Here is a 113,932-nt window from a genome sequence, read left to right on the forward strand (position 1 = left end):
CGATGACCAGTCCCAGATCGGTTACCCGCCGTTCGCGTTGGAGGAAATTTCTCAGCCGCTATGTCTCCTGATGGCCGGGTTAAGCCAACGCGAGCTCCGAGTTGGTCGCAGTAAACCGGTCATCCAGGAGAGTCCGACGAGGAGAATCCTGCCGGCATCTCCGACCGCAGATCTTCGCGGGGTACTGACCTCGCCAAACGATGCGCCAATGCCCTGTCGCCCGACGAAGCCGCCAGCCGCGCGAGAAAATCGACATCACCAAGCGCAGGGCTGCTTGAGCCTGAGCGGTCTCGCTCAACGTCGGATCTGGAGCAGGGTCGCCGCCGGCCGGTCGCGGCCGATACCCGAAACCCGTCGCATCTTCTCGTCCATGCGTACCGCCTGGCACGCGAGCCCTTCCGCACGCGCGCGGCCCCACTTACTTGTCGGTGACGGCGCCTTCCGAGGCGCTGGAGACCAGCTTTGCGTACTTGGCCAGGACGCCGCGCGTGTAGAGCGGCTTCGGCTGCGTCCAGCGCGCTCGGCGCGCGGCAAGCACCGCATCCGACACATCTAGGCTGATCTCGCGGGTTTGCGCGTCGATGGTGATGGCATCGCCGTTCTCGACCAGCGCGATCGGGCCGCCGTCGAAGGCTTCCGGCGTGATGTGGCCGACCACGAAGCCATGAGAGCCGCCGGAGAAGCGGCCATCGGTGATGAGCGCGACGTCCTTGCCGAGGCCTTTGCCCATGACGGCCGAGGTCGGCGACAGCATTTCGCGCATGCCCGGACCGCCCTTCGGCCCCTCGTAGCGGATCACGATGACATCGCCGGCGACCACCTCGCCGTCGAGGATGCCGGCCAGCGCGGCCTCCTCGCCGTGATAGACGCGCGCGCGGCCCGCGAAGCGCAGGCCTTCCTTGCCGGTGATCTTGGCGACCGCGCCGGTTGGCGACAGGTTGCCGTGCAGGATGACCAGATGCGAGTCCGTTTTGATCGGGTTGGCGAAGGGGCGAATGATGTCCTGACCCGGCGGATAGTCGGCGACATCGGCGAGGTTCTCCGCCAGCGTCCTGCCGGTGACGGTCAGCGTGTCGCCGTGCAGCAGGCCGGCATCGAGCATGCGCTTCATCAGCGGCTGGATGCCGCCGATCGCGACCAGCTCGGACATCATGTACTTGCCGCTCGGGCGCAGGTCGGCGAGCACCGGCGTGGTCTTGCCGATCTCGACGAAGTCGTCCAGCGTCAGCTCCACGTCCACGGCGTGGGCCATGGCGAGCAGATGCAGCACGGCGTTGGTGGAACCGGCGAGCGCGATGGTCACGCGGATCGCGTTCTCGAAGGCCTTGCGGGTCATGATGTCGCGCGGCTTGATGTCGCGTGCGAGCAACTCCAGCACCTGCTGACCGGCACGGTAGCAGTCCGAGGCCTTGTCGACCGAGACCGCTTCCTGCGCCGACGAACCCGGCAGCGACATGCCCAGCGCTTCGATCGCCGAGGCCATGGTGTTGGCGGTGTACATGCCGCCGCAGGAGCCCGGCCCCGGGATGGCGGTGTCCTCGATCTGCTTGAACTGATGCAGGCTGAGCTCCCCCGCGGCGTGCCGGCCGACGGCCTCGAACACCGAGATGATGTCGGTATGGCCGGCGCCGGGCCGGATGGTGCCGCCGTAGACGAAGATCGAGGGGCGGTTCAGGCGGGCCATGCCGATGAGGCAACCGGGCATGTTCTTGTCGCAGCCGCCAATCGCGATGAGGCCGTCGAAGCCTTCGCAGCCGGCCACGGTCTCGATGGAGTCGGCGATGACCTCACGCGACACCAGCGAGTACTTCATGCCCTCGGTGCCGTTGGCGATGCCGTCGGAGATGGTGATGGTGTTGAAGATGACGGCCTTGCCGCCGGCCGCGTTCGCACCCTTCTCGGCCTCTTGCGCGAGTTTGTCGATGTGCATGTTGCAGGGCGTGACGTTGGCCCAGGTCGAGGCGATGCCGATCTGCGGCTTCCTGAAATCCTCGTCGTTGAAGCCGACGGCGCGCAGCATGGCACGCGCAGGGGCGGCCTCGATGCCGTCGACGACCTGGGAGGAGTGCTTGCGCATGTTGTCGGTGATGTCGCTCATCTCGAAGACCTCTGGAAGTGGCTTGTGCGAAGGTGCGGGGATGCAGCCCAGGGGCAAGGGATTGCCGGCGTTGTCCCGTTATAGGTCCTGCCGACGCCCGTGTCAGTGCCCAACCCGCCCTGCGCCATGATGAAACGCCCGCAACGGGCCTCCCCGTTGCGGGCGTCGTCATGCTGCGACCGCGTGCAGAGTGCGCGCCTGCGCGACGGCAGACGCGCAGGCCGGATCAGTAATCCATCTCCGGCATCGCCGGCGCAGCGGCCTTCTCCTCCTTCGGCGCCTCGGCCACGGTGGCGTCGGTGGTGAGGATCAGGCCGGCGACCGAGGCCGCATTCTGCAGCGCGCTGCGGGTAACCTTGGTCGGGTCGATGACGCCGATCGCGACCAGGTCACCGTACTCGCCGCTGGCGGCGTTGTAGCCAAAGTTGCCAGCGCCCTCCTCGACCTTGGCCACCACCACGCTCGGCTCGTCGCCGGCGTTGGCCGCGATCGCGCGCAGCGGCTCCTCGAGCGCGCGCAGCACGATCTTGATGCCGGCGTCCTGGTCGTGGTTGTCGCCCTTGAGCGCCTTCACCGCGGCGCGGGCGCGCAGCAGCGCGACCCCGCCGCCGGGCACGATGCCCTCTTCCACCGCTGCGCGGGTGGCGTGCAGGGCGTCGTCGACGCGGTCCTTCTTCTCCTTCATCTCGACCTCGGTCGCCGCACCGACCTTGATCACCGCCACGCCGCCGGCGAGTTTGGCGACGCGCTCCTGCAGCTTCTCGCGGTCGTAGTCGGAGGTGGCGTCCTCGATCTGACGCTGGATCGCCGCCACGCGGGCCTTGATGCTGGCGTCCTCGCCGGCGCCGTCGATGATCGTGGTGTTCTCCTTGTGCACCTCGACGCGCTTGGCGCGGCCGAGGTCGGCAAGCGTGGCCTTGTCGAGCTGCTTGCCTGTCTCCTCGGCAATCACCGTGCCGCCGGTGAGGATGGCGATGTCCTCGAGCATGGCCTTGCGGCGGTCGCCGAAGCCGGGCGCCTTCACCGCCGCGACCTTGAGCACGCCGCGCATGCTGTTGACCACCAGGGTGGCGAGCGCCTCGCCCTCGATGTCCTCGGCGATGATCAGGAGCGGCTTGCCGGCCTTGGCGACCTCCTCGAGCACCGGCAGCAGCTCGCGGATGCTGGAGATCTTCTTGTCGTAGATCAGCACCAGCGGATCGTCGAGCACGGCGACCTGCTTGTCCGGGTTGTTGATGAAGTAGGGCGACAGGTAGCCGCGGTCGAACTGCATGCCCTCGACGACGTCGAGCTCGTTCTGCAGGCTCTTGCCGTCCTCGACGGTGATCACGCCTTCCTTGCCGACCTTGTCCATGGCACGGGCGATGATGTCGCCGATGTCGGCGTCGGAGTTGGCCGAGATCGACGCCACCTGGGCGATCTCCTTGCCGGTCGAGCACGGCTTCGACAGCTTCTTCAGCTCGTCGACGGTGGCGGCGACCGCCTTGTCGATGCCGCGCTTGAGGTCCATCGGGTTCATGCCGGCGGCGACGTACTTCATGCCTTCGACGACGATGGCCTGGGCGAGCACAGTGGCGGTGGTGGTGCCGTCACCAGCGACGTCCGCGGTCTTGGAGGCGACCTGCTTGACCATCTGCGCGCCCATGTTCTCGAGCTTGTCCTTGAGCTCGATCTCCTTGGCCACCGAGACGCCGTCCTTGGTGATCACCGGCGCGCCGAAGCTGCGGTCGAGCACGACGTTGCGGCCCTTCGGGCCCAGGGTCACCTTGACCGCATTGGCCAGGGTATTGACGCCGCGGACGATGCGTTCGCGGGCGGAATCGTGGAACTGGACGATCTTTGCTGCCATGTCTGTTTGTCTCCTTGATTCGGGTTGCCGGGGAATCAGGCGGCCTTCTTCAAGGCCGCGGCATCGCGCTCGACGACGCCCATGACGTCGTCCTCGCGCATCACCAGCAGTTCTTCGCCGTCGATTTTCACCGTCTGCCCGGCGTACTTGCCGAACAGCACCAGATCGCCGGCCTTCACCTCCATCGGGATCAGCGCGCCGGCGTCGTCGCGGCGGCCGGGGCCGACGGCGACGACCTCGCCCTGCTCGGGCTTCTCGGCGGCAGTATCGGGAATCACGATGCCGGACGCGGTCGTGCGCTGGGCTTCGACGCGCTTGACGATGATCCGGTCGCGTAGGGGACGAATGTGCATCTCTCGATCTCCTTTACGAGTTCATATCACCAGAGTAGCGATCGCGAAGCCGCGCCTGGCGCGGGCCACGAACCCAGGCGCGGCGCGGCATTCACGGTCGGGAGTGTGCCGACGGAGGGCGAGATGGGGACAGCGAAAACGGATTTCAAGAGGGGGAAATCAGGGCAGCAGGAGGCGCCTGATGCGGCCGAGTCGATACACCACCGGCGCCCGTTGCGGCTCGCCCAGCGCGCGCGGCGCCACCGGGCAGGGGGGGGTACGCCCGCCCTCGGCGTCGAGCGTGTCGTCATCGGCGACGGCGCGCCACAGCCCGGAGCGCACCGGGCGGAACAGCCAGCGCACGTAGCCGCGGCGGGCGGCGAGTTGCATCAGTTCGTCGCGATCGGGCGCCTCGGCAACCAGGTGGGCGTCACTGCCCGGGGCGAGCGGGTTGTCGCCGAAGGCCTGGCGGCACTCATGGGCCTCGCGTGCCGACGCGCCCGCGTCGTTGCAGCCGCGGCGCACGCTGCGCTCCATGTCCCAGGCGCCGAGCTGCCAGGCGGCGTCGAGCATCGCGCCGTCGATCTCCTCGAGCGCCTGCCAGCGCGGATTGAGCTGCAGGGCCGAGCCGGGCACCGCGCGCCGTCGCGCGGGCTCCGGTCCGGCCGCTTCGTCCCTGCGAAAGCCGTGCCAGTGCAGCATCAGCAGCAGGGGGGTGTCGGGCCGGCGCACGGCGCTGACGGTGACCGCATACAGCGGCAGCCGCACAGCGTCGATCTGGGCCCGGATGCTGGTCAGGATGTCCATGGCGTTCTTCCTCCACTTCAAGGCCGACGCCATGGAAAACTACCAGAAAGCTCAGGCGATCTGCACCTCGATGCGCTTGGGCTGGGCGTGCTCCGCCTTGGGGATGCGCAGCCTCAGCACGCCGTGCTCGAACTTCGCCTCGACCTTGTTCGGGTCGAGCTCGCGCGACAGCGTAAACATGCGGCGGTAGCGCGGCAGCTTGACCTCGGCGTGGCTCGCCTCCATGCCTTCCGGCACGGACAGCGCCAGCTCGCCCTCGATGCTGAGCGTGTCGCCCTCGACCTGCAGGGCGAGGCGCTCCTTCGGCACCCCGGGCAGGTCGGCGTAGAGCGTGATGCCGCCGGCGTCCTCGATCACGTCGACGGGCGGCAGCAGGCTCGCTTCCTCGCGCGGCGCCTCGGCGGAGCCCTGGGCGGCAGCCTTGGTGGCGGCGCTCGCGATATCGGTCTTGTTGCTCATGGTCTGTCCTCCGTAATCCTTACTGGATGGCGATGCGGCGCGGCTGGGCTTCTTCCTTGCGGCGGACGCTGACGTGCAGCACGCCGTCGCGGTACCTGGCCTCGATCGCATTGGGGTCGACGTCGTCGGGCAGGCTGACGACGCGGCGGAAGCGGCCCGAGAAGCGCTCGCCGATATGCACGGTCGCCTTTTCCGGGACCTCCGGCGCCTTGCGCTCGCCGGCGAGGGTGAGCATGCCCTTCTCGAGCTGGACGTCGAGCGTGGCGGGGTCGAGACCGGGTGCGAAAGCGTAGATTTCCACCGACGTCGGCGTACCGCCGACGTTGAGCGCGGGGTAGCCGCGTGTCAGGCCGCGGATGCTGGGGCCGGTGTCGAAAGCCTGCTGCATCTCGCGCTGCAGGCGGTCCAGTTCCGCGAACACGTCGCGGGGGAACAATGAACGGGCGTACATGCGAACCTCCGGTTGTGGTGTGGAACGAGCGCCCTGGTGGGCCTCCCGCTTCCCTAACTAGGTTTCAACCGGCTCGATTTCAAGTCCCCGCGCGCGTGATCCTCGCGTGATCGATACGCCGTCCCGCCGCGTCCCGGCGCCGCAGCTCAGTCCGGCCCCGGCGTCGCCTCCAGCCACACGATGCGGCCCTGGCCGGCCTCGCTCAGGCGGGTCTGCAGGGCGGCGGCGGCATCCTCGGGCAGGCTGAAGCACAGCTCGACCGCGTCGCCATGGGTCACCCTCTGCAGCTTCGCCCCTGCGCCATCGAGTTCGCGCCGCAGCAGGCCCTCGAGGGCATAGGGCACGGCGCAGCGCAAGGTCGCGAGGCGCACGATCGGTACCTTCTCGGCCTGCAGCAGGGCCTGGGCCACGGCGTCGGTGTAGGCGCGCACCAGGCCGCCGGCGCCGAGCTTGACGCCGCCGAAGTAGCGCACCACGGTGGCAAGCACGCCTTCCAGGTCCTGGTGGCGCAGCACCTCGAGCATCGGCCGGCCCGCGGTGCCGCTGGGCTCGCCGTCGTCCACCGCCGCCGACTGGCCGCCCGCAAGCAGCGCCCAGCACACATGGCGTGCGCCGGGGTGCTGCGCCCACAGTTCGGCCACCACCTTCTGCGCGCCGGCGCGGTCGGCCATCGGCTGCACGCAGCCGATGAAGCGGCTCTTCTTGATGATCAGCTCGCTATGGACGGGGGCGGCGAGGGTGAGCGGCATGGCGTGAGCTTCCTCGTGACTCAGGCCGGCGGCGCCAGGCCGTCGGCGCCCGCTTGCTGCAGGTGCTCACGCAAGGGGCCGAAGACCTGCTGCGCGAGCGCGAAGAAGCGCGCATCCAGCGGCTGTTCGACGCCGCGCAGCGCCAGGCGGTAGGCGGGGTCGCGGCCTTCGCCGAACTGCGCGCGCTGGCCGCCCGTCCATTTGTCGTGCGCCTTGCGCGCATTGCCGTCGTTGGAAACGCAGGCCCAGGCCGACTTGGGGAAGAAGTGCAGCGGCTGCATCAGGCCCTCGCGGTAGAGCGCCAGCAGGCCGGCGAGGAGCTCGTGCGCCTGTGCCGGGTCGAGCGCGGCGAAGGCGACATCGGCGTCGCGCAGCAGTACCCGGGTGCGGCGCTCGACGCCGGCCGGGCCACCGGCGCACAGCATCAGGTGGGCGATCCAGGCCTCGAGATAGTGGCTGGCGCCGGCATCGGCATAGCGCCAGCGCAGCATGCCTTCGGGGCGCAGCTCGCCGAGCACGGCGCCCAGCGTCCACGGCTCGCCGGCGAGCGCGAACGCACACTGGCAACTCGCGGCCTCGATCGCCGGCGCGCATCGCGCCACGGCCAGGCGGGCGGCAAAGTCGCGCATCGCCGCCAGCTCGGCGGCCAGGCCCGCTTCGCCCATGGCGCCGCGCGGGAACTCGCCGCCGGCGCGCGCCAGCTGCGCGAGCGCCGCGTCGTCGCGACCAGCGCCCTCGCCCGCGGCCCTCAGCGCGGGGTCGCGCCCATCAGCCTGGGCGCCGAGCAGTACCGGCATCAGGCGCTCGGCCAGCGCCCAGCGTGCGGGCCGGTCGGGCACGAAGCGCTCGGTGTCCTCGAGCTCGGCATCGGCTTCGGGCAGGTCCAGGCCGAGGCGCTCACGCAGCAGCTCGCGGCAGGGGTTGCGGTAGAAGCGCACCAGGCGCTCGAGCGTGAGCGAGCGCCACTCCGGCCCGGGCGGCGGCAGGGGACGCTCGAAGAAGGGGGCGACATCGACGGCAAACGGGCCCTCGCCTTCGTCGTCCGACGCGCCCTCCGACTCGCCGTCCGTCACGGCCTCGATCGCGCCCCCACTCGCGCCCCCACTCGTGCCCTCCGAAGCCTCTGCCAGCGCGGCCTGAGCATTGGCCGCAGCGGGCTCGGCGCCGTGCTCCGCGTCCGCGACCGGACCATTGGGCGATGCCGCCGCCGCGCGTGCCGCGGCCCCGAGGCGAGCGGCGAGGGCCTCGGCGTAGCCTTCGTTGAAACTCACCAGACGCGCATCACCACGCTCGGCGGGCAGGAAGTAGTCGGGGGCGAAGGCCTGCAGCGGATGCGCCACGCACAGGCGCTGGCGCGCCGCGGCAAGCGCGTCGGGGTCGGTGGCGCTGCTCGCGGTGGCCTCGGCGAGCACGTCGAGCAACTCATCGACCAGCACCGAGGGCCGCAATTCGCTGCCGTCGCGCACGCTGCGCCCGACGTAGGACAGGTGCAGCACCTCGCGCGCCGACAGCAGCACGTCGAGGAAGAGGTTGCGCTCGTCCAGCCGGCGCTGGCGGTCACCGGCCTGGGGGCGGGCCGCCATGAGGTCGAACTCGGCCGCGCGGTCGCTGCCGGGGAACAGCCCGTGGTCGAGCCCGATCACGCACACCACGCGATAGGGCAGCCCGCGCAGCGAGGACAGCGCGGAGAAGCTGAGCGTGCCGCCGGGTACGCCGCCGCGCGCCGGGTCGTCGAGCAGGGCCGCGAGCGCGGGGCGGATCACCGCCAGCCCCTGCGCGGCCGCGCAGCCGCCCGCCGTCATGTCGTCGGCGAGCTGGGCGATGGCGGCGCGCAGCTCGCGCAGTTCGTCCGCCCAGGTTGCGGCGTCGCCGACCAGGCGGTCGAGCACCTCGTTGAGCAGCGCGCGCCAGCCCGCGGCGTCATGGTCCTGCAGCAGGCGCGTGCGCAGGCTACGCAGGCTCTCGGCATAGCGCCAGAAGCGGCCAAGCGCGAGCGCCGCCTGGCCCTCGGGCGCGGCGGCGCCGATGCGCCCGGCAAAGGACGCGTGCTGGGCGGCGTCGCCCGCGGCCCAGGCGAGGAACAGGCGGTGCAGGCCCTCCTCCAGCGTATGCGGCAGGCCGGTCGGCTCGCCCCCCGGCTGCCCCAGCACCGCATGCACCGCGCCGGCATCCAGGCCCCAGCGCACGCCGGCGGCGCGCAGCCAGTCATGGATGGTCTCCAGCGCCGTGTCGTCCAGGCCGTGGTGGGCGGCGACCGGGGCCTGCTGCAGCAGATCGAACACCTGGGTGGCGGGAAAACGGCTGGCGGCCAGGCCGAGCATGCGGTCGAGCACCTGGGCGATGGGGTTGTCATGGGTGCCGCCCAGGCCGGTGATGCGCCAGGGGATGCGGCGCGCCGGCGGCGCGGTGCCGAACACCGCCTCGATCAGCGGCGCGCTCGCCTCCAGGTCGGGGGTGAGCACCACCACGTCGGCCGGGCTGAGCGCGTCCGGCGTGCCCTCGTGCGCCTTGAACAGCCCGAGCAGGCGGTCGTGCAGCACCTCGAGCTCGCGCGTGCGCGAATGGCAGACATGCACCTCGATGCTGCGGTCGGCGGCGGCCAGCTTGACCCCGGCGGGCGGGAGTTCCTGCAGGTCGAGGATGGCGTTGTGCACGCGGGCAAGCAGATGGCGGCCGGGATGCGGTGCGAACAAGGCTTCGTCCTCGAGCACGTGCTCGCCCTCGAACAGCAGGCCGATGTGGGCGCGGGTCTGCTTGCCCCAGGCGGCGAGCAGGCGGTTGCCGGTCTCGAAGAACAGGTCCTGCTGGCGGGTGGCGAGCCAGGACAGGCGGCGCGCATCGACGATGTCGAACCAGAACTCGCGGCAGGGGTTGAGCACGTACAGGCGCACATCCACCACCCGCGCCAGCTCGCGCAGCATGTCGAGGTAGAGCGGCGGCAGCGCCGGCAGGCCGAACACATGCACGCTGCGCGGCAGGCCGGTGGCGGCGAGCGCGTCGTGATCCATCGCCGTCACCGCGCGCAGGAAGGCGGTCGCCGGATGCTCACTGCGCAGGCCCATGGCCTCGCGGATGCGGCGCCACAGCGCGGCCTGCCAGGCCTCGTCGGCGCGCGCGGCGGCGCTCGCGTCCGCCTCCAGCACGCTGCCGCGGCCCTCGCTCCAGCGCGCCAGCCACTGCGGCCGATAGGTGAGGTAGTGGTCGAACACGCGCGCGATGCGCTCGGCAAGCTCGAAGCGCATGCGCGCGTCGGCGCCGGCGAGGTAATGCGCTAGGCGCGGGTGCTCGCTCAGCCAGGCGCCTTCGGCCGCGTCCGCATCGAGCAGGCCGTGGATGCGCCAGGCCAGCAGCGCCGGCGAGAAGGGCGAGCGCGCCGGCACCTCGGGCACGACGCGGCCGATCTGCTGCCACAGCCACTGGGCGAGGAAGTCGCAGCGCAGGTTGGCGCACACGCCCTCGTGGTCGGCCACCGCCAGCTCGAGCCGACGGCGCAGCGCGGCGCTCGGCACCACCACCTCGCGCTCGCCGAAGGGGCCGGGCTGCTCCTCGGCCAGGCGCTCGAGGAGCTCGTCGAGGAGGATTTCGAAGCGGTTGGAAAAGCTCAGGGACAGCATGCACGGTTTCCGCAGGGGCGCCGGCCGGGCAACGCGGCGAGCGCCGCAGGATAGCGCATCGCGCCGCCGCGGGTGCCGGCGCGCGAATGTGTAAACTGCCCGCTGTTCATCGCCCACCCACCGCCATGGCCAAGACCCACCCCGAAGGCTGGCGCCTGCTGCCCGCCAGCGGCGCCCGCGCCCGCGAGCTGCAGACGCTCGCGCTGCTCGCCGGTGCGCTGCCCGCCGACACGACGATCTACCACGGCCTGCACTGGACGCGGGCCGAAGGCAGCGTGGCGGTGTTCGGCGACATCGGCTTCGTCGTCCTCGGGCCGGGCGGGCGGATCCTGCTCGTCGAACAGCAGGCCGGCTTCCTCGACGAGGGCGAGCATGGGCTGCTGCGACCGGGCCGGCGGCGCGAGCGCAACATCAGCGTGGATCTGGCGCGCCAGGCCGACGCCTTGCGTGCCCGCCTGCGCCCGGCGCTGAGCGGCGCCGAGCCGATGCTCGACGTGCTGCTCTACTGCCCCGACTACAGCGTGCGCCAGCCCGGCACCGCCGGCCTCGACCCGGCGCGCATCGTCGATGCGCCGCGGCGCGAGCAGCTGGTGGCCACGATCCTCGCCCTCACCCGCGACGCCGACGGTGCACCGCCCGCCGACCCTGCCCGCCAGCAGGCCCTGCACCGCTTCTTCGCCGACCTGCTCGAGCTGGTGCCCGACGTGCAATCCCACATCGGCCAGGTGGACGACCTGAGCACACGGCTGTCGGGCGGGCTCACCGAATGGGCGCGCCGCATCGACATGAGCCCGCACCGCCTGCGCGTGACCGCCACCGCCGGCAGCGGCAAGACCCAGCTCGCGCTCGCCGCCTACACCGATGCGCTCGCTGCCGGCCGGCGCCCGCTCTACGTCTGCTACAACCGCCCGCTGGCCGACCACTTCGCCCGTATCGCCCCCGCCGGCGGCGAGATCGCCACCTACCACCAGCTCTGCGACCGTCGCCTGCGCGACGCCGGCCGTCCGCCGCGCTTCGGCGCCCCCGGCGCCTTTCGCCGCATGGAGGCGGACTTCGCCGCCCTGGTGGCCGCCCCCGCCAGCGGGCAGCCCGACCCCCGGTGGCAGTTCGACGAGCTGATCATCGACGAAGGCCAGGACTTCATGGAGCCCTGGCGCGACGCCCTGCTCGCACTGCTCAAGCCGGGCGGGCGCGCCTGGTGGCTGGAAGACCCGCTGCAGAACCTCTACGACCGCCCCGCGGTGGCCCTGCCGGGCTGGGTCGGGCTCAGCGCCGACACCAACTACCGCACCCCGGCCGACGTGCTCGCGCTGCTCAACGCCTGCCTGCCCCTGCCCACCCCGATCCGCGCCGGCAGCCCGGTGGCCGACAGCGAACCCGAGCTGCTCGCCTGGCACGACGAGGCCGGCATGCTGGAAGCCACCAAGCGCGCGATCACGCGCGCGCTCGGGCTGGGCTTTCGCCGCGACATGATCGTGCTGCTCACCTTCCGCGGCCGCGAGCATTCGCGCTTCACCCCGCTAGAGCACCTCGGCCCCCACCGCCTGCGCGCCTTCACCGGCCGCTACGACCTGCTCGGCGAGCCCGAGCACTCGCAGGGCGAGCTGCTGATCGATTCCGTGTACCGCTTCAAGGGCCAGTCCGCGCCCTGCATCATCTTCACCGAGATCGACTTCGAACCGAGGGCAGACGGGATGGACGAGCTCACCATGCGCAAGCTCTTCGTGGGTGCGACGCGGGCGACGATGAAGCTGATCCTGGTGGCGTCGGAGCGCGCGGCCGCCATGCTGACGGCCGACCCGGCAAAGGCCGGACAGGCCGCGCTCGGCATCGGGGCGGGGCAAGCGCAAGGCTGAAAGCTGGAGCCGGGCGGACTACCATGGAAGTGTCGCTTCCCCGCACGAGGCTGCAGCATGAGCAACAAGCACCGCAACGTCCTACAGGCGATCTTCCGCGACCCGCCCCCGAGCAACCTGCAGTGGCGCGAGGTGGAATCGCTGTTGAACCATCTCGGCGCGCTCGTCGAGAGCGGACACGGCGCGCGCTTTCGCGTCGTGCTCAACCGCCACGAGTTCTTCCTCCACCACCCGCACCACAGCAACGAATTCGGCAAGCAGGCGATCAAGCAACTGCGCGAATTCCTCGCCAGCGCCGGGGTCACGCCCTCGCTCTACGACGAGTCGGGGCAATGAGCACGCCAGGCCCAAGCCCGCGCGCCCGCTAGACGGCAGGCGCGCAATGCGATGAAGACGATGCGATGAAGGACGATCCGGAACGGCTGACCGTGTATTACGACGGCGCCTGCCCACGCTGCGTGCGCGACCGCCAGCAGTACGAGTCGCTGGCGGGCGACGCGGCGGACACCGTGTGCTGGATCGACATCACCGGACGCGACGAGGACTTGCGCGCGCAGGGGATCGACCCCGGCCTCGCCCTGCGCGAACTCCACGTCGCCGACGCCCGCGGTCGCATCCATCGCGAGCTCGACGCCTACATCCTGCTGATGTCGCGCGTGCCCTTGCTGCGTCCGCTCGCCTGGCTGATCGGGCTGCCCGGCCTGCGCCGCCTGCTGTCGGCCCTCTATCGCGCTAGCGTGCTGCGGCGTCTGCGCGCCAGCGGGCGCGACTAGCCGGCATGCCCCGTGTGCCAGCCCCTCAGTAGCTCGCTCCGTCACCGCAGCCCGAACGACCTTCCATCGCGAGGGCGTTACCGCCATTACCGTCTGCGCAGGCGGTCTGCTTCTCATGCTCCAACACCGACCGGCCGCCGGCCACGCCACGCCTCAACACCTCATCCCTCGAAACATCTCGCTCGACCAATGGCAATGGTCCGCCCCAGTCTTCCCTCTCGGGCTTCGGCGCGACGGCGGGACTGCTGGCCGCCTCCGTCGGTGCAGACGACGAATTCGGAGGCCGCCCTGTGGCCGGGAGGGTTTCAGCACCCTCACGAACCGCCCTTCCCGACTGAACCAACTCACGCGACGCCGCAGCGTCGCCGAAGAACTTGATGATCAGGCTGCCGATGGCACCAATCGCCGATGCCTGAGTGTTACTGGACATTGTGACGAGCACCAGCGCAAGCAGGCCGATCCGCCTCATGGCGAGATTCCGGAAAGCAGGTCTCCACCTCACAGGGGAAATTCGCGAAGCGCTTGTCGTATCAGCACCTCGATCTCGTCGCGGGAAACCGGCGGAACACGAGCGCTCAACGCATCTGCAATGAGCCCGAGACGGCGGCACACATTCCTGTTCGGCTCACCTCTTACGCCTCGGTCGAAATCTCCGCTTCTGGCGATGCGCTCGGCGCAGTAACTACGGTGGGTCGCGGCCGAGACCGACGACCGATGATGCAGTCGCTTGAACGTCTGACCGTCAAGGACGTCATTTGCGTCGAGAAAGTCGATATGCATGATCGTCTGCTGCGCATACCCGTTCGTGGGCGAATCAGAAGCGGTCGCGCCGCCACGGCGGTTGGCCTTGCGATTCCGATCCGCGGTGGCGCGAACCTGCCCGACGACCGCCATCGGCGGGGTATCTGCCGACCCGTCACCCTCTTCCGGTACCACGAGGTGCTCAATGCCGGAGTCGCGCAGTGCTTCAAGTGCCATTGCCCTCGCGTCGGACGCGCTCACCCCATTCATCCACTCGTTGAGTCGACCTGTCGTCCCCCTGATCCGGAACGGGCGAAAGCATTCGAAAACGACCGACTCTGCACGATCCCGATCGGACTTTCCGCCGGGGATATAGGCAAGCACAGAAAAATTGACGTGATCTCGGCCAAAGTTCCGTACGTAGTTGCCATGGCGTTTTGTCAGGTGCTCAGACTTACCCACTTTGATATCGCCGCGTCGAACCTGGATGGCTCGTTGCGCGACCCGGTGATCTCCCGCATTGACCGAGATAGGCGTCTCATTATTGAGGGTGACGAGATACAGGCCGCCGTGGGTTCGCTGATTGGACATACGTCGTTCTCTCCCGCCGTGCTTGATTGGAGTTGCCAGAAGCGTTACCGCAGCCTATCATTAAAGACTGACAATTACAAGTGTAATGGTTAACATTATGACTGAGGATACACCACTTGGCGGCACCTCACCGACCGACGAAGCGGGATGGAAAATCGACAAGCTAGCCGAATTGAGCGGCCTCACCATCAGAACGATCCGCTACTACCAGACGGAAGGCTTACTACCTCCGCCTGCCCTGCAAGGCAGGTTCGCCGTTTACTCGAGAGCCCACCTCGATGTGTTGAATCAAATCAAGAAGGACAGAGCTGTTGATGGCCTCGCGGCGCTCTACGAAGCCGCCAGGGCATCATCGACGGGTCGTCCTTCGCTTGTTGCCCACCCTCACCGAGGCGATCGCGTCGAGAAACTGCTCCGTTGCGTCGTGGGCGAAGGCGTCGAGGTGCTGATCGCCACCGAGCGCGCGGGCCTGTCGCCCAACGCTATGCAGACGATGCTCTCGGAGATCGCAGCCTTGGTCCAGGGCAGAGTGCACGGTGAGGCAAGCATGACGCCGTCACTTGAGCCGGCAACGCCCGAGGGCACAAAGCGCATCCTGGACGAATTGGTGCAATCGGGCCTGACCGATGAGCAGTTCAGGCGGCTCCATCCGAAGCCGGGCGAGACCATCAAACGCCACCTCTCCTACGTGGGCGCGCGCGACGCCTTCCACGCCGGCTCCATGAATGCCCTGGTCAATCACCGCCTGCAGTTGTGCCGAAGGTACTTGCGCGAGCGGGACCTGACGTCGTCAACCGAAGCCGCGCAGCCATCGCTCTTGGATAGCTGTGTCGACGACGCCGCGCGCGCAATTCCAATTCCGTAAGGACGCCCACCGCACCACCGGTGGCCGCAGCGCGATCGGGCGAACAATTCAGACAGGGAGGATCGAATGGCAAATCATGAACTTGAACTCACGGTTGACCTGGGACGGTCGCGACACGGCGATTTCCCTTTTCGCGTCCGCTTGGTAACGAGCCCGCTATCGCAACTCATCCAGGCCTCGGAACGTGCGTGTCGCGTCTATGAATTGCTCCTGATCGATCGTCCAGGGGACATCTGGGACTATGTCATGGTCGTGCCCGAGGCCTTGCCTCCTGAAGTGACGGAAGCGCTCACGCGTGCCGATAGCGACGAGCGCACGGCGCGCGATCGCGACTCGGCGCCCTCGCCTCCGGTTCCTTTTCCGGCGTTCGATCGCCTATTCGCGTGGTCGGGGGAGGATACGACGGAGGGCGCTGAGCAATGGCTACGCCACCGTAACTCGGCCCAGATGCGGTCTTTTGCGCGTCAGGCCATATTGACTGTGCGCGCAGCCCAAGGGCGCCTGCGCTCGAACGACCCGCTGCTGGCCCGCATCAGCGCGCGGGTCAGCGCCAGCGAGCATGCATTCTGCTTTCTCGGACGAGACGCTGCGCGCGAGGCCAGTCGTCGAGCAGATTCCTGGGTGAGCCGCCGGCCGGACACGCATACGCCAGCGTTTTATGCAAGTCTGGCCAAGGCCCTGCGCGATCCCGACGTGGCTTCAGTCGCGTACCTCGGCGAGGGCGACTTTCGTGCGCTGCGCATGATCGCCACGGAGCAGGCGCGCCGCGCCGCGCGAACCGGTCACGAGCCCAGGCACGCCCTGCACGCGGTGATCATGGTGAATCGTGGCATCAGCAACGAGGAATGGGAGTCGATGATCTGGCAATCGGGCGACGCGGCCCCGCAAGGCAATCAGTACAGCCTGTGCATCGAGGGTTACGGCCAACTGACGAACTACTCCTCGCCGGAACTGGTATCGAGCGACGGTTCGGTGTGCAAGGCGTTCTTGGCCACACGTGACCATGGCGAGATCGAGGGCTTCTCATCAGACGCTGGCGATGGCTGGGTGCTCTATGAGCGGCGGGACTCTGACGCTGCCATTCGTCGCAGGGGCATGGACCGCCGCCGCTACATGCGAACCATTCCGATACTGTTCTTCCCGGATAGCGAACTGGCCCTCTTCAGCCACGAGAAGGTGGTGGTCGTGATCGGTGCCAATGCACCGACCGCTACGCGCGTCGCGCTGGCGAGGGTGCTGGCCGACTGGCAGCGAAGCGGCGGTGATCCGCTGCTTGTGATCGTTGGCGACAGAACGCCCTTCGATGCCGCGGACTTCAAAGCGGCGCTCACCCCACCAACGGGTGACGCCGACGAGTGCTCGCTGGGGGATTGGTTCTTCACCGAACTGCGCCGGTCGCGGCCGTGGATCGATGTCGTCATCGCCATCAAGGCGCCGGGTTGGGCCACGCGGGCCTTGAGTCGCACCCTCCAGAGCGACGAGTTTGACTCCCGACCCTGGTTGCCGTGGATTGTGGCAAGCGAAGGCGAGTCGGTGCTCAAGGTGGATCAAGTTCTGGCTGGAGATGCCGCGCAGGCTATTTTCGACGCTCAGCAGCGGGCCCAAGCCATGCAACCGCGCCGCATGCGATCTTGAGCAGCACTCGCTGTCAGGCTATCGGCGAAGCCTCATGCACCCAAAGCGCTCAGGTTTTCAGCGGGGGCCCTTCAACCTAAGTCCAATGCAGGTCAGCTTCTCAAGACGCGGCCGAGCAGTCGCGGACCTGGAACACCGCCTCGTCGTCCCAATGGTCCAGCAGGATGCGCGCCACCCGCTGCTGCCACAGCTCACCGAAGCGGCGCCGCGTATCTGCATCCGCCTGGCCGCGCAGGCACAGGCCGAGCAGTGCCGAGGCCTCGGGGTGTGGCGGCACACGCGCGAGCTCGGCCGACGCATCGACGGACTTGCCGCTGTCCAGGCGCGTGAAGCGCAGCGACAAGGGCAGCTCCACCCCGAAGTGCTGCAGGTCGCGGCGCACGAAGTGGCCACCGATGCCCTTGAAGCCGCCCTGCTGCGCTGCGCCCGTGAGCAGGGTGAGGACGCTGGCGATGACGCCGGTCACGCCGCTGTCCACAGGCTCGGCGAAGTCGATGCGCACGCCGCCGCGCTCGGGCAGTTCGCCCGGGTAGAGGGCGGCAAGGGCGTGGCAGCCGAGCGCATAGGCCGAGGCCACGGTCGGGCAGGAGTGGCCGGCGAGCTTGACCGCGTCCTCGTAGCCGTAGTCCAGCACGCCGCCCTCGGCGGCGGCGAGGAAGTCGGCGAGCGGATCGCGCACACGCAGGCGCGGAACATCACGGTAGAAATCGGGCAAGCTCAAGACGGCACCTCGGTATCGGGGCTGGAGGGATCGGACTGGGGGAGGAATCCGATTGTCCATGGCCCCGCGCGGTGCTGCCTTGATCCAACTCAGGGGGCGACGGGCGTCGTGCCGCGCAGCGACGCGGATGGCGTGCCGACGGCCGCCGCAGCCCGCTCAGACGCGCAGGTCGACCTGGCTCAGCGTGCCCACCCGACCGTCCTCGCGCAGGTAGATGCTGCTCGCGCGCAGCAGGCCCTGGGTGTCGTTGGCGGCGTCCTTGAGGCTGAACGGGGTGTCGACCCGGCCGAGATAGAAGGCGCCGATGCCGGCCTCGTTCAGGGTCTGCAGCCTGCCCTTGCCCTCGGCAGCGGGCGACCACAGCCGCAGCAGCGACCAGGTCGCGTCGGCCTCGTCGATCCAGCCGTTGCCGTCGTCGTCGAGCGCGGCGAACTCGAAGCGGATCTCGGCGCCTGCACGCGGCCAGGCTGTGGCGACGAATCGGGCCGCTGAGAAGGGGCGGCTGAACTATAAAGACTCATGATCGTTCTCCGTGCGTGGGACCTCGTTCAGCGGCCCTCTCAGGGACAACGCTCGAACGCGGGCTGTATTCCACGCCCTGGCGTGCCACCCCAAGCGGCACGCATGAGCGAGCGCGGCTCGCGACCCTGAATCGATTTTTTTCATGGATGAATTCCATGACAAATGTCAAATGCTGCACCGCAAGGTCTCCGTATGGTGAGGACTCGCCATTCGACGTGCACCGCCTCGCCGGCGCACGATGACAGGAGCACCCGCATGAAGCCGATGATCACCATCGACGGCAACGAGGCCGCCGCCTCCGTTGCCTTCCGCGCATCCGAAGTGATCGCGATCTACCCCATCACGCCCTCCTCCAACATGGGCGAGTTGGCCGACGAATGGGCCGCCGCGGGCAAGTGCAACCTGTGGGGCAGCGTGCCGCGGGTGATCGAGATGCAGTCCGAAGGCGGCGCCGCTGGCGCGGTCCATGGCGCGCTGCAGGCGGGCGCGCTGGCGACCACCTTCACCGCCTCGCAGGGCCTGCTGCTGATGATCCCGAACATGTACAAGATCGCCGGCGAGCTCACGCCGACGGTCTTCCATGTCGCCGCGCGCGCGCTCGCCACCCATGCGCTGTCGATCTTCGGCGACCACTCGGACGTGATGTCGACCCGCGCCACCGGCTTCGCGCTGCTGGCCTCGAACTCGGTGCAGGAGGCGCACGACTTTGCCGCCATCGCCAGCGCGGCCACGCTCGCCGGGCGGGTGCCGGTGCTGCACTTCTTCGATGGCTTTCGCACCTCGCACGAGGTGTCGAAGATCGACTTCATCCCGGACGAGGTCCTGCACGCGCTGCTGCCGGACGACCGTGTCAGCGCCCAGCGCACGCGCGCGCTGTCGCCCGAGCACCCGGTGATCCGCGGCACCTCGCAGAACCCGGACGTGTTCTTCCAGGCCCGCGAGGCGCAGAACCCGTGGTTCGACGCCTTCCCCGCCGTGGTGCAGCAGGCGATGGATGAATTCGCCGCGCTCACCGGCCGCCGCTACCAGCTCTTCGACTACGTCGGCGCGCCGGATGCCGAGCGTGTGATCCTGATCATGGGTTCGGGCGCGGACACGGTGGAAGAAACCGTCGCCCATCTCACCGCCCGCGGCGACAAGGTCGGGCTGCTCAAGGTGCGCCTGTTCCGCCCGTTCGCACCCGCTGCCCTGCTCGCCGCGCTGCCGCAAAGCGTGCGCAGCCTGGCGGTGCTCGACCGCTGCAAGGAACCGGGCGCCGACGGCGAGCCGCTGTTCAAGGACGTGATGGTGGCGCTCGCCGAGGACCAGGCGGGCGAGTCGCCGCGCTTTGCCGCGATGCCCCGGGTGATCGGCGGGCGCTACGGCCTGGGCTCCAAGGAGTTCAACCCGGCCATGGTGTGCGCGATCTTTGCCGAGCTGCAGCAGGCCCGGCCGCGCCGCCGCTTCACGATCGGCATCGAGGACGACGTCAGCGGCCTGTCGCTGCCCTGGGACGCCGCCTTCCGCACCGACGCCGCCGCTAGCGCCTTCGCCGCGGTGTTCTACGGCCTGGGTTCGGACGGCACGGTGTCGGCCAACAAGAATTCGATCAAGATCATCGGCGACGAGACCGCGCTCTTCGCCCAGGGCTATTTCGTCTATGACTCGAAGAAGTCCGGCGCGATGACGGTGTCGCACCTGCGCTTCGGCCCGCAGCCGATCCGCTCGGCCTACCTCACCGGCGCGGGCGACGCCAAGTTCGTCGCCTGTCACCAGCCGCTCTTCATCGAGCAGCACGACGTGCTCGCCCACGCTGCGCCAAGCGCGGTATTCCTGCTCAATGCCAGCGAGCCGGCCGACAAGGTGTGGGCGACGCTGCCGGCGGCGATGCAGCGCACCATGGTCGCCAAGAAGATCAGCTTCTGGGTCATCGACGCCTACCGGGTCGCGCTCGAGGCCGGCATGGGGCGGCGCATCAACACCGTGATGCAGACCTGCTTCTTCGCCATCTCGGGCATCCTGCCGCAGGGCCAGGCAATCGCCGCAATCAAGCGCGCGGTCGAGAAGACCTACGGCCGCAAGGGCCGGCGCATCGCCGAGCAGAACTACCGCGCCATCGACGCCACCGTGGCCGCGCTGCAGCGGGTGGCGGTGCCCGAGACGCTGGCCGCGCTCGACGCCGCGACCGGCGCAGCGCCGATCGCCGACACCGGCCTCGACGCCTTCACCCGCCGCGTCACCATCCCGCTCATTCAGGGCAAGGGCGACGCCCTGCCGGTGTCGCTGCTGCCGGTCGACGGCACCTGGCCCACCGGCACCGCGCGCCACGAGAAGCGCAACCTCGCGCTCGAGATCCCGGTGTGGGACGAGAAACTGTGCACCCAGTGCGGCAAGTGCGTGTTCGTGTGCCCGCACTCGGCGATCCGCGCCAAGGTCTTCCCTGCCGAGCGCGTCGCCGATGCGCCGGCCGCGTTCAAGCACGTTCCCGCGCGCAGCAAGGACTACGCCCCCGGCACCCACATGAGCTACCAGGTGGCGCCCGAGGATTGCACCGGGTGCACGCTGTGCGTGGATGTGTGCCCGATCCGCGACAAGTCCAACGTGTCGCACAAGGCGCTCAACATGGCACCGCAGCCGCCGCTGCGCGCGCAGGAAGCCGAGAACTGGGACTATTTCCTGAAGCTGCCCGATCTCGCCCGTCGCGACGCCAAGCGCAGCACGATCCCCGGCTCGATGCTGCTGCAGCCGCTGTTCGAGTTCTCCGGCGCCTGCGTGGGCTGCGGCGAGACGCCCTACATCCGCCTGGCCACCCAGCTCTTCGGCGACCGCATGCTGGTGGCCAACGCCACCGGCTGCTCGTCGATCTATGGCGGCAACCTGCCGACCACGCCCTACTGCACCGACGCCGACGGCCGCGGCCCGGCGTGGAACAACTCGCTGTTCGAGGACAACGCCGAATTCGGCCTCGGCATGCGCCTCGCCACCGACCAGCTCGCCGCTGCCGCGCGCACGCAGCTGCAGGCGCTGGCGACCATGCACGGCGCGCAGCTCGGTGAAGAGCTCGTCGCGACGCTGCTCGCTGCCGACCAGCATTCGGAGGCCGGAATCCACGAGCAACGCGAACGCGTCGCCCTGCTCAAGCAGAAGCTCGCCGCGATCGACACCGCCGCCGCGCGCCAGCTCGACGCGCTCGCCGAATACCTGATCCGGCGCAGCGTCTGGATCATCGGTGGCGACGGCTGGGCCTACGACATCGGCTTCGGCGGCCTGGACCATGTGCTGGCCTCGGGCGAGGACGTGAACATCCTGGTGCTCGACACAGAGGTGTATTCCAATACCGGCGGGCAGAACTCCAAGGCCACGCCGATGGGTGCGGTGGCCAAGTTCGCCGCTGGCGGCAAGCCCTCGCACAAGAAGGACCTGGCGAAGATCGCGATGGACTACGAGAACGTCTTCGTCGCCAAGGTGGCCTACGGCGCCAAGGACGTGCATACGCTGAAGGCCTTCCTCGACGCCGAGAGCTACCCGGGGGTGTCGATCATCATCGCCTACAGCCCCTGCATCGCCCACGGCGTGGACATGTCCTTCAACCTTCGCCAGCAGGATCTGGCGGTGAAGTCCGGCCACTGGCCGCTGCTGCGCTACGACCCGCGGCTGCGCGCGCAGGGCCGCAACCCGCTGTCAGTCGACAGCGCGGCGCCGAGCGTGCCCTATCGCGACTTCGCCCGTAACGAGGCCCGCTTCACCGTGCTGGAGCGGCAGAACCCCGAGGCCTCGACCCGCTTCCTCGACGAGGCCGAGCGCCACGCCCGCCATCGCCACCATGAGTACACGGAGCTGGCCGCGCTGCCCGGCGTGGATGAAGCCGCGCCCGCGGACGGCGCCGCGAAGGAGGACGCAGCCCCGCAAGCCGCCGCCCGCACCGGAGACACGCAAAATGGCTGACCTGAACGCCCCCGACCTGCGCACCACCTACCTCGGCCTGGCGCTGAAGAACCCGATCGTGCCCTCGTCCACCCCGCTCAGCCGTACGCTCGACCCGGTGCTGCGCCTGGAAGATGCCGGCGCGGCGGCGATCGTCATGCACTCGCTGTTCGAGGAGGATGTGGTCAACGACGAGCGCATGCTGGACCGCTTCCTGATCCATCCCGACACCTTCGGCGAGGCCGCCGGCCACCTTCCCGCGAAGGCCGGCTACCAGAGCAAGCTCGACGCCTACCTCGAGCAGATCGAAACGCTGAAGGCGCGGCTGTCGATCCCGGTGATCGCCAGCCTCAACGGCAGCTCGCTGTCGGGTTGGGTCGAGCTCGGCCGCGAGATGCAGGCCGCCGGCGCCGATGCGCTCGAGCTCAATGCCTGGTACATGGCGGGCGACCCGAGCTTCTGCGGCGACGAGCTGGAGGAGCGCTACCTCGCGCTGCTGCGCGAACTGAAGACGGTGGTGAGCATTCCGGTGACGATGAAGCTGTCGCCTTTCTTCTCGGCGCTGCCCAACTTCGTTGCCCGCATCGAAGGCGCGGGCGGCGCCGGCGTGTCGCTGTTCAACCGCTTCTTCCAGCCCGACATCGACCTCGACAGCCTGAAGGTGGTCGACCGTGTGCAGTTGTCCACCTCCGCCGACGGCCTGCTGACCATGCGCTGGATCGCGCTGCTGCACGGCCACACCGGCCTGAGCCTGGCCGCCACCGGGGGCGTGCATCGGGCGGAGGACGCGCTCAAGATGCTGCTCGCCGGCGCCGACGTGGTGCACATGGCGAGCGCGGTGCTGAAGAACGGCCCGCAGGCCATCACCGAGGTGCTGGCGGGGATGACGCGCTGGATGAGCGAGCGCGAGTACGCGTCGGTGGCGCAGCTGAAGGGCTCGATGAGCTCGCGCAAGTTCGCCGATCCGAGCGCCTTCGCGCGTGCGGCCTACCTCAACGCCATCGACTCGTTCACACCGCCGCCGGCGGTGCGGTACTGAGGACGCGGTACTGAGGGCGCTTAGCGGCTCAGCAACTCGACATATGCCCGATAGCTGTAGACCCGGTTCTTCTTCTGGCCGGTCAGTTCGCTGAGGATCCCCAGCGCCTCCAGTACCTGTATGGCGGCGCTGGCGGTCGGGAAGGTGGTCTCGAGACGCTGGCGCGCATGCTCCACCGTGAAGCGCGGCATCATCGGCAGCATCTCGAAAAGCCGATAGCTGGCCGGACCGGCCTTGGGCGACTGCAACAAGCACCGTCGGTCGGCCGTAATCAGGCTGGCTACGGCGATGATGTTGCGCTCGGCCTCGGCGGCTGCGGCGACCACCGCCTCCAGAAAGAAGGATACCCAGCCCTCCCAGTCGCCCTCGCCGCGGATGAGCGAAAGGCGCCGGTAATACTCGGCCTGGTGCTGCTTGAGGTAGCCACTGAGATACATCAGCGGTTCTTGCAGCAGCCCCCAGTGCTCGAACAGGGCCGCGATCAGCAAGCGGCCGATACGTCCGTTGCCGTCGAGAAAGGGGTGGATGGTCTCGAACTGGGCGTGGATCAGCGCCACCTTCACCAGCGCTGGCAAGCCGGGGGCCGGGTCATGGATGAAGCGCTCCAGCGCTGCAAGCAGATCGGCCACCCGCTCGGGCGGGGGCGGCACGAAGACGGCGTTGCCCGGCCGCGTCCCGCCGATCCAGTTCTGTGACCGGCGCAACTCACCCGGCTGCTTGCCGGAACCCCGTGCGCCGTCAAGCAGATGGCGGTGGGCCGCGCACAGCAGCCGGACGCTGACCGGCAGCCCCTGGGGGTCGCGCAGTTGCGCCTGCACCCAGCGAAAGGCGCGGAGGTAGTTCGTCACCTCCTCCACGTCTTCGGTGTTGCTCACCTTCAAGCCCGCCTCATCGTCGAACAGGTCGGTCAGTGTGGCTTGAGTGCCCTCGATCTGTGAGGTCAGCAGCGCCTCCTTCCGGATCGCGCTGTAGAGCAACCAGTCCACCGATGGCACGAGCCCGGCAACCCCCGCCAGTCGCGCCAGCGCCAACTCGGCCTGACGGTTGAGATCGACGAAGCGCTCCGCTGCGAGCGGAGGATCGGCGGGTGGGAGCGGGTAAGGGACGAACGCCCGGACCGCTTCCCCGAGTGTGCTCGTGATGGCGTAAGCGCCTGTGCTGCGGCTCATTGAAAGCGTACTTTAGTTTCCAGAGTCGTATTAAAGCATTCTTTACTGTAAATGAGACCAATGAAAGAAGGCTTTAACGTGGCACGCCCCGGCATTTCACTGTCACCGCGGCTGCGCAGTTCCTGGTCGGCCCGCGGAGCACCGCGACCTGAAGGGCGAAACGCCCCCTTTCAGCCGAGTGCTCCAGCGAGCTCGGCGACCGCTGCATCCTTGTCGTCGTCGCCCTCATCCCGCGCCCACTCCGGATGGGCGCGCGCACGCGCCAGCGCGGCAGGCAGCGCCCCGCTGCGCCACTGACGGGTTGCAGGGTCTGCCATCTCGGGCATGGGCAGGCGGCTGTCTCCCACGCCAGCGCCTCCGGCGCCTCCTGCGCTGCCGCCACCCACTTCGATCGGCGTCATCGCGGCATGGCCGCGGCCTTCCAGCGCCGCCAGCAGTTCGCGCTGGCGCAGGGCGACGATGCGCAGGATGGCGTCGTCCACGGTGAGCTCGCGATGCCCGCGCAGCTTGGCGGCGATGCGTTCGCCGTAGTGGCCGAAGGTCTGCCACAGCCCGCCGGCAATGGCGCCGAGCGCGGCCGCCGCGCCCAGCGTCAGGCCGCCAACCATCAGGTCCACGCCCAGGCCAGCGGCCGCGCCCGCGGCGGCGCCGGTGCCCAGGCGCACGCCCATCTGGCGCAGGGTCTCGGGGTTGAAGAGGTCGTCGTCCCAGCGCCCGTCGGTGAGCGGCAGCGCGTCCATGCGCGCGTCGTCGGGGCGGAAGCGGTACAGGCGCAGCAGCGCATCGACGCAGGCCTGCTCGCGCCGGCGCACGTCCTCGCGCAGGCGGGCAACGGCGGCCTGCAACACCGCGTCGCTGTCGGCGTCGGCAGCTTCGTCGAGACGGTCGCGCAGCGCCGCCAGCTCGACCAGCAGCTCGGCGACCAGCCGGCGGGCAGCCTCGCGGCGGGCGTCGGACTCGCGCGCGCGGGCATCGATCAGCGCCTGCAGGCGGGCGCGGTGAGCGTGGATCAGGGTGGCCAGGGTGTCGAACAGCTCGCGCTCGCCATCGAGCGGCGGCGTCACGGTGTCGAAGCTCACCACCGCGTGCAGGCCGAGGCGGGCGAGCGCGGCGCGCCAGTCATCCACCCGGGCCGTGGGCGCGGCGACAAAGTTGAGCACCGGCAGCAGCGGGCGGGCGCAGGCGGCGAGCAGTTCGAGCTCGTCGCGGTGCTTGGGCAGCACCGGGTCGCGCGCATCGATCACGTACAGCGCCGCATCGCTCGCCAGCATCTGGCGCAACACCTTGGCCTCCTGCTCGAAGCGACCGGCGGCCTCGTCGCGGGCGAGGAAGCGCGCCACGCGCTCGGGACCGTCGATGCGCTCGGCGGGCGTGACCAGGCCGTCGATGAACTCGAGCAGCGCGATCGCGTCCTCCATGCCCGGGGTGTCGAACAGCTCCACCGCCGGCACGCCGTCGGCCATCAGGCGCAGCCCCTCGACATGACGGGTGGTGCCGGCCGAATCGGAAACCTCGCCAAAGCCGACATCGCGCGCCAGCGTGCGCAGCAGCGAGGTCTTGCCGGTGTTGGTATGGCCGACCACGGCCAACCGCAGGATGTCGTCCGTCACGCTTCGTCTCCGTGTTCCAGCCAGGCGCGCGCGGCCGCGGCATCCACCACCACGGCCGCCTCCGCTGCGCCGGCGGGGGCGGCGCCCTGGCCGGCGCTATCTGCACTTGCTGCGCTGAGACCCATCCCGGCCAGACCCTCACGCCACTGGCGCAGCCGCGCCGCCGGTGCCGGCGCGGCGCGCCCCTCGGCCTTGCCCGCCGCGGCGCCAACCTCGCTTGCGTCGACACCGGCCAACCACACGCGGATCGATTGCGCGTGATCGGCCAATTCGGCGATCAAGCCGAGGCTGCCGCGATCGGGCGTCTGGCGTGCATCGACCGCCACCAGCAGGCGCGGCGGCGGCTGGCGGGCGAAGCGTTCGCGCGCGGCGCGACGCTCTTCGCGGCTGTCGAGCCGGCCACCATCCTGCCAGGAGGGAGGCGCCGCCAGATCGGCCGCGGCCTGCCCATTGGGAGCCGGCGCACAGAGGACCCCCGGCCACGGCAGATCGTCGCCGAGTTCGAGCGCCACCGCCACCGCGCCCCCCTCGCCGCGCACCACATTGGCCTGGCGTCGCGGCCCTTGCAGCGTTGCCCGCTCGGGGTCATGCACGCCGATGCGTTCGCTGTCGGGCATCAGCAGCGGGCGCAGGCGCGCGTACCCCGGGCGCGACAGCTCGAGCGCCAGGCCGCGCGTGCCGCGCCGCCACAGCAGCCAGCATGTCAGCACCAGCACGAGCCGTGGCAGCACGCCATAGACCACCACTGCCCCCACCAGCCAGCCTGCCCAGGCGCGCCGACCGGCTTCGGCCTCCATCGGCGCGTCGCCGCTCGCCGCCACGGTCGCCGCGTCCGGCACCGGAAAGCCGAGCATGCCGGGCAGCGCACCGAGCGCCGTGCTGAGCGAAACGAAGCTGTCCGCTGGCAGGATGGTGGTCTCCCAGATGAAGCCGTAGCGCCGGGTGGCGAGCAGGGCGAGCACGCCCAGCGTGGCGCCGAGCAGGGCAGCGAACCACAGCGCATGGTTGACCGCCCCCACGCCCCAGGCCGCCAGCCGCCCGCGCCCGAGCAGGCCAGCGAGTGCCGCCGGCAGGTCGGCCGCGGCCGCGCCGCGATCGAGCACGCCGACCACACGCAGCCAGACGCGGCCCAGCACGCCGCCCTGTTGCAGGCCGCCCCGCATTCGCCCCTGCACGCCGATGCTGGCGAGCCACAGCAGCAGGCTCAATCCATGCACCCCGAGCAGGCCGCCAAGCGTCCACACCACGTTCACCGGCCGCGTGCCGTCACCGAGCACCCCGGCGGCGGCGCCGAAACCGAGCACCAGGGCGAGACCGAAGGCAAGGAAGAACAGCAGGCGGGCACGTCCATGCCAGCGCAGCACCGCCTCACACCAGCCCTCGCGCGCACCCAGCGCCGCAGCCCGGTGCAACACGCGGGCCTCGAGATCGCCACCGAGCGCGCGCGCCTCGGCATGGATGCGCGCGTCGTCGAGCACGCCACGGTGTTCCTCATGGCGTCGCACCAGTTCGGCGACCCAGCGGGTTTCGAGCGCGGACAGCCGCGGAGTCGGGGCAGCGGGTGAGGTCAAGGGGTCGGCGCGGTGGTTGGGCACGGCCTCAAGCATAGCAACGACACCCGCCGCTGCGCAGCGCATGAGCGCAGACAAGCGCCTGCAGATTGATCCCCGTCAATCCCATTGCGCCAGAACCGTTTAGCCTTGAGCCTTCGATCACATCCTCACATCATCATGACGACTGACCTCTTTCACTGGTCCGATGAGTTCAGTGTCGGCCTGCAGGAGATCGACGAGCAGCACAAGGAGCTGGTCGATCTGCTCAACCAGCTCCACGTCGCCATCCAGGAGCACCACGGCTCGGCCACCTCGCGCGAGATCCTCGACAAGCTCGCCGACTACACCCGCACCCACTTCGCGGTCGAGGAAAGCCTGATGCGGGTGTCGAACTACCCCGACTTCGAGGCCCACAAGCAGAACCACGAAGACCTGATCGGCCAGGTCCAGGCCCTGCAGGCAAAGCTCGACTCCGGCCAGGCCACGATCACCTTCGAGCTGCTGCACTTCCTCAAGGTCTGGCTCACGCGCCACATCAACGAGGCCGACAAGCGCTTCGGCGCCTACTTCCTCGAGGCCGGCGGTGCCAGCAAGTGGTCCGATCACGTCGAGGACGCGATGAAGAAGCGCAAGTGGTGGTGGAAGTTCTGGTAGCCCACCGCCCTCCTTCATTTGATCGCGCTCCACGCGCCCTGCCGCACACCTCCAGACTCCGAGAGCACACGATGTCGACAATCACCCTGCCCCTGCCCGCCGTCATTCGATCCTTTCTTGTCGTCGGCCTGCTTGCCAGCCTGTTCGCCGCGCCGGCACAGGCCGACAGCCACACCTGCCCCGCCCTCACGGCCGCGGTGCAGGTGGCCGCCTGTCCGACCGATCAGGAGCTCAAGTACACCTACATGGGCTTCTGCGGCGACAACGCCCGCCTGTATGGACGGGACGTGCTCACCTGCGCGAACTTCGAGAACTACAAGGAAGCCAAGAACACCGCCCTGTGGGAGTCGGCTGACGGCGCCTTCAGCGGCTACCTGTCATGCAACGTGACGCCGGAACAGATTCGCGCGGCGAAGGCGCTGCGCATGGGCGTCGAGAGCAGGAACGGGCTCACGCGCCTGATCTGCGACTACGAGGGCGACCACCGCCTGGTCTACCGCAGCCGGGAGAAATGCACGGTGAGCGTGGCGGACTGCAGCAGCGGCGAGTGCAAGGCAAGCTGCGACTGAAGCCCGCCAGGCGGGGCGCGCACCAAGCCGGCGTCCCGCACCAGGCCGGCGTCCTCCACTAGGACGACACGTGTGCCGGCTGGCCGATCAGGCTGCTCAGCAGGGTGATGACGTCCTCGGCCGGCAAGGCCCGCACGATGAACACCAGCCGGCTGCGGCGGTCGTCGTAGGGCGGCTCGGTCGGCCATGCCGGCAGGCTGGTGCTCGAGTACACGCTGTGCTGGACACATTGCAGCACGCGCGGCAAGGGATCGCCCTCGACATTCAACAGCCCCTTGATGCGCAGCACGCGCGCGCCATGGAGCTGCAGCAGCAGCGCGAGCGCATCCGAGAACTCGTACCAGGGCAGGGGCGCGTCAAACGTCAGCACGAAGCTGTGCACCTCGGCATCATGGCGCGCACGCTCGGTCGTGGTCGGCTGCGAAGCCTCCGCCCCTGCCCCCGCCACGATCGGGTTGCCCGCGCCTGCCTTGCGCCCACCGCTGCTGCCGGGCTTGCGCCAGGCCGATGCCGCGGCCGCCCGCTGGCGCGCCGCGCGCAAGGCTTCCTCGCCCAGCCAGGCCGCCACATCGGGCTGCTTGCCGGCCGCATCGTACAGCCCGCAGCCGAAGATCTCGTCCGGGGCGAGCTGCCCTGCGCACACCTCCACCTGACGCGCGCCCGGGTTGAGCTGGGCGATGCGCGCCGACACCGCCGCGCGCGCTGCCGGCTCGGCGAGGTCGCACTTGGTCAGCAGCAGGCGGTCGGCCATGGCGACCTGGCGGACCGCCTCGTGCTGGCGCGCGAGCTGGTCGAGCGCGTGGGTGGCATCGACCGCGGTGACGACGCCATCGATGCGGAAACGCTCGCAGAGGAAGGGCTCGGCCATCAGCGTGTGGATGACCGGCGCGGGGTCGGCCAGGCCGGTGGTCTCGATCAACACCCGGCGCAGGCCCTTGAGCTCGCGTCGCAAGGCCCGCATGAAGAGCCCCTTCAGCGCGCGCACGAGGTCGCCCTGCACGCTGCAGCAGATGCAGCCGGAATCGAGCACCACCAGGCTCTCATCGACCTTTTCCACCAGGTGATGATCGACGCCGACTTCGCCGAACTCGTTGATCAGCACGGCACAGTGCGCCAGCTGGGGCTGGCGCAGCAGGTGGTTGAGCAGCGTGGTCTTGCCCGCGCCGAGGAAACCGGTGAGCAGGGTCACCGGGATGCGGCGATCGGCGGCGGGCAAGGGTGAGGCGTCAGGATTCATGAGGGCGAAGTGTAGCGCGCCGCACCCACCCGACGGGCGACGCGGACCACGCGCCGGCCCATCGCCCGCGTCGCCTGTCGGCTTACTGCCAGCCGCCGCCGAGCGCCTTGTACAACGCCACGCGGTTATTGGCGTCGCTCTGGCGCGTGCCGATCAGCTCCATCTGGGCGCCATACAGGCTGCGCTGCGCATCGAGCAGGGTCAGATAGCTATCCACCCCGCCGCGGTAACGCGCCTCGGAGAGCTCGAAGCTCTTCTCGGTCGCCTGCAGCAGCGCGCGGCGGGCGTCGAGCTGCTCGGTGAGCGTGGACCGTTCCGCGAGGGCGTCGGCCACCTCGCGGAAGGCCGCCTGGACGGCCTTTTCGTATTGCGCGACGTTGATATCCCGCTGGATCTCGGCGAGGTCCAGGCTGGCCTGCAGACGCCCGGCCTCGAAGATCGGCAGGCGCAGCTGCGGTACGAAGCTCCAGGCCCCCGAGCCGCCATCGAACAGGCCATCGAGGGTGCTGCTCGCCGTGCCGGCCGTCGCGGTAAGCGTGATGCGCGGGAAGAAGGCCGCGCGCGCCGCACCGATGCTGGCATTGGCCGCCATCAGCGCACGCTCGGCCTGCAGGATGTCGGGCCGGCGGGTGAGCACCTCGGACGGCAGGCCGGCGGGCAGCTCGGGCACCGCGGCCACGACCTCGTTGAGCGACTGCGGCAGCCACGCCGCCGGCACGGCCGCGCCCACCACCAGGGCCAGCGCGTTCTCGGCCTGCGCCACCAGCGCGGTGTAGCGTGCCACGTCGGCGCGCGCGGTCTGCCGCAGGGTCTCGGCCTGATTGAGATCGAGCGCCGACACCGCGCCGAGCTCCAGGCTGCGGCGAACCAGTTCGACCGACTGCTGGCGCGTTTCCAGCGTGCTGCGCGCCAGCGCCAGGCGCTCGCGGTCCGCGGCCAGGCGCAGCCAGGCATTGGCAACCTCGGCGACCAGGCTGATCTGCGCGCTGCGGCGGGCCTCCTGGGTACCGAGGTAGCTCTGCAGCGCCTGCTCCTCCAGGCTGCGCACGCGGCCGAAGAAGTCGAGCTCGTAGGCGGCGAAGCCGAGGTTGGCCGAGTACTGGCGGCTGACGGTCGAGTCGCCGCTCATGCTCAGATCGCCCGGCACGCGCTGCGCGCTCTGCCCGCCGCTGACCGCGATCGAGGGCAGCAGGTCGGCACGCTGGATGCCGTACTGGGCGCGCGCACGCTCGATGTTGAGGGCGGCAATGCGCAGGTCGCGGTTGTTGTCGAGCGCGAGCGCGATCACTTCGCGCAGGCGTTCGTCGGCGAAGTAATCGCGCCAGGCGATGGTGTCGGCCAGCGGCGCCACGGCCGAGGCTTCGCTCGGCTGGGCCAGCGGAAAGCTCGCCGGCACCGGCGCCGCGGGGCGCTCGAAAGCCGGGATCAGCGTCGTGCACGCGCCCAGCGTGGTGGCGGCCAGCGCCACCACCAGGCTGCGCAGCGGCATGCGGGCGCGGCCGGCCGCCGCCATGGCGCCGGATGCCGCTGCCGGCGCAGCGGAGTTTGCGGGGTAGGTACTCATGTCAACGTCCCTCCTGGACAGCCGGCGCGACGGCCTCGTCCCTGGCCTTGTCCGGGAAAACGCGCTTGATCACGACGTAGAACAGCGGCACGAAGAACAGGCCGAGCACGGTCGCGGCGATGGTGCCGCCGAGCACGCCGGTGCCGATCGCGTTCTGGCTGCCGGCGCCGGCGCCGGTGGCGATCGCCAGCGGCAGCACGCCGAAGCCGAAGGCGAGCGAGGTCATGATGATCGGGCGCAGACGCATGCGCACCGCCTCGAGCGTCGCCGCCACCAGGTCCTTGCCCTGCTCTTCCATCTGCGCCTTGGCGAACTCCACGATCAGGATCGCGTTCTTCGACGACAGGCCGATGGTGGCGAGCAGGCCGACCTGGAAGTACACGTCGTTCGACAGCCCGCGCCCGGTGGCGGCGAGCAGCGCGCCGAGCACGCCGAGCGGCACCACCAGCATCACCGCGAAGGGCACCGACCAGCTCTCGTACAAGGCCGCCAGGCACAGGAACACCACCAGCAGCGACAGCGCGTACAGCGCCGGCGCCTGCGAGCCCGAGCGACGCTCCTCGTAGGAGGTGCCGGACCAGTCGTAGCCGATACCCGGCGGCAGCTTGGCCATGATCTCCTCCACCGCCTGCATCGCCTCGCCCGACGACAGCCCGGGGGCCGCCTGGCCGAGGATCTCCATCGAGGGCTGGCCGTTGAAGCGCTCCAGGCGCGGCGAGCCATAAGTCCAGTGCGAGGTGGCGAAGGCCGAGAACGGCACCATCTCGCCGCCGCGGTTGCGCACGAACCACTTGTCGAGATCCTCGGGGGTCATGCGCGCATGCGCGTCCCCCTGCAGGTACACCTTCTTGATGCGGCCGCGGTCGAGGAAGTCGTTGATGTAGCTGCCGCCCCAGGCCGTCGCCAGGGTGTCGTTGATGTCGGCGACCGACAGCCCGAGGGCGCCCGCCTTGGCGTAGTCGATGTCGAGCTTGAGCTCGGGCATGTCCTCCTGGCCGTTCGGACGCACGCCGACGAGGCGCGGATCCTGCGCTGCCATGCCGAGGAACTGGTTGCGCGCGGCCACCAGCGCGTCGTGGCCGAGGCCGGAGCGGTCCTGCATCTGCACGGTGAAGCCGCCCGAGGTGCCGAGCTCGATCACCGCCGGCGGCACGAAGGCGAACACCATCGCCTCGCGGATCTGCGAGAACGCGCCCATCGCGCGCCCGGCCACCGACTTCACGTCCATGCCCGGCGCCTTGCGCTCGTCCCAGTGCTTGAGGTTCACGAAGCCGATGCCCATGTGCTGGCCGCTGCCGCCGAAGGAAAAGCCCGCCACGGTGAAGATGGCGCGCACGGTGTCCTTCTCGTTGTCGAGGAAGTGATCCTCGACCTTCTTCAGCACCTCGAGCGTGCGCTCCTGGGTCGCCCCGGCCGGCAGCATGACCTGGTTGAACATCACGCCCTGGTCTTCCTCGGGCAGGAAGGAGGTCGGCATGCGCACGAAGAGCAGGCCGAGCACCGCGACGATGGCGAGGTAGATGGCGAGGAAGCGCACGCTGCGCTTGAGGATGCCGCCCACGCTGCGCTCGTAGCGCTGGGTGCCGTTGTGGAACTTGGTGTTGAACCAGTGGAAGAAGCGGCCGAACAGGCCGCCTTCGCCGTGCTCGTGGCCCTTTTCCACCGGTTTGAGCATGGTGGCGCACAGCGCCGGGGTGAACACGATCGCCACCAGTACCGACAGCCCCATCGCCGACACGATGGTGATCGAGAACTGGCGATAGATGACGCCGGTCGAGCCGCCGAAGAAGGCCATCGGCACGAACACCGCCGACAGCACCAGGCCGATGCCGATCAGCGCGCTGGTGATCTGGTCCATCGAGCGCTTGGTGGCCTCCTTGGGCGGCAGGCCCTCCTCGGTCATCACGCGCTCGACGTTCTCGACCACCACGATGGCGTCATCCACCAGCAGGCCGATCGCCAGCACCATGCCGAACATGGTCAGGGTGTTGATCGAGAAGCCGAAGGCCGCCATCAGGCCGAAGGTGCCGAGCAGCACGACCGGGATCGCCATGGTGGGGATCAGCGTGGCGCGGAAGTTCTGCAGGAACAGGTACATCACCAGGAAGACCAGCACCACCGCCTCGATCAGGGTCATGACCACCGACTGGATCGAGATCTTGACGAAGGGCGTGGTGTCGTAGGGCACGACGTACTCGACGCCTTCCGGGAAGTAGCGCTGCATCTCGTCGAGCCGGGCGCGCACCGCGGTCGCGGTGTCGAGCGCGTTGGCGCCGGCGGCCAGGCGGACGCCGACGCCGGCGGCAGGCTGGCCGTTGAAGCGGGCGACGGTGCCGTAGTTCTCGGCGCCGATCTCGATGCGGGCGACGTCCTTCAGCCGCACCTCGCCACCCTGCACGCCGCTGCGCAGCAGGATGGTTTCGAACTGCTCGGCCGTCTGCAGCCGGCTCTGCGCGGTGATGGTGGCGGTGAAGCCCTGGCCGGGCAGCGCCGGGGTGCCGCCGAGCTGGCCGGCCGAGACCTCGGTGTTCTGCGCCTGCAGGGCCTGGCGCACATCACCCGGGGTGAGCCGATAGTTGGTCAGCTTCGCCGGGTCCAGCCACACGCGCATGGCGTACTGCGCGCCGAACACCTGCACCTCGCCGACGCCATCGACGCGCGACAGCGGATCCTGCACCGAGGACACCAGGAAGTCCGACAGATCGGTGCCGTCCATCGAGCCATCGGCGGACACGAAGCCGACCACCATCAGGAAGTTCATCGCCGACTTGGCGACCGTCACCCCCTGCTGCTGCACCGGCTGGGGCAGCAGCGGCAGCGCCGTCTGCATCTTGTTCTGTACCTGCACCTGGGCGATGTCGGGGTCGGTGTCGGCGGAGAAGGTCAGCGTGGTCGAGGCGTTGCCGTAGGCATCGCTGGTCGACTTCATGTACAGCAGACCGTCGAGGCCGGTCATCTTCTGCTCGATGATCTGCGTCACCGAGTCTTCCACCGCCTTGGCCGAGGCGCCGGGGTAGCGGGCATTGATGACGATCGCGGGCGGCGCGATCGACGGATACTGGGACACCGGCAACTGCTGGATGGACAGCGCGCCGGCCAGCATGATGACGATGGCGATGACCCAGGCGAAGATGGGTCGGTCGATGAAGAAACGGGCCATGGTCGCCTACCTCACTGTGCCGTGGCGGCCGGCGCCACACCGGCTTGCGCGCCCACGCCGGCAGCGGCCTCCTCGGCCTGGACGGGCGCGCCCGGGCGCACCCGCTGCAGGCCCTCGACGATGATGCGCTCGCCGGCCTGCAGGCCGCCGGTCAGCACCCAGTTCTCGCCCAGCGACTGCGCCACCTGCACCGCGCGCGACTCCACCACGTTGTCGGCATTGACCACCATGACCAGCGCGTCGCCGCGCGGATCGCGCGACAGCGCCTTGTGCGGCACCAGGATCGCCTCGCTGCGCGTGCCTTGCGGCAGGCGGGCGCGTACGTACATGCCGGGCAGCAGCACACCGTCGCCATTGGCGAACTGGGCGCGCAGGGTCACGCTGCCGGTGCCTTCATCCACCGTCACCTCGGACAGGGCGAGGCGGCCTTCGGCGGCGTACTCGCTGCCATCCTCGAGGATCAGCTTCACCGGCACCTCGCCCTTGGCGCTCGCCTGCAGGCGGCCTGCGGCCATGTCGCTGCGCAGGCGCAGCATGTCGACGCTCGATTGCGTGAGATCGACATAGATCGGATCGAGCTGCTGCACGGTAGCGAGCGCCTGCGCCTGATTGGCGGTGACCAGCGCGCCCGCGGTCACCGTCGAGCGGCCGATGCGGCCGGCGATCGGCGACTTCAGCCGGGTGTAGTCGAGGTCGATCCGTGCCCTGTCGAGCGCCGCCTTGGCTGCCGCCACCTCGGCCTGGGCCTGCTTGAGCGCGGCCTGGGCATCGTCGTTGGCCTGCTTGCTGACGGCTTCGATCTTCACCAGGCCGGCGTGGCGCTCGGCCTTGATGCGGGCCACCTGGGCGTTGGCCTCGGCACGGGCGAGCGCCGCCTTCGCGCTGTCGTAGGCCGCCTGGTAGGCCGCCGGGTCGATGCGGTACAGCACCTGGCCGGCCTTGACCTCGCTGCCCTCGTTGAAGGCACGCTCGGTGACGATGCCGGTGACCTGCGGGCGCAGCTCGGCGATCAGGTAGGGCGTGGTGCGGCCGGGCAGTTCAGCCACCATCGGCACCGACTCGCTCTTCACCGTCATCACCGTCACTGCCGGCGCCGGCTGCGCGCCGGCGCCGGACGCGGCGCCCTGTTCCTTGTCGCCACTGCAGGCGGCAAGGAACAGGGCGCTGAGCGCCACCGCAGCCGCAGACCTGAAAAGAGGGTGAGATCTTGTCTTCATTGGAGCCTCGTGAACGCGAGAAGCGGCGATATCGGCATGCGACTGTTGGCCACTGTGCGACATCCCGCTCATTGGAATGGTTATTCTAGATCGAACGCTCATTCTATGTTATCGTTTGCTGCATCGCAAGATTTTTCGAGACAACAGGGCACGGCGACCGTTCATCGAGAACGGCAGCGAACGCCCGAACACAACAGCATGCAGACTGCCGATCAAACTCAACACACCACCGAGGCTTCGCGGGCGACCGCGCGCCGACAACAGATCCTGAGCGCTGCAGCGCAATGCTTTCGCGAGCACGGCTTTCATGGCGCCAGCATCGCGCAGATCTCGAAGATTGCCGGCATGAGCGCCGGCCACATCTACCACTATTTCGAGAACAAGGAAGCGATCATCGCCGCGATCGTGGCGCAGGACCTCGAGACCCTGCTGACCATGACCGCCGAATTCCGGGCGGCCTGCAACGTGCGCGCCGCGCTGATCGAGCGCGCCGCCGACGCCGTCGCCGATCAGCTCGACCCGGCTGCCGCCGCGCTGAAGCTGGAGATCGTCGCCGAGGCGGCGCGCAACCCGCGGGTCGCGCAGATCGTGCGCGAGGCGGACGAAGCCTGTCGTCGCGAGCTGATGATCACCGTCCGCGTCATCCGCAGCGCGGCCGGCCACGACGACCCCCCGGAGGCGATCGGCGACATGGTCGAGGTGCTCGCCAGCCTGTTCGAAGGCCTGCTGCTCCGCACGATCCGCAACCCCGCGCTCGACCGCCGTCGCGTGGCACAGCGCATCCAGATCGCGATCAACGACCTGCTGAACCAGCCCGGCTGAGGCGCTGACCGCCTTACAGGTAGCCGAGCTTGCCCGGCAACCAGAGCGCGAGCTGCGGGAACACGATCATCAGCGCCAGGCCGGCGCCCATCGCCAGCACCAGCCACACCACCCAGCGGAAGGTCTCTTCCATGCCGATGCCGGCGATGCGCGAGGTGATCATCAGCGAGATCGCCATCGGCGGCGTGAACTGGCCGATGGCGAGGTTGATCGTCATCATCACGCCGAACCACACCAGGTCCCAGCCCATCGCCACCGCAATCGGCACCAGCAGCGGCAGCAGGATCAGGAAGATCGAGATCGCGTCGAGGAACATGCCTGCCGCCAGCAGCAGCAGGTTGATCGACAGCAGCATCAGCCATTCGCTCGAGTGCAGGCCGACCAGGGCCTTGGCTGCAGCGTCGAAGATGCCCAGGGTGTTGCCCGCCCAGGCGAACACCGAGGCGATGCCGATGATCATCAGCACCACGGCCGAGAGCTCGCCGGCATCGACCAGGATGCGGAACAGCCCCTTCGGCGTGATGCTGCGATAGACCACCATGCCGACGAAGATGCCGTAGGCGACCGCCACCACCGCCGCCTCGGTCGGCGTGAAGATGCCGGTGCGCAGGCCGCCGAGGATGATCACCGGCGCCAGCAGGCCCCAGATCGCTTCAATGAAGCTCTTGCCCAGCGGCGGCCGCGCGGCCTTGAAGTCGCGCCCGAAGCCGTGCCGCCGGCTGATGATGATGGCCGGCACGAGCAGGCACAGGGCGGCGATCATGCCGGGGAAGAGGCCCGCGGCGAACAGCGCGGGCACGGTCGCGGCCGGCACCATCACGCTGTAGACGATGAAGGCCACCGAGGGCGGGATGACGATCGCGGTCGAGCCGGCTGCGGCGATCAGGCCCGCCGAGAAGCCCTTCGGATAGCCGCGCGCGACCATCGACGGCAGCATCACCGCCGCCACCGCCGCCGCATCGGCCGGGCCCGAGCCGGAGATGCCGCCCAGCAGCATCGACACCAGCACGGCGACGACCGCCAGCGAGCCGGTCCATTCGCCCACCATCGCGGTGACGAAGCGCACCAGGCGGATCGCCACCCCCGAACGCTCGAAGATCATGCCGGCGAGGATGAACATCGGGATCGCCAGCAGCGGGTACTTGGCGATGCCGGCGTAGATGTTGGTCGGCACGGCGAGCTGGTCGAAGCCCGCCATCGCCAGCACGGCGACGCTGGCCACGCCCAGCGCCACCGCCAGCGGCAGGCCGGCGATCAGCGCCAGCATGAACAGCCCGAGCAAGGTGGCGCCGATCATGCGCGCCCCCGCAGGCGGTTGACGATCAGGCGCAGCACCAGTGTCACCGCCAGCACCGGCATCCACACCGTGTACCACCACTGCGGCACGCCGAGCGCGGGCGAAGTCTCCTCGAAGCGGTACTGGTCCCAGGTCAGCCGCGCGGCGTAATAGGCGATGAAGGCGAACAGGCTCGCGGTGACGGCGAAGGACAGCCAGTCCATCGCGGCGCGCCAGGCCGGCGGCAGGCGGTCGACGAAGAAGCCGACGCGGATGTGGCGGTTGAAGGCGAACGCCACCGACGAGCCGAGAAAGGACAGCACGATCAGCAGCGCGATCGAGAACTCCTCGGTGGCGGCGAAGGAGCGCGAAGTCAGGTAGCGCACCAGCACGTTGCCGAAGGTGATCAGCATGATCGCGCCCATGGCAATGCCGGTCAGGATCTGCTCGATCGTGTAGGGGCGGTCGGCCTGGTCTTCGGCCGACGGGACTTCAAGGCTCATCGTGACGTCCAGCGAGGCAGGCCAGAGATGCCTGCGACAGGGGTGCGCGTGGCGCGGAAAAAGGAGGGACCGGGGAAGACCGGGCTTGGGAGGCCGACGCCCCGGCGCTGCGGCCTGTGCCCAGCCGCGGCGTCGGGAAAGCTCTCAGGCCGCCGGTCCGGCGCCCGCGCACGGGAGCCGGACCGGCATGCCCGACATCAGCGCTTGGCGATGTCTTCCTCGGCCTGCTTGACGAGGTCGGCGCCGATGCGCTCGGCCCATTCCTTGTACACACCGGCGGTGGCGGCGCGGAAGGCGTCGCGCTCGGCGTCGGACAGGCGCACGACCTCGACGCCGTTGGCCTCGATCTCCTTCAGCAGGGCGTCGTCCTCGGCCGAGATGCCGGCGCGGGCACGGGCCAGCTCCTCGGCGGCGGCCTGCACGGCGGCTTCCTGCACCGCCTTGCGGTCGGCCTCGGTCCACGAGTTCCACACGTTCTTGTTGACCACGAAGATCAGCGGGTCGGCCACATAGCCCCACAGCGTCAGGTTCTTCTGGCCGACGGTGTGCAGCTTGGCGGCGTTGAACACGGCGAGCGGGTTCTCCTGGCCATCGACCGCGCCGGTCGCCATTGCCGGCTGGGCGTCGGCCCAGCTCATCTGCGTCGGGTTGGCGCCAAGGGCGGTGAAGGTAGCGAGGAACAGCGGCGAGCCCACCACGCGCATCTTCATGCCCTTGAGGTCTTCCGGCGTGCGGATCGGCTTCTTCGAGTTCGACACCTCGCGGAAGCCGTTCTCGCCCCAGGCCAGCGGCACGACGTCGCGCTCGGCGAGGATCTCGAACATCTTCTGGCCGACCCGGCCCTGGGTCAGGGCGTCGATCGCCTTGTGGTCGGGCATCAGGAAGGGCAGCGCGAACAGGTTGAGTTCCTTGACCTGCGGCGACCAGTTGATCGTCGAGCCCACCGCCATGTCGATGATGCCCTGGCGCAGCGCGGTGAATTCCTTGGTCTGGTCGCCGGAGACCAGCGAGGTGCCCGGATAGACCTTGATGTTGATGCGGCCTTCGGTCTTCTCCGCGACCAGGTCGGCCCAGCGCTTGGCGCCCCAGCCCCAGGGGAAGGCTTCGCCGAGCACGGTGGACAGCTTGTATTCATCCTTGTACTGCTGGGCCGAGGCCGGCATGGCCAGGCCGAGCGCGGCGGACGCGAACAGGCCGGCGACGAGGGCATTGAAGCGGCGTTTTTGCATGAGAGGGGTCTCCGAGGGACTTGTTTTGAGCCGGACGCGCAGGCAAAGCCGGCGCGAGGAAGGCGGATTCTACAAACCGGGGCGCGCCACGACCAGCCGAGATTACCCGCAGCCAGGACTGACGCCACTCGGCTGCGCCCCGGCGCCGTGGCGCCGCCCGCCCGCGCTCAGCCCTCGGCGGGCGGCGCGAGCGTGCGCCGCAGGAAGTCCATCAGGCGGCCGACATGGTGCTCGAGATCGGCAAAGGATTCATGATCGCCCGCCAGCGTCAGCAGCTCGACCGGCGTGTCGCCGCGTGCGGCGAAGATCTGCCGCGCCTCGTCGACCGGCACCACGGCGTCGTCCTCGCCATGCACCAGCAGCACCGGGCGATGAATGCGCGAAATGGTGGCGAGCGGCGCGATGTCGTCGAAGCGGTAGCCGATCGTCTTCTGCACATACTCGAGGATGTAGCGGCCGACCGGCTTCTCCGGGATGCGCCTGGCCGCCAGCCAGCGCCGCATCATCGCCGCGGGATGCGAAAAGGCCGCCACGCTGACCACCACCGCCACCTGCGGCGTACGCGAGGCGGCGAACAACACCGCGCCGGCGCCCACCGAATGGCCGAGCAGCGCGATGCGCTGCGGGTCGACACCGGCGCGTGCGGCCAGCCAGGCGAAGGCATGCTCGACATCCTCGGCAAAGCGCGGCAGCGAAGCGAAGCTGTCGTCGTCGCTGGCACCGTGACAGCGCGCATCGACGAACAGCATGGCAAAGCCGGCCTCGTGCAGCGGGCGCGCAAGCGGCAGCATCAGCGCCGCATTGCCGCCCCAGCCATGCAGCACCACCACTGCGGGCGCCAGTCTGTGCGCCTCGTCCGCGGCCGCCGGCGCCGGGATGAACCAGGCGTGCAAGGTCTTGCCGTTGGCGGTCGCGATGCGCAGCGTGTCGAAACCGAGCCCGAGCGCGCCCGGGTCGGTGTGATGCGGCAGCCGCGGCGCGGCCAGCCCCTTGCGGATGCCCCAATGCACCAGTGCCCGCCCGCCGGCGAGGGTGGCGGCACCGGCGGTGAAGGCGGCGATCAGTGCGGGCGCGCCCATTGCCGCTCTCCTCAGGCTGCCTGCAGCAGAAACTCGACCTTCACCGCATCGAACGGAAACTCGATTCGTCCGTCGTCGGTACGCGACAGCACACCGGCGTCGAGCAGCGCAGTCACGTCGCCGTGCACCGCCTTGACGTCACGCCCCACCCGCCTGGCCGCCTCGCGTATCGAGACCGGCCCCGCCGCACAGAGCGCCTTCAACAGCTCCCAGCGCTTCGCGCTCAGTACCTTCCAGAGCAACTCGGGCGTCGCGAAGGCAATCCGCGACTGAGTATCACCACGCCCGGTTTTCATCGCGCGCGCCGCATCGGCCAGCGTCTCGGCCAGGCTGCGCACTTCAAGAACGACCGTGTTCATGGTTCCACCTCGCAATGTCCGCAGCAAAGTCGCGGGTAAGTTGATCCGGATCGGAAAAGGCGTAGTCCGACTCTTGGTCGCCGTAATGACGGTGATCGCCCTTGCCGCGCTCGTTGTCGTAACGCAGCACACACTCACCGCCGATCACATAAGCCAGCCGGTACTTGAACGGATGCTCAGAAGGCGGCACCGGCTCCGGGACCCGCCATACGGCAACGTCGGCAAATGCATCCGGCGCAATGACGACCCGGCGGCGGATCAACGGAAGGGCTTTCATGTTGGAGATATTGACAACAACTCGTGCTGTTGTCAAAGGCAACAACACCTGCCAAGCGTCCTCAACGCCAGACGCCCGCCCACCACAGCCGCGCGCGCAGCCCCCAGCCGGTCGTGTAGCCGAGCGCCACCGAGCGGATGTCGCCCGCGGCATCGACCACCACGAAGGCGGGCACGCCGCGCAGGCCGTAGCGCTGGGCGATGCGGCCGTCGGCGTCGATCGCGGTGGTCCAGTCGAGACCACGGTCGGCGAGGACCGTGGCGACCGCCGCCGCATCGCCCGACTGCATGGCGACGGTGAGCACCGGGTGGTCGGCGGCGATGCCGTCGATGCTGCCTTCCTGCGCGGTGCAGATCGGGCACCAGTCGGCCCAGAAATACACCCCGATCGCCTTGCCCGGGTGCGGCGCGCGCCACGCGGCCAGGCTCAGCGCGCTGCCGTCGGCGCCGAGCGCGTCAAAGTCGGGCGCCGGGCCAGCCGGGACATCGCGCGCCATCCACGCCTGGATGGCGAAGAAGATCGCCACGAAGATACCAATCTCGACCGCCCAGCGCCGCCAGCGCGGGACCTTGCGCGTCGGCGCGGCACACGGGACCGCGCCGCCAGCCTCGGCCGGGGACGGGTCCGGCGCAGCCGGATCGAGACGGGAGGAATCACAGCGCGGCTTCGTCATCGGACATCGATCCAGCGCCGCCCCTCGCCCTCGCGTTCGAACAGGCGCCAGTCACCGCCGCTGCCGCACAGGCCGTACACGAAGGGTTCGCGCCCGCGGCCCGGCGTCGCGAAGCGCAGATCGCGGAAGGCCGCGCAGACCTGGCCGGCGGTGTCGTGCTCGACGTGGTCGAGCACCGGGAACATCGCGAACCAGCGGAAGAAGGCGAAATCCTCGGCCTGCCACACCTTCTGCGCCAGCTCGCGCCCGTCACCGTTGCCGAAACGGTCGGCCACCTCCCACTGCGCCATCGACACCGGCAGGTAGGGCGCCGAGAAGTGGCGGATGAAAGTGTCGCCCTCGCCGGCCACCAGCGGCTGGCTGCGCCGGGTGTTGATGTGGGCGTAGTGGTAGCGCTCGCCGTCGAACACGATCGCCGTCCAGTTGAAGGGCGAAGCCGGCCTTGGCGCGGCATCGACCTCGACCGCCGCGATGCCGTTTGCGGTCGCGTAGGCGCGCGCGACATCGATCGCCTCGCTGCGTCCGAGCGCCCCAACGCCGACCCAGCCGGCGAGCAGCACCAGCGCCAGTGCTGACGGCACCCGGCTCGTGCGCCACAGCGCGCTCGCCAGCAGGCCGGCGACGATGATGCCGGTAAAGGGCAGATCGATGATGAAGGTCGTGCCCCAGCCGAAGCGGTGGTCGGAGAACGGCGCCAGGATCATGGTGCCGAACTGGGTGATGAGATCGCCGAGGATGTGCACGAAGAGCGCCGCACACACCACCAGGTAGAAACGGCGCCAGCCCGCGCCTGGCCTGCCGTCACGGGCCCAGAAACGCGCCAGCAGCCAGGCGATCAAGAGCCCCCACAGGGGCAGCAACACGAGCGAATGGGTGACGCCGCGGTGCCCGCGCAGATAGGTGAGCTCGGACACCCAGCCGAGCACGAAGTCGAGATCGGGGAAGGTCGCCGCGATCGTGCCGGCCACCACCATCTGCCACACGGGCGGCTGCACGCCCGCTGCTGCCCGGGAGGCGGCGCCTGCTGCGACGGCCGAAGGCGCACGGCGGCCGGCGAGCACGCGACCGACCAGCGCGCCCGAGAGGGCATGGGTCAAGGTATCCATCAGGTCCCGGGAAATGCTTCCTGTCTAGTGATCAGCCGCCTGCGCCCCCGGCCACAGGCGCGAGAGCGCCGGCAGCAGCGCGCGCCAGTCTGGCGCCGAGCGGGTATCGACGACGAGGGCGCGCTCGAGTTCCCCCTTTTCGAGCGCCTCGCGCGCCACAAGTTGCGCCGCGAGCACCGCCAGGTCCGCCTCGGAGGCGTCCTTGCCGGCCTCGGCGCGGCGACGCACCCGCTCGCGCAGCACCGCCGGCGGCGCATCGAAGGCGAGGATCACGAAGGGCACGCCGAGCGTGTCGGCCAGCTCGGCAAAGCCGAAGCGTTGTACCCGCTTCAGGAAGGTCGCATCGACCAGCATCGGATAACCGGCCTCCACGCCTGCCAGCGCGAGTTCGCCCAGGCGCGCATAGGTGCACACGGTGGACTCCGCGGAATACAGCCCGCCATGCAGTGCCGACCCGCTCGCTGCCTCGGCGTCGAGGCCGAACAGGCGCTTGCGCTCGACGTCGGCGCGCACGCGGATCACGCCGCAGGCCTCGAGCAGCGGCTGCGACTGGCTGCTCTTGCCGGCCCCCGAGACGCCGCAGGCGATCAGCAGCGCAGGCGTCGCCCGCGCCGCCTGCGCGCCGGCGAGCGCCAGGTAGCGGCGACATTCGGCCAGACTCTCGTCGCGCGCCGCCGCATCGAGCTGGGCAGCGCGGATGGCCGCGACCTTGGCCCGCACCATGGCGCGGTAGCTCAGGTAGTAGGGCAGCACGCGCAGGCCTTCGTAGTCGCCGCTGCGCTCGAGCCAGGCATTGAGGAAGCGCCAGCCGAGGTCGGCACGGCCGCGGGCCTGCAAGTCCATGACGAGGAAGGCGATGTCGGCGATGACATCGGTCCAGCGCAATTCGGCGCTGAACTCGATCGCGTCGAACAGGCGCGGCTCGCCATCGAGCACGATCAGGTTGCCCAGGTGCAGGTCGCCATGGCATTCGCGCACCTGGCCGGCCGCCAGGCGTGCCTCGAAGACGGGACGCAGGACCGCGAACTGCGCCTCGGCCCAGGCCTGCGCGCGGGCCAGCTCGGCCAGCAGGGCCGGATCCTTGCTGCGCGCGCGAACCTGCTCGAAGTTCTGCCGCACCGGCGCATGCACCGCGTCGGCATGGCCGAAAGCCCCGTCCGCGCCGGCCACCTCGGCCGCCGCATGGAAGTCGGCGACGTGACGGGCAAGGCGGTCGCACAGTGCGGGACTGAGCTGGCCCTGCTCGAGCAAATGCGACAGCAGCGCCGACTGCTCGAAGCGGCGCATGCGCACCAGGTAGTCGATCGGCGCCGCGGCCGGCGCCGGCTCATCGGTCGCGCCCGGCACCAGCGCGCTGCCCAGCCGCGGCGCCTGCGGCGCGCCCAGCACCGGCACCACCGCCTCGTACAGCTCGGGTAGGGTGCGCCGGTTGAGTCGCAACTCGTCCTCGCACGCCGCGCGCCGGCGCGCCGGCGTGCTGAAGTCCAGGAAGCCGAGGTCGAGCGGTTTCTTCAGTTTCCAGGCATGGTCGCCGGCGAGCAGGATCCACGAGATGTGGGTCTCGATCAGCTCGACCCCGCGCGCGGAGTCCGGCAGCACGCCGGGCTGCATGAGTTGCCGTACCAGTCCGTCGTCGCCGTGCATCTGCGCTCTCCTCCGCATTCCCGCCGCCATGGTAGCGGACATGACGCACGCCCGATCAGGCAGGGCCCACCACCCCCGGGCAACACCGACCTCGCACCGACCTCAGGCCGGCCGCGCCGAATACTCGAGCAGGAAGGCGTTGGCCGGCTGCGCGTCGAGCAGATAGCGCGCCATGTCGTCGACCCGGTCCTTGACCGCGTCCGACTCCAGCAGGCCTTCGAGGTCGGCCTGGGTGATCTCGGTGTCGATCAGGTCGACGCACACCACCCCGAACGAGGCGCTCATGTCGCGGTGCAGGAGCGGAAAGCCCGCCACCGCCGAGAGCCGGCGCGGCATCACGCTCAGCTTGGCGCTCGAGATGCCGAAGGCGCGGTGCTCGACAAAGGCCTTGTCGTCCAGGAACACCTTGCCCGCCACGCCTTCGCCGGGCGCGAAGCGCAGGCCGAGCTCGCGGCGGGTGAAGCCGCCGGCGGGCACGGCCGCATAGAAATAGAGCTGTCCCGGGAATTCACCCTTGTCGCGGAACTCGTCATCGGGCAGCAACAGGTTGGCGCGGATCCCCTCCAGCCGGCACGCGCGCCCCTGCTCCGTCATGTAGGCCAGCACATCGGTGCGCAGTTGCTCCAGCTGCCCGATCACCGCCTGCAGCACCTCGGGCTCCGCATGCAGCGGCACCCGCCGCCGCCAGACCCGCTGCCGGCTCGCCGGCATGCGCTGCAGCTCGGCCCCCACCCGGTCCAGAAACAGCTTGACCTGGCCGGACAGCACCTGCGGGTCGGGGCGAAGCTGGGGGTGAGGCGCGCACAACTGGGTCAGCAGCTTCTCGACCGCATCGGCCGTCGCCGCGCAGTTCTGGAACTGGGCGAACGGGCTGGTGCCGACATCGCCGATGCCGAGCAGCAGGCCGAAGACCGGCCGCTGATGGCGCATGCCACGCGCCATGCCGGCCTCGAACAGGATCCACGGCCGTTCGAGGCTGCGCGGCGTGAGCAGGCAGACCACGTCGCTCGCCGCATCGAGCGCATCGACCACCTTGCCGTACCACTCATCGCCGAATGCGATCCCCTCGGTGCCCTGCGAGTCCGAGGAGCGGAAGCAGTGGATCATGTTCGCCGTCACCGCGCGCACGAGATCACTGAACAAGGCCGCCAGCTCCGCATCGCGGCTGTCGTGGCTGATGAACACATAGGGTGCCGCCACAGTCCGGGCATCGGCGGCAGTCGTGGATTTTCTGGGCATGGTCGGGTCTCGGCGGGGAGAGCAGAAGATCAGCGCGAGAAGGCCGCCGGCAGCAGCATGCCGACGGTGAAGCGCTGGCTTGCCTCGCGCGACAGGCACAGCACCTCGGCCTCGGGCGGCATGAACTCGGCCATTACCTGGCGGCAGGCGCCGCAGGGAGTATGAAGCTCGCGCGTCGGCGTCAGCAGATAGAGCCGAAGGATGTCGCGCTCGCCGGCCGCAACGGCCTGGAAGATCGCGTTGCGCTCGGCGCAAACGGTGAGCCCGAAGGAGGCGTTCTCGATGTTGGGCGCCGCAAACACGCGCCCCGAGCCGGTCACCACCGCAGCCGCCACCGCAAAGCCGCTGTAGGGGCTGTACGAGCGCCCGAGCGCTTCTTCGAGACGCGCCGCCACCTCAGGCGAAAGCCGAACGTCCGTCATGCTGCGTCTCCCGGTTGTGATCGGGCAAGCATCGGCCAAATGCGCAGGCAAGGCAATCGGGGCGAGGGGGAGCGAGTGGGGGCAGGGCCTGCGCCATGGACAGCAGCCACGAAGCGGGCAATGATGCGGGCGATTCACAAGGAGGCCAGCATGAGCACCGGAAACCGTTTGTCCGACAACCCGCCCCGCGTCGAGAAGCTGGCGCAGATGCTGCACTTCCAGGACAAGGCCGTCGTCAGCCGCATGCTGGTGAAGAACGCCGGCGGCAGCGTCACGCTGTTCGCCTTCGACGCCGGCGAGGGCCTGAGCGAGCACACCGCGCCCTTCGATGCGCTGGTCATCGGCGTCGAGGGCCGCGCCGACATCGTGCTCGGCGGCGCGCACCACGCCCTGGGCGCCGGCGACACCTTGCTGATGCCGGCCAACGTGCCGCACGCCGTCAACCCGCTCGAACCCTTCAAGATGGTGCTGGTGATGCTGCGCAGCCCGGCCGACGCCGCCAAGTGAGCGTCTCGCCCTTCACGGCGCTTGCCTGCCCGCTTGACGGCGCACCGCTGCAGCGTAGCGGCGCGAGTTGGCGCTGCGCGGACGGCCACTGTTTCGACATCGCCGCCCAGGGCTACGTGAACCTGTTGCCGGTGCAGAACAAGCGCTCGCGCGACCCCGGCGACAGCAAGGAGATGGTCGCCGCGCGCCGGCGCTTCCTCGAGGCGGGGCATTACAAGCCGATCGCCGACGCGGTGGCGCAGGCGGTGCTCGCCGGCGCCGTGCCGGGCCGCACCCTCACCTGTCTCGACGCCGGCTGCGGCGAGGGCTACTACCTGCGCCAGCTCGCCGCCGCGGCGGCGGCCGAAGCGCGCCCGCTCGCACTCGCCGGCCTAGACATCTCGAAGTGGGCGGTGCAGGCGGCGGCGAAGCGGGACCTTCAGGACGCCCGCAGCCAGGCCGGCGCCAGCGCAAGCCCGAGCACCACCTGGATCGTCGGCAGCAACGCCGGTCTGCCGGTGCTGCCGGCCACGCTCGACCGCGTGCTGTGCATGTTCGGCTTTCCGGTCTACCCCGAGTTCGCCCGCGTGCTGCGCCCCGGCGGCGTGCTGCTGCAGGTCGACGCCGGCCCCGATCACCTGCGCGAGCTGCGCGAGGTCATCTACCCGACCCTGAAACCCGAGCGCCCCGCCGCACGCCAGGCGCCGCCCGGCTTCGAGCCCCTCGGCACCGACACCCTGCGCTTCCAGATCCACGTCGACGGCGCTGCGCCGATCGCCGACCTGCTGGCGATGACGCCCCACCTCTACCGCGCCACCGCCGAGGGCCGCGCCCGCGCGGCGGCACTCACCGCGCTGACGATGAGGGTGGACGTGCGCCGGGCGCGCTACCGGCGCCTGACGGACTGAAGCCGCGGCGGCGGCCACCGCCCCCACACCCACGCCTGCAACTGCAACTGCAATCGCAACAATCCACCCGTTCGCCGTCACTGCGAAGATGAACGCCCGATGAACGGCGCCTTCAGCATCGATTCAGGCAGCTGGGCGCAGCATGGCATCACGGTCAAGACAGGACCGCCCCCAACCAAGGAGATGCCATCATGCGTGCCACCACCCTCATCGCCACCCTGGCCCTTACCGGCGGACTCATCGGCGCCGGCGCCGCCATCGCCCCCGCGTTCGCCCAGAGCGCCACCCCCGCGGCCACCCCGGCTGCCGCGACCACCCCCGCCGCCCAGTCCAACTGGCTGAGCATCAAGGACGTGCTGGGTAAGCTCGAAGCCGCCGGCTACCGCGACTTCCGCGAGGTCGAGCGCGACAAGGACAAGTACGAGGTCAAGGCCACCGACCCGCAAGGGCAGCGCGTTGAACTGGATGTCGATCCGGTCACCGGCGACGTCCTCAAGACCGAGGTCAAGCGCAGCAAGTAAGCACCGCCCAAGGGGGCCGGCACGACCGCCGGCCCCTCTTCGCTATCTGGCCGCCACGTGCGCGCCTGCCGCCTTGCGTCGCCCCTTTTTGACCTGCCGCCTGCCGCCCTCGCCTTCCACTCTCCATCGCCGGGAGCCCGTGCCATGATCCCCGCCCTCTCCACCCTCCCCGCCCTCGCCGCCTTCATCGCCGTGATCGCCGCGGCCTGGGGCCTCAACGTCGCCGCCCTCGACGGCGGCACCGCCTCCCTGCCCTGGCTCGTCCGCGAACAAGGCCTCTACCTCAGCGGCCTGCTCGCCATTGGCCTGATGTCGCTGGCGATGGTGCTCGCCACCCGCCCCACCGTGCTCGAGCGCCCGCTTGGCGGCATGGACCGCATCTTCCGCCTGCACAAGTGGGCCGGCATCCTCGCCGCGGTGTTCGCCGCGCTGCACTGGCTGATCGAGATGTCGGACGACGTCATCAAGTCGCTGTACGGCAAGGCCGGGAAGCCAGCGCACGATGAATTCGGCGGCCTGTACGAGGCCCTGCGCGATGCCGGCGAGGAGCTCGGCGAGTTCGCCATCTACCTGGTGCTGGCCATGGTCGTGCTCAGCCTGTGGAAGCGCTTCCCCTACAAGTTCTGGCGCCACCTCCACCGCGCGATGCCGGTGTTCTACCTGGTGCTCGCCTTCCACGCCGCCGTGCTGGCGCCGCCCGACTACTGGACGCAGCCCGTCGGCGTGCTGCTCGCGCTGCTGCTGGCCGCCGGTACGGTGGCCTCGGTGGTCGCGCTCACCGGCCGCATCGGCCGTGACCGCAAGGTCCAGGGCGTGGTCACCGCCGTGTCCTCGCCTGCCCCCGACGTCACCGAGATCGTGTGCCGGCTCGACGGCGCCTGGCGCGGACACCAGGCCGGGCAGTTCGCCTTCGTCGGCTTCGAGCGCTTCGAGGGCTCGCACCCCTTCACCATCGCCAGCGCCGACCACGGTGACCGCAGCCTGACCTTCCAGATCAAGGCCCTGGGCGACTACACCCGCCAGCTCGCCAGCCGGGTCGCGGTCGGCCAGGCCGTCACCGTCGAAGGCCCATACGGCCGCTTCGTGCTCGGTCGTCAGGACCACAAGGCGCGCCAGATCTGGATCGCCGGCGGCATCGGCGTGACGCCCTTCCTGGCCTGGCTCGACGCGCTGCGCGCCGAGCCCGCTGCGGCCCCGGCGGTGGAGCTGCACTACAGCACCCGCGGTGCGGCGCACGACCCCTTCGTCGAACGCCTGCGCAGCCTGTGCGCCGAGCTGCCGAGCGTGAGCCTGCACATCCACGACCGCGCCACCGGCGACGACCTGACGCCCGAGCGCCTCGCCGCCACGGGCACCGACGGGCAGCGCGCGGAAGTGTGGTTCTGCGGCCCGCGCGGCTTCGGCGACCAGCTCAAGGCCGGCCTGGCGCGGCTGTGGGGACGGCGGCTGAGCTTCCGGCGCGAGGCGTTCGAGATGCGCTGAGGCCCTGCCGGGCGCGGCAGGGTTGCCGAACTGCTAAGGTGCAATGACTCGGTACCGCCTCGGTGGCGGGTACCGAGTCAGCCCTTCAACCGCGAGGAGGCCACCATGCTGGTCAGGAAAAGCAGCGAACGCGAATGGGCGCCGTCCGGTTTCCCGGGCATCGAGCGCAGCCTGTTCCGCAACAATGACGCCGGCGGACGCTCGTCGGTGGTCCGGCTCGCGGCCGGCAGCCGCTTCCCGCGCCATCGCCACCAGGGCACCGAGGAGGTGCTGGTGCTCGCCGGCAGCGTGCGGATCGCGGAGCAGGACCTGCTGGCCGGGGACTACCTGTTCACCGAGGCCGGCGAGGAGCACGACGTACTGGCGCTGACGGACGCGATCATCTTCGTGTCGTCGCAGAAGGCGACGCCGATCGTCGAGTGAACGATGGCGAGGCGCGGCGGCCGGGGTCGTCGAGCACTTCGCGATGCACCAACATTTTCGCGCCCTGTTCGAGACGTAGTTCGCGAACGTCATTGCTTCGGGCATGCCACTCGGATTCACGGCAAGCATAATCGGGGCATGTCCCGCCGTTACCGCAAGTCCCGCCGCGATCCGGGCCTGTTCGAGATCGCCACCACGTCCGACTGGAAGGTCTCTGCCGCCATGGCGGCGGTGTGCATCCTCGCAGCAACCGTGATCATCCCCGCGATGTTCGGTAGCAGCCGCATGCTCAGCGGTCTGGTGCTGGCATTCGTGCCGCTGGCCTGGCTGATGGCGGTCCTCTTCGGCAGCATTTCGGTGATCCGCTTCTTCCAGCAGCGACCGCCGGCATCTCCACCCCCGCCCCGCCCGCCCGCAGCGCGTCAAGCGCAGCCGGTGGTTCGCGCCACCAACGCCCCGTTGTCCGAGCTCGACAAGGCGCTGCTTGCGAGATCGTCTGCCCCCGAGCCAGCGCCAGTGGCGCAGGAAGCTCACCCGACCGTCTGGTCGCGCGCCCTCATCGACCGCATCGAGTGGAAGCGCTTCGAGGATCTGTGCTGCGAGTTCTATCGCGTGAAGGGCATCCGGGCCGAGACCACCGCGCTCGGCCCCGACGGCGGCGTCGACATCCGCCTGTTCCAGGACGACACCGACCCGCAACGCTGCACAGCGGTCGTGCAGTGCAAGGCCTGGAACCAGGCGGTCGGCGTCAAGCCGGTACGGGAACTGCGAGGCGTGATGGCGCACGAGCGCGCTGAAAAGGCCTTCTTCATGGCCCCGAACGGCTTCACCGACGAGGCCCGCGCCTTTGCCGCCGAGAACCGGATCACCCTGCTCGACGGCAAACTGTTCCTCGCCATGCTCGAGCGGCTGCCCGAGGCCCTGCGCCAGCAACTGCTCGACTTTGCGACCGCGGGCGACTGGACGACCCCCACCTGCCCGTCCTGCGGCGTGAAGATGGCCGCGCGCGACAGCAAGCGGGGCCGCTTCTGGGGCTGCATCCGCTTCCCGAAATGCCGCGCAACGCTGCAGATGCGCGCCGCCACGCCCTGATCGACTCCGGGAGTCCGCCTTGCGAACCAACCACGTCCTGATCGATTTCGAGAACGTTCACGTGAAGTCGCTCGAGCTGCTCAAGGGCGAGCACTTCCGCGTCATGGTGTTTCTCGGCCCCAAGAACACCAAGCTGCCGGTCGATCTGGTGCTGGCCATGCAGGCGTTCGGCACTCGGGGCGAGTACGTGATGCTCGAATCGCCAGGGACCAACGCGCTGGACTTCCATGTGGCGTTTCATCTCGGCCGGCTGGCCGCCGAGGACCCGGGCGGCTTCTTTCACATCATCTCGAAGGACACGGGATTCGACCCCCTGGTCCAGCACCTGAAGGCGCGCAAGGTGTTCTCGGCGCGATCACCGTCGATCGAGGAGATGCCCTGTTTTCGCACAGCGAGTCACGTTGCCCCGGCCGCCAGTCCCGCACACGCACCACCGCGCGAGCAGCGCGTCGCGGATACGGGCCGGTTCGACGAGCTTTGCAAGATGGCCATCGCGCAACTGGTCGCCATGAAGCGGGCGAGACCAGGCAAGTTGAGCACACTGCACAGCACCATCCAGGCCAAGCTCGGCAAGGACGTGCCGGGTTCGACCGTCGACATGGTGTGCTCGGAGTTGGTGAAGCGCGGCCTAGTGAAAGTGGCGGGGCAGCGTCTTGCATACGCGATTCCGGATTAGCACCGGCAACGCCCGCGCACTGCGGTGACACTCCGGGCGGGTCAGGTGCAAGTCGATCCAGTCAATCGTTTGGCCGCACCTCGGCCTAAACGGACGTTCGACCGGTGCGGTGTTAAGGGCTGCAATGCTCCGGTCACTTGCCGATCAGCCGGACGGCCCGCAGGCTGGCAGCATCCCGAATTGACGAACGCGTACTCCCGCCAGAAATCGGCGGCTCAACGGTTCGGCGATGGCTAGATGACAGTTGATCGGCAAGTATGTAGAGCGCGCGGAACCTCGCTCTCTCGTACTGACGACCGCATGTTGGAATTAATGACGCGCTACTTACAAACTCCCTACTGAGCCCATCCACGTTTCGTCATTCCAATCCCCATAGTCGGTTTCACGCGTCCGAACGTGCGCTCTCCAAAACTGGTGGATTCGCATGCCGTCGACGTTAATCAGTCGCTGGACAGCATCGCCATCGAGTGCAAGAGCCACTCCCCCGCCGCCGCCCATTTTTTTCGAGTGCATCGGCCTCCAATTCCAGTTCCAATAGCGCAGTTCGCCGACCGTATCGCCTGAAAGCAGCAGGTCTGCTCCTCCGCGTCGAGGTATGGCGATTAGCGGTGCATCCGAGCTGTGATTTGCAGGCAAGCATGGCATGCGACCAACCAGATCAGAGTGCAGGTATCCGACAAAATAATCGAACAGGGATAGCAGCAAGGGCCGAACATTTCCACCTGTCGCTGTTGGAAAGGCCCCCGCGTCTTCAAATCGATCGACTCGGAGAGCCAGATCCGTAGCTCTAGGGACGATTACGCGCCCAGGGAGCCAATCATGCAGATGAAAGACACTTTGACAGTCAACGGCGTCTTCGGAGGCGAGGATGGAGACAATTTCGAGCTCTCCCTGGTACCGAGAGTCACTCTGCGCCGGTAGGTTGAGGTGAAGCAGAACTCTATTCTCGTTCCGATTCACTTCTTCTAAAGCCAAGGCGGCCAAGGCGCCAGCTTCAGTAGCATTGCTCGGTCTCGCGTTGTGCAGACTCCTCGCCCAAATAGGTGTTTTACCCGGGAGCATTGGAAGCAGACTCACGTCGGCCGGCGATGCGTGTCTTGCCTCAGCCTGTGCCACGGGTACAGGCATTTCCCACTGGTCACACGCGAGAGCAAGCGTCCTTAGAAATGCAGACCTGGCGAAGTGGCCACGTCGAGCGATGAAGTGTCCGGCCTCCCCCCGACCGTGGCTGTCACCGAAGTAGCTGAAGTCACCGTCATAGCCACCACCGTTTCGTTCGATCTGCCGCTCGAACTCGTATGTCCAATGCCTAAGAAATGGCTTGCGCGAGCGCCTCTCCAGATGCTCCATGCGGCTCTTTAGAATGGGCGGAACGATCGTCCCAGCACAAAGTTCATCCGTGAGCTCGGGGCTTCGATACATCGCCGGCGCCTCGCCTGAGTGAGACTTGAGCCACGAATGCACCAAGACGGGCGTTCCAAGTGCTCGTCCGATGAATACATCGGACAGCACGGAAGGAGCATCGATTGCGGCTCGCAGTTCGGCCGCTGAAAGTATGGAGGACCCACGCGCGAGGACTACGATTGCGAGGCCCTCCAGCACCTCGGATTCAAGTTTGAGAGAGCGCAGCCACCGCAACAGAGCCCACCAGGTTACCTGCGCCGACGATTCGGTTGCCAGCGCATTGGCCACTTGGTGAATCACTTGAAGCTTCGCCATCGGTACGGGCAGGCGCAGCCGGGACATCGCGACATCGGAAAGCGTCACGCCGGTCATAATGTCGCTCTTCCTAGCCAATCAGGACTTGTCAGCGGCTGATCGGAAAAGTCCTCTATGGTCGCGTTGACCATTACTTCGACCACCGTCTTCGCCGTAGGCACCTCATCTACCGCCAGCAGAAAGTGGACCAGTCGATGATGCGGGATCAAGAGGGAGCCCCTTCGCCCAGCTTCCATGGGTTTGGTGGTTTCTGCAATGAACTGCCTCCACCTCGCCTTGTAGTGGCACGCGAAGGTGGAAAAGCGCTGTAGGGCATCGGCCTGATCGTAGTACTCATCCCAGCCCCGCCGATGTATTTGTGCAGCGACGAGCCACCTGTAAGCCCGCCCTTTACCCTCGAGCTGTAGGCTGACGTCGAAGGCCAGATCGAGGACGTCGGCTATGCCGCTCGGGATGTTTCCCTCCGAGAGGAATGGCTCGAGACTCCGCAGTAGTTCCATCCCGCATTTTTGCTCGAGCCAGTAATGGAACCATGCCCGCACGATCTTGCGTTCGGCGACATAGGCGTTCCGCGTGCGAAGCTCCTCGATCAGGCTCCGAATGGTCGTAGGGGGATAGTCGGATACCTCGATATTGGGACCGTCCTCGGAGGGAGAATTTCGCTCTGGCCGAGCCTGTCCAAAATCCTCAAGGGGCAAACCAAAACGTTCTGCGTTGGAAACGATGATGGCTGCGGCCAACGCGTCTCCCGCATCGGCACGCTTTCGAAGTGATCCGATGCCGTGACTATCCCAAACGGCAGATGTTACGAGCGGCATGGCGGGGTCGTCGAGTGACTCCGTCGCCAGCAACTCCGAGAAGACAAGATCTGCCATGTACCACTCGGATGTCATAAGCCAGTGGTTGTAGAAGGCCGCGAACGTCTCGGGAATCAGCGCGATTATTAGCCTTGCAAGGTCTGAGGGGCGCGCGCCCGCGTCCTCGGTCATGTCTTCTATGCATACGACAATGGGAATCAAGCGCCGCAACATGTCCGTGGCAAATGTGCGGTCTCTCGAAGAGATCGCTTCGACCGCGTCGATCACGGACCCGATGGTTGGATCCTTGCGCCAGCCATAACCGATCACGCACGACAGCGATTTCCGCAGCAATACATTCGCTTGCTCATCAAGTCGGAATGTGGTCGCAAGTTGGCAGAGTTCTAGGTAGCCAGCCGTTCTATCGTTGAAGGGACTGATAGAGGTCTCGATCTTCCTTCTCCGGAAGTCGATCTCTTCGCCAATCAGATCGCGGTCCAGGAGGTCGAAGCCAGCACCTGCATAGTGGTTGCACCAGTCTGAAGGTACAAAGTGATGCGACAGCTTGGCGCGAGCCCATTCTGAAGATGGAACCTTGGTCAGTCCAGATCGCAAGGAAGTCAACAAGAAGAGGTCGCCGGATATCTCGGTAAGCGCGTTTCGGAATGGAATGTAGTCTGTCGCCGCCTCATAGCCTTCTGGGGCTTGAATAGCATCCAAAAAACGAAATGGAAACGCAAACGCCGGAATCTCGCGGCGCGCAAGCTGAGAACCTACGGAGTTAGCTAGTACTATCACCTGCTGCGCGGCGGTCGATAGCCAGGCGCGATTCTTGTAGTGCGGCGTCGGGTCTGTAACGGGCGCCCCGCGCTGAGACATGCATCGAGCTACTATCGAGAAAAAGAGACGGTGTAGATACCTTTGGACAGCCTCTCGCGGGATCTCGGCGTGACGATCCACATCAAGTGACGCGTCGTAGTCGTTGCAATCGCGCTGCTCGAGGGAACCGCCTTGGTAGAACAAACGCCAACACCATGACATCGGGTGCTTGGAGAATCTCACGAACTCGGGCCAGTCGTGAAGCTTGGCGCAAAGAGCGCCTGCCAAGCGCAAGCATGCCAGTTCAAGTGCGCATCGCTGAGCTAGCGACATCGGCTTGCACACGAATTTCATCAGCAACGCCAAGTCCGCGCCCTTGGAAAGCTCGCGAAGGAACAGATTGAGCAACTCCGTGGCGTCCGTCCCGCCCAGGTCCCTTGTGATCGCCAGAATCCTGTCCGGCTCGTATTGTCTAGCTCCAGCAGCGAGTTCCAAGAAACTCTCTGCGGCTAATCTGAGTGCGGTGCGGTCGTAGGCGCCGACACGAATTCGATCGTTGATTCGCCGACGCATCAGTTCCATGCATTCTTCCGCGTCGGCCCTCCGTTCTGCGAGCAAGTACTGCCTGCCCAGCAAGTGAAGTCGGCCGACACTGGCGTTTTGCGAACCCGCGGCCAGAGCCTTCAGTGGATACTCGTCTTCAGTCAACTGAAGGGCGCATTCATGCAACGAGTCGTAATCGTCGAGTTGGAACTCTGGGCCGTTGTGCAGACGGGTCTTGAGCCAACGAACCTGAATTGCCTTGGCGAAGATCCCGTTCTCGAATGCGACCTCCTCTGCAGCCGTGAGAATCTCCTCCGTCTGATCTCGGGGATATGCGGATGCCAAACTCTCGATAACCCAGTTCTTGTCGGGCGCATCCAGGAGGTTTCGAGTGTCCCCTGTCCGTGCCTCATACAACCACAGCCACCCCCACCGATGGAATGCTGGTGCTTGCGCTCGAAGCCACTCGACCACGTTCGGCAGCAGGAGGCGTATTCGCTCGTCGTGCTCGGGGTCGTCGCGGACAAACGCGTAAACGCTTCCGTGGAATGCAACTTGTCCCGCTTCGGTATTGTGAAGTAAGTGTCCGATTGCAGAGCTCAAGTCGCCAGCGCCGGTTTTTAGACACCTTTCGAGACCCAGCGCTGGCCATATAAAGCCGGCGTCGGCTAGCAAGTGCAGGGCATCCCTCGCGGTATGCGGCAACCGCTGCCAAAGCATGGCGTAGTACTTCTTGATGTCCCCGTCTGGCGCCCACGTGTTCGAGTCAATCACTGATGGCTCGAGGACGCGATGCTGCCGGATGAGTGCTTCGAAGCAGTAGGTCAACACTAGCGGATGGCTTCCAGTGACCCGTTGAAAGGCGGTTGCCAGCGTTACCAAGGCGTCTGTTTCCGACTCATCCCGGTTTGGCGTCTCGAATCTCTCGGCCTCGTACTGAGCTCGCAACCAGCTCTTAATGGCCACCAGCGACATTCTGGGAAGCTCGATCCAAGCGGCCGAGTCAATGAAGCGATTGAAGTGGGACGGAAGTTGCTGCTCCGAGACTTTCTGGGTTCCGATGATGAGCGCGACGTTGTCCGGAACCGGAAGCAGGGCCGTGAAGAGGCTGTCCAGAGGACGTTTGTCTCGATCGTTCTCTCGCCAGACATGATCCAACCCATCAATGACGACGACGAATCGCTTCCCTTCGGTAGCATAGCCGCGGGCACAGGCTTCGATCCAGGTGCGCAAGTGCTCAGCGCGATCCGGAAGGCCGCCGACGTGAGAGAAGTGTTGAACTTCCATCTGTGCGATGAGCGAATTCGCGACGCTGGCTAGCGTGAAGCGATCGGATCTATCGCCTAGATCCAGGAAGTAGTGGTGACGAATGAAGGGAACTTTGCTGTGTTCAAGCTCCCTGCAAACGTAGCTGAGAAAGGTGCTCTTTCCCTGCCCTGGAGATCCCCAAAGTACGACCGCACTTGAGCTTCCGAGGGAGTGGAGGAACTCAGTGGCAAACTCGGCATCAGGAGGCTGATACCCATCGGGAACCCGAAATGATTGTTCGAGGGGTCTTGGTCGCCGAATGTTGAGAGTACCCCGAACGAGGTCGAGCGAAAGTTGCCCCCGAGGAGGGGGGAAGTTGCGTCGCACAGCCCAGTCGATTGCCTCTCTGAACAATGACAGCCAACCTGAGCGATCTGTGTGGCGCGGAACAAAGCGGTCGACAAGGGTCCTTTCAAGTGCTAGCGCCCCTTGGTAACTGTGACGAAACTCGAACTGTTCAAAAAACGCTTCAGCTCTGTCTGCGCTACCGAGCTGATAGAGAAGTTCGGTTCGAACGGTTGGATCGACGCAGCTCAGCTTCACCCGGCGGGTAGCCGCATCCATTGAGGCTTCGAAGTCGCGACTCGGAATTCGGTTTGTTATGACGGCAGCCGTATGGATGCGCTCAAGGCCCACGCCGAACAGGGAATCGCACCACTTCTGAAGAAGGGATCGACCCGCGGGCTTGTGGGCAAGAAGCCAGTTCCACGTCAATGCGTTGCTGCTGTCGTCCGCGTCAACAGTGAACTTCACCTGAAAGAGGACAAAGGTATTGTCCCGGCGCAGGGCCACGACATCGTCGAGTCCCTGAGGAACCTCGTCGTGATCTGATTCAAACTGGACCCATTCGAACAGGTCTGGATCCTCGAGCCAGTCACATAGAAGGTTCAGTCCCACGAGGTTCTGGTACACGTATCCGCTTAGCGGGATGGCAGAGCGCTTGATGCGGTTGTAGAGTTCCGTCATTGCTGTGCGAAATTGGCGTTAGTTCGGCAGTTAGCGCGGTCATGGCCGTGTCAAGTGAGGTCATTAGAACATGACGGGCGGAACGAGTATGCGCTGCAAATTCGTCACTCGCATTGACCGCCGAGGGCGGCGACCGTGATGTGCGTTATGGCCAAAGTCGTGACCAGGCATTTGCCGCGCGAGACAACAGCCAACACAGGCGACAGGCGGTCTTGTTGTCTACGTTAAGCTGCGACGGCTCACGTGTAACTCGTCGACCCGCTGCTTCCCTCGCAGCCGCCGTCATCCGAGCTTCGCCAGCGTCGGAGATAGGGCGGGGGTTTGCCTTCGTCGGATAGAGAAGCGGCCGTTCGTGGCCTCCCAAGGCTGAACGTCGGGTAAGGGACATATCGCGGTCCGATTCCGGGTGATGGGTCAACAGCCGCTTCGGCCGACCTCCCGCCACTCATCCCTCACGCCCACCCCGCATCACTCACGCGAGCCTGACCTGTTTCACCTCCGCAACAATCGACCTGCAGGTCGCCTCGCAGGCACCATTGCATGGCGGAGGTCGCTTGGAACCCCGAGAGAGATCGCAATGCCCGCCGTGCTGTCCTCCACCGTCTCGCTGCCGCCCGCCTACCGACCCGGCGACGTTCTCGCGTTCCACCGCCGAGATCCACAGGAAGTCGCCGAGTCGGCAACGGACACGTCCCTGCGCAAGGGTCTGGCCTGGAACGGCCGTCCTGCGCACCTCGAGTTGCGCTTCGAGCCGGATCGGGCGGAAGCCACGCTGACGATCGACGACGCGGGCAGCGCCGAGTGCGCGGCGCGGTTCGAAGCCATGGTGCGCCGCATGCTCGGCCTGACCCAGGACATCGACGCGTTCGAGGCCCGGCATCGCCACCACCCGCAGGTCGGCGGGCTGATCGCCCGCCAGGCGGGCTTGCGCGTGGCGGTGGCGGCAACGCCGTTCGAAGCCCTCACCTGGGCGGTGACCGGGCAGCAGATCAGCCTGGTCGCGGCGGTGTCGCTGCGACGCAAGCTGATCCTGGCGGCGGGCGTGCGCCACGCGACCGGCCTCATGTGCTATCCGGACGCGAAGCGGATCGCCGCGCTGACCGTGGACGATCTGCGCGCGGCGGGCTTTTCCGCTGCCAAGGCGAACACCCTGCTCAGCCTCGCCCGCCTGGTCGCGGACGGCGCGCTGCCGCTCGATGGGTGGCTGCAGACGCTGCCGATCGAGGAGATCCGCGAGCGGCTATTGAGCGTGCGCGGCATCGGTCCGTGGACGGTCGATTACACGCTGCTGCGCGGCTTTGGCTGGATGGACGGCTCGCTGCACGGCGATGCGGCGGTGCGCCGCAGCCTGCAGGGCCTGCTTGGCAGGGAGGAGAAGATCAGCGAGCACGATGCGCGCGCCTGGCTCGCCGCGTTTTCGCCGTGGCGTGCGCTGATGGCTGCCCACCTGTGGGCCGCGCAGAAGGCGACCGCGCCGTGACGGGCGGTGAGGCCGTCCGCCGCCGTGGCGCGCTCAGGGCTGGGTGTGGCCGTCCTTCTGGTAGTTCGGCGAGCGCGGTCCGTACAGGATGCCGTTGGGCCTGCCCGCCGCCAGCAGCCGGTTGCTGGTGATGCCGGCGATGGGATGCGAGCGGTTGGTGACGCTCTCGACGATCTGGCTCACGATGGCCTGCACCAGCAGGCCGACCAGGCCGCCGTTCGAGCTGCGGTCTTCGGCACTGGAGGCGGTAGCCTCGCCCTGCCACAGCAGCTGTTCGGAGCGCAGGTCGATCAGCCGGGCGGCGGCGGTGACGCGACTTTCGCTCAACAGCACCGCGTAGCTGGTGCCGTACTGCTTGATGTCGATGTACAGCGCGGCATCGGCGCCAAAGATCTCGCGCAGCTTGTGCAGCGCGACTTCGTGCATTTCCGCCGGGTTGTGCAGCCCGTTCTGGCGGAAGGTCTCGTCCACCAGGCTGACCGGCAGCACGTAGTAGCCCGACTCCGCCAGCGGCAGGGTGACCTGGGACAGCATGCTGTAGGTGGCGGCCACGTCCATCGAGCTGTTGAGGGGCGGCAGGACCAGGATGGAGCTCGGGCGGCTCTGCTTGAAGGCGCTGTAGTCGTAGGCGACGGGGGTGGCGCAGCCGGTGGCGAGCGCGGCGGCGGTGGCCGCGGCGGCGAGGATTCGGAGTCGCATCGTCGGTCGCCTCATGGGGCTCGCTTGAACCTGCTCAGCAGGAAGTCCATGTAGGGCGCGCTTTCCGGATAGAGGGCCTTCTCGGCCTCGAAGTACTTCAGCATCTCGTCCGTCTGCTCGCTTTCGGCGTAGAGCAGCCCGAGGTGGGCATTGTAGCCGGGCGGCACCGGCTTGCCGATGGCGCGCGCCTTCTCCAGGCCCGCCTCGAGGCTGGCGATCTGTTGCTGCGGCCCCATCTCCTTGGTGAAGTGGCCGTACAGCGCAGGCTGGTATTCGCCCCAGTAGTAGAGCGGCTGGGGGCCGCTGGCGCAGCCGGCGAGCAGCAAGGCGCCTGCGACCGGCAGCGCGGCCGCGAGGCGGGCAAGGCGAGCACGTGTCATCGGTCGATGTTCCGCGTCGGGCGGATCAACGGCCGGGCTGCCAGGCGCCGGATTCGATGCCCTCGACCAGGCGATTGACCGCCTCGCGCATGGCGAGGTCGAGCACCTTGCCGTTGAGCGTGGAGTCGTAGCTCGCGGTGCCGCCAAAGCCGATCACCTCGCGGTTGTCCAGGCTGTATTCGCCTGCGCCCTGCGTCGAAAAGACCACCTCGGAGGTCTCGACGTTGACCACGTTGAGATTGACCTTGGCATAGGCCACCTGCGACTTGCCGCGGCCGAGGATGCCGAACAGCTGGCGGTCGCCGGTTTCCTTGCGGCCGAACTCGGTGACGTCGCCGGTGATGACGTAGCTCGCGCCCTTGATGTTCTGCGTCGACCTGGCCAGCGCCGCCTCCTGCTTGATCTCCGGCATGTTGTCGCGGTCGAGCACGTTGAAGCGCCCGGTCTGCTGCAGGTGGGTGATCAGGATGGTCTTGGCCTGGCTGCCGAGGCGGTCGACGCCGTCGGTGAAGATGCCGCGCATGAAGCTCGAGCGGTTGTCGAACTTGCCCACCGCGATCAGGCTGCGCGGGCCGTTGTAAGTGGTGCCGGCAGCGGCGACCTTGGCCACTTCCAGCGTGCGCGACTGCTCGGTGGCACAGCCGGCCAGCAGGGCGACGCCCCCGACCAGAAAGACACCGGCGACGAGGTTTCGGACAGCGGATAGGTGGCGCATCGGGGCGGGCTCCGGTTCATGCCAAGGGGGCGAAGGCGGGCATTCTGCCGCAAGGACGCGGGGGGCGCCATGGGCCTGCTTGCTCAGGGCGATCTTGAATCAGCGCCGCCATCGGCTATGGTCAGGGCATCACGGGGATTTGGCTCCTCGACAAGGATGGCTTCGACTCCCACCCGGCCCGGCGTTGCAACTGATTCACGGTGATTCCTATGAATACCCTGGGCAAGACCATGCGAGGTCTGTTGATCTCGGCACTGATGCTGGCGATGACGCTGCCGGCCTTTGCGCAGCAGGCAACCCGCAGGGCATCGGCGGAAACGGTCGTGATCCTCGGTTATGCGATTCCAACGCCGGTGCAGGTCGACGAACCGGTGGAATGGGCGACGGTGCAGCCGTATGTGCCTGCCGCCCTGTACGACAAGCCGGCGGCGCCGATGACATCGCGGGAGATCTACAACGAGATCAACCGGCTCATGAGCGCGAAGATGGACGAATATGAACGGGCGCTCAGCGCATTGGCCATTGCCCGGGCGGGTGAGTATCCCGACGTGCCTCGGGAGGAAGTCGAGATGATGCTGGCCGACCAGTTCGTGACTGGCGAGGGGGAAGGCATCTCGCCGGATGTGCAAAGGCTCGCCCATGAATACGCCGCGTTGCTGTATCTGCACGGGGCCTTCGAGACCGAACTCCGCGCCCAGGGCTACGAGCCCACACGATATGCACCCGGACCGGTGCCGGAACGATAGCGATTCACCGCGTCGGGCTGCGGGCGGATGTCAGCTGCCCGATGGTCGCCTCGATCGGCGTCAGGCCGGTGCGTGCAGCGAGACATGGTCGTCACCGACACGCGGCTGCTTCAGTTCAAGCTCCCGCTGCAGCACCCGCGCGTCGACGGTCGTCTCGACCCATGACTGGAGGAGCGCTACGACCGACTCGGAAAGGCCGGCATGGCCGAGCGCCTCGATATGCGCCTGCGTGTTCTTTTGCAATGCCTCGTCGATGATCTGGCTGGCCTGCCGCTTGCCAAGTGCAGGCCGTCGGCCTGCGGCTCGCCGACAGGAGCCGTTGTCGGTCTGGTGAATAGCTGCATGTTGAACCTCCTACCCGGCCGGTGATCCGGCCGCCAGTAAAGGCAGCCTCGCAGCCGTCGGCAGAATGGTCCAACTTGGCTAATTAGCCTTATTTCAGCGCAGATGGGCGGCGGCCGGACAGGGCACCCTCCGCGAGGGCACCCTGTCCGGCGCCGGCAGGTCCGCGGCATCAGGTGCCGACGACGCCGCCGTCCTTGCGGCGAATGGCGATGGTCGCCGAGCGCGGGCGCCCGCCGGCCTCGCCATCGGGCCAGGTGCTGATGGCCTTGGGCTTGTGCGGATCGTTACGGCCGGGGTGCGCCAGCGGGGCCTCGCCCGGGTGCTGGATATTGACGAACAGGGTGCGCATGTCCGGCGTGAACTGCACGGCGGTGACCTCGCAGCCGACCGGGCCGGTGAGGAAACGCCGGATCTCGCCGGTCGCGGGGTCGGCGGCGAGCATCTGGTTGTTGCCGATGTTCTTCCAGTCCGCCTTGACGACCAGGTCGGTATCGCGCATGTTCGCGGCCGACGAATCGGTCTGGATCCACAGCACGCCGCGCGGGTCGCAGTAGAGACCGTCGGGCTGCGCAAAGGCGAGCGCGCTGTTGCTGCGCTTCACGGGGTCGGCGTGCTCGGGGTCGCCGCCCAGCAGGAACACGTCCCATTCGAAGCGCGTGGCGGTGGGATCGGCGCCCGCCTCGCGCCAACGCACGATATGGCCCATCAGGTTGGGCGCGCGCGGGTTGGCCGCGTCGGCGCCGAGCGGCTCGTCGCGGTGCAGCGGCTTGCCCGCGCCACGGGAGGTGTTGTTGGTCAGCGTCACATACACTTCGCGCGTCGTCGGATGGACCGCGATCCACTCCGGCCGGTCCATGTAGGTGGCGCCGGCCACGTCCGCGGCCGTGCGCGCATCGATGACCACTTCTGCCTGCGAGCTGAAGCCGTTCTCGGCGCTCAGTCCGTTCTTGCCGTGGGTGAGCTCGATCCACTCGCCGCTGCCGTCCTCATGGAAGCGGGCGGCGTACAGGGTGCCCTCGTCGAGGATGTGCTTGTTGGCCTCGTAGCCGCCGTCCTTGACGTAGGGCCGGGCGCTGACGAACTTGTAGATATGCTCGAAGCGCGAGCGGAAATCGTCATCGCCCATGTAGTAAACCACGCGGCCGTCGGGCGCCTCGGACAGCATCGCCCCCTCGTGCGCCATGCGCCCCATGGCGGTGTGCTTGACCGGCACGCTGGCCGGGTCGTAGGGGTCGAATTCGACCACCCAGCCGAAGCGATTGGGCTCGTTGGGGTGCTTCACGGCGTCGAAGCGTTCGTCGAACTCGTGCCAGCGAAAGCCCCAGCTCTTGTCCGTCGGTGGCACGCCATAGCGGTCCTGCAGGCGCGAGATCGAACCGGAGTCGTTGACGAAGTAGGGGGTGAAGTTCTCCTCGCAGGACAGATAGGTACCCCACGGCGTGTAGCCATTGGCACAGTTCTGGAAGGTGCCGAGTGCGGTCCTGCCCGCCGGATCGGCCGCGGTCTGCATCCAGGGGTGGCCCGCCGCCGGGCCGGCGATGACGAACGGGGTGTCGGCGGTGATGCGACGCCCGTATTGCGAGTCCTTCACCGTGTGCCAGCGCTCGCCGTCGAAGCGGACCTCGAACACGCCCAGCCCGTGGGCGTTCTTGGACTTCTGCACCTTCTCCGCGGTCCAGGTTTCCATGCCGTCCGGGCTGAGCAGGTTGTCGTCGGTGTACTCGTAGTTGATGGCGATGAGCCCATGCGTCGACGAGTCCGAGCCCCTGGGCATCGGGAAGTAATGCATGCCGTCGTGGAACATGCCCGACTGCATTGCCTGCATCGCCGCGGACTGGCTGGCATCGTGCGCAAAGTCCGCTGCGCCCGGCATGATCGGATCGCCCCAGGCATTGACCACCTGCCAGGTGTACTCCGGTGGCACCTCCACGGTGTCGGCCAGCGAGATGCCGATCGAGGTGAAGCCCAACAACGGTCGGGACCCGGCCGCCGCGGCCGCCTTCAGCAGCGCGGGCGTGCCGAACAACGAGACCGCCGCCAGCCCCAGGGAGCCTTGCAGGACGGCACGCCGTGACAAGCGTGCCGCGACCAGATCGTCCAGGAGCCTGCCCGATGTGACCGCGCCGGGAAGGTCATTTGCTGTGTTCATGAATCCTCTCCTCCAGTTCGGTTTGGGTCCCGGGCCCGCAAACCATCCTGGGCCGCATCGGGACCGAACAGGCAAAGGACTGATCAGCATCGGCAGAGCAGCCCTCGTGCCGCGTTGCCGTACGGGAAGCATAGGCGAGGTTCACCCCAATTGCTGCGATACGCGCCCGCCCGGCGAGCGCCCCGTCCATCGGTGGCCGATGCCCCGCCGCGGTCGTCGGTGCGGTCGCCCATGCGGTCAAGACAGGCAAACTCACGACTGGCAGCACCGAATCGGTGCATAATCGCGCACTGATCCTGCCACGCCGACGCTGGCGCATTCACGCCAGGCGATGTGAACCGCCGCCGCCCTTGCGCCCTCCAGTGCTCGGTCTGGCCCGTGCGCCGAGCCACCCCCGCAACGATGCCCCCTGCCACCCTCACCACCCCGCCCGCCAACCCGGCAGATGGCGCCCCCTCGCTGTGGCTGCGCTTGATCCTGCCGCTGGTGCTGATCTCCCTGCTGATGAGCGCCACCGGCATGGTCGGCTACCGCTACCTGAGCGAGGAGATCCGCCGCGAGACCCACCGCACCCTGGCGGTAATCGCCGAGCAGAAGCGCGAGCAGATCGAGAACTCGCTGCGCGAGACCCGCATCGACGCCGAGTCCTATTTCTCCACCGACTCGCGCTTCGAGAGCCTGTTCGCCGCCTGGCTCGCCAGCGGCCGCGAGGATGGCGAACGGCTCGAGCGCATGCGCAGCCACCTCGTCGAAGTCGCCCAGCGCCGTGGCTGGGGCGGGCTTGCGCTGCTCGACGCCGCCCTGCAGCCGGTGCTGCACATCGGCGGCGCCGACATCGCCCCGCACGCGGCGCTGGCTGCCGACCTCCTCATCCGACCGCGCATCGAGCTCGTCGACCTGCACCGCGACGCCGCCGGCGTGATGCAGTACGGCGTGCTGGCGCCGATCGGCGACCACGACGCGCCCACCGGGGTGGTGTACCTGAGCTGGAAGGCCGAAGAGTCGCTCTACCCGCTGGTCGAGTCGTGGCCGGTGCCGACGCGCACGGCCGAGACCTATCTCGTGCGTCGCGATGCGGAGGGCGTGCGTTTCCTCACCCCGCTGCGTCACGCGCAGGAGCCCGCGCTGGCGCTCACCCGCGCGCTCGATGCACCCGCCCTGCCGGCGGCGCGCGCCGTGCAGGGCAGCCTGGGCATCCTCGAGAACGGCCTCGACTACCGCGGTGTGCCGGTGCTCGCCTATGCCGCTGCGGTCGCCGGCACGCCCTGGCTGATGCTGGCCGAGATTGACGAGCGCGAAGCCTACAGCGGCATTCGCAGCATGGCCTGGGCCACCGGGCTGGTGATGGGACTGGGCCTGCTGCTGGTGTATTCCGCCGGCTACCTGCTGTGGCGCCGTAGTCAGCAACGCCAGGAGCTGGTCGCGCTGCAAGCCCAGCGCGCGGCCGAAGCGCGCTTTCGCGTGATCTTCGAGCAGGCGCCGCTCGGCGTGGTGCTGCTCGACTCCGACAGCGGCCGCATCACCGAGGCCAACCCGCGCTTCGCGGAAATCGTCGGCCGCCCGGTGGCATCGCTCACCGGGCTCGACCCGGCGCGCATCACCCACCCCGAGGACGTGCATGCCGGCCTGGACGAACTCGAGCGCCTGCGCGATGGCGCGAGCGCGGACTACCGGCTCAACAAGCGTTACCTGCGGCCCGATGGCTCCACCGTGTGGGCGAGCCTGACCGGCGCGCCGGTGCAGGTCGACTCCGAGCAGGCGCCGCGCCATCTCGTCATCGTCGAGGACATCTCCGAGCGCAAGGAAATGGAAGAGCGCCTGCGCCAGGCCACGGCCACCGCCGAGGCGGCCAATGCCGCCAAGAGCGAGTTCCTCGCCCACATGAGCCACGAGATCCGCACGCCGATGAACGCGGTGCTCGGCCTCGCCCAGGTGCTCGAGCGCGAGCCGCTCGCCCCGGGCCAGCGCGACATGGTCGAACGCATCCGCAGCGCCGGCCAGTCCCTGCTCGCCATCCTCAACGACGTTCTCGACCTGTCCAAGATCGAAGCCGGCCAGCTGCGCATCGAGCCCCGTCCCTTCGAGCTCGGCGTGCTGCTGGCCAATGTCGACAGCCTGATGGGCCAGGCCGCGCGTGCGAAGGGACTGGCCCTGCACGTCGAGGCCGCGCGCGCGCCGCAGGAGCCGCTGCTCGGCGACGGCCTGCGCATCGAACAGGTGCTGTTCAACCTCACCGGCAACGCGATCAAGTTCACCGAGCGTGGCGAAGTCACGGTGCAGGTCGATGCGCGCGACACCGGCGACCAGGGCCTGCGCCTGCGCGTCGAAGTGCGCGACACCGGCATCGGCATCGCGCCAGAAGTGCTCGGCCGTCTGTTTGCGCCCTTCGCCCAGGCCGACGCCGGCATCGCACGCCGCTTCGGCGGCACCGGGCTCGGCCTGTCGATCTGCAAGCGCCTGGTCGAACTGATGGGCGGCGAGATCGGCGTGGACAGCCAGCCCGGCACTGGCAGCACCTTCTGGTTCGAGCTGCCCCTGCAGCGTCTGAGCGCCGACCAGATGCGCAGCCTGGCCCCGCGCCCGGTGACGCGCCCGAGCGGACCGCGCCTGCAGGGGGCGCACCTGCTGGTGGTCGACGACAGCGCGATGAACCGCGACCTGGTCGAGCGCGCCCTGCGCCTCGAAGGCGCCACCGCCACCCTCGCCGCTGACGGCCAGCAGGCGGTGCAGCTGCTGAAGACGCGCCCGCAGGGCTTCGATGCGGTGCTGATGGACGTGCAGATGCCGGTGATGGACGGGCTCAGCGCCACGCGCGCGATCCGTGCCGAGTTGGGCCTGCACGATCTGCCGGTGATCGCCTTCACCGCCGGCGTGCGCGACGCACAGCAGGCCGCGGCGCGCGCCGCCGGCGCCAACGACGTGCTGCCCAAACCGATGGACCTGGAGCAGATGGCGGTGCTGCTGACGCAGTGGGTGCGCCCGCGACAGGCCACTCGCGCCACGACGGCGGCCCCGTCGGCCAGGCTCGCGCAGGCGGGCGCCCACGCAGCGGACGCGGCTGGCGAGGACAGCGACGCTTTCCCCCTGATCGACGGCATCGACCGCGAGCGCGCGGCGCAGCGCCTGGCCGGCGACCGCTCGATGTTCCTGAGCCTGTTGCAGATGTTCGTCGAGGACAACGCCGACGCCGTCGCCGCGGCCCGCAGCGAACTCGCCCGTGGCGAGCGCGAAGCGGCCGGGCGCCGCCTGCACACGCTGGCGAGCAACGCCGGCTTCCTGTGCGCGCTGGACCTGATGGCCGCGGCGAGGGCGCTCGAGGAGGCGATCGAGCGCGGCGAGACCGCGCTGGATGCTGCCCTGGCCGCGCTCGAGCAGCAGATCGGCGAACTCGTCACGGCGAGCGCGCCCTGGCGCTGAGCGCCGGGCAGCACGCTTGCAGCCCGCGCTTACGACAAACGTCTACGGAAAGCGGCGGCCGTCGCCGAAGTGCTCCACCAGGCGGTCGAACACCAGGCGGATGCGCGCCGCCACCGGCCCACGCTGGGGCCGATACACCGACAGGCTCCAGGGCTCGGGCGCGAGCTCGGGCAGCACCTCGACCAGCCGCCCCGCGCGCAGGTGCGGCGCGGCAAGGTAGGCGGTGAGCTGGCCGAAGCCGACGCCGGCGAGCACGGCATCGGCCTCGGCGCCCGTGTCGTCGGTGGCAAAGGCCGGCGTGCGCGGCAGCCACTGCTGGCCGCCGGCCAGGAACCATGCCCACGGCCGCCCGGTGTTGGGGTCGATGGCGACGGTGGTCGGTCGTTCGGCCAGATCCTGCAGCGTCTTCGGCGCGCCGCAGCGCGCGAGCAGCGCGGGCGCGGCGACAATGTGAAAGGACACGCTCGACACCGCCCGCGCGACAAAGCGGCTGTCGCGCAGCACGCCGACGCGGATGCCGATGTCGATCTGCTCATCGACCACGTCGGCAAACTGGTCGGAGAAGCGCAGATCCAGGTGCAGGCCCGGGTGACGGGCGCACAACTCGGCCAGCACCGGCATCAGCGCGTAGCGGCCGAGGGCGCGCGGCGCGGTGATGCGCACCAGCCCCGAGAGCTCGCTATCGCTCGCGTCCTCGGTGCGGCGAAAGATCTCGTCCACGCCCTGCAGGCTCAGCCGCGCCCTCGCCGCGAGCTGTTCGCCGAACTCGGTTATGCGGTTGTGGCGGGTGTTGCGGTGGAACAGCAGCTCGCCGACATGGTCTTCCAGTTCCTTCACCGCGCGCGTGACCGCCTGCGGCGACACGCCCAGGCGGGTCGCCGCCTCCTTGAAGTTGCGCGACTCTGCCGCGGTGCAGAAGATGCGCAGCATTTCCAGGCGGTTGAGCATGAACGGATCCCGATTCGGTACCCGCGCAGTATTCCAGAAACTGGAATCATGAAATCAACAATTATCCATTTATCGGATTTAGCGGCATCGGGATACTTGCACGGTCGCGGGCCGTGCGCCCGCTTGCCTTCAGGATCTCCGCCATGACCATCAAATCGCGCGCCGCCGTCGCCTTTGCCGCCAACCAGCCCCTGCAGATCGTCGAAGTGGATGTCGAGCCGCCCAGGGCCGGCGAGGTCCTGGTACGCATCGTCGCCAGCGGCGTGTGCCACACCGACGCCTTCACGCTGTCGGGTGACGACCCCGAGGGCATCTTCCCGGCCATCCTCGGCCACGAGGGTGGCGGCATCGTCGAGGCGGTCGGCGAAGGCGTGAGCTCGCTCGCCGTCGGCGACCACGTGATCCCGCTGTATACGGCGGAATGCCGCGAGTGCAAGTTCTGCAAGTCGGGCAAGACCAACCTGTGCCAGGCGGTGCGCGCCACCCAAGGCAAGGGCCTGATGCCCGACGGCACCACCCGCTTCTCCTACCAGGGCCAGCCGATCTACCACTACATGGGCACCTCGACCTTCTCGGAATACACCGTGGTGCCGGAGATCGCGCTCGCCAAGATCGACAAGGACGCGCCGCTCGACAAGGTCTGCCTGCTCGGCTGCGGCGTCACCACCGGCATCGGTGCGGTGCTCAACACCGCCAAGGTGGAAGAAGGCGCCACCGTCGCCATCTTCGGCCTCGGCGGCATCGGCCTGGCGGCGATCATCGGCGCCACCATGGCCAAGGCCTCGCGCATCATCGCGGTCGACATCAACCCCGCCAAGTTCGACATCGCGAAAAAGCTGGGCGCGACCGAGTTCGTCAATCCGAAGGACCACGACAAGCCGATCCAGGACGTCATCGTCGAGCTCACCGACGGCGGCGTCGATTACTCCTTCGAGTGCGTCGGCAACGTCAAGCTGATGCGTGCCGCGCTCGAGTGCTGCCACAAGGGCTGGGGCGAATCGACCATCATCGGCGTCGCCGGCGCGGGGCAGGAGATCAGCACCCGCCCGTTCCAGCTCGTCACCGGCCGCGTGTGGCGCGGCAGCGCCTTCGGCGGCGTCAAGGGTCGCACCGAACTGCCGAGCTACGTGCAGAAGGCGCAAAAGGGCGAGATCCCGCTCGACGACTTCATCACGCATACCATGCCGCTCGAGGACATCAACAAGGCCTTCGAGCTGATGCACGAGGGCAAGAGCATCCGCACCGTGATCCACTTCTGATCCGTTGCCGCCAAGCCGCGCCACCGCGCTCGCCATCAGCCTGGCGGCGCGCTCCTCTGACCCCACTTATTCCGGAGATCTGCCCGTGAGCCTGGAAATCCTCAGCAGCCAGAAGAGCTTCGGCGGCTGGCACCAGCGCGTCCGCCACCCCTCGAACACGCTCGACTGCGACATGGTGTTCGCCATCTACCTGCCGCCGCAGGCCGAGCAGGCGGGCGCCCGCCTGCCGGTGCTGTACTGGCTGTCCGGGCTGACCTGCACCGACGAGAACTTCATGCAGAAGGCGGGCGCGCAGCGCATGGCGGCCGAGCTCGGCCTCATCATCGTCGCCCCCGACACCAGCCCGCGCGGCGCCGACGTGCCGGGCGACCCGGACGGCGCCTGGGATTTCGGCCACGGCGCCGGCTTCTATGTGAACGCCACGCAGGCCCCGTGGTCGCGCCACTACCGCATGCACGACTATGTGGTCGAGGAGCTTCCGGCGCTGGTCGAGGCCAACTTCCCCGCCTCCGACCGCCGCGGCATCAGCGGCCACTCGATGGGCGGCCACGGCGCGCTCACCTGTGCCCTGCGCCATCCCGGGCGCTACCGCTCGGTGTCGGCGTTCGCGCCGATCGTCAATCCGATGAATTGCCCCTGGGGCGAAAAGGCCTTCTCACGCTACCTCGGCGACGACCGCGCGCAGTGGCGCGAATGGGACACCTGCGCGTTGATCGCGCAGGCCAGCGAGCGCCTGCCGCTGCTGGTCGACCAGGGCGAGGCCGACGGCTTCCTCGCCGCGCAGCTCAAGCCCGAGGCCCTGCAGGCCGCCGCCACCGCCGCCAGCCACCCGCTGACGCTGCGGCTGCAACCGGGCTACGACCACAGCTACTACTTCATCGCCAGCTTCATCGAGGACCATCTGCGGCATCACGCGCGGGCGCTGGCGGGGTAGGCCGAAACTCAAGACGGATGCTGGAGCAGGCGGCGTGGCAAGCTCATAATCCCGTCTCCAACCCGCTGACATGCAGCCATGCCCGACTCCGCTCACGATCTTGCCATCCAGTACGGCCTCGGCCACATCGAGTCTGCCCGCATCCCCGGCACCAGGCTGAGCGATCTGCTGGCGAAGTTAAAGGCGGGCAAGCCACTGAGTCTGCTCGCGTTGCAGTACCTGAAGCAGCAAGAACTTGACGGGCTACACCGGCTCGCTGTCGGCGACATCACCGCCGACGCTTATTTTTCCGGGTTGGACCAGGGACGGATCGCGGAGCAGCAGGCCGCCAAGGCAAGGCTCGACGCTGAGAAGGCAACCTACGTCAGCGCACGCAGAAGACCCCGAGCCTCGGAGAGCGCCGAAGCGCGGCGGCAGCGCGTGCGAGAGGAAACCGAGGCCGTGTTGCGCGCGCAGCAGGCAAGGCGCAAGGAGCTTCTGGCACAGCAGGAGTGCAACCTCGCAACCGCAAGAGCCGCATACGAGGCACAGCATGGCTGCGGCGCGACGCCAGCAACCAAGCAGGAGATCGCTGCGTACTATCACCTCAGTGATCTCCCCGAGGCGCTGTCGGCACCCCTGAGCGAGATCCTCGTTGCGCTCTATCAAGGCGTTCCGCTGACGACCGACGCGCTGTCTCCGCTTCACACCCCCCGGTTAAGCACACTTCGCGACTATTCGCTCGGACGCATCGATCTGGCTGCTTACATGGCATCCGCCCGCACCATCGAGCGAGCTGCGCTTTCAGTCATCGCCCGCGAGAATGCGCGCATCGCGCGCGAACGCGACCCGGTCTATCAGGCGCACAAGAAGCGCTGCGAGTTGTATCGCATTCACTGCGATGCGGACCAGCTGCCGCCACGGCTCGTCGCGGTCTTCGAGCAACTCGAAGCCAACACACGCTTGCGCGAGGAGGATTTCGCCTGGCTTCACTCGGAGGAAGGGAAACCCTACAGAAGCCCAGCCATGCTGGAAGCCTGCCACCTGCTCGAGGCGCACTTTCACGCCGATCACTATCGGAAAACGGCAAACCCCTGGATCGCGCTGACCGCGTCCAAGCACTACCGGAAGGCCAAGCGGGCCCCGTTGGCGGTCGAGCTGCTGGACCTGCTCTCGCCCGACCGGACCCGTGACCGCAAGCTCCATTCCGCCATCCTCACGACCCGCGGCGGCGCGATGCGCGACCTCGATCGTCGCGAAGAGGCGATCGCACTTGGCACGGAGGCTCACGAGTTGCAGCCTCAAGACTACCGCCCGTGCACCCTGCTCGGGGCGCTTCACATGGAACTTCGCCATTACGATCTCGGCCATGCCTGGTACGCAAAGGCCGAACAGCGTGGCGCGAGGTCGCAAGGAATCGACGATGAGTTACGCAGTATCTATCGGCAGGCAGACAAGGCTGGTAAAGCCGCGATGAAGGCCTTCCTGCTGCAGCAGGATCCGGTACGGTATGCATGGCTCCAGCGCCTCCGCTAGCGTCAAACACGCAGCACGTCGCCGAAGGATATGGGCCAGTCGCGGAATGCTTCGTCCATGTCCTCGACCACACGCCCCACCTGAGGATGGGCCGCAAGGATGCCCATGCCCTCGCGGATCGCCTTGACCGCGAGTCGGCCTGCGGCCGGGTTCTTCACCGCCAGGAAGCGATACAGGCGCTGGACACTGGCCAGCGCCTGCTCCGACCAGATCAGGCGAGGCATCAGCGGTGGGCTCGGGGCGGCTCGACATCGCTCCCCGCCTCAAGCTCGGCCAACCACGCGTCCGCCTCTTCACCGGTCACATGCAGGCCGGTGCTCTGATAGCGCTCCCAGGCATCGAGCGCTTCCTTGCGAAACGCCTCGCGCTGTTCCTCTCGCTCCACATACTGCTCGATGGCTTCGCGCATCAACCAATGCACCGGGCGACGGCGCTGGTCGGCCAGACTCCGAACACGCGCCTTGAGCGGTTCATCCAGGCGAACCGAAACCGGGGTCGTAGCCATGAATAGCCTCCTGTATTACAGCTGACTGCAGTATAGCTCTGGCGAGCATTCCACCGCGCAAACCGGCTCGGCGGCGGCTTCGCTACACAAACGGATTGAGGACATCCACCCCGAGCACGCGGAAATCCGCGACATTGCGCGTGACGACCGTCAAGCCCCGCGTCCTCGCGGTCGCCGCAATCATCGCGTCCTCGTAGAGTGTGTCGGACTGGCGGTGCCTCAGCTTCGCCCATTCCCTGAACGAACGCCGCAGCATCCGTCGCCAGCACGTTCCAGGCACTGACCACGCGTTCAACGATCTGGGCGACCACGGCCTGCCGCAGGCGGACGATCATGAACGACGTTCGTATCGAAGCGGGTAACGGTGTCAGCACCGAGGGTCTGCTAAGGTTCCCGGCATCACGCATCGGAATGAAAGATCCGGAGCCCACTTGAGTCCTCCCTTGCCCATTCTGTCCCCGTGCCGCCGCGCCCTGGCGGCAGCCTTGCTGTTGGCGATGACCCTGCTTGCCGCGCTGGCGGGCACGGGTTACGGGCCGCCGGTGTGGTCCGCCGGGCTGGCGGCGTGGGTGGCCGGCGCGCTGCTGTGGTCGCAGCTTGCGCCGGCGCAAAAGCGCCTGGCCCTGATCCTCGCCGGCGCGGGCGCGATCGCGTTCGGCTTCACCCTGGCACGCGGCGGCAGTCCGAACCTGATCGGCCTGCTGACGCAGAACACCGCGCTGCTCGGCATGCTGGCCGCGGTAAGCTTCTTGCGTCTGCTGCGCCCACCCGAGACCGGCAGCGCCGGCCTGCCGCAGGGGCGCGCGGCGCTGTGGCGAACCCTGCTGGCGGTGCATGTGCTGGGGGCGGTGATCAACCTCGCGGCGGTCTTCCTCATTGCCGAGCGCATCGGCCCCGACGGCAAGCCACGCCCCGCGCAGGCAATGGCGCTGGTGCGGGCCTTTCTCGCCGCCGCGCTGTGGTCGCCCTTCTTTGCCGCCACTGCGGTGGCGCTGACCTATGCGCCGGGCGCCAGTCCGCTCGGCCTCGCCGCCTCCGGCATGGCGCTGGCGGTGGTCCTGCTATGGCTGGCCGGGCGCGACATCGAGCGCGCCAGCGGCAAACGCGCCGCCGACTTCGTCGGCTATCCGATGCGGGCGGAGGCCTTGCGCGTTCCCGCCGTCCTGGCGGCACTGGTCGCAAGCGGACACTGGCTGGTGCCGGACTGGACCGCGCTCGCGGTGATCAGCCTGGCGTCGCTGGCCGTGGTGTGCGTTGTCGTGCTGGCGCAGCAGGGGCCGCGGGCCGGTGGCCGCGCGCTGTATTGCCACGTGCACGACCGCCTGCCCGGCATGTCGGGCGAGTTGGTGCTGTTCCTGTCGGCCGCCGTGTTCGCCACCGGGCTGCGCGCTTTGATGGAGAGCGGCGGCCTGTGGCTACCGCTCTCCGGCTTCGGCGTAACCGAGGCGGCGCTGTTGCTGGCGCTGATGATCCTGCTCGCCGCGCTGGGCATCCACGCGGTGATCACCATCGCCATGGCCTCGGCCTGGCTCACCCCGCTCCACCCGGAGCCGACGCTGCTGGCCCTGGTCTTCGTCCAGTCGTGGGCGATCGGCCTGGCAGCGGGGCCGATGTCGGGCATTCACCTCGCCCTGCAGGGCCGCTATGGGCTCTCCTCCAGCCGGCTTGCGCGCGGCAATCTGCGCTACTGCCTGCAGGCCTACGTCGTTGCCGTGGTGTGGCTGGCGGTGGTCGGCAGCCTGCTGGACGCACCGCTGCTGCCGACGTGGGGATGACGGGGCTGTGCTGATGGCCAGGCCGATCCTCACCCCCTGATCCTGACCCGGCTCCCCCGCACCCCCTGCACCACCTCGATCGCGACGTCGATCTGCTGCTTCATCTCCTCGACATGCGAGATCACGCCCACGGTGCGCCCGCGTTGCTGCAGGTCGATGAGCGCCTTCATCGCCATGTCGAGCGACTCCGGGTCGAGGCTGCCGAAGCCTTCGTCGATGAACAGCGTGTCGAGCTGCACGCCGCCGGCATAGGCCTGGACCACGTCCGACAGGCCGAGCGCGAGCGACAGCGAGGCCATGAAGCCTTCGCCGCCGGACAGCGTGCTCGCCGGGCGGCTGCGGCCGGTGTATTCGTCGAAGACTTCCAAATCCAGGCCGCCGGCGCGGCGGGCGTCGGCGAGGTCTTCGCGGCGCTGGAGCTGGTAGCGGCCGCGGCTCATCGCCGCCAGGCGCAGCGAGGCGGCGCGCAGCACGTCGTCGAGCAGGGCGGCGAGTACGTAGCGCTGGAAGGTGAGGTTGCGGCCGTTGTCGCCGTTGGCGATGGCGGCGAGGTGGCCGACGACGCGGTATTCGGCCTCGATGGCGCCGGATTGACGGGCGATGTCGTCGAGGCGGGCGAGCGTGTCGGCGAGGGTGGCGAGCGCGCTGCGGGCGTGAGCGAGGCGGGCGAGCACCGCTTCGACCGCGGCGCGGGCGGTGGCGGCGCGGGCGTCGAGGACGACGAGGTCGGGGCGCATCAGGGCGGCGACAGCGAGCGTGGCGCGCTCGGCGCGCTCTCGGGCGGCGGCGTGGCGGTGATCGGCATCGCGGATCTTGGTCTCGAGGGCAACGATGCGCTCGGCGGGCAACAGCGCGGCGCGCCACAGCGCCGCCGCCTGGGCGAAAACGTGGTCGCTGCGATCACGCTCGGTGGGCGCGGGATTGCCCGCAGACAGCGGCGGACTCACCCCCGCAACATCGGCAGCACCCAAGGCTTCGCTGCCGATCATTGCATCGACGCCCCCTGGCCAGAAGCCCGCGGCCCGGAGCGCGTCGACAAACTGAGCGTCCGCCTCCTCGACGCGCACCCCTGCCGCCTGGACGGCCTCGCCGAGCGTGGCGTGCTGTGCGCGCAGGGCGGCCGCGTCACTGGCCGCCTTGCCGTGGGCGGCTTGCGCCTGCTGCAGGGCGTGGTCGAGGCGTTGGCGCGTCGCCTGTGCACCCGCGCGCGCAACTTGCAGCGCGGCGGGCGTGCGCAGGGTTTCCGGCACGCCTGCGCGACGCTCGTCGGCGACCTGCTGCGCCGCGCGCGCCGCGCTGGCCGCCTCGGCGGACTGGGCGCGGGCCTGCTCGCACGCGGTGGCGGCGCGGGCGAGCTCGGCATCGAGCGTTAGCGCCTGCTCGCGTATCGGCGCGAGTTCCACCGCGGCAGCACGGGCGGCGTCGAGCTGGCGGCTCAGTTGGGCGACTTTGGCGGCGACCTCCGCGGCGGCGGACTCGGCTGCTGCAGCTCCGGCAGGGCCACCGAGCGCAACGCCTGGGCCGACAGTCGCAACTTCGCCCACGGCGCCGCGGCCCGCAGCCAACGCCGACGACAGCTCCGTACGATCGCCGGCCTCGGCGACGCCAGTTGCCGTCGGTGTCAGCGCGGCGGCGCGGGTGTCGACTTCAGCCGCGGCCGTGGCGCGCGCCAGTTCGGCGGCGTTGAGCGCCTGGCGGGCGGTCTCGAATGCGGCGTCCGCTTCGCGCGCGCGCTCCGCCGCGTCCTGCAGCGCCTGCTCGGTTGGCAACTCGCCCTCGTGGCGGGCGGGCGCGGGGTGATCGGCGCTTCCGCACACCGGGCAGGGCGCGCCGTCGTGCAGGTGGCGGGCGAGGATGGCGGCCTGGGCTAGGCGCCAGTGGGTGTCGAGCGCGGCAAAGGCGGCGCGCGCTTCATTCGCGGCGCGCTGCGCGGTATCGCAGGCCTGGCGGGCCTTGGCCTCGATGGCCGCGCGCTGGGCGAGCTGCTTGCGCGCGGCGGCGAGCGTGGCCAATGCGCGGGCGCGCTGTTCGGCCTGCTGGAGGCGCAGTTCGAGCGCGACGACATCGGCGACGATCGGCTGCAAGGCCTCAATTCGGGCGGCGAGTTCCGCGCGCCGGGTGGCCAGCGTCTGCTGCTGCGCGGTGGCGGCGGCGAAAGCCTTGTCGGCGGTGATGCGGGCGACCTCGCAGCGCTTCGCCTCGGCCTCGGCCTCGGCCAGGCGTGTGACCGCCTCGGCGAGGGCGTCCAGGCGCAGCAATTCTCGTTGCGCCACCTCGCGCTCGGGCGCACGCGCCACTTCGGTTTGAAGCGCAACTTCGGCCTCATTGAGGCAGCGAGCGGCATCGGCGGCTGCGTCGGCAACACGCGCTTCACGCTCGCGCGCCTCGTCGGCGCTGCGGCGCGCGGCGGTCAGCGCGCTGTCGGCCGGCACCACCTGCAGCGCGCGCCGGGCCTGCTCCAGGCGCAGGCGCTGGGCGTCGAGCTCGGCGCGGCCTGCCTCGAGCGCGTCGAGCGCCGCACTGGCCGCAGCCGCTTCCGCGAACTGCGCCTCGACCGCCTGCCCCTGCTGCAACGCGGCGCGCGCGGCGGCGTCCTCGGTGCGCGCCTGCTGCTCACGCTCGGCAAGCCCGGCGAGCTCGGCCTGAAGCGCATCGCGACGGGCGACAAGTGCCTCGATCGTTTCCGCCCCGGCCTGCTCGAGCAGCGTCCGGCGCTGCAGCGCCGCCTGCTCGCCGCGCTCGCGCAGCACGGCGGCCTCGGCCTTCAACGCATCCTGCAGTCTCTTATAAGTGGCGGTGCCGAACAGGGTCTCGAGGATCTTCTCGCGCTCGGCCGAACTCGCCGCCAGCAGCTTGCGGAACTGGCCCTGCGGCAGCAGCACGACCTGGCGGAACTGCTCGGCCTTGAAGCCGAGCAGCGCCTCGATGAGCGCGGTGACCTCGGTGGTCTTGTGCGCCAGCGGCGTCCACGTCTCGCCGTCCCCCTCCAGGCGGTAGAGTTCGGCCTTGGCGAGCACCTTGGCCAGCCCGTCGCCGCGGCGTGCAGCGCGCTCCTGCTCGGGGATGCGCTTGACGCGATAACGGCGCTCGCCGAGCGCGAACTCGAACTCGACCTCGGTCTGCACGCTGGCGTCGGCGTGGTGGCTACGCATCTCGCGCGCGCTGCGCTCGCCACCCGAGGTGTCGCCGTAGAGCGCGTAGGTGATGCCGTCGAGAATCGAGGTCTTGCCCGCGCCGGTGGGGCCGGCGATCAGGAACAGGGCGCCGGATGGGAGGCGGGTGAAGTCCACCTCCTCGCGGCCGGCGAAGGGGCCGAAGGCCTGCAGGCTGAGCTTGAGCGGCTTCATTGGGCGCGTGCCTCCTGTTCGAGGCGGTCGACGATGCGATCGAGCGCGGCCTGCGCCGCAGGCTCGAGCGCGAGTCCGGTCGTTTCCTGGTGGAAACTGGCGAAGAGGTCCTGCAGGCGGGTGCGGCGATGGTCGGCCGGCGCCCGACCGGGGCCATCGCCGGTGAGCGCCGGTCGCTCGATGGCGAGCGCATTCGGGTAGGCGCTGCGCAGCTTGCCCATGGCGTCGAGCAGCGCGCCCCGGTCGGCGAGGCGGGCGAGCACGTAGTCGTCGCGCGCCGCATCGGTGCCGGCGGCGGCGATCAGCGCGGCGAGTTCGCCTTCGAGGATGCGCAGGTCGCGGCGGGGCACCAGCGGGATGCGCTCGACGCGGCAGCCGCCCGCTGCGTCCAGCTCGACCAGATTCACCGACTTGGCATGATCGGCCTCGGCGAAGGAGTACTTCAGCAGCGAGCCCGAATACTGGATGCGCGCGCTGCGCCAGGCCTCGGTCCCCGTCCCGCCCACCGCCTGCGGCCGGTGCAGGTGGCCGAGCGCGACGTAGTCGAAGCCGTCGAATACCTCGGCGCCGACCGCGCCGCTGCCGCCGACCGACAGCGGGCGTTCGGACTCGCTCTCCGTGCCGCCCAGGACGAAGGCGTGGGCGACCACCACGGTGCGCCGCCCCGCCACCCGGGCCGCGCGCACGGCCGTGGTCTGGGCGGCGAGCGCGGCATGGTGGTCGGCGATTGCGTCATCGCCGCAGACGCTGCGTACCAGCGCGGGCTCGGCATAGGGCAGCGCGTGGATCTCGACCTCGCCGTGGGCGTCACGCAGCACCAGCGGCGGCGCGTCGGGCTCGACCGGGCCGCGCACCGTGAGCCCGGCGCGCTGCAGCAGGCCGGCGCCGAAGGCGAGGCGGTCGGGGCCGTCGTGGTTGCCGGCGATCATCACCACCGGAATCTTCAGCTCGAGCACGAGCTCGCTCAGCACCAGGTCGAGCAGGCGCACCGCCTCGGCCGGCGGCACCGAGCGGTCGTAGATGTCGCCGGCGAGCAGGATGGCGTCGGGCCGGGTGTCGGCGGCGATACGCACGAACTGCTGCAGCACGTGGGCCTGGTCGTCGAGCAGGGAGACGCCGTGATAGACACGGCCGAGATGCCAGTCGGCGGAATGGAGAAAGCGCATCGTGATGGGTGTTCGGTTGAGCGATGGAGCGGGCGTGCCGCGGGGACAGGCGGAGAAGTAGGTGCGCCCCCATGCAGCGGCAAGGGCGCCGATCTGCCCTGCGGGAATTGTCCTACAACGCAATCCGCGCTGTCGGACAGCCGGCGGACGCGCAGCAGCATACATTTGAATTGCATCGCACAGGCGGACATGTCCGTTCCGCCGCAGACGACACACCTCAGTCAGGAGACGACCATGAAACACACTGCCGCCACCCTCGCCCTGTCGGGCCTGCTTGCCTTCACCGCCGTCGGCTGCGCCGTCACCCGCGACCAGTCGACCATCGGCGAATATGTGGATGACGCCACCGTGACCGCGCGCGTCAAGGCCCGCTTCGCCGAGGATCCCACCGTGAGCGCGATGGCGATCAGCGTCGAGACGCTGCGGGGCACGGTGCAGCTGTCCGGCTTCGCCAAGAGCACCACCGAACGCAACCGCGCGGTCGAGATCGCACGCGCGACCTCGGGGGTGAAGGGGGTCAAGAACGACATCGTGATCCGTCCCTGAGTCATCACAGCGTCCGCCGCAACGCGCCGGGGATCGCACAGGCGAGCCCCGGCGCGTTGCGCTGGGCGCAGGCCCAGGGCTGGCGTGCGGCGCAGCGGCGGACAATCCCCCCGGCGTGGTCTAGGATAGGACAGGTTCATGGATCCGACTGCGGAGGCCCGCCCCGTGCCACCCCCACCGTCCCGCCTGCCGCGGCTGCACACGGGCACCCTGCTTGCCGTGTTGCTGTTGAGTCTCGTGCTCGGCGTGGCCTGGTTCGTCGCCGGACAGTGGCAGTCGGAATCGAGCCGCGCGGCGCTGGAGGATCTGCGCGCGCGTACGGCGCGCCTGCACCACCTCGACACCTTGCTGCTGCAGATTCTCGACGCCGAGTCGAGCGTGCGCGGCTACCTGCTCACCCGCAACCCGGTCTATCTGAGCCCTTACCAGGATGGCCACGCGGCGCTTGCGCTCACGCTCGAGGCCTTGCGCGCCGAGGCCGGGCCGGACGAGGCGCCGCGCGAACGCGTCGACCAGCTCGCGATGCTCATCGACATGCGCTGGACCCTGCTCACCCAGGCCATCGAGCGCAACGAACCGCCGGGTGCCAACAGCCCGGATGGCGGCATCGGCAAGCAGGTCACCGACGACATCCGCAACCGCATCCAGGCGCTGCGAGCCGAGACCCAGGCGGACATCGCCGCCACCCAGGGGGCCGCCTTCGAACGCCTTGCCGATGCACGCACGATGAACCGCGTGCTCGGCACCGGCGTGCTGGCGCTGCTGCTGGTGCTGGTGGTCGTGCTCCACCGCCAGGACCGTCTGCGGGAACGCATGGCCGTGCTGCTGCACTCCGAGAACGAACGCCTGCAGGCCGAGGTCACCCATCGCACAGCGGAGCTCAGCAGCCTTGCAAGCTACCTGACCAACGCGCGCGAAGCGGAGAAGGGGCGCCTGGCGCGTGAGTTGCACGACGAGCTCGGCGCCCTGCTCACGGCGGCCAAGCTGGACGCGGCGTGGATCGCCCGCAAGCTGCCGGCCGAGGCGATGGCGCAACTGCGCAGCCGCTTCGATCGCCTGCTCGACACCTTGAACCAGGGCATTGCGCTCAAGCGCAAGGTGGTGGCCGACCTGCGGCCGCCGCTGCTGTCCGAGCTCGGCCTGGTCGAGGCGCTGCGCGCGCTCGCCGACAGCGGCGACATCGGCGAAGGCGGCGGCCGGCTCGAGACCGAGCTGCCCGAGCAGCTGCCCGAACTGCCACCGGAGACCTCGCTCGCGCTGTACCGCATCGCGCAGGAAGCGCTGACCAATGCGCGCCGCTACGCACACGCCCAGCGCGTCCGCCTGAGCCTGCGGACCGAAGGCGACGAGCTGATCCTGGCGGTGGAGGACGACGGCGTCGGCTTCGAGCCGGCGGCGCGCGAGCACAATCGTCACGGGCTGGCGGGCATGGCGCACCGCGTGCAGATGCTCGCCGGCCGCCTGGAGATCGACAGCCGGCCGCAGCACGGCACCCGCATCACCGCCCGCGTGCCCTTTGCCCGCATGCACTGAGCGCGCCGGCGGCCGCCGCGGCCGGGCGATGGCAGCACCGCACCGAGGGGAGTCAGGCCGGCGGATCGGGAATCGCCGCCTGCACGAAATCGATCAGCTCATCGAGTTGGAAGGACTTGTCGAAGAAGGCCTCGACGCCGAGCTGCGCACACCGGGCGCGCACCGGTGCATGGCCGTAGTTGGAGAACACCACCGCACGCGGCGCACCGAAGCGTTGCGGCTGGTCCTGCAGCTGCCGCAGCACGCTCAGGCCGCTGCCGTCGCGCAGCTCGAGATCGATGATCGCCAGGTCGGGCCGCTGCTGCTCGAGCGCCACCAGGGCGCCGTGCTCGTCCTCGGCCTCCGCCACCACGCCGACGCCGTCAAGCTCGTCGAGCATGTCGCGCAACATGGCGCGCAGCATGGCGGAGTCCTCCACCAGCACGATGCGCAGCGCGGGCGCGGCGGCGGGATGCGGCGGCGCAGTCATCGGCACGCCTCCTTACTCGAGGATCAGCCCATGGCGCAGCGCATAAGTCGCCAGCTCGGCATTGCTGGCGACGCCGAGCTTGTCCAGCAGGCGCGTGCGATAGGTACTGACGGTCTTCACGCTCAGCTTGAGCACGGCGGCGATGTCCGACACCGATTCGCCGCGCGCCAGGCGCAGGAACACCTGCAGCTCGCGATCCGACAGTTTTTCGTGCGGCGCCGCGCTGCCATCGCCGGTGAGTTCGGCGGCGAGCAGTTCGGCGGTGCGCGCGGACACGTAGCGCCGCCCCTGGGCAACGGTGCGGATCGCCTGCAGCAGCTCGTCGCGGCTGCAGTCCTTGCACAGGTAGCCGTCGGCCCCATTGCGGATCATCGCCAGCGCGTAGCGCTCCTCGGGAAAGCCCGACAGCATCAGCACGCGGATGCCCTCATAGCGCTGGCGCACCGCGCGCAGCACATCAACGCCGCTCTGCCCGGGCAGGGACAGATCGAGCAGCAACACGTCGACCGGCTGCTCGCGCAGGCTGTCGAGCGCCGCCTCACCCGAGGCAGCCTCGAAGGCGATGCTGAGGCCGAGCTCGTCGGCCAGCAGCTCGCGAAAGCCGGCGCGCACGATCTGGTGGTCGTCTACGATGGCGATGCGCAACATGGGTCGAGGTCCGGGCAGCAATGTGGGAGTGCCAGCATAGCCGAAGCCGACCGCTCGGGCCGGCGCTGCCTGCAGGGCGGGCCATGGCCTCACCCGCCCTTCACCAGGTTGATCACGAAGCTGGCGATGGCCATCACCAGGAACACGACGAACAGCACCTTGGCGATGCCGGCCGCACCCGCGGCGATGCCGCTGAAACCGAGTACGGCCGCGATGAGGGCGATGACGAAGAAGATGACGGCATAGTGCAGCATGATGTTCTCCTTGCGGGGCACCGGGCCATGAGGGCCTGGATCACGCTTCCACTCTAGGCCGCTTCGCAGCGTCCCCCCATCGGCCCGGTCCGAAACCGACGTCGGACAATTCCGACACGCCAACCCGGCGCGCACGCCAGCAGCACGCCGCTGCATCGCTGCGCTATAATCCAAGGCTTTGTTTTATCTGAAAATCAGGACCTCTCCGTGCTCGTCGCAGCCAACATTACCCAGCAGTTCGGGGCCAAGCCCCTGTTCGAGAATGTCTCCGTCAAGTTCGGCGACGGCAACCGCTACGGCCTGATCGGCGCCAACGGTGCCGGCAAGTCGACCTTCATGAAGATCCTGTGCGGCATCCTCGAGCCGAGCGCCGGCAACGTCTCCAAGGACGTCCATGAGCGCATGGCCTACCTGCGCCAGGACCAGTTCGCCTACGAAGACATGCGCGTGCTCGACGTGGTCATGATGGGCCACGAGGAGCTTTGGGCGGCGATCAAGGAGCGCGACGCGATCTACGCCAACCCGGAGGCCACCGAGGACGACTACATGCACGCCGCCGAACTCGAGGGCAAGGTCGGCGAGTACGACGGCTACACCGCCGAGGCGCGCGCCGGCGAGCTGCTGCTGGGCGTGGGCATCGAGACCCACCTGCACAACGGCCCGATGAGCGAGGTCGCGCCGGGCTGGAAGCTGCGCGTGCTGCTGTGCCAGGCGCTGTTCGCCAACCCCGACATCCTGCTGCTCGACGAGCCGACCAACAACCTCGACATCAACACCATCCGCTGGCTCGAGGACGTGCTCAACAATCGCGACTGCACGATGATCATCATCTCGCACGATCGCCACTTCCTGAACCAGGTGTGCACCCACATGGCCGACCTGGACTACGGCACGATCACCATCTACCCGGGCAACTACGACGACTACATGGAAGCGTCGACGATGGCGCGCGAGCGCCAGTCCTCGGCCAACGCCCGCGCCAAGGACAAGATCCAGGAGCTGCAGGCCTTCGTGCGCCGTTTCTCGGCCAACAAGTCCAAGGCCAAGCAGGCCACCAGCCGCCTCAAGCTGATCGACAAATTGAAGCCCGAGGACGTCAAGCCCTCTTCACGACAGTACCCGTGGATCCGCTTCGACTACGACGAGAAGGACAAGCTGCACCGCCTGGCCTGCGAGGTGGACAATATCTCCTTCGCCTACGAGGGCATGGAGAAGCCGCTGATCAACAAGTTCTCGATCGCCATCGAGGCCGGCGAGAAGGTGGCCATCATCGGCGAGAACGGCGTCGGCAAGACCACGCTGATGAAGCTGCTGGTGGGCGAACTGTCGCCGCAGAAGGGCGCCATCAAGTGGGCGGAGAAGGCCAAGCCGGGCTACTACGCCCAGGACCACTCGGCCGACTTCGCCGAGGACGTCAGCCTGACCGACTGGATCGCGCCGTATTCGCGCATCACCGCCGCCGCCACCGGCGAGGACAACGAGACCCTGCTGCGCGGCACCCTGGGCCGCCTGCTGTTCTCGGGCGACGAGGTGAGGAAGTCGGTGAAGGTGATCTCCGGCGGCGAGCAGGGCCGCATGCTGTTCGGCAAGCTGATGCTGTCGCGCCCCAACGTGCTGCTGATGGACGAGCCCACCAACCACCTCGACATGGAGTCGATCGAGTCGCTCAACAGCGGGCTCGAGAAGTTCTCCGGCACCTTGATCTTCATCTCGCACGACCGCGAGTTCGTGTCATCGCTGGCCACCCGCATCATCGAGATCAAGCTGGATCACCAGATCGTGGATTACCGCGGGACCTACGAGGAATACCTGCAGTCGCAAGGGCTGGACTGACCCGGGCGGCACTGGCCGCGCATGTACAAAGGGGGCGAACCCGCTGCCGCTCGATGCGGTGGCCGGTTCGCCCCCTTTGCTTGTGCCGAGCCTGGTCTACGATGTTTATTGAATCGGACATTCCGGCAACCATGATCGCCGCGGGGATGCTTGAACTCGGGAGAGCACCATGCAGGAATCAAGCCTCTTGCCGGACTTCAATAGCTGGCAGGACTGGACGACGACTGAGCTTGTGAAGGCCATCAAGCCCGTGAAGGACGAGGTGACGAAGCTTACCAAGCGCGTCGATGATGTCCCCTCCGAAATATTCAAGTCGATCAGCAGAAACAGCCTGAGGAACATGAACGTCATACGACTTGGCGAGATTCTCAATAACCCCCATGCAATCATCCGGGAAAAGCTCCAGCAAGCGCTCAGCCTGGACTCACTGAAGTTCTATCAGCTCATCCGGGCCTTCAGGGACTCGAAGGCCACCGCCGTCAGCGGAATTCTCGATGACTATCTCGACCGCGTTGACAGCATCGAGCTCGCCATTTCCGCGCTGCTTGGAAAGAGGCTGCCGATCGTCGAAGCGATCTCGAAGGACATCCATGTTCTGCTCGGGAAGGGTGACGAGAAGGAATTCCCCGCTGCAATCCTGAGCCTGCTCGACGGCGTCAGCGGGACCTTGGCGCGCGTATTGAGTGAGCTTGGCGTCATCGCCAGCCGGCACAGTGGCGCAGCACCCTCGCCGCTGGATCTCGAACCGGGGCATTTTTACGACTGGGTGAGCTGCAATACAAGCATTGATCAAGAGGCGCTGAAGGGCGACAAGGCAAGGCGGCGCCAGCAACAGAAGCTGCGCTACACCATGTTGAAGGTCATATTGACCTATATCGAGGATCACGACCTGAGCCCCAGCCGCTTCAAGTCAAGCGCAGCAGCGGACGGCGAACCCACCTCCATCGGCGGATTCCCGTTGTCCTCGGCGAGCGCGAAGTCGGCGCTCGACAACGGCGAGGGCCTGATACGTGCCTACGCCGGCCTGTGTGCCACAGCGTTCGAGCATCTCTTCGTGTCGGCCAGACCCCTGAGCGCGGCAGGGGCAGATGCATCCTCCTCGGCCGCCGAGCTCTACCATGACCTGCCATTCAGCCTGAAACTGCAGCGGCCTGACCTGTCGAGGCTGGCCTTCGCCAAGCCAGGCTATTCGGCATTCGGTGCAGACAAGGTCGACCTGGAGCTCGACAGCGAGTTTCTTGCCATGAAGCTCGCGACGAATGCCGCCGTCGTGTCCTCGGGCCTGGTGCGGACGGCAATCAACTGTGTTGCAAACGGGATATGGGAAATCAGCCCGAACAATCCGCCGCTGATCGAAACGATCGCCTCATTGATCGCGATACCGATCTACGAGATCGAGAAGGCGATCATCTATGACGTCTTCAGACGCTTCCGGATCTATGTGACCGATTCGAGCCTCGATACGTCGCATGAGTTCGTCCTCATGCACGCCTCGATACGGGTTCCCGATTTCTCCGGCAAGGGGGCCACAGAAAAGGACTTGCGCGCGGTGATCGCCCTGGCGTGCACCGACGCCGACCTGCTGGCCGGCCTCAAGCAACTGATCCCCACGCTTCCGTTGTGCCTGGACGAAGCTCGAGAGGACGCAGCCCCGGATACGGTCACCCGCATGCTGCAGGGGATGATGAAGGATGCCCTGGCCGTCTGCTATGTCGCCAGCGCCTGAACCGCATCCACGCGACTCAAGCCGCCATCGCACGACAAGGCGCCGATGACTCCGCCCACGGCACCGCCGAGACCGTGTGATCCGCGGGCTAGCAGCACAGGGCGCGCAGCGGCGTCTCGGGCGCGAACCGCTGTGCCACCTGCGCCTGCAACAGCTCGGCGGTGGCCAGGGCGTCGGTGAGCGCGTGGTGAGCGCGGTAGCGCGGGAGCTTGTAGCGTTCGCGGCTGTCGGCGAGCCGGATCGACAGCCGCGCCCGCCTGCGGCCGAAGAGTGCGGCGAGCAGGTGTGCCAGCAGGCCTCGTGGCGGCTCGCGGTGCAGTCGCGCCTCCAGTTCCATGGTGTCGATCACCGGAAACTCGATGCCCTCGCCGATGCGTGCCTTGAGCGCCGCGGCCAGGAAGCTGCGCTCGATCTCGCGGCAATGCACCACCACCACGCGGCCGGCCAGCGCCGGCAGCAGTTCGTCCACGATGGCGCCGAGATCTGGCGCGGTCTCGATCTGCGCGTGGGTGATGGCGTGGATCGTCACCGATTCGGGATGCAACTCGGCGCGCGGGCGCACCACCCAGTAGCGCGAGGCGCTCGAGCGGATGCAGGCGAGATCCATCGGCACCACGCCGATGCTGACGATCTCGTCGCGAACCGGGTCGAGCCCGGTCGTCTCGACGTCGAGCGCGACCATCGGCACGTTCTTGAGCGGCGTGTCGCCGGCGACCGCGCCGGCCGCGTAGAAGGCACGCAGGCGCGGATCGCGGGCGGCGGCGGCGAGCTCCGCAAAGCGCGCCGGCCAGTCCGGCATGGCCTGCGCGCGCGGCCCACGGCTGCGCACCGGAACGGCGGCCGCGCCCTTCTTCAGGTCGCCAAGGTGCAGCATCGCGGCGCCCTCAGTTCGCCCGCCCGGGCTGGTAACGGTACTTGAGGAATTTCTGCGCGTTGCCCAGGATCAGGAAGGCGTCGCGCAGGCTCTTGCGCTCGAATTCGGACAACTTCTCGGGGTCGATGCTGTTGTCCGGCTCCTCGCCGACGGCCAGCGACTCGGCCTGGTGGCGGGCACGCACCATGGCGATGAATTCGAGCGCGTCATAGAGGTCCTGCCCGCGCCCAAGTGGCAGGATGGCGGCATCGATGATGTCCTTGAGGCGCTCGAAGGAGTTCAGCGCCACGGATCCGATCGCCAGCGTATGGACGCGGATCAGGTCGGCGAGCGGCGCGGTGCCGCGACGCTTGATGTTGATGACGCGGCTGTGACGGCCGTCGGACTCGACCACGAAGTCCTTGAAGAAGCCCAGCGGCGGCGTGCGCTGCAGCGCATTGCGCGCCATGCAGGCGAGAAAGCGCGCGTTGCCCTTGGCCTTGCGCGCGATCAGCTCGCGCAGCCGCGCCGCCCATTCGGTGCGCCCCCACACCCCGTCGAGGTCGAAGAAGATGCCGGCGTTGAGCAGCGACTCGGGGGTCGGGCGCTCGATCCAGTCGCTGAAGGTGCGCTCCCACACCCTGAGCGGCTGACGCCAGCGTTCGTTGCTCGCCATCACGCCCCCGCTGCAATAGCTGTAGCCGCAGCGCGCCAGGCCGTCGCTGACAAAGGCCGCCAGCGCCTTGAAGTAGGCATCGTGCTGCGCCGGCTCGAAGCGGTTGTCGAGCACCAGGGCGTTGTCCTGGTCGGTGACGATCATCTGCTCCTGGCGTGCCATCGAGCCGAGCGCGAGGAAGCAATAGGGCACCGGCGGCGGGCCGAGCTCGGCCTCGGCAAGCTCGAGCAGGCGTTGCTTGAAACTGCGCCCGATTGCGGCCATGGCGCTGCCGATCATGTTGGAGCTGGCGTCCTCGTCCACCATGCGGGCGAAGCAGGCGCGCACCTCGGGCACCAGCGCGGCGAGTTCATCGGCCGACTGCTGGCGGAAGATGCGGCCGACCAGGAACAGGCTGTTGCGCGACTCGTAGCGGATGATGTCCGACAGCGCGATCACCCCCAGCGGACGCTGGTTCTTGAGCACCGGCAGGTGGTGCACGTTGTGGCGCAACATGGCCAGCATGGCCTCGAACACCAGCTGGTTGTGGCTCACCGCCACCACGCCGCGCGACATGATCTCGGTGACCAGGGTGTCGTAGGCCAGGCCGGGCGCGACCAGGCGGGTGCGCAGGTCGCGGTCGGTGACGATGCCGGCGAGTTGCGGCAGCTCGGGCACCTCCGGGTTGTCCTCGAGGATCAACAACGAAGACACGCCCTCCTCGCTCATGCACTGGGCCACCTCGCGCGCGCTCGCGGTGCTGGGCAGGGTGACGGCGGCGCGCCCGACCAGGGTGTCGACCGTGGCCGACAGCAGGTCGTTGGACTCCTCGCGCTTGGACACCACCTGGCGCAGGCGGGTGCGGTCCTCGACCTCGACCAGGTCGGCGAAGCGCTCGTGGTTGTCGAACAGCTCGGCAAACAGCTCGCGCGGGATCAGGTAAAGCAGCGTGTCTTCCAGCGCGGTGACCGGAAAACGCACCCGCCCGTTGCGCAGCAGGCCGAACTCACCGAAATAGCCGCCGGCGGTGAGGCGGTTGTAGAGCGTGCCGTTGCGGCGGAACACCTCGACCGCGCCGCTGCGCACGACGTGCCAGAACTCGGCGACCTGGCCGAACTCGACGATCGAGTCGCCGGCCTTGTAGTAGCGCACATCGACCGCCGCCGCCACGCGCTGCAGCACCTCGTCGGGCAGTTCGTCGAAGGGCGGGTGGGCGCGCAGGAAGTCGAGGATCTCGAGCTGTTCGATCTGCATGGCGGACGGCGGCGGAGTCGGGATGGAATCCTAGCGCAAGCCTTCAGCCCGCGCGCGGCTCAGAGGCCAGGCCCTTGATCACCGACACCGCCGACATCAGCAGCACGATGGTGAAGGGCAGGCCGGTCGACACCGCCATCGCCTGCAGCGCCATCAGGCCACCGCCGAGGATCAGCGCGATCGCCACCAGGCCCTCGAAGGTGCACCAGAACACACGCTGCGGCAGCGGCGCATCGACCTTGCCGCCGGCGGCGATGACATCGATCACCAGCGAGCCCGAATCCGACGAGGTCACGAAGAACACCACCACCAGGATGATGGCGAGGAAGGAGGTGATCTGCGCCAGCGGCAGGGCCTCGAGCATCGCGAACAGCTGCAGGGGCAGTTCGGCCTCGGTCGCGGCCTGGTAGCCGTCACGCACGACCTGCAGGATCGCCGTCTCGCCGAACACGGTCATCCACAACACGCACGCGAGCGAGGGCACGATCAGCACGGCGAGGATGAATTCGCGCACCGAGCGCCCGCGCGACACACGGGCGATGAACATGCCGACGAAGGGCGACCACGAGATCCACCAGGCCCAGTAGAAGGCGGTCCAGCCCTGCGAGTAGTTGAGGTCCTCGCGCCCGATCGGGTTCGACAGCGCCGGCAGGTGCTGCAGGTAGGCGCCGAGATTGGCGAAGAAGCCGGACAGGATGTCGAGCGTGGGACCGACCGCGATCACGAACAGCATCAGCAGCACGGCCAGCACCATGTTGATCTCGGACAGGCGCTTGACGCCCGCATCCAGGCCCGCCACCACCGAGACCAGCGCGATCGCGGTGATGGCGATCACCAGCACGACCTGGGTGGTGTTGCCGAGCGGCACGCCAAACAGGTGGTTGAGGCCGGAGCTGGCCTGGGCGGCGCCATAGCCAAGCGAGGTCGCCAGGCCGAACAGCGTCGCGAGCACGGCCAGGATGTCGATCAGGTGGCCCGGCCAGCCCCAGACACGCTCGCCCAGCAGCGGATAGAACACCGAGCGCACGGTCAGCGGCAGGCCCTTGTTGAAGGAGAACAGCGCCAGCCCGAGGGCGAGGATGGCGTAGATCGCCCAGGGATGCAGCGCCCAGTGGTAGATGGTGGCGGCCATGCCGAGCCGGGTCGCGGCCTCGGCATCACCCGCGGCTGCGCCCAATGGTGCCCAGTCGGTGCGCACACCGTTCTCCATCGCGGTGCCGCCGAGGGCGCTGCCGAAGTGCGACAGCGGCTCGGAGACGCCGAAGAACATCAGGCCGATGCCCATGCCGGCGGCGAACAGCATCGAGAACCAGCCCAGGTAGCTGTAGTCGGGCGCGGCCTCGGTGCCACCCAGGCGCACCTTGCCCAGCGGCGAGATCGCCAGCCCGAGGCAGACCAGCACGAAGAGGTTGCCGGCGCTGATGAAGAACCAGTCGAGGTGCGCGGTGAGCCAGCCGCGCATGGCGGTGAACATCGGCTCGACCTGGTTCTGGAAGGCCAGGGTCAGCACGACGAAGGCCACCACCATCAGGCCGGAGATGGCGAACACACGGTTGTGGATGTCGAGCCCGAACGGCCCCACATTGACGATGATGTTGTCCTGACCGACCTTGTAGTCCGTGTCGATGGGGTTGACCGCGCCGTCGGGGGCCATCGGGTCCTTGCTCTCTGCCATTTCAGCTCCTTGTCGTTATTGGGAGATGCGCCGCAACCGGGGCGGCATGAGCCACGGGAATTGGAAACACGGCATTTTATCATTTCACGCTATCGTGTTTGGACAAATATATTGGATTGCCACATCCGCCTTCCTCCGCCCGCCCTCGCCTTGACCTGCGCATCGTCATGCCGGCGCAGCCAGCGACTCGGCTAGAATCACGCCCTGCGGAGAACGAACATGATCGGCATCCTTCTAGTCACACACGGCACCCTCGGCGAATCCCTGATCCAGTGCTGCTGCCACGTCCTCAACAAGCGGCCGGCGCAGATCGCGCAACTGGGCGTATCGGCCCAGGACGACCCGCTCGACATCCTCCCGCTTGCTCGCAGCATGCTCAACTGGGTCGATGCCGGCGACGGCGTCCTGGTGCTCACCGACATCTACGGCGCCACGCCCAGCAACATCGCCGCCAAGCTGGCGATGCCCGGCCGGGTCGAGCTGGTGGCGGGGGTCAACCTGCCGATGCTGCTGCGCGTGCTCACGTATCGCGAACACGACATGCCGACCCTGCTCAAGCGCGCGGTATCGGGCGCCTGCGACGGCGTGCTGCACGTCGAAGCCACCTGAGCCCGCGCCACCGAGACGAGCCAGTACAGACCTATAAAAATGACCGGGGCAGCCCCCCGGGGGAGACCAGCACCATGCCGAGAGCCGAAGCCGACATCATCAACAAGCTCGGTCTGCATGCGCGCGCGTCGGCCAAGCTTACCCAGCTCGCGAGCGGCTATCCGTGCGAGGTCTGGCTCGAGCGCAACGGCCGCCGCGTCAACGCCAAGAGCATCATGGGCGTGATGATGCTCGCCGCTGCAAAGGGCAGCACGATCACCATCGACACCCAGGGCGAGCAGGAGGACGAGGCCATCAAGGCCATCCAGGACCTGATCGCCGATCGCTTCGGCGAAGGGGAGTGACATGCCCTTCACCGTCCATGGCTTGCCGGTCTCGCAGGGCATCGCGATCGGCCATGTGCACCTGATCTCGCACGCCCTGCTCGAGGTCAACCACTACCACGTTGCGCCCAAGCACATCGAGGACGAGCTCGGCCGCCTCGACGACGCCGTCGCCACCGTGCACGGCGAGCTGCTCGGCCTCAAGGCGGTGACCGCAGCGGGCCAGGCGCACAGCGAGGTCGGCGCCTTCGTCGACCTGCAGCTGATGATGCTGGCCGACCCGATGTTGATCGACGCCGCCCGTCACCTGATCGAATCGCGCCGCTGCAACGCCGAATGGGCGCTGGTGCAACAGATGGAGCATCTGGTCGAACAGTTCCGTCAGATCGAGGACCCCTATCTGCGCGAACGCCAGGCCGACGTCGTGCAGGTGATCGAGCGCCTGGTCAAGGTGCTGCTCGGCCATCCCGGCCACCTGCCGCCCAAGCGCCGCGACGGGCTGGGCACCATCATCGTTGCTCACGATCTGTCGCCCGCCGACACGATCGGCTTTCGCGACCACAACATCGCCGGCTTCGTCACCGACGTCGGCGGCCCCACCAGCCACACCGCGATCGTCGCCCGCAGCCTCAAGATCCCGGCCGTGGTCGGCCTGCACCATGTGCGCGACCTGCTCGAGGACGACGAGCTCGTCATCGTCGACGGCACGCGCGGCGTCATCATCGTCGGCCCCGGCGACGAGATCGTCGAGGAATACCGCCTGCGCCGCAGCGAGCTGGAGATCGAACGCTCCAAGCTCAACCGCCTGCGCGACACCCGCGCCACCACGCTCGACGGCGAGGCGATCAACCTGCTCGCCAACATCGAGGGCCCCAAGGACCTGCCCGCGGTCAAGAATGCCAACGCCGACGGCATCGGCCTGTATCGCACCGAGTTCCTCTTCATCGGCCGCGACACCCTGCCCGACGAGGAGGAGCAGTACGAGGCCTATCGCGCGGTGGTCAAGGCCCTGCCGACCAAGCCGGTGACGATCCGCACCTTCGACGTCGGCGGCGACAAGGCGCTCAACGGCGCCCACGCGCGCATGGAGCCCAACCCGGCGCTGGGGCTGCGCGCGGTGCGCTACTCGCTGTCCGAGCCGAAGATGTTCCTCACCCAGTTGCGCGCCCTGCTGCGAGCCTCGGCGCACGGCAAGCTGCAGATCATGGTACCGATGCTGGCCCACGCGCAGGAGATCGACCAGTGCCTGACCCTGGTCGAGAAGGCGAAGTCCGAGCTGCGCGCCGAGAAGATCAAGTTCGACGAGGGCGTGCAGATCGGCGGCATGATCGAGATCCCCGCCGCCGCGCTGTCGCTCGGCATGTTCATCCGCCGCCTCGCCTTCCTGTCGATCGGCACCAACGACCTCATCCAGTACACCCTGGCGATCGACCGTTCGGACGAAGCCGTGGTGCACCTGTACGACCCCCTCCACCCGGCCGTCCTCAAGCTCATCTCCGGCACCATCGCCACCGGCGCGCGCTACGGCCTGCCGGTCTCGGTGTGCGGCGAGATGGCCGGCGACCTGACCTACACCGCGCTGCTGCTCGGCATGGGCTTGCGCAACTTCTCGATGCACCCGGGCAACATCCTCGAGATCAAGCAGCAGGTGCTGCGCTCGGACCTCGGCGAGCTCGCGCCCAAGGTCCAGCGCATTCTCAAGATGGACGAGCCGGCGCGCATCCGCGAGGCGGTGGAGCGGCTGGTCGGTTGAAGCGGCTTCGGCATTGCGCGCGGGTGCGGCCGCCCATTAGAATGGCGGCCTGCTTGCGCCGGCACTCCTGCCGGCCGCCCCGGGCGGGTGTCGTATAACGGCTATTACCTCAGCTTCCCAAGCTGATGACGAGGGTTCGACTCCCTTCACCCGCTCCACCGCATCATTCTGCGGACTTCCGCAGAAGTCCAAGAGAGTCTGCAAGTCGTTGCCACACAAGGACTTTTCCTCTCTTTGACGTTCTGCCGCGGTCCACTGCGATCCGCCTACAGCCAGGACTTTTAAGTCCACAAACAAGTCCATTTTTGCGGGCGCGGCTGATTCCGGATTGTTGATGGAGGGGCGAGGTCGACGTGACCAGCATCTGGTTCCTGACTCATGTTCAGGAGCAAGAGCATGGCACTCTCAGACCTGGCCGTTCGACAGGCCAAGGCAACTGGCAAGGCATACACCCTCCCTGACTTGGATGGCCTCTCCCTGGCCGTCACCGCTGCAGGGGGCAGGACTTGGCACTTCCGCTACTACTGGGCGGGCAAGCAGAAGCGGATGTCGCTCGGCACCTACCCGGAGGTGACACTTCGCGAGGCCCGCAGCCTACGCGATGAAGCGCGCGCCCTGCTGGCCAAAGGCACCAATCCTCGCGTTCACCGCAAGCAGAAGCGCACCGCTGTCCGGCTCGCCGACGAAAATACCTTCGAGGCGGTGTATCGCAAGTGGCTCAAGCATCGCGGGCTCAGCCTCAAGGAAGGCCGGCAGACGACCCTCTCGATACTTCCGCGCATCTTCGACAAGGATGTGCTGCCCGCCTTGGGCAAGCGGTCGATCTATGAGATCAAGCGTCCCGACCTCTTGGAGGTGATCGCCAAGATCGAGAAGCGCAGGGCGCTCTCCGTCGCCGAGAAAGTCAGGACGTGGTTCAACCAACTGTTCCGCTACGCCCTGGTGATCGTGCCGGGCCTGGAGCAGAACCCCGCCTCCGATCTCGATGTGGTGGCGCTGCCGCTGCCACCCGTCAACCACAACCCGTTCCTGCGCATGGCCGAGCTGCCGAAGCTGTTGCAGCGGCTGCGCAGCTATCGCGGCAGGCGGCAGACCCAGCTCGGGCTGCGGCTATTGCTGCTGACCGGCGTGCGAACCGGAGAGCTGCGACAGGCGACGCCGGATCAATTTGATCTGGACCGTGGGCTGTGGATCATCCCGCCCGACGTCGTGAAGCAACTCCAGTTGGATATGCGCAAGAAGCGGCAGCAGCCAAAGGATATCCCGCCCTACATCGTGCCGCTGTCGATTCAGGCCATGGAGATCGTCCGGCACCTGCTGGATGAGTTCAAGCCGGCCCAGCGCCACCTGTTCCGGCACGACAGCGACTTGAAGAAGCGCATCAGCGAGAACACGCTCAATGGTGCGCTCAAACGCATGGGCTATCAGGAGCGCCTGACCGGACACGGTATCCGCGGCACGATGTCCACTGCGCTCAACGAGATCGGCTACCCGAAGGTCTGGGTGGATGCACAGCTCTCGCATGTCGATCCCAACAAGGTCAGCGCGACCTACAACCATGCCGAGTACGTGGAGCAGCGTCGCCGCATGATGCAGGACTGGGCCGATCGGCTCGACCTCTTCGAGCAGAACCAGGTCGAGGCGGCCAGCATGCCGCTCACCGTGCATCTGGAAGGCGTGCCCGCGTTTCCGAGTGAGCAAACCGCAAGCGCGCCCTCCGCGCCGGTTGCCGCTTCGCCAATCCTGCTCGTGACGAAGCCGGGTGACGCCATGCCGTTGGTTTCTGCCGCCGCACATCGGCTGCCGGCGGTTCCGCCCCCTCGATCGGCCGCGCCGCTGGTGCCTTCGGACATTCAGCGCGAGAGGATGGAACTGTTCGATGTCTTCGAAGCGCCGCACAACCTTCCCGTCGCTGCGTTTGCCAAGATGGCGGGCAAGTCCCGCAGGTGGATCAGCTACGAGATCAAGGCGGGCAACTTGCTGGCGTTGAACGTGGGCAACCGCGGCCAGCGGGTGCCGGACTGGCACCTCGACCCACTCAAGCACGAGCTGATCCAGTCCGTCCTGAAGCTGACCAGGGGTGCGGACCCTTGGCAGATCTACCATGCACTGCTGCAACCGCGCTCGATGCTGCGGGGGCGTTCGGCACTGGAAGGCGTGACGGCCAGCAATCTCGACAAGCTCGTCATGGCAGTGAGCACAGCCGTGAAGGAAAGCGAATGGACCCCGCTGCGCGTCGGGGTCGCCTAGCAGCAGGAATGCAGGATCGTGGCGAAACCGCGATCCCCGCGCGTCTGTCAGGACACCAAGCGCGCGCGGCGGGCGAATCTTGCCTGGGTGTCCGACAAGGAAGCGTTGCGGCGGAGCAGATAAGCCATCACGATCGTTGGTGCGCCGGCCAGCGGCCGCATGGCGATGCCTCGGCGTAGGTAGCTCGCCAGTCTCGCGGCGGGCGCAATGGTGATCCCGTACCCGGCGGCAACCAGCGTCATCACCACATCGAATGTCTCCACCGTTTGCTCCCGCTCCTGCAGCGCGTTCTCGAACACGCGCTGCACGGTCATGCGCCATGGTTCATCGGCCGTGGACTGCGAGCAGATCAAGGGCTGCTTGAGCACTTCCCCGCACGGCACTTCACGGTGGGCCAGCAGGTGGGAGCGCTTGGCCACGGCGACCGCCAGCGTGTCATGCCACAGCGGTTCGCATACCCAGCCAGGCCACTGCCGGGCAACCGCAGACAAGGCGAAGTCGAAGCCGTCGTCCGGCATCTCCGCGCCTCGACCGGGATCTGTCCAGCCGGCCAGGACGGCATGAGTCTCCGGCTCTTCGGCACGCTGCAGGGCGAGCACGTCGGCGAGCTGGGGAGGCACCCATTCGCCGAGGACGGCCATGCGAATTTCGGCGGTGATGTCACTCGATTCCACGTCCAACTCCCCCAGGCGGTGAACTCGTGGCAACTGATCTCGAAGCCGTTGTATGAGTTAAGTTTAACGTGGTTTAAATCGTGACCGTGTTCGACGCTCTTGGCAATGCCAAAGCGTTCGATCCAAAGGGGCCGCCCCACCGGCACCACTACCTACGAAGCGGAACCAGCCATCGCGTTTGGGGCTGCCGTGCGGGAAGAAAGAACCAACCAGGGCATCGCTCAGGAAACGCTGGCCCACATGGCCGGCATCGAACGGTCGCACATGGGCAAGATCGAGCGCGGCGAGCATGTCCCCACGCTCCCTCTCATCCTCAAGATTGCCCGTGCGCTGAAATGCAGTTCCGCCCACTTGATGACTCTGACCGAAGCCAAGCTGGCAGAGTCGGCCCCATCCGCGGATTGAAGCCGGCCCGCACAGCGGTCGCATGCCTACGCCTGATCGTCGTCCTTGCCCCCAAGGGCTGAATCTTCGCGCTTTGCGGCCTCGTTGACGAGCCGCAGGTATGGGTTGTCTGGCGGCGTCTCCTGGAACAGCGCCTCCGGGCTGACGAGCAGGTAGCCGTGCAGCCGGCGCGACTTGCGCGGCCCCGTGACTTCGCAGGTCCAGATGTTCAGCCCGCTCGGCTGCTTGCGGTGCTGTCCCAGCTTCTCGAAGCGCTTCTGGACCCACTGCCACCCCTCCAGCTTCTCCTGCTTGGCCAGCGCGGCGACTTGAAGGTACTCCTGCGCGTAGCGCTGGAACACGCCGGGGCTGACGAGGTAGGTCGTACCGGCGACGGTATGCACCAGGGCCTTGGCGTCGTTGATGATGAGCTTGCGCGTCTGGATGCTCTGACGCAGCCAGACCATGAAGTGCGCCCCGGAGGGCTCCGCGCGATCCTGGGAAGGCGCGAGGCCCATCTGCGGTGGGGGCACGGTCGAAGGGGCCGGCTCGGGCTCGGCAACAGGGGAACTCGGGATCTCCGGTGCCGTGGGTGGAGCGGTGTCGCCCAGCAGGTCGAGTAGCGCGGCCACGCCGGTATCCGTGGCTGTGGATGCGATCGGCGCCGTGCTCGCGGATGCAGCTTCGATGCCTTCCGCGCGCGGCCCATCGGCCACCGCCGGCGCCTGCGGCTCCGCCTGTTCCTCTTCGACCTGCACACGGCCTGCGAACGGCGCCGGCCGGTCGGCGGCATCCCAGATCATCGCCGGCGAGAGTTTCAGGAAGGTGAAGGCGTGCGACCAGCCGGCGTCGCTGGTGACGGTAGCCTTCCAGATCGCCTTGCCATCCGGCGTCGGTTGCACGATGCCGTGATCCTGCAGCACGTTGAACACCGCCGTGTTGCTCGCCGGGATGCCGTCGATGCCCTGCGACAGCAGATGGGCGCGCAGCTTGTCGGAGACGGTCTTGCTCACCAGCCACAAGGCGTCCTGGGTCAGCCAACCGTCCGCCGGGCCGGCCTGGTTCAACTTGAATTCTTCCTTGAGCAGGTAGCGCAAGCCGTCGAGCAATTTGCGTTGCAGCGCATGCTTGGGCGCCGCCAGCGCCTTGCTGGGATCGCCGCCGAGTTCCTGGGCGACCGATGCCTGGTCGGCCTGCACGACCAGCTCGCCGAGCGTGCCGGCATGCTCGTACTGGCCGGCCAGCACGTACAGCAGCGCGGCCCAGAGGTCGGGATAGCCGCTGAGCCAGTCGAAGATGTCCCGATCGAGAAGGCGCGCGTAGAGCAGCCCGGTGGCGGCGCTGTGCAGGCGGTACTCGCGCTCCTTTCGGTAACGGAAACGGTAGGGCTTTCGCAGCGGACCGTGCCAGGGATGCCAGACGCTGCCGTCGGCATGCTCGACGTGAAGATCGACCGCAATCTTGCCGATGTCGTGCAGCAGGGCCGCGTAGGCCGTGCCTGCAGTCCAGGCTTCGGCCTGGGCCGCTTGTGCCTCCGGCGTGACGCCCGCAGGCAGCAGGTATGACTGCCGCAATTTCAGCGCATAGGCGACGATCTCCAGGCCGTGGTCCAGCATGCCGCCCGGATAGGCGTGGTGGTGGTTCTCGGAGGCCGGGAACTGCTGGACCAACTCGGCGTAGCGCTCCAGTGGGGCGAGGTAGAGCGTGGCGAACTGCCGGCGCGAGAGCGATGTGCGCTGCCAGATGTGTTCCAGCAGTTTCTGCCGACGCGGCGTGGCCAGCAGCGATGCGGCCGACTCCGGCCGCGCCAACCCTTTCGGAATTTCGATGGCTGATGTGGGCGGTGTGCCGGCGGTGGGTGGCACCCGTTTGCGCTGGAACAGCGAGAGCATGGCGAACCCCGGATGACGGGCTGCTCGGGGCGCCTTTTGGCCTTTTCAGGATAGGGCCTTTCCCCTTGGCGCCCTTCCTTTGCCCCTTCCCAGCCCTTTGGCCTTTGTCGGAAGCCTTTGGGTATAGGGCCGCAGCTGCGCGGGTGCCACGATGAATACGGTATGGGGCAATCCCGGCAAGTGGGGCGCTGCGGGACGTTCGTCAGCTCTGGCCCAAGCCGGTGTCGAGGGCGGCGGATTGCGCTGCGAAGTCGTCGGGACGGCGCTTGCGGAAGGTTTCGAGATTGGCGAGCTTCCAGCGCAGTGCCGGCAGTTGAGCGGCGTGCTGGCATTGCACCAGCGACCAGTCCGGCTCTGCGCGCACCAGCCCGCTCAGAAACTGCTTGTGCGCGGTGCTCAGTCGCTGTGGCAACTCGCGCCGCAGCCTGGCGCGAGCGTCGAGCAGTGTCTCCAGGGAGCAGTCCACTTCGGTCATGCCGACAAAGGCCCGCTCGTACTCGCCGGCGATGTCCTTGTCGTTGCCGAACAGCACTTCGTGAGGCGGCCGGTTGTGGCCCGCCAAATAGATCACGAAGCACTCGACCATGCCGTCGCTGATGTCGCCCGATTCGTAGAGCTGCCACACGTCGAACAGGTCGCGGGGGTGCTGTCGATCCAGCGCGGCCACCAGCTTGCTGGCGTACAGCTCGTCCGGTGCCAGAACCGGCAGCTCGAACTCGACGCCGAACAGATCGCTGGTCTTGGCGCTCAGCGGCCGCCGCTCGACGGGCAGCACGCTGCCGCGGAACACGACATTGACCTCGATCTTCACCTGGTTGGCATCGTTCTCGACGATCAGCTTGGTGTCTCCCAGGTCCTTGGCGCGAACCAGGCGTGTCTGCACGCCCAGTGGCGCAACGCGCGTGGCGATGGCGGCCAGCTCCTGGTTGATGGCTTGCAGCGCTTCGTCGCGCGGCGTCTGCCACGGGAGGTACACCACGTCGATGTCCACCGAAAGGCGCGGCATGTCCCGCACGAAGAGGTTGATGGCCGTGCCGCCCTTCATGGCGAAGATGTCGTTGGCGAACACGTCGGGCGCGACGGCCAGCAGCAGGCGAACGGTGTCCGCGTAGGTCTTATCCATGAGGTTTCAGGCTCAGCAGGGTTCCGTCATCGAGCCGGCTCATCCAGCGCGTGTTGCTGCCGGTGCGAACCGGGTACTGCTCCAGCAGGGCATCGACATCCACGAGGCTGGTCTCGCGCGCCCAGGTGAGGAACAGGCGCACGGCCTTCACGCTGGTGCAGCAGGACAGCAGTTGTCCGAGCAAATCCTTGCGGGGGGAACGCAGTCCATCAAAGATGTTGCGGGCCTCTTCGAGGCTCTGCTTGACGCCGGCTTCGTACAGCAACTCCAGAACGGCACGCTCGGAGGCAGCCACCCGCAGATCCTCGGGCAGGCCAGGCGGCGTGGTCAGGGTCTTGCCGGCCAGCACCGTATCCGGCCAGTCGAACAGGCGGGCGTGGACGTAGCGGGCCGGAAAGCGCGAAGTGAACCAGACCGGCAACGCAAAGCGACCGTCGCCCCACAGCACCAGCGCCTCCCGGCTGCCCAGGTTGTGCCGCACCCCCTGCAGGGCCAGGGCGCTCTTGCCGCCGACGTGCAGGCCGGGCACGCGCTGTTGCAGGAACTTCAGCGCACCGTAGACCCCGAACGCATCGTTCGGGAAGGCATAGACGCCATGGGCCAGGCGCACGAGCCACCCGCCGTCGGCATAGTGGGCGGCGAGCTGGGGCGACACCCCAAACTGGCTCAGGGTGGCAAGGTCGAACGGCGCCCCGCGGGGGAGTCCCGCCTGCAGCCGCTTGATTATCTGGTGCCTAGAATTTCCATCCATGTTATAAAGATAGCACGGAATCAAATCAGCCCCTAGAGCTATCGCAAGAGCGCGCAGAGAAAGTAGCATGAGGTTTGATTTTTAATGCACAATCTAATCATCCTGCGACCCAAGCCAACCCGGCTCGGCCAGCCGCAACTTCTTCGAACGGGGGCCTGATGCCTGAGCCGCTGTGCGCAATCTTGCTGGCATCGCTCCAAGGGCCGGCGCTCCCAGTCGAGGGGCGCGATGAGTAGCCTTGCCGATGGATATGGCAGCTATGCCGACTTGGCCAGCGCGCAAGCCGAAGGAACGGACTACAGGGTGCATGTACGCCCGTTCGCCGGATCATCCATCGCCGTCATCGCACCGCATGGCGGAGGTATTGAGCAGTTCACGTCGGACATCGCGCGAGCCGTCGCTGGCACGGACATCAATCTCTATCTGTTCGAAGGAATTCGTCAGGCTGGCAACTACGCTGCACTTCATCTGACCAGCCACAAATTTGATGAACCGCGCTGCCTGGCACTGCTATCCGCCTGCGACCACGTGGTCGCGATCCACGGCTGCGGCGGCAAGGCACAGCGCGTCCTGATGGGCGGCCTTGACGACCCATTGAAGATATCCATCGGACAAGCCATTGCTCGGCTTGGTGTGGAAGTCGATCTGAAGGGGCACTCGTTCCCGGCAACCGATCCGAACAACATCTGCAATCGGGGACGGCGCGGTGTTGGCGTGCAAGTTGAATTGACCCTCGGTCTCAGGCTGGATGGGCCGCGTGATGCGGTGTCCGCAGCTATCCGCTCCGTACTCTTGAACTTGCCAAACGAACTGCCAGGGGGAGATCAACGCCGATGATTCTGACCGACAACGAAACCCGGGTCGACCTGCTGAACAACGAGGCCATCGCGACCACGATCATCGAGTTGCTTCGCGCCAGGCCCGACCATCCGGTGACGATCGGCGTGCATGGCGACTGGGGTGCGGGCAAGTCCAGCGTGCTCGAAATGATCGAGGCGGGGTTCGCCGACAAGGACGAAGTCCTGTGCCTCAAGTTCAACGGATGGCGCTTTCAAGGCTTCGAGGATGCCAAGATCGCCCTGATCGAGGGGATCGTCACGGGCTTGGTCGAGAAGCGTCCGGCCCTGAACAAGGCCGCGGCCGCGGTCAAGGATGTCTTCCGGCGCATCGACTGGCTGAAGGTGGCGAAGAGAGCCGGCGGCCTCGCCCTGACCGCGTTCACAGGCATTCCGACACCCGATCAAATCGGAGCTATCGTCGGCTCGCTCGAAGCGGTGATAGCGGATCCTGCCAAGCTCGCCACGAAAGAAAACCTCTCGACGGCGATCGACGAGGTGAAGGCCGTGCTGAAGCCGGGCGAAACAAAGAATGTGCCCGAGGAAGTGGAAGCGTTCCGCAAGGCCTTCGACCAGCTCCTGAAGGACGCGGGGATCAAACAGCTCATCGTCCTGATCGATGACCTCGATCGCTGCTTGCCAGACACCGCCATCGAAACGCTCGAAGCGATCCGGTTGTTCGTGTTCACCGCCCGGACGGCGTTCGTCGTCGCGGCCGACGAGGCGATGATCGAGTATGCGGTGCGCAAGCACTTTCCCGATCTGCCGGACAGCACCGGACCGCGGGACTACGCACGCAACTACCTCGAAAAGCTCATCCAGGTCCCATTCCGTATCCCGGCGCTGGGCGAGACCGAGACACGGATTTACGTCACGCTGCTGCTGGCCGGCGCCGAAATCGGTGAAAACGACGCAGACTATGCGAACTTGATTGGCGTGGCGCGTGAGAAGCTGAAGCGTCCTTGGACCAGTGGCGGTTTGGATGCGGCGACCGTCAAGACGGCGCTCAGCAAGCAAGCCGAGAAGGCGAACAACGCGCTTGCCCTCAGTGACCAGATTGGCCCCATCCTGGCGAGCGGTACGAAGGGCAACCCGCGTCAGATCAAACGCTTCCTCAACACGCTGCTGCTGCGTGAGCGTACTGCGGCCGCGCGCGGATTCGGGGACGATATCAAACTGCCCGTGCTCGCGAAGCTCATGCTCGCTGAGCGCTTCATCCCGAGGCTGTTCGAGCAGATCGCGTTTGTCGCCGCGGTCCACCCGCAGGGGCTATGCGAGGACCTCGATACGCTTGAAAAGGGGCTGGCGACGGCCGACGGTAAGGAATCGCAGGCCGGCGAGCGGAAGGGACAGAGAGCCGGCGAGCCAGGGCCCGCGCTTGACAACGCCGTATTGGCTGAATGGCGGTCGTCAGAGACGGTATGCGACTGGGCGCGCCTGTCACCCAAACTCTCGGGTCTCGATCTACGCCCCTACTTGTTCGTGACGAAGGACAAGAAGGACTACTTCGGCCCGGTGTCCGTGCTGGGTCACTTGGCCGGCGTGGTGGAGAAGCTGTTCGGCGGCAAGATGACCGTCCAGGGCTACGAGGCCGAGTTGAAGCAGCTCGTGCAGCCCGAAGCGGAGAAGGTGTTCGAGGCCGTGCGCACCAAGATCATGAGCACGGGCACCTTCGACACCAAGCCAGCGGGTGTTGATGGGCTTGTCGTCCTCGTGAAGGCGCAACCTGGCTTGCAGGGCCGGTTGATGGATTTTTTGGAAGCATTGCCAAGTGGCAAGTGTGGCCCATGGACTGTCAGTGGCTGGCAGGGTGTCATCAAAGATGCCGAATGCGCCACTCGTCTGACAAAGCTGCTGGGCGAGTGGAGCAAGGTCGCCAATAACCCCGGCCTCAAAGCAAGCGCCGAAGCGGCCCTCAAGGACGTAAAGGGAGGACGCTGATGGGGACTTCGACGGCTTACGGTGGCCCTGGCGGCGGTACTCCGCTTGTTCCGTCATGGCTCGGCGGCGCTGATGGCGGTGAGGCTCCCGCTGCTCCCGCAGGCACGGGAGCTGGGCCGGACGGCCAGCCGCCGGCCGACGGCGGCGCGCCGCCTGTGCCGCCAAATCGCCTGCCCATTCCAAGAACGGCAGACCCGCAGCGTTTCTCCGGCGCCCGCAATTGCTTCACGCGATTTGCTGGTTCCGGTGGCACTGACAGGGCCAACCTTGGCCGAGCCGTCTCAAGATACGTCTCCACATCCGCCGGCGGTGCCGGGCAGGCAGCCCAGCGAATGGGAGCCTCTCGCAGTGCCGGCGCGCGCCTTCTCGGCTTCCTGGTTGACGCGCAGGCGCGGGGGGTGCGCGAGGCCTTGCGCGCGCTCGACTTGGAGTCCCTGGCAGGTCGCCCGATCACCGAGATTTTCGTGGGCCTGGCCGACTACATCTGCCCAGGCGCAGGCACCGTCGATGAAGGCATCGCCCGTGAGGCTTACATCGAAACCGTCGTTGAACTGGCCAGCGAAGGGTTGACTGACCTGACCACCTTCACGCCGGATCAGATGCAAACGGTCTTCGAGCTGTACGCCACGCATGCGATCGAAGCGCGGATCTGCAATGACATCGGCACCAAGGCCGTGACCATGCCAGTGGACGCCCAATCGGCACACCGCGTCGAACAGCAGTTGCGCGACTTCATTCGGGGCGGGGTGAGCGACGCGCTGACCCGGGCCCGGGCGGAGTCACCGAATCTCACGCCCGAACGGATTCAAACCTTCGTGGACACCGTGTACGAGTCCGCGTTTGCGATCCTGCAGACCCTGGGGGATGCGGAGGCCAACCAATGAAGCGACAACTCTTGGCGGGGCGCTTCGGTCCCGATGACCACGTTGACGTTCCGGTCGGTGTGGATGAACAGAGGACCTACTTGCAGCTCGTCGCCGGCGAGAAGTCCCTGGACCATGGCATCGGTGGTGCGCTAACCAGCTTGAAGAAGATCGGCGTTTTTCCCTCGGAGATTGGCGTCGACCTGCTAGTGCTGGCTGCTCACGTGCATGCCGCGGACACGCGCATCTCGCGAGCTGAGCAATCGCAAGACTCCTGGACGCGCGAGATTCGTCTGGTTGTTCCGGTCAGTGATCCGGTTCGTTGGGGAACTGCGACAGCGACGCTGAAGAAGTCGCTGGATTTCTTGACGGGAGATCAATGGACGATCGGGTTCAGGGCGCGTCCGGCTCGGTTCGCGACGATCGCTGAGGAGGCGCCCCCGAGTCTTATCTGTCCACCCTTCGACTCCCTGAGCCTCTTTTCGGGCGGGCTTGACAGCCTTATCGGCGCCATAGACCTCTTGGAGGACGGCGCGACCCCATTGCTGGTCAGTCACTTCGGTGAAGGCGCCACCAGCGACGCGCAGGGCAAGTTGCTTACGGGCTTGAAGAAGCACTACGACAGGTCATCCTTCGAGCGGCTACGCGTCGGAATGACCTTCGACGATGGCCTCGTGGAAGGAGTCGGCTCGGAGAACAGCACGCGGGGAAGATCGTTCCTGTTCCTCGCGCTCGGGGTGTTCGCTGGTACTGGACTGGGACGACGCTTCACGCTGCGGGTTCCCGAGAACGGGCTGATCGCTCTGAATGTGCCTCTGGACCCACTGCGGCTGGGCTCGAACAGTACCCGCACGACGCACCCGTACTACATGGCAAGGTGGAACGACCTGCTCGGCGCACTCGGCATAGACGGGGAGATCCTGAACCCCTATTGGGACAAAACGAAAGGGGAGATGGCCGCGGGCTGTCGCAACCCAGCACTCTTGAAGAAGTTGGCGACGGACTCTCTGTCGTGTTCCTCCCCCACCAAGGGTCGGTGGCAGGGACTCGGAATCGAGCACTGCGGGTATTGCTTGCCGTGCCTGATTCGCCGTGCGGCGCTGATGGCGGCATGGGGTAACGGAAACGATGCGACTACGTACACCGTGCCGGACCTCCGCGCGCAGCCACTGGACACGCGCGAGTCGCCCGGAAAGCAGGTCAGGTCGTTTCAGTACGCAATCGAGCGCTTGAAAGGGCGACCGGAGCTTGCGAACCTCTTGATCCATAAACCCGGCTCGCTTGCTGACGAAGCCGCGCACCTCGATGAACTCGCCGATGTCTACCGGCGCGGCCTTGATGAAGTCGCCCGGCTCATCGATGGCGTCGAGGCGCGGCCGAGTTGACTAGGATGCGCGCATGATCGCAACAACCGGTCTCGTGGACTTTCACTGCCACTTGGACCTTTATCCGGACCATGCCGTGGCTGTTCGGAACGCGGACGCGGCCGGGGTGTTCACGCTTGCGGTGACGACGACACCTCGCGCCTGGCCTCGCAATCACGAACTCGCACAGTGCACGAAGCATGTTCGAGCGGCGCTCGGGCTGCACCCCCAGTTGGTCGCAGAGCGCGAGAACGAAATCGAGCTATGGGACCGGTATCTTTCAGAGACTCGCTATGTCGGCGAGGTCGGGTTGGACGCCGGTCCTCGGTTCTTCAAGTCGCTCGATGCCCAGAAGCGCGTGTTTCAGCACGTGTTGCAACGTTGCGCTGAGGCGGGTGGCAAGATCATCACGACCCACAGCATTAGGTCGGCCAAGGCGGTGCTCGATCTTGTCGAGGCGCATCTGCCGCCGGAACGTGGCAAGATCGTTCTTCACTGGTTCACGGGAACGCAAAGCGACGCGAAGCGAGCGTTGGAACTGGGTTGCTACTTCTCGATCAATGCGGGAATGCTGGACAAGGAGAGACACGCCGCGATGGTTCAGACCATCCCCTTGGATCGGATACTGACTGAGACAGATGGGCCCTTCACCCGCACCGGCGAGCGACCCTCGCAACCGGTCGATGTGGCAATCGTGGTGGAAGCTCTAGGCCGGTTGCGCGGTATGCAAGCGGCCGAAATGGCGGACGTCATTCGCGGCAACCTTCGAGCCCTTTTGGCATAACCCTGGTAGTCATCATGAAACCCGTTGTACAGACAACTTTCGCGGAACGCCTGGGCCGGATGTTGGGTCGGGCATGGCGAGGTTGCGTGGGTTTGGATCGCCGGGCGAATGGATGGCTGGTGGCTCAAGGATGGACGCCGAACGTTGCCAAGGTCGTTCTCGCGGTACTCAAGCTCACGGCGCTCGGGATACTGCTCTACGTCGCGTTCTGGCTGGCGTTGCTGATTGGGGGCATCTTGGCTGCGGCTTGGATCGCAAGGCAAGACAACACGGAAAGCGATTCCGATTTTCTCGGTCGCAAGGCAGAGGAGCGCGATCACCGCGAAGGTCTGTTCTATCACCCAACGATGCACAACGACGATCCAGACCCGCGGTTTGAAGACGACTGATGTACGGCAAGCTACTTTTTGGCAGCGCTGATCAATAGATTCGATCCCTTGCCACCTGCTTGCCCTGCGTCCCTGGTCCCGTTTGCCAAACCTTGAAGCATGCCGCCAGCACGAACACCTACCCAGCCCAGTGCGGTAACCCACAAGCTCGGCAGTACGAGGAACATTGTCGCCATGACGAAGTTCAGCAGCATGTCCCCGAAGGCGTTGTTCAGGCCGATCAGGGGATCGAAGTTGGTGTGCGGCCGATTTGCCCCGAATCCCCAGCCATAGAGGGCATCGAGGATCGTGCTGTCGATCCAGCGCGCGAGCTGGAACCAGAAGTCCACGAAGAACAGCGCGAACTGGACGCAGCTCACCGTCACCACCGTCTTCAGGTCGTAGGTGCCGATCAGCAGCACCAGTGGGATGCAGATGACGAGCGCCATTTTGAGCATCGTCAGCACCATCGGCAGCGCCTGGCGCACCACGTCCATCGCCGGAAAGAAGCCCAGCGAGCCGACGGTCAGACCCAGGTCGCTCGCGCCGCGCGTGACGATGTTCGGCAGCGTCTTGTCGATCTGGCCGCCGTAGTCGGTGTAGACGGCGCCCTGGTTCATCTTCTGCTGCCTCGGCGAGACCACGGCGCGGATCACCGAGTCATTGACCTCGCTCTGCGACAGGAAGCCCACCCAGCGCCCGATGCGAGTCAGCAGGTCCGGGTCGACCTGTGCCAGCAGCCGGCTGCGCAGTCCCTGGCCGCCATCGGCCCACCACTGCCGGCAGGATGGATAGCCGCCGCCGCTGTCCACCTGTGCCAGACCCGCATCGCGGGTCGCGTCGTAGGGCCAGGCCGTGCGTGGGGTCTTGGCGCGATAGGTGTCATAGAAGCCGGGCGTGTCGAGGAAGTAACTCGACCCGATCCAGGTGACGTCGTTCATCTGCTCGTCGGAGAGCGTCGGCCGGTTCATGAACAGCTTGGCGCGCGACGGCCCGTAGCAGTCGTGCGTGAAGTCGGCGACCTCCTGTGCCAGCACCGGATCGTCGATGCGCGTGGCATCCACATCCATGCGAATCTGACGCAGGTCCGTGCCGCAGGGAATCGCTGCCACCGCGGAGCCCGTCACGGCTTTCGACAGCGCGTGCATGAAGAACCACCACACCGGCACCAGCGCGCTCTGGTCGTTGAGCGCCGTGTAGACGTTGGACCAGCCCGTGTCGTTGGGCAGTGGGACGTTGACCTGGCATTGCGCGGAGCGCGTGGTGTCGAACTTGATCGTGGCGAGATCCACCGGGATGAACGGGATGCCGGCGAACATGATGACCACGATCGCCACCCACACCCGGTTCTCGATGCGCATCGACGACAGCACGCCCTTGTTGCCCTCGTCCGCGCCTTCGCCGCGGGCCTTGAGCCACTCCTGGATCACGATGGCCATGAACGGCAGCGCGAACACGCCACTGGCCACGAAAATGCTCCAGATGCCGTTGTTGACCACCCAAGCCACCAGGGTCAGGTAATACTCCAGGTAGTCCGTCGTGTAGAGCGTCATGCCTGCCTCCCGGTCTCAGCCGTGCCGCAACAGTTGGCTGGCTTCCAGCGCGACCACGGCGATCACGGCTGCGATCTCCGTGCGCAGCAGGCGCTGATGTGTCTCGCGGGACGGCTCCCGCCGCAGCAGGCGCCGGCGCATCCACCACCAGCCGTAGGCCGTCGCTCCGTAGAGGCACAGCCGCCACACGAAGAAGTGGCCGGCGTGCGCCTGCAGCCAGTGCTGCCAGCCCTCGACGCCGCCGACCACGTGGATGCCGGCGATGTTCACCGCCACCGCGGCAGCGACCACCAGCAAGGTCCACAGCAGCGCCACGCCGACGCGGCGGTTGAACAGCCATGGCAGCCGCAGCCAGGCCAGCCGGCTCATGGCGTACCGCTCCGCGGCTTCTGGATTTCCCGCAGACGGTCGCGCGTGGTGTCGCCCTCGAAGACGCCGCGCGAGCCGGCAGCGCGGGTGCTGTGGCGCTGGATGATCGCCATCGCCGAGTTGCCGGCCAGCGTGCGCCGCAGTTCCAGCTCGGTCTTGAGGTTGTTGATCTCCTGCTCCAGCGCGCTGTTCTCCTGGTCGACCGCCTGCACGGCCAGCTCGTTGGCAGCGACGTTCGGCTCCTTCTTGCCGGTCAGCAACGTGCGTTGCAGCAGCAGGGCCTTCTCCAGCACGCTGGACAGCGCAGCCTCGGACGCGAGGCGCCGGCCCAGCACGTCCTGGTCGGGTTCGTCACGCAGGGCCTCGATCACGCCGCGGGTGATCGGCAGCGAGCTGCTGCCGGCTGCGTCGAGATTGGCCAACGTCGTCGGCCGGGCCCCCGTCACCAGTTCCTGCAGCGCCTGCAGCTTGGTCTCGTACTCTTCCTGGATCATTGGCGTGAGCCCGACGCCAGGCGTGGTCTGGGTCTTCGTGCAGTTTTCGCAGGTGCGTTGCTCGCGTTCGCCCAACACGCGGGTCGCCCAGTCGGCGGCCGCCTGGGGCGAGGACCAGGTTTGGCAGGTCAGGCGGTTGCCGCAGGCGCTGCGCGCGATCGACGAGGTATCGGTGGCGTTGCGCCCGTTGAGCAGGTTGTAGCCCGCGCGCGTCACGTCGCCGACCACCTTGATCGAACTCTGGCCGGAGCCGCCCGCGTTGCCGCCGCCGACCCAGGGCACGCCGTTGTTCCCTTTGTTGGACTCGGCCTGCTCGACGGCGGAGACGGCGTCGGTGCTGCTGACCGCATCCCGCAGCGCCATCCCCTCGGCGAGCTGGTCCCAGCCGGCTTGGCCGCCGGCCATGTCCGCCATCCGATTGGCGATGGCCCGGCAGGTCATCTTCGAGCGGTCGAAGTCCAGGCGCGCCTGGAGGATGCCGTTGGTCAGCAGGTTGTAGAGCCCCGGGTCGGCGCGCTGGATGATCAGGGCTGGCAGCGAGGCCACGGCGCCGGTGGCGTTCTGGATCACGTTGCTCATGATCGTCTGGAAGCCGTTGGTGATGCCGTTGAGCTGGTTCTGCAGCGTCGTGGTGATGCTCATGTCGCCGCAGATCAGGTTGCTGTTCCAGCCGACGCCGACGCCGATGCTCTGCATGTTGCCGGCACCACCCATCGACACGGCCCGGCCGCCGCCGATGCTGTAGAGCACGTCGTCGCCGATCACGCTGCCGCTGACGTTCACGCCATTGGGGTCGATGCGCGTCTGCGCCCAGGCGACGCCGACGACCAGCGTTATGGCCGCCACGAGCAGCGTGGCCCGCAGGGGCAATTTCGCGCGGCGCAGGAAGTCAGGGAGGGAGGCGTTCATCGTGGGTTCCTCACATGAAATCGACGCTGCCGAGGAAGACCTGGCCACGGCGCCGGCAGCAGGAGTACGGCCGCCACAAGGCCCAGGCGTAGTCGCCCTGCTGGGCCTGCACGCGAGTGCGGCTGTGCGGGAAGACCACGCAACTGTTCGAGAGCGCGGGCGTCAGCTCCTGCCACTTGCCCGTCGAGGCGTCGGTCTCCATCAGCGCGCCGGCCGGCCAGTAGCCGTCGCGGGCGTTGGCCAGCAGCGGCTGGTACACGTGAATCTGGTTGCGGCGCGTCACGATATCGCCCGCGCGCTGCGCGACCACGGCGCCGCTCTTGTGGTCGTCGGTCTGGTGTAGGAAGCCACCGCGGGGATACACGTTGCCCCAGAGGTTCAGGCCGGTGCGCGTACCGATTTCGCGCCGGCCGGGGATGAGCGCTTCGGGGTAGAACGCTTCCGGGATGTTGTAGCGCCAAGCGATCGTGTCGAGCGTGCTCAGCAGATACGGCATGAAGGCCGTGCCCGCGCCTTCGCAGGTGTAGCCGGAGGCGCTGGCGAACTGGCTGAACACCATCCCGGCCGGATGGCCGATGACATCGGCGTTCTTGAACTTGGCGAGGTTGTTCTCGTTGTCGTGATTGGTCGTGCCGTCACCGCCAGCCTTGGCGGTCGGGTTGGGCATGCTCATCGCCCTGACTTCCAGCCACGGGTTCTCGCCGGTGTTCGAGTAGCTCGACACCACCGCATCGGGGACGTAGTGGCGCACCTTGACGGAAGTGCGAACCGAGCAGCCGAAGGGCGTGCAGTACAGCCAGTAGCAGATTCCGACCACGCGGTATTCGAGGCAGTCGGGGGACAGCGCCGACGAGACGATGGTGGCGGTGTCCAGGGCGAACGTCGACGTGGCCGCGCCCAGCAGCAGCGAGGCGGCGGTGGCGCGCAGGCGCCGGCGTGCCAGCAGGAGGCTCATGGCTGCGTGCTCCGGTAGGCCTTGATGCGCGCGACGGCGCGGGGCACGTCGGGCTCGCCGTAGACCACGTAGCGTCGATCGACCACGACGGCGGGAATCTTGGCGATGCCCAGTCCCCAGGCATCCGCGACACCTTGGTAGGCATGGCCGATGCGGCGCTGCAGCGCCTCGCCGCCGTCATGCAACCGCTGCCGCACCACCGCTGCGGCCTGTTGCGGGTCGGCCGGCAGGTGCGCGGCGAGTTCGACCTCGATGCGCGTGGCCTGGTCCAGCTCGATGACCCGCACGCCGGCCGGAGCCTGCACCGGATGACGGCTGTCGGTGATGACGAGCACATCGGCGGCCGCCGCGATGGGACCGAGCAGCGCGGCGCACAGTCCAGCGGCCACCCTCGCGGCCAGGGGGCACCGCGAGACGGCAGGAAGATCAAGGGAATGAACCGGCATGTCGCGCCTCCGCGGAGTCGATGCAGACTCGTAGTCGAGCGCAACGCAGATCAGGGGACGACAAAGAAACCGAAACCGGTCAGTCCCGATTTCCTGCGCACCGGCGAAAAGAAACGGGAGCCAAGGGCTCCCGTGGTGATGAAAGGAATGCGCGTGGGGTGGTGCTACAACAAGCCGGCTTCGGCGAACGAGTACGGGCTGCCCTTGCCGACGATGAAGTGATCCAGTACCCGGACATCGACGGTGGCCAGGGCGCTCTTCAGCCGCTCGGTGATCGCACGATCAGCGGCCGAGGGCTCGGTGTTCCCCGAGGGATGCTGATGCGCCAGGATCAGCGCCGAAGCGTTGAGCGCCAGCGCACGCTGGACCACCACCCTCGGATACACCGAAGTCTGGTCGACCGTGCCCTGGAACAGCGGCTCGAAGGCGAGCACCTGGTGCTGGTTGTCGAGAAACACGACGGCGAAGATTTCGTTCGGCTCCGCGACCAGTTTCAGGCGCAGGTAGTCGCGCACGGCGGCGGGACTGCCCAGCGCCGGACCGGCCTTGAACACGCGGTTCTCCAGCAGGGTGATGGCCTGCTGGATGATCCAGTCTTCGTGCTGGGCGGCGATCAGGGTGAGCGACTCCGGGCGGGAGTCGGCGATGGCAAGAGACATGGCGAACCTCCAATGGATGAGATCGGAGGGCGCCTGCCCCAGGAGGGCAAACCCTCCGGGGGACGATGGGGATGGAACAGGTGACGAGCGGGCATCCACCACCGCGGATGCGGTGGCTGTTCGCGTCAAGGGATGCGATGCGAACGGGTTTCGATCAACGCGGACGAGCCGCGCCGCAGCCTTGAAGATCGATGGCTACCTGGGCATGTCACCGGCGACGCCGGCGGGCATGTCTGGGGAATGGGCGGGTTCGGCCGCGGTCGTGCTGCCGGCGGCAAGCAGGTCGATGGCCGACAGCAAGGCGTCGCCTTCGACGGGGCCGTGCAGCAGGAGGGTCTTGCCGGACTCGCGGTCGCGCAGTTGCAGGGCCGGCGTGGCCGCGAGGCCCTGCTGTGCGGCTTCCGCCGCCTGAGCACGGATGACCGCATCGGGGCGATCGCTGTCGAGACAACCCTGCATGGCTGGCGTGAGGTCGGGATAGCGCAGACCGTCCGGCAGGCCCTGGCCGTCGCCGCGCGTGTGCGCATAGAGCCACGCCACGGCCTGCCAGAACGTGGCATGTCCGCCCGTCTCGCCCGCGCACTCGGCCAGGCGTGCCCCGGCGGTCGCGGCCGGCTCGTGCATGGACAGCGGCAGGTGGTGCCACTGCCAGTTCACCTCGGGATGGGCGTCGATCCAGCGCTTGAGTTCGGGGAAGTAGGCCCGGCAGTACGGACACTCCAGGTCGGCGTAGCCGACCACCGTGAAGCGCGCATCGGCACGGCCATACAGCCAGGGCGGGCCAGCCGGTTTCGGCGCCTCGGACCCGGCGGCGGCCAGGGGCATGGACTCGGTTGCCGGATGCGGCGCGCGCAGCAGCATCCACCAGGCAACCGCAATCGTCACCACGATCAGCAGACCGATCCAGGGATGACGGCGGGCGAATGAGGGCAGGCGCATCGTGTCGCTCCCGTCAGGCCAACGTATCCAGCGCCAGCGGTTCGATGCCCCGCGCACGGTCGATCTTCTCGGCCACGCGGAAGGCGGCGTCCAGCTCGCTGATGCCGTGCTGCTGCATCAACTGGAAGCGTTCGGCCTTCTCTTCGGGCTCGGTCATCGCCATCGCCAGGTAGAGGCTGGGCGGCACGGCGCGGAACAGCACTTCCATCGACTTGGACAGGATGACGCCCTCGCTGAACTTGCCGGCCTCCTTGCGGGCCGAGAGCATCAGCGCCTTCTGCGAAGCGTTGAGTTCGCGGAAGCGCGCGATCTTCTCGACTTCATCGGGCGGCATCGACAGGCAGATCCACCACTCGATCATGTTGAGCATGGGCTCGGCCGCTTTCGGCAGGTCGTCCAGGTTCTGCGTGGCGAGCCAGAACCAGGCGCCGAGCTTGCGCCACATCTTGGTGATCTTGACCACGTAGGGCGCGAGCAGCGGGTTCTTCGTGATGATGTGGCCTTCGTCCGTCACGTTGATGATCGGGCGGCCCAGGAACTGGTCGCGCTCGGCGATGTTGTTGACGGTGTTGATGAGCGAGATGTAGGCAATCGAGAGTTGGGCGTTGTAGCCCTCGCGCGCGAAGGTGGCGAGATCCACGATGGTGATGTCCGCCTCGGGCCACGGCGTGCCGGACCGGTCGAACATCTCGCCGTCCACGCCTTGGCAGAACATGTCCATGGCGTCGGCCATCTCCAGCAGCCGTGCGCGCCGCATCTC

General features: G+C 67.8%; 98 protein-coding genes, 1 tRNA gene and 1 pseudogene (1 of these 100 cut by a window edge). 40 read left to right on the forward strand and 60 right to left on the reverse strand.

Annotation, left to right across the window (positions count from 1 at the left end):
* Positions 1-418 precede the first annotated feature (418 nt).
* From ilvD to recC, 8 genes are all read right to left on the reverse strand, one after another.
* Positions 419-2,098: a dihydroxy-acid dehydratase gene (ilvD, locus tag ACMV5O_RS06720; RefSeq protein WP_416162780.1), complete on the reverse strand. Its 1,680-nt coding sequence runs from the start codon at positions 2,096-2,098 to the stop codon at positions 419-421.
* 226 nt (positions 2,099-2,324) lie between these two features.
* Positions 2,325-3,947 carry a chaperonin GroEL gene (groL, locus tag ACMV5O_RS06725; RefSeq protein ID WP_416162781.1) on the reverse strand — a complete coding sequence of 541 codons (1,623 nt, stop codon included), beginning with the start codon at positions 3,945-3,947 and terminating at the stop codon, positions 2,325-2,327.
* A gap of 35 nt (positions 3,948-3,982) precedes the next feature.
* Complete coding sequence (locus ACMV5O_RS06730) at positions 3,983-4,300, reverse strand: co-chaperone GroES (protein WP_416162782.1); 318 nt, start codon at positions 4,298-4,300, stop codon at positions 3,983-3,985.
* Positions 4,301-4,459: 159 nt separating this feature from the next.
* The gene (locus ACMV5O_RS06735) at positions 4,460-5,086 is read right to left on the reverse strand and encodes a hypothetical protein (protein WP_416162783.1); all 627 of its coding nucleotides are present in this window, start codon (positions 5,084-5,086) and stop codon (positions 4,460-4,462) included.
* Between the two features lie 51 nt (positions 5,087-5,137).
* A complete protein-coding gene (locus tag ACMV5O_RS06740) occupies positions 5,138-5,545 on the reverse strand; it encodes an Hsp20/alpha crystallin family protein (RefSeq protein ID WP_416162784.1) in 408 nt (135 codons plus the stop codon).
* 19 nt (positions 5,546-5,564) lie between these two features.
* Positions 5,565-5,996: an Hsp20/alpha crystallin family protein gene (locus ACMV5O_RS06745; protein WP_416162785.1), complete on the reverse strand. Its 432-nt coding sequence runs from the start codon at positions 5,994-5,996 to the stop codon at positions 5,565-5,567.
* A gap of 146 nt (positions 5,997-6,142) precedes the next feature.
* Complete coding sequence (locus ACMV5O_RS06750) at positions 6,143-6,745, reverse strand: IMPACT family protein (protein WP_416162786.1); 603 nt, start codon at positions 6,743-6,745, stop codon at positions 6,143-6,145.
* Positions 6,746-6,765: 20 nt separating this feature from the next.
* Positions 6,766-10,359, reverse strand: a complete 3,594-nt coding sequence (gene recC / locus ACMV5O_RS06755) for an exodeoxyribonuclease V subunit gamma (protein ID WP_416162787.1) — start codon at positions 10,357-10,359, stop codon at positions 6,766-6,768.
* A 125-nt stretch (positions 10,360-10,484) separates the two neighbouring features.
* Between recC and ACMV5O_RS06760 the strand changes: the two genes are divergently transcribed.
* The 3 genes from ACMV5O_RS06760 to ACMV5O_RS06770 all read left to right on the forward strand — a co-directional run bounded on the left by ACMV5O_RS06760 (position 10,485) and on the right by ACMV5O_RS06770 (position 12,988).
* Complete coding sequence (locus tag ACMV5O_RS06760; protein ID WP_416162926.1) at positions 10,485-12,215, forward strand: ATP-binding domain-containing protein; 1,731 nt, start codon at positions 10,485-10,487, stop codon at positions 12,213-12,215.
* A 57-nt stretch (positions 12,216-12,272) separates the two neighbouring features.
* On the forward strand, positions 12,273-12,551 hold the full coding sequence (locus ACMV5O_RS06765) for a type II toxin-antitoxin system HicA family toxin (protein WP_416162788.1): 279 nt from the start codon (positions 12,273-12,275) through the stop codon (positions 12,549-12,551).
* Between the two features lie 65 nt (positions 12,552-12,616).
* Positions 12,617-12,988 (forward strand): thiol-disulfide oxidoreductase DCC family protein, encoded by a 372-nt coding sequence (locus tag ACMV5O_RS06770; RefSeq protein ID WP_416162789.1) that lies wholly within the window; start codon positions 12,617-12,619, stop codon positions 12,986-12,988.
* A 25-nt stretch (positions 12,989-13,013) separates the two neighbouring features.
* Here the strand turns inward: ACMV5O_RS06770 and ACMV5O_RS06775 are convergent, their stop codons facing one another.
* Positions 13,014-13,457 carry a hypothetical protein gene (locus ACMV5O_RS06775; protein WP_416162790.1) on the reverse strand — a complete coding sequence of 148 codons (444 nt, stop codon included), beginning with the start codon at positions 13,455-13,457 and terminating at the stop codon, positions 13,014-13,016.
* A 29-nt stretch (positions 13,458-13,486) separates the two neighbouring features.
* Entirely contained in the window at positions 13,487-14,320 is an 834-nt protein-coding gene (locus ACMV5O_RS06780) for a hypothetical protein (protein WP_416162791.1), read from the reverse strand.
* Between the two features lie 97 nt (positions 14,321-14,417).
* Here ACMV5O_RS06780 and ACMV5O_RS06785 point away from each other — a divergent pair, with 97 nt between their 5' ends.
* Both ACMV5O_RS06785 and ACMV5O_RS06790 read left to right on the forward strand, forming a co-directional pair.
* Complete coding sequence (locus ACMV5O_RS06785) at positions 14,418-15,185, forward strand: MerR family transcriptional regulator (RefSeq protein WP_416162792.1); 768 nt, start codon at positions 14,418-14,420, stop codon at positions 15,183-15,185.
* A 66-nt stretch (positions 15,186-15,251) separates the two neighbouring features.
* Positions 15,252-16,820 carry a hypothetical protein gene (locus ACMV5O_RS06790; RefSeq protein ID WP_416162793.1) on the forward strand — a complete coding sequence of 523 codons (1,569 nt, stop codon included), beginning with the start codon at positions 15,252-15,254 and terminating at the stop codon, positions 16,818-16,820.
* Between the two features lie 100 nt (positions 16,821-16,920).
* Here the strand turns inward: ACMV5O_RS06790 and ACMV5O_RS06795 are convergent, their stop codons facing one another.
* Together ACMV5O_RS06795 and ACMV5O_RS06800 are read right to left on the reverse strand one after the other, a co-directional pair.
* Positions 16,921-17,541 (reverse strand): hypothetical protein, encoded by a 621-nt coding sequence (locus tag ACMV5O_RS06795; protein WP_416162794.1) that lies wholly within the window; start codon positions 17,539-17,541, stop codon positions 16,921-16,923.
* A gap of 156 nt (positions 17,542-17,697) precedes the next feature.
* Positions 17,698-17,976: pseudogene (locus tag ACMV5O_RS06800) on the reverse strand (hypothetical protein); the annotation flags it as partial.
* Between the two features lie 342 nt (positions 17,977-18,318).
* Between ACMV5O_RS06800 and nifJ the strand changes: the two are divergent.
* Together nifJ and ACMV5O_RS06810 are read left to right on the forward strand one after the other, a co-directional pair.
* The gene (gene nifJ / locus ACMV5O_RS06805; protein ID WP_416162795.1) at positions 18,319-21,987 is read left to right on the forward strand and encodes a pyruvate:ferredoxin (flavodoxin) oxidoreductase; all 3,669 of its coding nucleotides are present in this window, start codon (positions 18,319-18,321) and stop codon (positions 21,985-21,987) included.
* Positions 21,980-23,005 carry a dihydroorotate dehydrogenase-like protein gene (locus tag ACMV5O_RS06810; protein ID WP_416162796.1) on the forward strand — a complete coding sequence of 342 codons (1,026 nt, stop codon included), beginning with the start codon at positions 21,980-21,982 and terminating at the stop codon, positions 23,003-23,005. The genes nifJ and ACMV5O_RS06810 overlap by 8 nt, the downstream gene beginning before the upstream one ends.
* A 20-nt stretch (positions 23,006-23,025) precedes the next feature.
* Here the strand turns inward: ACMV5O_RS06810 and ACMV5O_RS06815 are convergent, their stop codons facing one another.
* From ACMV5O_RS06815 to ACMV5O_RS06825, 3 genes are all read right to left on the reverse strand, one after another.
* Entirely contained in the window at positions 23,026-24,174 is a 1,149-nt protein-coding gene (locus ACMV5O_RS06815; protein WP_416162797.1) for a Fic family protein, read from the reverse strand.
* A 170-nt stretch (positions 24,175-24,344) separates the two neighbouring features.
* Entirely contained in the window at positions 24,345-25,784 is a 1,440-nt protein-coding gene (locus ACMV5O_RS06820) for a GTPase/DUF3482 domain-containing protein (protein ID WP_416162798.1), read from the reverse strand.
* On the reverse strand, positions 25,781-27,391 hold the full coding sequence (locus ACMV5O_RS06825; RefSeq protein ID WP_416162799.1) for a DUF2868 domain-containing protein: 1,611 nt from the start codon (positions 27,389-27,391) through the stop codon (positions 25,781-25,783). The genes ACMV5O_RS06820 and ACMV5O_RS06825 overlap by 4 nt, the downstream gene beginning before the upstream one ends.
* 123 nt (positions 27,392-27,514) lie before the next feature.
* On the opposite strand from ACMV5O_RS06825, the gene ACMV5O_RS06830 reads away from it, so the two are divergent.
* Positions 27,515-27,991 carry a bacteriohemerythrin gene (locus ACMV5O_RS06830; RefSeq protein WP_324542741.1) on the forward strand — a complete coding sequence of 159 codons (477 nt, stop codon included), beginning with the start codon at positions 27,515-27,517 and terminating at the stop codon, positions 27,989-27,991.
* Positions 27,992-28,062: 71 nt separating this feature from the next.
* Positions 28,063-28,560, forward strand: a complete 498-nt coding sequence (locus ACMV5O_RS06835; RefSeq protein ID WP_416162800.1) for a hypothetical protein — start codon at positions 28,063-28,065, stop codon at positions 28,558-28,560.
* A gap of 58 nt (positions 28,561-28,618) precedes the next feature.
* Here the strand turns inward: ACMV5O_RS06835 and ACMV5O_RS06840 are convergent, their stop codons facing one another.
* From ACMV5O_RS06840 to ACMV5O_RS06855, 4 genes are all read right to left on the reverse strand, one after another.
* Positions 28,619-29,797: a CobW family GTP-binding protein gene (locus ACMV5O_RS06840; protein ID WP_416162801.1), complete on the reverse strand. Its 1,179-nt coding sequence runs from the start codon at positions 29,795-29,797 to the stop codon at positions 28,619-28,621.
* Positions 29,798-29,879: 82 nt separating this feature from the next.
* Entirely contained in the window at positions 29,880-31,286 is a 1,407-nt protein-coding gene (gene adeC, locus ACMV5O_RS06845; RefSeq protein ID WP_416162927.1) for an AdeC/AdeK/OprM family multidrug efflux complex outer membrane factor, read from the reverse strand.
* A gap of 76 nt (positions 31,287-31,362) precedes the next feature.
* Positions 31,363-34,521 (reverse strand): efflux RND transporter permease subunit, encoded by a 3,159-nt coding sequence (locus tag ACMV5O_RS06850; RefSeq protein ID WP_416162802.1) that lies wholly within the window; start codon positions 34,519-34,521, stop codon positions 31,363-31,365.
* Positions 34,522-34,532: 11 nt separating this feature from the next.
* A complete protein-coding gene (locus ACMV5O_RS06855) occupies positions 34,533-35,738 on the reverse strand; it encodes an efflux RND transporter periplasmic adaptor subunit (protein WP_416162803.1) in 1,206 nt (401 codons plus the stop codon).
* A gap of 198 nt (positions 35,739-35,936) precedes the next feature.
* Between ACMV5O_RS06855 and ACMV5O_RS06860 the strand changes: the two genes are divergently transcribed.
* Positions 35,937-36,560 (forward strand): TetR/AcrR family transcriptional regulator, encoded by a 624-nt coding sequence (locus tag ACMV5O_RS06860; protein WP_416162804.1) that lies wholly within the window; start codon positions 35,937-35,939, stop codon positions 36,558-36,560.
* A gap of 13 nt (positions 36,561-36,573) precedes the next feature.
* Here the strand turns inward: ACMV5O_RS06860 and ACMV5O_RS06865 are convergent, their stop codons facing one another.
* The 11 genes from ACMV5O_RS06865 to cdd all read right to left on the reverse strand — a co-directional run bounded on the left by ACMV5O_RS06865 (position 36,574) and on the right by cdd (position 46,367).
* Positions 36,574-37,857, reverse strand: coding sequence for a TRAP transporter large permease (locus tag ACMV5O_RS06865; protein ID WP_416162805.1), 1,284 nt, complete (start codon positions 37,855-37,857; stop codon positions 36,574-36,576).
* Positions 37,854-38,339 (reverse strand): TRAP transporter small permease, encoded by a 486-nt coding sequence (locus ACMV5O_RS06870; RefSeq protein WP_416162806.1) that lies wholly within the window; start codon positions 38,337-38,339, stop codon positions 37,854-37,856. The genes ACMV5O_RS06865 and ACMV5O_RS06870 overlap by 4 nt, the downstream gene beginning before the upstream one ends.
* A gap of 197 nt (positions 38,340-38,536) precedes the next feature.
* Positions 38,537-39,568 (reverse strand): DctP family TRAP transporter solute-binding subunit, encoded by a 1,032-nt coding sequence (locus tag ACMV5O_RS06875; protein WP_416162807.1) that lies wholly within the window; start codon positions 39,566-39,568, stop codon positions 38,537-38,539.
* A 167-nt stretch (positions 39,569-39,735) separates the two neighbouring features.
* Entirely contained in the window at positions 39,736-40,647 is a 912-nt protein-coding gene (locus ACMV5O_RS06880) for an alpha/beta hydrolase (protein ID WP_416162808.1), read from the reverse strand.
* An 11-nt stretch (positions 40,648-40,658) separates the two neighbouring features.
* Positions 40,659-41,006 (reverse strand): DNA-binding protein, encoded by a 348-nt coding sequence (locus ACMV5O_RS06885; protein WP_416162809.1) that lies wholly within the window; start codon positions 41,004-41,006, stop codon positions 40,659-40,661.
* Positions 40,987-41,283 carry a toxin-antitoxin system TumE family protein gene (locus ACMV5O_RS06890; RefSeq protein ID WP_416162810.1) on the reverse strand — a complete coding sequence of 99 codons (297 nt, stop codon included), beginning with the start codon at positions 41,281-41,283 and terminating at the stop codon, positions 40,987-40,989. The genes ACMV5O_RS06885 and ACMV5O_RS06890 overlap by 20 nt, the downstream gene beginning before the upstream one ends.
* Before the next feature lie 61 nt (positions 41,284-41,344).
* Entirely contained in the window at positions 41,345-41,956 is a 612-nt protein-coding gene (locus tag ACMV5O_RS06895) for a protein disulfide oxidoreductase (protein ID WP_416162811.1), read from the reverse strand.
* Entirely contained in the window at positions 41,953-43,062 is a 1,110-nt protein-coding gene (locus ACMV5O_RS06900; protein WP_416162812.1) for a metal-dependent hydrolase, read from the reverse strand. Before ACMV5O_RS06900 ends, ACMV5O_RS06895 begins: the two co-directional genes overlap by 4 nt.
* 24 nt (positions 43,063-43,086) lie before the next feature.
* A complete protein-coding gene (locus tag ACMV5O_RS06905; protein ID WP_416162813.1) occupies positions 43,087-44,706 on the reverse strand; it encodes a bifunctional aminoglycoside phosphotransferase/ATP-binding protein in 1,620 nt (539 codons plus the stop codon).
* Between the two features lie 102 nt (positions 44,707-44,808).
* A complete protein-coding gene (locus tag ACMV5O_RS06910; protein ID WP_416162814.1) occupies positions 44,809-45,945 on the reverse strand; it encodes a toll/interleukin-1 receptor domain-containing protein in 1,137 nt (378 codons plus the stop codon).
* A gap of 29 nt (positions 45,946-45,974) precedes the next feature.
* On the reverse strand, positions 45,975-46,367 hold the full coding sequence (gene cdd, locus ACMV5O_RS06915; RefSeq protein WP_416162815.1) for a cytidine deaminase: 393 nt from the start codon (positions 46,365-46,367) through the stop codon (positions 45,975-45,977).
* A gap of 150 nt (positions 46,368-46,517) precedes the next feature.
* Here cdd and ACMV5O_RS06920 point away from each other — a divergent pair, with 150 nt between their 5' ends.
* The 7 genes from ACMV5O_RS06920 to ACMV5O_RS06950 all read left to right on the forward strand — a co-directional run bounded on the left by ACMV5O_RS06920 (position 46,518) and on the right by ACMV5O_RS06950 (position 51,955).
* Positions 46,518-46,874 (forward strand): cupin domain-containing protein, encoded by a 357-nt coding sequence (locus tag ACMV5O_RS06920; RefSeq protein ID WP_416162816.1) that lies wholly within the window; start codon positions 46,518-46,520, stop codon positions 46,872-46,874.
* On the forward strand, positions 46,871-47,761 hold the full coding sequence (locus tag ACMV5O_RS06925) for a putative RNA methyltransferase (protein WP_416162817.1): 891 nt from the start codon (positions 46,871-46,873) through the stop codon (positions 47,759-47,761). The genes ACMV5O_RS06920 and ACMV5O_RS06925 overlap by 4 nt, the downstream gene beginning before the upstream one ends.
* Positions 47,762-47,952: 191 nt before the next feature.
* The gene (locus ACMV5O_RS06930; RefSeq protein ID WP_416162818.1) at positions 47,953-48,282 is read left to right on the forward strand and encodes a PepSY domain-containing protein; all 330 of its coding nucleotides are present in this window, start codon (positions 47,953-47,955) and stop codon (positions 48,280-48,282) included.
* Positions 48,283-48,426: 144 nt separating this feature from the next.
* A complete protein-coding gene (locus ACMV5O_RS06935; RefSeq protein ID WP_416162819.1) occupies positions 48,427-49,764 on the forward strand; it encodes a ferric reductase-like transmembrane domain-containing protein in 1,338 nt (445 codons plus the stop codon).
* 105 nt (positions 49,765-49,869) lie between these two features.
* On the forward strand, positions 49,870-50,187 hold the full coding sequence (locus ACMV5O_RS06940) for a cupin domain-containing protein (RefSeq protein ID WP_416162820.1): 318 nt from the start codon (positions 49,870-49,872) through the stop codon (positions 50,185-50,187).
* Between the two features lie 138 nt (positions 50,188-50,325).
* Positions 50,326-51,279, forward strand: coding sequence for a restriction endonuclease (locus ACMV5O_RS06945; RefSeq protein ID WP_416162821.1), 954 nt, complete (start codon positions 50,326-50,328; stop codon positions 51,277-51,279).
* Positions 51,280-51,298: 19 nt separating this feature from the next.
* Entirely contained in the window at positions 51,299-51,955 is a 657-nt protein-coding gene (locus ACMV5O_RS06950) for a PIN domain-containing protein (RefSeq protein ID WP_416162822.1), read from the forward strand.
* Positions 51,956-52,279: 324 nt separating this feature from the next.
* On the opposite strand, the gene ACMV5O_RS06955 is transcribed toward ACMV5O_RS06950, so the two are convergent.
* Positions 52,280-53,731 carry a hypothetical protein gene (locus ACMV5O_RS06955; RefSeq protein ID WP_416162823.1) on the reverse strand — a complete coding sequence of 484 codons (1,452 nt, stop codon included), beginning with the start codon at positions 53,729-53,731 and terminating at the stop codon, positions 52,280-52,282.
* Positions 53,728-58,107, reverse strand: a complete 4,380-nt coding sequence (locus ACMV5O_RS06960) for an NACHT domain-containing protein (protein WP_416162824.1) — start codon at positions 58,105-58,107, stop codon at positions 53,728-53,730. Before ACMV5O_RS06960 ends, ACMV5O_RS06955 begins: the two co-directional genes overlap by 4 nt.
* Positions 58,108-58,684: 577 nt before the next feature.
* On the opposite strand from ACMV5O_RS06960, the gene ACMV5O_RS06965 reads away from it, so the two are divergent.
* Entirely contained in the window at positions 58,685-59,587 is a 903-nt protein-coding gene (locus ACMV5O_RS06965) for a DNA-3-methyladenine glycosylase family protein (protein ID WP_416162825.1), read from the forward strand.
* 33 nt (positions 59,588-59,620) lie between these two features.
* On the opposite strand, the gene ACMV5O_RS06970 is transcribed toward ACMV5O_RS06965, so the two are convergent.
* From ACMV5O_RS06970 to ACMV5O_RS06980, 3 genes are read right to left on the reverse strand one after another with little or no spacing between them, the layout of a single operon-like run.
* On the reverse strand, positions 59,621-60,286 hold the full coding sequence (locus tag ACMV5O_RS06970) for a DUF799 domain-containing protein (protein ID WP_324544404.1): 666 nt from the start codon (positions 60,284-60,286) through the stop codon (positions 59,621-59,623).
* An 11-nt stretch (positions 60,287-60,297) separates the two neighbouring features.
* Positions 60,298-60,666, reverse strand: coding sequence for a DUF4810 domain-containing protein (locus tag ACMV5O_RS06975; RefSeq protein WP_416162826.1), 369 nt, complete (start codon positions 60,664-60,666; stop codon positions 60,298-60,300).
* Positions 60,667-60,691: 25 nt separating this feature from the next.
* Positions 60,692-61,381 carry a CsgG/HfaB family protein gene (locus ACMV5O_RS06980; protein ID WP_416162827.1) on the reverse strand — a complete coding sequence of 230 codons (690 nt, stop codon included), beginning with the start codon at positions 61,379-61,381 and terminating at the stop codon, positions 60,692-60,694.
* Between the two features lie 209 nt (positions 61,382-61,590).
* Between ACMV5O_RS06980 and ACMV5O_RS06985 the strand changes: the two genes are divergently transcribed.
* Complete coding sequence (locus tag ACMV5O_RS06985) at positions 61,591-62,127, forward strand: hypothetical protein (RefSeq protein WP_416162828.1); 537 nt, start codon at positions 61,591-61,593, stop codon at positions 62,125-62,127.
* A gap of 60 nt (positions 62,128-62,187) precedes the next feature.
* On the opposite strand, the gene ACMV5O_RS06990 is transcribed toward ACMV5O_RS06985, so the two are convergent.
* Entirely contained in the window at positions 62,188-62,370 is a 183-nt protein-coding gene (locus tag ACMV5O_RS06990; RefSeq protein ID WP_324544143.1) for a hypothetical protein, read from the reverse strand.
* A gap of 271 nt (positions 62,371-62,641) precedes the next feature.
* Positions 62,642-64,621, reverse strand: coding sequence for a PhoX family protein (locus ACMV5O_RS06995; RefSeq protein ID WP_416162829.1), 1,980 nt, complete (start codon positions 64,619-64,621; stop codon positions 62,642-62,644).
* A 402-nt stretch (positions 64,622-65,023) separates the two neighbouring features.
* On the opposite strand from ACMV5O_RS06995, the gene ACMV5O_RS07000 reads away from it, so the two are divergent.
* A complete protein-coding gene (locus tag ACMV5O_RS07000; RefSeq protein ID WP_416162830.1) occupies positions 65,024-68,038 on the forward strand; it encodes an ATP-binding protein in 3,015 nt (1,004 codons plus the stop codon).
* 42 nt (positions 68,039-68,080) lie between these two features.
* Here ACMV5O_RS07000 and ACMV5O_RS07005 read toward each other — a convergent pair whose 3' ends face one another.
* Positions 68,081-68,986, reverse strand: coding sequence for a LysR family transcriptional regulator (locus ACMV5O_RS07005; RefSeq protein ID WP_416162831.1), 906 nt, complete (start codon positions 68,984-68,986; stop codon positions 68,081-68,083).
* Between the two features lie 143 nt (positions 68,987-69,129).
* Between ACMV5O_RS07005 and ACMV5O_RS07010 the strand changes: the two genes are divergently transcribed.
* From ACMV5O_RS07010 to ACMV5O_RS07020, 3 genes are all read left to right on the forward strand, one after another.
* Positions 69,130-70,245 carry an S-(hydroxymethyl)glutathione dehydrogenase/class III alcohol dehydrogenase gene (locus ACMV5O_RS07010; protein ID WP_416162832.1) on the forward strand — a complete coding sequence of 372 codons (1,116 nt, stop codon included), beginning with the start codon at positions 69,130-69,132 and terminating at the stop codon, positions 70,243-70,245.
* A gap of 85 nt (positions 70,246-70,330) precedes the next feature.
* Positions 70,331-71,179: an S-formylglutathione hydrolase gene (gene fghA / locus ACMV5O_RS07015; protein WP_416162833.1), complete on the forward strand. Its 849-nt coding sequence runs from the start codon at positions 70,331-70,333 to the stop codon at positions 71,177-71,179.
* Between the two features lie 78 nt (positions 71,180-71,257).
* Complete coding sequence (locus tag ACMV5O_RS07020; RefSeq protein WP_416162834.1) at positions 71,258-72,694, forward strand: hypothetical protein; 1,437 nt, start codon at positions 71,258-71,260, stop codon at positions 72,692-72,694.
* 2 nt (positions 72,695-72,696) lie between these two features.
* On the opposite strand, the gene ACMV5O_RS07025 is transcribed toward ACMV5O_RS07020, so the two are convergent.
* Together ACMV5O_RS07025 and ACMV5O_RS07030 are read right to left on the reverse strand one after the other, a co-directional pair.
* Positions 72,697-72,918, reverse strand: a complete 222-nt coding sequence (locus ACMV5O_RS07025) for a type II toxin-antitoxin system RelE/ParE family toxin (protein ID WP_416162835.1) — start codon at positions 72,916-72,918, stop codon at positions 72,697-72,699.
* On the reverse strand, positions 72,918-73,199 hold the full coding sequence (locus ACMV5O_RS07030) for a CopG family ribbon-helix-helix protein (protein WP_416162836.1): 282 nt from the start codon (positions 73,197-73,199) through the stop codon (positions 72,918-72,920). The genes ACMV5O_RS07025 and ACMV5O_RS07030 overlap by 1 nt, the downstream gene beginning before the upstream one ends.
* 443 nt (positions 73,200-73,642) lie before the next feature.
* On the opposite strand from ACMV5O_RS07030, the gene ACMV5O_RS07035 reads away from it, so the two are divergent.
* Complete coding sequence (locus tag ACMV5O_RS07035; RefSeq protein ID WP_416162837.1) at positions 73,643-74,974, forward strand: hypothetical protein; 1,332 nt, start codon at positions 73,643-73,645, stop codon at positions 74,972-74,974.
* A gap of 29 nt (positions 74,975-75,003) precedes the next feature.
* Here ACMV5O_RS07035 and ACMV5O_RS07040 read toward each other — a convergent pair whose 3' ends face one another.
* Together ACMV5O_RS07040 and ACMV5O_RS07045 are read right to left on the reverse strand one after the other, a co-directional pair.
* A complete protein-coding gene (locus ACMV5O_RS07040) occupies positions 75,004-78,321 on the reverse strand; it encodes an AAA family ATPase (protein WP_416162838.1) in 3,318 nt (1,105 codons plus the stop codon).
* A complete protein-coding gene (locus ACMV5O_RS07045; RefSeq protein ID WP_416162839.1) occupies positions 78,318-79,487 on the reverse strand; it encodes an exonuclease SbcCD subunit D in 1,170 nt (389 codons plus the stop codon). Before ACMV5O_RS07045 ends, ACMV5O_RS07040 begins: the two co-directional genes overlap by 4 nt.
* Before the next feature lie 234 nt (positions 79,488-79,721).
* On the opposite strand from ACMV5O_RS07045, the gene ACMV5O_RS07050 reads away from it, so the two are divergent.
* Positions 79,722-80,033 carry a BON domain-containing protein gene (locus ACMV5O_RS07050; RefSeq protein WP_324543662.1) on the forward strand — a complete coding sequence of 104 codons (312 nt, stop codon included), beginning with the start codon at positions 79,722-79,724 and terminating at the stop codon, positions 80,031-80,033.
* Between the two features lie 138 nt (positions 80,034-80,171).
* Entirely contained in the window at positions 80,172-81,566 is a 1,395-nt protein-coding gene (locus ACMV5O_RS07055; RefSeq protein ID WP_416162840.1) for a CHASE3 domain-containing protein, read from the forward strand.
* Between the two features lie 52 nt (positions 81,567-81,618).
* Here ACMV5O_RS07055 and ACMV5O_RS07060 read toward each other — a convergent pair whose 3' ends face one another.
* The 3 genes from ACMV5O_RS07060 to ACMV5O_RS07070 all read right to left on the reverse strand — a co-directional run bounded on the left by ACMV5O_RS07060 (position 81,619) and on the right by ACMV5O_RS07070 (position 82,937).
* Complete coding sequence (locus ACMV5O_RS07060; protein ID WP_416162841.1) at positions 81,619-82,035, reverse strand: response regulator; 417 nt, start codon at positions 82,033-82,035, stop codon at positions 81,619-81,621.
* Positions 82,036-82,047: 12 nt separating this feature from the next.
* On the reverse strand, positions 82,048-82,683 hold the full coding sequence (locus ACMV5O_RS07065; protein ID WP_416162842.1) for a response regulator: 636 nt from the start codon (positions 82,681-82,683) through the stop codon (positions 82,048-82,050).
* A gap of 89 nt (positions 82,684-82,772) precedes the next feature.
* Positions 82,773-82,937 (reverse strand): DUF1328 domain-containing protein, encoded by a 165-nt coding sequence (locus ACMV5O_RS07070; protein WP_416162843.1) that lies wholly within the window; start codon positions 82,935-82,937, stop codon positions 82,773-82,775.
* Between the two features lie 207 nt (positions 82,938-83,144).
* Here ACMV5O_RS07070 and ACMV5O_RS07075 point away from each other — a divergent pair, with 207 nt between their 5' ends.
* Positions 83,145-84,770 (forward strand): ABC-F family ATPase, encoded by a 1,626-nt coding sequence (locus tag ACMV5O_RS07075; RefSeq protein ID WP_416162844.1) that lies wholly within the window; start codon positions 83,145-83,147, stop codon positions 84,768-84,770.
* 169 nt (positions 84,771-84,939) lie between these two features.
* On the forward strand, positions 84,940-86,496 hold the full coding sequence (locus ACMV5O_RS07080; protein ID WP_416162845.1) for a hypothetical protein: 1,557 nt from the start codon (positions 84,940-84,942) through the stop codon (positions 86,494-86,496).
* 88 nt (positions 86,497-86,584) lie between these two features.
* Here the strand turns inward: ACMV5O_RS07080 and ACMV5O_RS07085 are convergent, their stop codons facing one another.
* The 3 genes from ACMV5O_RS07085 to ACMV5O_RS07095 are packed head-to-tail and all read right to left on the reverse strand — an operon-like array spanning position 86,585 to position 90,933.
* A complete protein-coding gene (locus ACMV5O_RS07085) occupies positions 86,585-87,370 on the reverse strand; it encodes a 3'-5' exonuclease (RefSeq protein WP_416162846.1) in 786 nt (261 codons plus the stop codon).
* Between the two features lie 10 nt (positions 87,371-87,380).
* Positions 87,381-89,258 (reverse strand): DUF294 nucleotidyltransferase-like domain-containing protein, encoded by a 1,878-nt coding sequence (locus tag ACMV5O_RS07090; protein WP_416162847.1) that lies wholly within the window; start codon positions 89,256-89,258, stop codon positions 87,381-87,383.
* A gap of 43 nt (positions 89,259-89,301) precedes the next feature.
* Entirely contained in the window at positions 89,302-90,933 is a 1,632-nt protein-coding gene (locus ACMV5O_RS07095) for a BCCT family transporter (protein ID WP_416162848.1), read from the reverse strand.
* A 219-nt stretch (positions 90,934-91,152) separates the two neighbouring features.
* On the opposite strand from ACMV5O_RS07095, the gene ACMV5O_RS07100 reads away from it, so the two are divergent.
* The 5 genes from ACMV5O_RS07100 (at position 91,153) to ACMV5O_RS07120 (ending at position 95,868) form a co-directional block, all read left to right on the forward strand.
* Entirely contained in the window at positions 91,153-91,542 is a 390-nt protein-coding gene (locus ACMV5O_RS07100; protein WP_416162849.1) for a PTS sugar transporter subunit IIA, read from the forward strand.
* Positions 91,543-91,616: 74 nt separating this feature from the next.
* Positions 91,617-91,886 (forward strand): HPr family phosphocarrier protein, encoded by a 270-nt coding sequence (locus tag ACMV5O_RS07105; protein WP_416162850.1) that lies wholly within the window; start codon positions 91,617-91,619, stop codon positions 91,884-91,886.
* 1 nt (position 91,887) lies between these two features.
* Positions 91,888-93,618, forward strand: coding sequence for a phosphoenolpyruvate--protein phosphotransferase (ptsP, locus tag ACMV5O_RS07110; protein ID WP_416162851.1), 1,731 nt, complete (start codon positions 91,888-91,890; stop codon positions 93,616-93,618).
* Positions 93,619-93,701: 83 nt separating this feature from the next.
* Positions 93,702-93,776: transfer RNA gene (locus ACMV5O_RS07115), tRNA-Gly, on the forward strand.
* A gap of 238 nt (positions 93,777-94,014) precedes the next feature.
* Positions 94,015-95,868, forward strand: a complete 1,854-nt coding sequence (locus ACMV5O_RS07120; RefSeq protein WP_164926417.1) for a tyrosine-type recombinase/integrase — start codon at positions 94,015-94,017, stop codon at positions 95,866-95,868.
* Between the two features lie 47 nt (positions 95,869-95,915).
* Here ACMV5O_RS07120 and ACMV5O_RS07125 read toward each other — a convergent pair whose 3' ends face one another.
* Positions 95,916-96,542 (reverse strand): LysR substrate-binding domain-containing protein, encoded by a 627-nt coding sequence (locus ACMV5O_RS07125; protein WP_416162852.1) that lies wholly within the window; start codon positions 96,540-96,542, stop codon positions 95,916-95,918.
* A gap of 105 nt (positions 96,543-96,647) precedes the next feature.
* On the opposite strand from ACMV5O_RS07125, the gene ACMV5O_RS07130 reads away from it, so the two are divergent.
* On the forward strand, positions 96,648-96,947 hold the full coding sequence (locus ACMV5O_RS07130; RefSeq protein WP_003282197.1) for a helix-turn-helix domain-containing protein: 300 nt from the start codon (positions 96,648-96,650) through the stop codon (positions 96,945-96,947).
* Positions 96,948-96,973: 26 nt separating this feature from the next.
* Here ACMV5O_RS07130 and mobH read toward each other — a convergent pair whose 3' ends face one another.
* From mobH to ACMV5O_RS07145, 3 genes are all read right to left on the reverse strand, one after another.
* On the reverse strand, positions 96,974-98,818 hold the full coding sequence (gene mobH, locus ACMV5O_RS07135) for a MobH family relaxase (protein WP_416162853.1): 1,845 nt from the start codon (positions 98,816-98,818) through the stop codon (positions 96,974-96,976).
* 202 nt (positions 98,819-99,020) lie between these two features.
* Positions 99,021-99,941 carry a nucleotidyl transferase AbiEii/AbiGii toxin family protein gene (locus tag ACMV5O_RS07140; protein ID WP_416162854.1) on the reverse strand — a complete coding sequence of 307 codons (921 nt, stop codon included), beginning with the start codon at positions 99,939-99,941 and terminating at the stop codon, positions 99,021-99,023.
* Positions 99,934-100,692, reverse strand: coding sequence for a type IV toxin-antitoxin system AbiEi family antitoxin domain-containing protein (locus tag ACMV5O_RS07145; protein ID WP_416162928.1), 759 nt, complete (start codon positions 100,690-100,692; stop codon positions 99,934-99,936). The genes ACMV5O_RS07140 and ACMV5O_RS07145 overlap by 8 nt, the downstream gene beginning before the upstream one ends.
* A 228-nt stretch (positions 100,693-100,920) precedes the next feature.
* Here ACMV5O_RS07145 and ACMV5O_RS07150 point away from each other — a divergent pair, with 228 nt between their 5' ends.
* The 6 genes from ACMV5O_RS07150 to ACMV5O_RS07175 are packed head-to-tail and all read left to right on the forward strand — an operon-like array spanning position 100,921 to position 106,869.
* Complete coding sequence (locus ACMV5O_RS07150; RefSeq protein ID WP_416162855.1) at positions 100,921-101,529, forward strand: poly-gamma-glutamate hydrolase family protein; 609 nt, start codon at positions 100,921-100,923, stop codon at positions 101,527-101,529.
* Positions 101,526-103,469, forward strand: a complete 1,944-nt coding sequence (qatA, locus tag ACMV5O_RS07155) for a Qat anti-phage system ATPase QatA (RefSeq protein WP_416162856.1) — start codon at positions 101,526-101,528, stop codon at positions 103,467-103,469. Before ACMV5O_RS07150 ends, qatA begins: the two co-directional genes overlap by 4 nt.
* Positions 103,469-104,353 carry a Qat anti-phage system associated protein QatB gene (gene qatB / locus ACMV5O_RS07160; protein ID WP_416162857.1) on the forward strand — a complete coding sequence of 295 codons (885 nt, stop codon included), beginning with the start codon at positions 103,469-103,471 and terminating at the stop codon, positions 104,351-104,353. Before qatA ends, qatB begins: the two co-directional genes overlap by 1 nt.
* On the forward strand, positions 104,350-105,717 hold the full coding sequence (gene qatC / locus ACMV5O_RS07165; protein ID WP_034037638.1) for a Qat anti-phage system QueC-like protein QatC: 1,368 nt from the start codon (positions 104,350-104,352) through the stop codon (positions 105,715-105,717). Before qatB ends, qatC begins: the two co-directional genes overlap by 4 nt.
* Before the next feature lie 13 nt (positions 105,718-105,730).
* Positions 105,731-106,480, forward strand: a complete 750-nt coding sequence (qatD, locus tag ACMV5O_RS07170) for a Qat anti-phage system TatD family nuclease QatD (RefSeq protein ID WP_416162858.1) — start codon at positions 105,731-105,733, stop codon at positions 106,478-106,480.
* Positions 106,481-106,494: 14 nt separating this feature from the next.
* Positions 106,495-106,869, forward strand: a complete 375-nt coding sequence (locus tag ACMV5O_RS07175) for a DUF3742 family protein (protein WP_034037642.1) — start codon at positions 106,495-106,497, stop codon at positions 106,867-106,869.
* A gap of 11 nt (positions 106,870-106,880) precedes the next feature.
* Here the strand turns inward: ACMV5O_RS07175 and ACMV5O_RS07180 are convergent, their stop codons facing one another.
* The 8 genes from ACMV5O_RS07180 to ACMV5O_RS07215 form a co-directional block, all read right to left on the reverse strand.
* Positions 106,881-108,401 carry a conjugal transfer protein TraG N-terminal domain-containing protein gene (locus ACMV5O_RS07180; RefSeq protein WP_416162859.1) on the reverse strand — a complete coding sequence of 507 codons (1,521 nt, stop codon included), beginning with the start codon at positions 108,399-108,401 and terminating at the stop codon, positions 106,881-106,883.
* Positions 108,402-108,416: 15 nt separating this feature from the next.
* Positions 108,417-108,770, reverse strand: a complete 354-nt coding sequence (locus ACMV5O_RS07185; RefSeq protein WP_003292115.1) for a hypothetical protein — start codon at positions 108,768-108,770, stop codon at positions 108,417-108,419.
* The gene (locus tag ACMV5O_RS07190; protein ID WP_416162860.1) at positions 108,767-110,173 is read right to left on the reverse strand and encodes an integrating conjugative element protein; all 1,407 of its coding nucleotides are present in this window, start codon (positions 110,171-110,173) and stop codon (positions 108,767-108,769) included. The genes ACMV5O_RS07185 and ACMV5O_RS07190 overlap by 4 nt, the downstream gene beginning before the upstream one ends.
* 10 nt (positions 110,174-110,183) lie before the next feature.
* Positions 110,184-111,128 carry a TIGR03756 family integrating conjugative element protein gene (locus ACMV5O_RS07195; RefSeq protein ID WP_416162861.1) on the reverse strand — a complete coding sequence of 315 codons (945 nt, stop codon included), beginning with the start codon at positions 111,126-111,128 and terminating at the stop codon, positions 110,184-110,186.
* A complete protein-coding gene (locus tag ACMV5O_RS07200; protein ID WP_416162862.1) occupies positions 111,125-111,574 on the reverse strand; it encodes a TIGR03757 family integrating conjugative element protein in 450 nt (149 codons plus the stop codon). Before ACMV5O_RS07200 ends, ACMV5O_RS07195 begins: the two co-directional genes overlap by 4 nt.
* A 164-nt stretch (positions 111,575-111,738) precedes the next feature.
* A complete protein-coding gene (gene radC, locus ACMV5O_RS07205) occupies positions 111,739-112,233 on the reverse strand; it encodes a RadC family protein (RefSeq protein WP_124075402.1) in 495 nt (164 codons plus the stop codon).
* A gap of 195 nt (positions 112,234-112,428) precedes the next feature.
* On the reverse strand, positions 112,429-113,172 hold the full coding sequence (locus tag ACMV5O_RS07210; RefSeq protein WP_416162863.1) for a DsbA family protein: 744 nt from the start codon (positions 113,170-113,172) through the stop codon (positions 112,429-112,431).
* A 13-nt stretch (positions 113,173-113,185) separates the two neighbouring features.
* On the reverse strand, positions 113,186-113,932 hold the 3' portion of the coding sequence (locus ACMV5O_RS07215) for a conjugative transfer ATPase (protein WP_416162864.1). 2,142 nt of this gene lie beyond the right edge of the window; the window shows 747 of its 2,889 coding nt (coding positions 2,143-2,889); the start codon falls outside the window, past its right edge; it ends in the stop codon at positions 113,186-113,188.

The organism is Thauera sp. WH-1 (assembly GCF_047806685.1).
Taxonomy (GTDB): domain Bacteria; phylum Pseudomonadota; class Gammaproteobacteria; order Burkholderiales; family Rhodocyclaceae; genus Thauera.

Coding starts and splice junctions, on each gene's coding strand:
- ACMV5O_RS07090 (WP_416162847.1), bottom strand. CDS start 89,258: ATGCAGATCGAACAGCTCGAGATCCTCGACTTCCTGCGCGCCCACCCG.
- ACMV5O_RS07040 (WP_416162838.1), bottom strand. CDS start 78,321: ATGAAGCCGCTCAAGCTCAGCCTGCAGGCCTTCGGCCCCTTCGCCGGC.
- ACMV5O_RS06750 (WP_416162786.1), bottom strand. CDS start 6,745: ATGCCGCTCACCCTCGCCGCCCCCGTCCATAGCGAGCTGATCATCAAG.
- ACMV5O_RS06975 (WP_416162826.1), bottom strand. CDS start 60,666: ATGACACGTGCTCGCCTTGCCCGCCTCGCGGCCGCGCTGCCGGTCGCA.
- ACMV5O_RS07145 (WP_416162928.1), bottom strand. CDS start 100,692: ATGGATGGAAATTCTAGGCACCAGATAATCAAGCGGCTGCAGGCGGGA.
- ACMV5O_RS06935 (WP_416162819.1), top strand. CDS start 48,427: ATGATCCCCGCCCTCTCCACCCTCCCCGCCCTCGCCGCCTTCATCGCC.
- ACMV5O_RS06890 (WP_416162810.1), bottom strand. CDS start 41,283: ATGAAAGCCCTTCCGTTGATCCGCCGCCGGGTCGTCATTGCGCCGGAT.
- ACMV5O_RS06880 (WP_416162808.1), bottom strand. CDS start 40,647: ATGGGCGCGCCCGCACTGATCGCCGCCTTCACCGCCGGTGCCGCCACC.
- cdd (WP_416162815.1), bottom strand. CDS start 46,367: ATGACGGACGTTCGGCTTTCGCCTGAGGTGGCGGCGCGTCTCGAAGAA.
- ACMV5O_RS07045 (WP_416162839.1), bottom strand. CDS start 79,487: ATGCGCTTTCTCCATTCCGCCGACTGGCATCTCGGCCGTGTCTATCAC.
- ACMV5O_RS07190 (WP_416162860.1), bottom strand. CDS start 110,173: ATGAACGCCTCCCTCCCTGACTTCCTGCGCCGCGCGAAATTGCCCCTG.
- ACMV5O_RS07065 (WP_416162842.1), bottom strand. CDS start 82,683: ATGTTGCGCATCGCCATCGTAGACGACCACCAGATCGTGCGCGCCGGC.
- ACMV5O_RS06735 (WP_416162783.1), bottom strand. CDS start 5,086: ATGGACATCCTGACCAGCATCCGGGCCCAGATCGACGCTGTGCGGCTG.
- ACMV5O_RS06960 (WP_416162824.1), bottom strand. CDS start 58,107: ATGACGGAACTCTACAACCGCATCAAGCGCTCTGCCATCCCGCTAAGC.
- ACMV5O_RS06930 (WP_416162818.1), top strand. CDS start 47,953: ATGCGTGCCACCACCCTCATCGCCACCCTGGCCCTTACCGGCGGACTC.
- ACMV5O_RS06830 (WP_324542741.1), top strand. CDS start 27,515: ATGACGACTGACCTCTTTCACTGGTCCGATGAGTTCAGTGTCGGCCTG.
- ACMV5O_RS07175 (WP_034037642.1), top strand. CDS start 106,495: ATGAAACCCGTTGTACAGACAACTTTCGCGGAACGCCTGGGCCGGATG.
- ACMV5O_RS07080 (WP_416162845.1), top strand. CDS start 84,940: ATGCAGGAATCAAGCCTCTTGCCGGACTTCAATAGCTGGCAGGACTGG.
- ACMV5O_RS07095 (WP_416162848.1), bottom strand. CDS start 90,933: ATGGCAGAGAGCAAGGACCCGATGGCCCCCGACGGCGCGGTCAACCCC.
- ACMV5O_RS06965 (WP_416162825.1), top strand. CDS start 58,685: ATGCCCGCCGTGCTGTCCTCCACCGTCTCGCTGCCGCCCGCCTACCGA.
- ACMV5O_RS07195 (WP_416162861.1), bottom strand. CDS start 111,128: ATGAGCCTCCTGCTGGCACGCCGGCGCCTGCGCGCCACCGCCGCCTCG.
- qatC (WP_034037638.1), top strand. CDS start 104,350: ATGAAGCGACAACTCTTGGCGGGGCGCTTCGGTCCCGATGACCACGTT.
- ACMV5O_RS06825 (WP_416162799.1), bottom strand. CDS start 27,391: ATGCTTGAGGCCGTGCCCAACCACCGCGCCGACCCCTTGACCTCACCC.
- ACMV5O_RS07000 (WP_416162830.1), top strand. CDS start 65,024: ATGCCCCCTGCCACCCTCACCACCCCGCCCGCCAACCCGGCAGATGGC.
- ACMV5O_RS07185 (WP_003292115.1), bottom strand. CDS start 108,770: ATGAGCCGGCTGGCCTGGCTGCGGCTGCCATGGCTGTTCAACCGCCGC.
- ACMV5O_RS07085 (WP_416162846.1), bottom strand. CDS start 87,370: ATGCTGCACCTTGGCGACCTGAAGAAGGGCGCGGCCGCCGTTCCGGTG.
- ACMV5O_RS06730 (WP_416162782.1), bottom strand. CDS start 4,300: ATGCACATTCGTCCCCTACGCGACCGGATCATCGTCAAGCGCGTCGAA.
- ACMV5O_RS06760 (WP_416162926.1), top strand. CDS start 10,485: ATGGCCAAGACCCACCCCGAAGGCTGGCGCCTGCTGCCCGCCAGCGGC.
- ACMV5O_RS07105 (WP_416162850.1), top strand. CDS start 91,617: ATGCCGAGAGCCGAAGCCGACATCATCAACAAGCTCGGTCTGCATGCG.
- qatB (WP_416162857.1), top strand. CDS start 103,469: ATGGGGACTTCGACGGCTTACGGTGGCCCTGGCGGCGGTACTCCGCTT.
- ACMV5O_RS07030 (WP_416162836.1), bottom strand. CDS start 73,199: ATGGCTACGACCCCGGTTTCGGTTCGCCTGGATGAACCGCTCAAGGCG.
- ACMV5O_RS06905 (WP_416162813.1), bottom strand. CDS start 44,706: ATGCACGGCGACGACGGACTGGTACGGCAACTCATGCAGCCCGGCGTG.
- ACMV5O_RS07060 (WP_416162841.1), bottom strand. CDS start 82,035: ATGACTGCGCCGCCGCATCCCGCCGCCGCGCCCGCGCTGCGCATCGTG.
- qatA (WP_416162856.1), top strand. CDS start 101,526: ATGATTCTGACCGACAACGAAACCCGGGTCGACCTGCTGAACAACGAG.
- ACMV5O_RS07100 (WP_416162849.1), top strand. CDS start 91,153: ATGATCGGCATCCTTCTAGTCACACACGGCACCCTCGGCGAATCCCTG.
- ACMV5O_RS07210 (WP_416162863.1), bottom strand. CDS start 113,172: ATGCGCCTGCCCTCATTCGCCCGCCGTCATCCCTGGATCGGTCTGCTG.
- ACMV5O_RS06850 (WP_416162802.1), bottom strand. CDS start 34,521: ATGGCCCGTTTCTTCATCGACCGACCCATCTTCGCCTGGGTCATCGCC.
- qatD (WP_416162858.1), top strand. CDS start 105,731: ATGATCGCAACAACCGGTCTCGTGGACTTTCACTGCCACTTGGACCTT.
- ACMV5O_RS06840 (WP_416162801.1), bottom strand. CDS start 29,797: ATGAATCCTGACGCCTCACCCTTGCCCGCCGCCGATCGCCGCATCCCG.
- ACMV5O_RS06770 (WP_416162789.1), top strand. CDS start 12,617: ATGAAGGACGATCCGGAACGGCTGACCGTGTATTACGACGGCGCCTGC.
- ilvD (WP_416162780.1), bottom strand. CDS start 2,098: ATGAGCGACATCACCGACAACATGCGCAAGCACTCCTCCCAGGTCGTC.
- ACMV5O_RS06815 (WP_416162797.1), bottom strand. CDS start 24,174: ATGAGCCGCAGCACAGGCGCTTACGCCATCACGAGCACACTCGGGGAA.
- ACMV5O_RS07050 (WP_324543662.1), top strand. CDS start 79,722: ATGAAACACACTGCCGCCACCCTCGCCCTGTCGGGCCTGCTTGCCTTC.
- ACMV5O_RS06810 (WP_416162796.1), top strand. CDS start 21,980: ATGGCTGACCTGAACGCCCCCGACCTGCGCACCACCTACCTCGGCCTG.
- ACMV5O_RS06895 (WP_416162811.1), bottom strand. CDS start 41,956: ATGACGAAGCCGCGCTGTGATTCCTCCCGTCTCGATCCGGCTGCGCCG.
- ACMV5O_RS07120 (WP_164926417.1), top strand. CDS start 94,015: ATGGCACTCTCAGACCTGGCCGTTCGACAGGCCAAGGCAACTGGCAAG.
- ACMV5O_RS07005 (WP_416162831.1), bottom strand. CDS start 68,986: ATGCTCAACCGCCTGGAAATGCTGCGCATCTTCTGCACCGCGGCAGAG.
- ACMV5O_RS07055 (WP_416162840.1), top strand. CDS start 80,172: ATGGATCCGACTGCGGAGGCCCGCCCCGTGCCACCCCCACCGTCCCGC.
- ACMV5O_RS07010 (WP_416162832.1), top strand. CDS start 69,130: ATGACCATCAAATCGCGCGCCGCCGTCGCCTTTGCCGCCAACCAGCCC.
- ACMV5O_RS07130 (WP_003282197.1), top strand. CDS start 96,648: ATGCCAAAGCGTTCGATCCAAAGGGGCCGCCCCACCGGCACCACTACC.
- ACMV5O_RS06985 (WP_416162828.1), top strand. CDS start 61,591: ATGAATACCCTGGGCAAGACCATGCGAGGTCTGTTGATCTCGGCACTG.
- ptsP (WP_416162851.1), top strand. CDS start 91,888: ATGCCCTTCACCGTCCATGGCTTGCCGGTCTCGCAGGGCATCGCGATC.
- ACMV5O_RS06995 (WP_416162829.1), bottom strand. CDS start 64,621: ATGAACACAGCAAATGACCTTCCCGGCGCGGTCACATCGGGCAGGCTC.
- groL (WP_416162781.1), bottom strand. CDS start 3,947: ATGGCAGCAAAGATCGTCCAGTTCCACGATTCCGCCCGCGAACGCATC.
- ACMV5O_RS06745 (WP_416162785.1), bottom strand. CDS start 5,996: ATGTACGCCCGTTCATTGTTCCCCCGCGACGTGTTCGCGGAACTGGAC.
- ACMV5O_RS06865 (WP_416162805.1), bottom strand. CDS start 37,857: ATGATCGGCGCCACCTTGCTCGGGCTGTTCATGCTGGCGCTGATCGCC.
- ACMV5O_RS06885 (WP_416162809.1), bottom strand. CDS start 41,006: ATGAACACGGTCGTTCTTGAAGTGCGCAGCCTGGCCGAGACGCTGGCC.
- radC (WP_124075402.1), bottom strand. CDS start 112,233: ATGTCTCTTGCCATCGCCGACTCCCGCCCGGAGTCGCTCACCCTGATC.
- ACMV5O_RS06775 (WP_416162790.1), bottom strand. CDS start 13,457: ATGAGGCGGATCGGCCTGCTTGCGCTGGTGCTCGTCACAATGTCCAGT.
- ACMV5O_RS06980 (WP_416162827.1), bottom strand. CDS start 61,381: ATGCGCCACCTATCCGCTGTCCGAAACCTCGTCGCCGGTGTCTTTCTG.
- ACMV5O_RS07020 (WP_416162834.1), top strand. CDS start 71,258: ATGCCCGACTCCGCTCACGATCTTGCCATCCAGTACGGCCTCGGCCAC.
- ACMV5O_RS07025 (WP_416162835.1), bottom strand. CDS start 72,918: ATGCCTCGCCTGATCTGGTCGGAGCAGGCGCTGGCCAGTGTCCAGCGC.
- ACMV5O_RS07140 (WP_416162854.1), bottom strand. CDS start 99,941: ATGGATAAGACCTACGCGGACACCGTTCGCCTGCTGCTGGCCGTCGCG.
- ACMV5O_RS07200 (WP_416162862.1), bottom strand. CDS start 111,574: ATGCCGGTTCATTCCCTTGATCTTCCTGCCGTCTCGCGGTGCCCCCTG.
- ACMV5O_RS06855 (WP_416162803.1), bottom strand. CDS start 35,738: ATGAAGACAAGATCTCACCCTCTTTTCAGGTCTGCGGCTGCGGTGGCG.
- ACMV5O_RS06835 (WP_416162800.1), top strand. CDS start 28,063: ATGTCGACAATCACCCTGCCCCTGCCCGCCGTCATTCGATCCTTTCTT.
- ACMV5O_RS06790 (WP_416162793.1), top strand. CDS start 15,252: ATGGCAAATCATGAACTTGAACTCACGGTTGACCTGGGACGGTCGCGA.
- mobH (WP_416162853.1), bottom strand. CDS start 98,818: ATGCTCTCGCTGTTCCAGCGCAAACGGGTGCCACCCACCGCCGGCACA.
- ACMV5O_RS06740 (WP_416162784.1), bottom strand. CDS start 5,545: ATGAGCAACAAGACCGATATCGCGAGCGCCGCCACCAAGGCTGCCGCC.
- ACMV5O_RS07180 (WP_416162859.1), bottom strand. CDS start 108,401: ATGACGCTCTACACGACGGACTACCTGGAGTATTACCTGACCCTGGTG.
- recC (WP_416162787.1), bottom strand. CDS start 10,359: ATGCTGTCCCTGAGCTTTTCCAACCGCTTCGAAATCCTCCTCGACGAG.
- ACMV5O_RS06920 (WP_416162816.1), top strand. CDS start 46,518: ATGAGCACCGGAAACCGTTTGTCCGACAACCCGCCCCGCGTCGAGAAG.
- ACMV5O_RS07070 (WP_416162843.1), bottom strand. CDS start 82,937: ATGCTGCACTATGCCGTCATCTTCTTCGTCATCGCCCTCATCGCGGCC.
- ACMV5O_RS06900 (WP_416162812.1), bottom strand. CDS start 43,062: ATGGATACCTTGACCCATGCCCTCTCGGGCGCGCTGGTCGGTCGCGTG.
- ACMV5O_RS06765 (WP_416162788.1), top strand. CDS start 12,273: ATGAGCAACAAGCACCGCAACGTCCTACAGGCGATCTTCCGCGACCCG.
- nifJ (WP_416162795.1), top strand. CDS start 18,319: ATGAAGCCGATGATCACCATCGACGGCAACGAGGCCGCCGCCTCCGTT.
- ACMV5O_RS06860 (WP_416162804.1), top strand. CDS start 35,937: ATGCAGACTGCCGATCAAACTCAACACACCACCGAGGCTTCGCGGGCG.
- ACMV5O_RS06780 (WP_416162791.1), bottom strand. CDS start 14,320: ATGTCCAATCAGCGAACCCACGGCGGCCTGTATCTCGTCACCCTCAAT.
- ACMV5O_RS06940 (WP_416162820.1), top strand. CDS start 49,870: ATGCTGGTCAGGAAAAGCAGCGAACGCGAATGGGCGCCGTCCGGTTTC.
- ACMV5O_RS06785 (WP_416162792.1), top strand. CDS start 14,418: ATGACTGAGGATACACCACTTGGCGGCACCTCACCGACCGACGAAGCG.
- ACMV5O_RS06875 (WP_416162807.1), bottom strand. CDS start 39,568: ATGCAAAAACGCCGCTTCAATGCCCTCGTCGCCGGCCTGTTCGCGTCC.
- ACMV5O_RS06970 (WP_324544404.1), bottom strand. CDS start 60,286: ATGCGACTCCGAATCCTCGCCGCCGCGGCCACCGCCGCCGCGCTCGCC.
- adeC (WP_416162927.1), bottom strand. CDS start 31,286: ATGCCGCTGCGCAGCCTGGTGGTGGCGCTGGCCGCCACCACGCTGGGC.
- ACMV5O_RS06945 (WP_416162821.1), top strand. CDS start 50,326: ATGTCCCGCCGTTACCGCAAGTCCCGCCGCGATCCGGGCCTGTTCGAG.
- ACMV5O_RS06910 (WP_416162814.1), bottom strand. CDS start 45,945: ATGCCCAGAAAATCCACGACTGCCGCCGATGCCCGGACTGTGGCGGCA.
- ACMV5O_RS06955 (WP_416162823.1), bottom strand. CDS start 53,731: ATGACCGGCGTGACGCTTTCCGATGTCGCGATGTCCCGGCTGCGCCTG.
- ACMV5O_RS06870 (WP_416162806.1), bottom strand. CDS start 38,339: ATGAGCCTTGAAGTCCCGTCGGCCGAAGACCAGGCCGACCGCCCCTAC.
- ACMV5O_RS07150 (WP_416162855.1), top strand. CDS start 100,921: ATGAGTAGCCTTGCCGATGGATATGGCAGCTATGCCGACTTGGCCAGC.